Genomic DNA, 111,810 nt, shown 5'->3' with positions numbered 1-111,810 from the left:
AGGGCGAGGCGGTGATGCACTACCGGGAGACCCGCGACGGCGAAACGCTGCGACTCCCGATGCCCGCCGGGACGCTGGCGCACGTCGATCCAGGAGCAGTGCACCGGGTGGAGGGCGTCACCGACATCGTGCTGGTCGAGGTCTCCACCTACGACGACGGCTCGGACAACGTCCGTCTGGAGGACGACTACGGGCGTGGGGACGGCCGCATCGCAGACGAGCACGCCGAGAACGGCGAGCGCGCCGAGAACGCCGAACGCGGCGAGCGCTGATGGGCGGCTCCAGCGGTTTCAGCGGCTCCGGGGGTCTCAGCGTTCCCAAGTACCGCTACCCGGCCCAGTTCGAGGGCGGCGGGCGCGAGCTGCTGGCCCGGATCGAGGAGCTGCTGCTGCGCGGTGGCTACGTACTGGGCCAGGAGGTCGCCGAGTTCGAGGACCGGCTGGCCGCCTACCTGGGCGCCGCGCACACCGTCGGCGTCAACTCCGGTACGGACGCGCTGATCCTCGCCCTCGACGCGCTCGGCATCGGCCCCGGCGACGAGGTGGTCACCGTCGCCAACTCGTTCCACGCCACCGCGCAGGCCATCGCCCGGCGCGGCGCCACACCCGTGTACGTGGACTGCCGGGACGACGACTTCCTGATGGATCTCGACCAGCTCCAGGACGCGTTCACCGAGCGCACCCGCGCCGTCATCCTCGTCCACATGTTCGGCAAGGCGGCGGATGTGCCCCGCGCCCGGCGGCTGGCGCACGACGCCGGGATCACCCTCGTCGAGGACTGCGCCCAGGCCATCGGAGCCCGCAGCCACGGAGTGCGCGTCGGGACCGCCTCGGCCGCGGGCTGCTGGAGCTTCGCACCGTCGAAGAACCTGGCAGCGGCCGGCGACGCCGGGGCGATCAGCGTCCAGGACGGCGAGCTGGCCGAACGGCTGCGGCTGCTGCGGCACTTCGGACAGCCGCGCCAGAACCAGCACGAGATCCTCGGCTACAACTCCCGCCTCGACACCCTCCAGGCCCTGGTCCTGCTGCACAAACTGGACCGGCTCGACGCCTGGAACGCCCGCCGGGCCGAGGTGGCCGCCACCTACCGCGAGCGGCTGGCCGGACTTCCGCTGCGCTTCCAGCAGCCCGGCGAGGACGGCGAGCACGTCTACCACCTCTTCCAGGTCCGCACCGAGACCGAACAGGACCGTGACGGGCTGCTGGACCACCTGACCGCCTCCGGAGTGGACGCCGTGGTGCGCTACCCCGTCCCGCTACCGCACCAGCCCGCACTCGCGGGACCCGCCGCACGGCGCCACCCCTGCCCGGTCGCCGAGGAGCTGGCGCGGCAGACCCTCTGCCTGCCCATACGGCCCGACCTGGACGCGCGGGAGATCAGCCACGTGTGCACCGCGGTCACCGGCTACTTCACCGGCTGAGGGAGAGACCGAGCTGATGGAGACCCGCGTCCGAACGGCAGCAGGCGACGCCGAGTTCGAGGGCTACCTCGCCCAGACCCGGCACGCCTTCGGTAAGGTTCCCTACGACCACGCCACGCTGCGCGCCAACGGCGTCACGGCGGTCGCCGTCCGGGGTGAGGAGGTGCTGGGCGGAGGGCTCTTTCTGCCCTTCGCGCAGCACTTCGGCGGCCGCCCGGTGCCCTCCGGCGGCGTGGCCTGGCTCGCCGTCGCACCCTGGGAGCGGGGCGCAGGACTCGCCCGCCGCCTCACCGAGGAGGGCACCGAGCGGCTGCGCGGCGAGCACGGTGCGGTGCTGGCCTGCGCCTGGACGCCCGCACCCGGCGTGTACCGGCGGTGGGGCTGGGAGTCCGCAGCCGTCGCCTCCGGGTACGCCCTCGACCCCGCCCAGCTCCCGCCTCCCGCACCCGGCTTCGAGACGGTGCTGCCGGACGGTACCGCCTGCGCCCGGCTGCGCGAGCGGCTGGCGCCGGACTGGAACGGACCGCTGCGCAGACCCGACTGGTGGCGCGGGTGGAAACAGCGGACCACCGAGGGGGCGTTGACGGTGGGCGTCGCCCGCGAGGGGGAGCGGGAGCCCTGCGGCGACGGGCCCGGCGGCTCGCGCGGCGGCGGCTCGCACGGCGGCCACCTGGCCGGATACGCGACCGTCACCGTCGAGCCGTACCGCCCCTGGGGCGTCGCCGCCGTCGTCCACGACTTCTGGCACGACGGACTCGACGCACTCCCGGCGCTGCTGGCGGCCGTCAGCGCCCGCTCGCCGCAGGTGCGTCAGATCCGCTTCCGCCGCTCGGTGCTGCCACGCGCCAACGCCCTGCAGTGGGTGCTGGACCAGTACGCGGTGCGCGAGGAGGGCTGGTATCCGTGGGTGCTGCGGCTGCTCGACATCCGCCGCGCCCTGGAGGCGCGCGGCTGGGACCCGCAGCCGCGCGGCGATGTCGGGCTGGAGGTCGTCTCCCCTCAGGGCAAGAGCGCCCCCTACGCGCTCACCTTCGAAGAGGGGCTGATGCACGTCCAGCGCGGCAGCCGCCCCTCGGCCCGCACCGTGCGGCTGCCCTCGACCACGCTCGCCGCCTGGTACGCGGGAGGGCTGCCGCTGCGGCACGCGGCCCGGCTCGGCATGGCCGACGGTGACGCACGCGACCTGGCCCTGCTGGACGCGCTGGCCGCGGGGCCCGCGCCCTGGCTGCCCGAGAGCTTCTGACGTGACAGCGCCTTCCCTCACCGGGACCAGCTCCTCCGCCGCGACCACCCGCCCCTCCACCGGGACCGCCCCCCGACCCACCACCGAGGACGCGTGATGCCGGTGCCGGACCCCACCACGCTGCTCGTCCTGGCCAAGGAGCCCCGCGCGGGACACGCAAAGACCCGCCTCGCCCCCGCCTTCACCCCGCACGGAGCAGCCGCCCTCGCCTCCGCGGCGCTCACCGACACCCTCCGCGCCGTACTGGCGGCCCCCGCGCGCCGCCGCGTGCTGGTGCTGGACGGCAACCCGGGGCCGTGGCTGCCCGCGCCCGAGGACGGCGGCGACCGTATCGAGATCGTGCCGCAGGCCGACGGCGGCCTGGACGAGCGGCTGGCCGCCGCGTTCGCGCTGTGCGACGGTCCCGCGCTGCTCGTCGGCATGGACACCCCGCAACTGACCCCCGCGTTGCTCGCGCCGCCCACCGGCCCTGACGCCTGGCGGGGCTGCGACGCCTACTTCGGGCCCGCGGCCGACGGCGGCTTCTGGGCGCTCGGCCTGGCCGCGCCCGACCCCGCGCTGCTGCGCGGCGTGCCCATGTCCACCGCCACCACCGGAGCGGTACAGCGCGCCCGGCTCGTCGAGGCCGGACTGCGGGTCCGCGATCTGCCGCGGCTGCGGGACGTGGACGAGCCCGCCGACGCGGAGGCGGTCGCGGCACAGGCGCCCGAGAGCTTGTTCGCCGCCGAACACGCCCGGTTGCGGCGGCTGCTGGGCCCACCCCGTACGCCGACCGCCTCGCACGCGCGGAGCGCGCCGGGGGTGGGGGAGACGTGAGAGAGCGGGCGCGTACCGGAGCCGCCTCCTGGACCGAGGACCCCTACACCGAGGCCCTCGCCCTCGGCCGCGGTCCGCTCCATCTGCGCGCGGCCGACGGCTGGGCACTCGCGCTGGACGTGGAGCGCTGGTGTGCCGTCGCCGACGCGGCCGACATGACCGTGCTGGACCGCTGCCAGGGCACCGTGCTCGACATCGGCTGCGGCCCCGGACGTCTGGTGGCCGCGCTGGGCGAGTACGGGCACTCCTCGCTCGGCATCGACCTCAACGCCGCGGCAGTCGCCCGTACCGTACGGCGCGGCGGCCGGGCGCTGCGCCGTTCCGTCTTCGACCCGCCGCCCCCGCCCGGCACCTGGGACACCGCCCTCCTCGTCGACGGCAACATCGGCATCGGCGGCGACCCCGCGCTGCTGCTGCGCCGCGTCGCCGCTCTGGTGCGGCCCGGCGGACTGCTGCTGGTCGAGGTCGCCGGCGAGGACGTCGACGAACGGCTCCGGGTGTGGATGGAGAACGCCCGCGGCGCCACCGGCACCCCCTTCCCCTGGGCCCGGCTCGGCGCCCCGGCCCTGCGCCGCGTCGCCCGTGTCAGCGGCTGGTCGCCGGTGGACAGCTGGTCGAAGGACGCCCGCGACTTCGCCGCACTGCGCCGCGACTGACGCGGGCCCCGCCCGGGCCCCGCCCGGGGACCGCACCGCGACCGCGCACCCTCATGACCGGCCGGCACCCGTCCCGTGCCATGATCCAGGGGTGACCGGAAGCGGCGGAAGCGCGGCACCGCCCCGCTCCCCTCACCGCACGCGCCGCGCCCTTCGAAAGGACACGTGTTGAAGGGGAACTGGCCCGGCGGCACGATGCGTGCCGCCCGCATCACCGGCGTCGGACAGACGGACCTCGCGACCGTCCCGGTGCCCGGACCCGAGCCGGGCACCGCGCTGGTGCGCACCCGGCACGTGGGGATCTGCGGAACGGACCTGGAGATCCTGCACGGCACCTCGGCCTTCCTGCTCGACGGCCGCCTCACCTTCCCGCACGTCTTCGGACACGAGTGGTACGGCGAGCTGGCGGCCTACGCCGACGAGCCCCCGGCACACGCCCCCGCGGTCGGCTCGCTCGTCGTCGGCCGCACGATGGTCGAGTGCGGCCACTGCGCCCAGTGCCACGCCGGGCGCGCCCAGATGTGCACCGCGCTGCGCGAGACCGGGCTGTACGGGCTGCAAGGCGGCGCCGCCGACTACGTCCGGGTGCCCACACACGCGCTCACGCCGCTGCCGGCCGGGCTCCCGGAGCCGGCCGGCGCGCTGATCGAGCCCGCGGTCTCCGTGGTGGAGGCGTTCGAGCGGGCACGGCTGCGGTTCGACGACCAGGTGGCCGTCATCGGCACCGGCACCATGGGTCTGCTGGCCGTCCAGTTCGCGCACAGGTACGCCGCCAAGGTGCACGCGATCGGCATCGACCGGCCGGGGCTCGAACTGGCCCTGCGCTGCGGAGCCGACGCGGCCCTGCACGCCGACGAGGCCCCCGAGAACGCCTACTCCCTCGTCGTGGAGGCCTCCGGCGCCGCATCCGCCTTCACCGGGGCGCTGCGGGCAGCCGAGCGCGGTGGCCGGGTGGCGCTGGTGGGCGTCGCGAGGGAGCCGGTCTCCTTCGTACCCGGCGAACTCTCCCTCAAAGGCGTGGACATCCTCGGCATCCAGCACGGCATCTCCCACTACGACCGTACGGTGGCGCTCTTCGAGCAGGGCATCCTGGACGCGGGGCCGCTCGTCGCCGACGTACTCGCCGCCGAGTCGGCGGAGTCCGTACGGGCCGCCTTCGCGCTGCTGGAGCAGGGCAGAAGCGGGCCGCCGAAGGTCCTGTTGACCTTCGGCGGCTGACTTCCCGCTGACCGCCCCTCAGTGGGCCGAGCGGGAGGCCCCGCCCAGCAGCCGGGCCACGGCCCGGAACGGCAGTGTGACGACTGTGGCGATGGTGCCGCCTATGGCACGCAGTACATCGGCGATGGCGCGGAGCATGGTGACCTCCTTGCCGCGACGCGATCGGGTGTCCGCCTCACGGGTGGCCGCTTCGGCCGAGGACAAACCACCTCACCACAGAGTCGCCCCGCCACCCGCTCCCTGCGGGACCAGGGCACCTCGCTCGAAGTCGAGGAGGTGGCGCTTGCGTTCGATGCCGCCGCCGTATCCGGTCAGCTGCCCGGTCGAGCCGATGACCCGGTGACAGGGGACGACGATGCTGATCGGGTTCCGCCCGTTGGCCAGCCCGACGGCGCGCGCGGCGCCAGGCTTGCCGAGCCGTTCGGCGAGCTGTCCGTAGGAGAGCGTCTCGCCGTAGGGAATCTCGCACAGCGCGTCCCACACGGTGCGCTGGAAGCCGGTCCCGTGCGGTGCGAGAGGCACCGTGAACCGGGTGCGTTCCCCCGCGAAATACTCGCCCAGCTGCTCCGTCACCGCGCCGAAGTCGCTCGGGTCGGGCACCCCGAACGTCTCCTGGGCCGGACGGTGCCGCTGTTCGTCCATGTAGACGGCCGACAGGACCCCGTCGGTCGCGACGAGGGTCAGCGGCCCGAGGGGGCTGTCGATGACGGTGTGCGTGCGGTACATGGCGCGTCCCTTCTCCGTTCCCCTCCAGTCTCGCGGTACGCGCGCGCCGGGACTGGCGGAAAAGCGACATCACGGTTCCGGGTGGCCCGGCCCGGCACTCCGGCGCCGGTCACCCGCCCCAGCGGTCCCGTGCCGCCGCCACCCGCTCACGGTAATCGGCATAGCCGCGCTCGTAGCCCGCGCGTTCGGCCTCGTCCGGCTCCACCAGCCGGTACCCGGCGTGCCATCGCTCCTCGTCCACCGGGTCGCCCAGCGCGGCGCGGGCCACCACGGCCGCGCCCTTGGCGCCGACCTCCGTCTCGGCCGGTACCCGCACCGGGCGGCCGAGGATTCCGGCGAACGTCCGCATCCAGCCCTCGGAGCGGGTGCCGCCACCGCAGGCGGCGAGCGTCCGCGACAGCCCTGCGGTCTCCAGGCAGTGGCGTGCCGCGTAGCCGACGGCCTCGCACATGGCGCGCACCAGATCGGCTCTCTCGTGCGCCAGTGACATGCCCTCGAAGGAGGCCCGCGCCTCGGGCGCGACGAACGGCGCCCGCTCTCCCGCCTCCGACAGGAACGGCAGCGCCACCACACCGCGGGCGCCGGCCGGGCTCTTGTCCAGCAGCGTCTCCAGGTCGTCGGTGGAGGCGCCGACCATGCCGAGCGCCCAGTCGATCCCGGCCGTGCCGACCATCGCGGGCAGGGCACGCAGCCAGCGGCCGGTCTCGGGTGTGCACAGCCACATCCCGGCCGGCTCCCCGTCCGGCTCCCGGTCCGTACGGTCGGTGAGCACCTGGCAGGCCAGCGTGGTGCCCACGGTCAGCAGGCCGTCGCCGGTCTCCCGTACACCGCTGCCGATGGCGCAGGCCGGCAGGTCGTAGGGGCCGGAGGTGACCGGGAGTCCGGTGGGCAGCCCGAGCAGCGCGGCTCCTTCCCGGCCGAGGGCGAGCACGGCGCGGGGCGCGGCGGGTTCGGGCAGCAGCCGGGCCAGCTCCGCCACGCCGCAGGCGGCCAGCGGGGCGGGGGAGTAGGTGCGGGTCGCCGGGTCGAGGAAGGGCAGGGTGGCGTCGGAGGCGTCCACGCTGACGGTGCCGGTCAGCCGCTGGGCGACGGCGTCGACGCAGTAGCCCGCGACCGCCGCGCGCTCCAGCGTCTCGGGTTCGTGCTCGCTCAGCCAGGCGAGCAGCGGCGCGTGGCAGCCGGGGAACAGGCCCGAGCCGGTGTGCCGGAAGACCTCCCGCACGGTGCCGTCCCGCTGCCAGCGGCTGACCAGCGGTGCCGCGCGGCCGTCCATCCAGGAGATCATGCGCCGTACGGGCCTGCCCTGGGCGTCGCGCAGCCACAGACCGTCGCCCTGCCCGGTGAGGGCGAGTGCGGCGGGCGGTGCCGGCAACGCCGCGGTGACCTCTGTGACCACCTGGGCGACACCGGCCAGTACCTCTTCCAGGTCCTGCTCGACGACGCCGCCCGGTGCGCGCAACAGCGTGGAGCGGCGTACCGCGGCGTGCAGACGGTTGCCGTCGCGGTCGAAGGCGACGGCTTTGGTGACGGAGGTGCCGATGTCGACACCGATGATCGCCCCGCTGCTCTCACTCATGGCTGCTCGCCTTCCCGTCCCGGCAGTTCGCACTGCTCTCCACATCGAGGTTGTTATATTTATAGCGCTTGACGTGAAGAAGCCCAATGGGCTGGGAGTGTGCGGCACACCGCACCCGCCCGCCGCACCGAGGTCCTGGAGGACGTATGACCGCCCGGCTCCTGCTCGTACGGCACGGCCAGACCGCCTGGCACGACGAGAACCGGTACGCCGGGATCTCCGACATCGCGCTGACCGACACCGGGCGGTGGCAGGCCGAACGGCTGGGCGAGTGGGCGGTGGCCCGCTCGGGGCGGGAGCCCATCCGCGCGGTCGTCAGCTCACCGCTGGAGCGTGCGCGGGACACCGCGCGGCCCGCGGCCCGGGCGCTGGGGCTGGCCCCGGCCGTGCACGAGGGGCTGCGGGAAGCCGACTTCGGCTGGGGCGAGGGCCGCACCATCGCGGAGATGACCGCCGAAGCGCCGGAGCTGGTGCGCGCCTTCCAGCAGGACGCGGAGACCGGCGCCTTCCCCGGCTCCGAGCCGCCCACCGCCGTGGCGCAGCGGGTGTGCGGGGCGCTGCGCGAGGTCGCGGCGGACCACGAGGGGCGGACGGTGCTGGTGGTGGCGCACAACACCGCCTTCCGTATCGCCCTGTGCGCGATGCTCGGTATCCCCGCGGGGCGCTACCGGCTGGTGCTGCCCCGGCTCGACAACGCGGCGGTCACCGAGATCGAGGTGACCGGTGACCGCACGGCGCTGCGCTCGCTGAACGTGCCCACGGCAGTCGACGCGGCGGCCTGCGGTCAGGCTCCGCTGGCGGCCCCCACGGCCGCGGGATGAGCGGGGAGAACGCCGTGGCCGGCCAGGGACAGCCGACGGGCTCGGCCCGCTCGCAGGAGAACCGCAGGCAGCGCATCGCCGAGTACGTGGTGCGGCACGGCACGGTGACCGTCAGCCGGCTCGCGGAGACCATGGGCGTCAGTGTGATGACCGTGCACCGGGACCTGGAAGCGCTGGCCAGGCGGGGCGTGCTGCGGCGCTTCCGCGGTGGCGTCTCGGCGCTGCCCACCAGCGTCTTCGAGAGCAACCTCGACTATCGGCTGGGTGTCCATGTCGCGGAGAAGGAGGCGGTGGCGCGGGAGGCCGCCGAGCTGGTCGAGCCGGGCATGTCGGTGATGCTCGACGACTCCACCTCCGTGCTGGCGCTGGCCGCGCTGCTGCGTGAGCGCACACCGCTGACCGTGCTGACGAACGCGCGCCGGGTGCTGGAGGTGTTCGCCGGGCGCGAGGAGATCCGCCTGATCGCGCTGGGCGGTGAGTACTCCCACACCCACGACTCCTTCCTCGGGGTGCCCTGTGTGGAGGCCATCGAGGCGATGTCGGTTGATCTGGTGCTGGTGAGCACGTCGGCGATGAACGGGCACATGACCTTCCACCAGGAGCAGGACGTGGTGCTCGTCAAGCGGGCCATGCTCGCCTCAGGTGCGCGTACGGCGCTGCTGATGGACCACTCCAAGGTCGCCCGTACGGCGCTGCACCGGCTGTGCCCGGTGGCCGACTTCGACCACGTCGTGGTGGACGACGGGGTGGACGGCGAGCTGGTGGCCGAGCTGCGGGAGCACACCGAGGTACGGGTCGCGGAGGTGAACGGCTGAGCGCGTCATCACATGTGGCATGTGAAATTAACACCATGACTGAGAGGTATGCCATGCACAGCCCAGCCCCGGCGCCCGGACCCACCCCCTCCACCGCTGCCGCCACCCCACTCGTCGCCGGGATCGACGTCGCCACGGCCGCCGTCCGCGTCGTCTGCGTCGACGCACACGGCACGGTGCTCGCCGAGGGCCGGGCCGCACTGCCCGAGCCGGTCCGCGACGGCGGCCGCAGCGAGCAGGACGCCACCCGCTGGTGGCCCGCCACAGCGGAGGCGCTCCGCCAGGCCACGTCCGCGCTGCCCGCGCGCGGCGCCGAGGTGTCGGCCGTGGCCGTCTCAGCCACCTCGGGCACCCTCGTACCGGCCGACGCGGAAGGACGGCCGCTGGGCCCGGCGCTGATGTACGACGACCGCAGGGCCGCCGACCTCAACGCCGAAGCCCAGCGCCTGGGCGCGGACCGCTGGCGGGCGCTCGGCCTCACCGTAGGACCCACCGCGGCGCTCGGCCGGGCCGCATGGTGCGCACGGCACGCCGCCGGCCTCCCCGGCACCGCGCGGCTCCTGCACACGCCCGACCTGCTCGGTCGGCACCTCACCGGGGCGCCCGTGGCCACCGACTGGAGCCACGCGCTCAAGACCGGGTACGACCCGCGCGCGGGCGAGTGGCCGGCCGAGACCCTCGACGCGCTCGGCATCCCGGCGCACTGGCTGCCCCCCGTCCAGCCGCCGGGCACCTCGGTCGGCACCGTCTGCGCCGAGGCGGCGGCCGAGACGGGGCTGCCGGTGGGCTGCGACGTACGGCTGGGCATGACGGACGGCTGTGCGGGGCAGCTCGCCACCGGTGCGGTGGCCCCCGGTCAGTTCGTGGGCGTCCTGGGCACCACCTACGTCCTCAAGGGCGTCACCCGCGAGCTGGTCACCGACCCGGCCGGCGCCCTCTACAGCCACCGGCACCCGGACGGCTGGTGGCTGCCGGGCGGCGCCTCCAACACCGGCGGGGAGGCCCTCGCACACCGCGCCGCCGGACAACTGTCCGCGCTCGACGAGGCCGCCGCGGCGCGCGGCCCCGCCTCCTGCGTGAGCTATCCGCTGCGCCGCGAGGGGGAGCGCTTCCCGTTCGTGGCCGGGGCAGCGCGCGGCTTCACCCTCGGCACTCCGGCCGACGACGCCGACCGGCACCGCGCGGACCTGGAGGGCGTCGCCTTCCTCGAACGGCTCGCCCTGGAGCGGGTCGCGGCGCTGGGGGTGCCCGTGACGGCCCCGCTGTACGCGGCGGGCGGCGGCAGCCGCAGCCCGCTGTGGACCCGCATCCGCGCCACCGTGCTCGGTCACCCGCTTCGGGTGGCCGAGCGTGCGGAGACGGCTTTCGGCGCCGCCCTGCTGGCCGCCACCGGCACGCTGTACCCCTCGTTGGAGAAGGCTGCGGCCGCCATGACGGGCGAGGGCCGGCTGGTCGAACCGGTGCCGGAGGAGAAGGCCGCGCTGGACGAGTCCTACGCCCGCTTCACGGAAGAGCTGGCCACGCGCGGGTGGTTGTAGACGAACGTTGTTGTTGCGGCCGTCTTCGATTCCTCCCCCGGCCTCCGGCCGGCGGCGAGGGTCCGGCGGAGTCAAAGACGGCCGCAACCACGGCGTCCGGTCAGAAGGGATGCCACCGCACCGTGGGGTCCGACTCGCGCAGGGAGGCCACCCGTCGTTGGAACTCGGCGCGAGCCGCCGCGTTGCCCGGCGCGTGTTGCGAGACCCACGCGCAGCTTGCCGTCTCGCGCGCTCCCCGGAGCACCGCGCACCCCTCCCACTCGCGCACGTCCCAGCCGTAGGTGGCGCAGAAGGCCTCGTACTCGGCCTCCGGCAGGCCGTAGCGGTCGAGGCTGAGCGCCATCACGACCAGGTCGTGCTCGCGCAGGTCCGAGGAGAACGTCTCCAGGTCCACCAGCAGCGGCCCCTGCGGGGTGACGTGCACGTTGCGGGGCAGCGCGTCCCCGTGCACCGGGCCGGGCCGCAGATGGGGGACGAGGCCGGGCAGCGCGGCGAGGATGTCGTCCCGGCGCGCCCGCAGGAACGCCGCGTCCTCCCGCGGTACCGCGTCCCCGGCCAGCCGCAGCCACCGCTCCACCCCGCCCAGCAGCTCCCGCGCGGGCAGGGCGAACGGGGGCTCGGGCAGCGCGTGGACGAGCCGCAGCAGTCCGGCCAGGTCCGCAGCCGCCGCGGGGCGCACCGCGGCGGGCAGCCGTCGCCAGAAGGTGACCGGGTGGTCCCCGACGAGCCGCGCCTGCGGTTCTGCCGCGCGTACGGCGGGCACGCCCTCGCTCTCCAGCCAGTTCGCCACCCGCAGCTCGTGCTCGGCGCGCTCCAGCAGCTGCGGGTCCCGGCCGATGCGTACGACCGTCCCGCCCAGCGCGAAGACGGCGTTCTCGCCCAGGGACAGCAGCTCCGCCGTACCGCCGGGGCCGCCCGTCGCGGCGGCCAGCACCTCCCGTGCCAGGTCCTCGGTGAATGCCACGCTGGTCGCCATCGCCTGTGCTCTCCCTGCTCTCGGTCGGTCCGGCTCCAAGGCCTACAGGGTGCCCCGTCGGCCGGCGCACAGGCCTGCCTCGAATGCGGCGTATATCTCATCTCCGCGACGCAACCGCTGCTCCCTCCGAGAGGTCTGCATCAGTGCCGAGACCGGCGAAATCGGGACAGTTGGGAGCAGTAGTGCACAGCAAGCGGGGCAGCAGGCCGACGACCGTGGCGTTCGCCGCCGCGGCGGGGACCGTGGCGGTCGGTCTGCTGACGGCGTTCGTCGGGACGAGCGCGGGGGCGGCGGCCTCCGGCCGGCACCCGGGCTGGGAGCAGAGCGTGCGCGCGGCACGTGTCCAGCAGGAGCCCGCGGCTCCCGCGCGGAAGCCGCATGCCGGGCCCGCGCGGCCGAAGGCGCCCCGGAAGGTGAGCCGGTCGATAAGCCACCGCACGGCCACCGGCGGGCGCTCCGTCTCGCTCACCCTGGACGACGGGCCGCATCCGGAGTGGACGCCCAAGACGCTGGACCTGCTGCGCCGGTACCACGTCAAGGCGACCTTCTGTCTGATAGGTCCCAACGCGGAGCGCTATCCGAAGCTCGTCCGGCGGATCGTCGCCGAGGGGCACCGGCTGTGCGACCACTCGGTCGACCACGACACGGGGATGGACCACAAGTCGGTCGCCTACCAGAAGCGGCAGATACTCGAAGCCAAGCGCATGATCGACAAGGCCTCGGGCGGGGCGCGGATCCACTACTACCGCGCTCCGGGCGGTGCCTTCACCCCGGCCAGCCGCCGGGTGGCGGCCGAGCACGGTATGCGGCCGCTGGGCTGGGTCGTGGACCCGGGGGACTGGCAGCTGCCCGGTACGGAGGCGATCGTCCGGCACGCCAAGGAGCAGGTGGAGGACGGCGCCGTGATCCTCCTCCACGACGGCGGCGGTGACCGCTCCGAGTCGTACCAGGCGCTGCGGGAGTTGCTGCCGTGGCTCAAGGAGCAGGGGTACAGCTTCAGCTTTCCGAAGGCGTGAGCGTTCCCGCACGAAGGGTTGACCGACCACGGTCAGTCGTTAAAGTCTAGACCAATCCCCACTGTGTGCTCTCCCCCCACCGAAGGAGCTGAGATGCACCGGACCAAGAAGCAGAAGCAGCCCCACAGGCGGAAGTTGGCAGCGTGCGCCGGCGTCGGCCTCGCCCCACTCCTGGTCCTCGGCCTCACCTCGACCCCCGCCGAGGCGCATGGCTGGATCACCAACCCGGCCAGCCGCCAGGAACAGTGCGCCAGCGGCGTCGTCTCCTGTGGCTCGATCAAGTGGGAACCGCAGAGCGTCGAGGGCCCCAAGGGACTCAAGGACTGCGCGGGTGGCAACGAGCGCTTCGCCGACCTGCGCGACGACAGCAAGGGCTGGCGTGTCACCGACGTCGGCAGTTCGACGGACTTCAACTGGAAGTTCACCGCCCGGCACCGCACCGCCAACTGGCAGTACTTCATCGGCAATACGAAGATCGCCGAGATCGACGGCCGCGGTGCACAGCCTCCCGAGACCGTCTCGCACCACGTCGACTTCCGCGGCTTCACCGGCAAGCAGAAGGTGCTCGCGGTGTGGAACATCGCTGATACGGCCAACGCCTTCTACGCCTGCGTCGACGTCAACATCCGCGGCTGACGCCCGCCCCGCGCCGACCCCACCGCGGCCACCCCGCCAACACGCGGGGTGGCCGCGGTGTTTTCCGCGCCCGCGGCTGCGCACCGGACAGATTTCACGGGCGGGCCGCCTGCATTCCACTCGCGGGTATTTGCAATTCTTACGTCACAGCCGCCGCATTCGTCACCGGTAACTCTCCATGCCCGTAGGGCGATCAGCGATACGAGCAGCGACACGCCGAATCATCGGCGTTCCAGGGGCGGCTTCTTGAGTGCTTCGCCGCTCGACTGCCTTGATTCCAGGGGGAGTTCAGGAAAAGGCCGGAATCCTATTATGGGCAGCCTTATGCAGAAACCGTTTGCTCGAATCCTGGATTGCGGCACGCTTCCTTTCGAGGAAACGGCCCGCCGAGGCGAGCCGGGCAGCCCAACACCCCACTCCTGCAAGGAGGTCCCGTTGCCCCTTGCCCTCTTGGCTCTGGCCATTGCAACGTTCGGTGCGGGCACGGCCGAGTTCGTGATGATAGGTCTACTGCCCGAGGCCGCCTCCGACATGGGAGTGAGCATCTCCGATGCCGGTGGCTATGTCTCCGCCTACTCACTCGGTGTCGTGATCGGGGCACCGCTGCTCACCCTCGCGGGCATGCGGATCCGCCGTAAGACAATACTGCTCGCGATGACATGCATGTTCATTTTCGGAAACACAGCGTCAGCCCTTGTCCCCAGCCATGAACTTCTGCTGGCCGCCCGTTTCACGGCTGGGCTTCCGCACGGTGTGTTCTTCGGAATCGGCGCCGTTGTCGCGGCCGGACTCGTCCCGCCGGAAAAGCGCGGCAGAGCACTCTCGGTGGTACTGGTCGGCGTGCCGATGGCGAACATCGTCGGCTCACCGCTGGGCACCCTGCTCGGGCAGACCGTCGGCTGGCGCTGGACGTTCATCGTCGTCGCGGGCATCGGCCTCCTCGGCCTCGTCTCCCTCGCGACCCTGATCCCCGTACAGCGGGAACCAGGGCGGGGAACCGTGCGCGGCGAACTCGGCATATTCAAGAGACCGCAGGTGTGGCTGGCCTACGCCGTGGTGGTGTTCGGCTTCGCCGGCACCTCGTCCTTCTACACCTACATCCAGCCGCTGGTCACCCAGGTCAGCGGCTACACCCCCACCGCGGCCACCGCGCTGCTGGCGCTCTCCGGCGCCGGCATGACCGTCGGCACCATGCTCGGCGGGCGCCTGGCCGACTGGCCCGTACGGACCATGTGCGGGGCGCTGCTCGCCCTCGCGCTCTCGCTGATCATGTTCCTGGTGACGGCGCAGAACACCGTCCTGGTCGCCGTCAACGTGTTCCTCACCGGAATCGCGGGCATGGCCGCTATCCCCAGCGTCCAGGCCCGCATCCTCGACCACGGCAGGGACGCCCCCGAACTCGGCTCCGCCAGCGTGCAGTCCGCCTTCAACATCGCCAACTCGCTGGGGGCCTCGCTCGGCGGCATGGTCATCGCCGCCGGCTTCGGCCTCACCTCCCCCAGCTGGCTGGGGGCTCTGCTGGCTCTGGCGGGAGCCTGCTTCGGGCTGCTGTCCGGCTGGCTCGACCGCGGCAACCGGTCCTGGGGGGTCACCCCCTCCGCCGCCTCCTGGAAGAGCGTCAAGTCCGAGGCGTTATGGGGCCGGGCGCCCCACGCCCGCCCGCTGCCCGGCAGGCCGCCCCGGCGCGGGTCACCGCACGGCGGCGGCCCGCTCATCGGCGTGCGTCCACCGCAGCAGCGCGCCCAGACCGCCGACCGGGAGCTCTTCCCGCGGGTCGGCGACCAGCACCTCGGCGTCGGTCGCCAGCGCGTTGCGCAGCAGCGCGTCGTCGGCCCTCGCGGGCACCGGGTCCGTAGCCCCGAGGTACTGCAGTTCGGAGCGGCGCACGGCCACCTGGTCGGAGCCGTCGCCCACCCATACCTGGCGGTCCCGGTCGGGGCCGCCGGGCCGCACCAGCAGTGTGCCGACGCGGTGTTCACGCGCGGCCTCCACCAGCGAGGGCACCGACTCGGCCGTCGCCGGACCCGGCGCTGCGGCGTCGTGGAGGTCCCCAGGCCCTGAGCCACCAGGACTGTGCGCGGCACGCATCTCGGCCAGCGCGCGAGCGGTGTGCTGCTCGACGAACTCCTGACGGGCCCGTTCCGTCTCCCGGTCGAGCAACTCCGAGGAAGCGCCTGCCGCGCGGCCGCCGTGCGAGGTCTCCACGGCGATGCCCCGCAGCCGCTCGGGCAGCCGGTCGTGCACGGCCCTCCGCTCGCGCGGGTCACCGCTGAGGACCAGCACATCCGCGCCGGTCTCCTGGAAGCGGCGGTCGATCGCTTCGGCGATCAGTCCGGCGTTGCTCTCCCAGGTGTTCTCCACCCGCAGCTGGAAGTGCTTCTCCGACAGTTCGCCGGTGGCGTTGCGGTGGATGGGCCACTCCTCACCGGTCGCCTGCCCGGCGCTGTGCGTCCCGTGCGCGTCGACGAGTTCGAAGTCGGCGCCGGTGCGGTCGATGCGCGCCGTCAGGCAGCGCGGGTTCTCTCCCCGCAGCTCCGGCAGCGGCCCCAGGTGCGGCAGCGCCGACCAGCACACGACGGTACGGTCGGGCGCCGTGTTCAGCGGCAGTTCGAGCACGGTCTCGCCGGCAGCGGCGAACACCACGGTGCCCTGCGGCCGGGTACTGGGCGAGAGCGCGGCCAGGTGCTCGGTGACGGCGTCGACGGTGGACGCGTCTGCCCCCTGCCGCGCCAGCTCGTCCCCCGCGGCACGGGCCGCCAGACGGCGCTCGTCACCGGCGGACTCGGTGGCCCGTGCCGTGCTGGTGTAGACGGTGGCCCACGGCCCGTTCCGGTCGAGGAGCGGTGCGAGGGAATCGAGGCGCATGGTTCCTCCCTGCTGTTGGGGGGCGCTTTGTGCCGGTGTCGGGTACCCCCTGTCACAGGCGCCGACACCGGCACCGTCGGCCGGGGCCGCGGCAGCGCGTGACCAGCCGTGGACGCCCCGGGCGGGAGGCGCCCTGAGACCTCGCCGGGCGGCGTGTCAGTATCCGGGCATGGCGTCACTGAGCGAACTGCTGCCCCGCGAGGCGATACGGCTGGAGGTGGCCGCGGCCGACTGGCGCGCGGCGGTCGGCGTGGCGGGCGAACTGCTGGTCACACGGGGTACCACTACCGGCGCGTACACCGACGAGATGATCCGCAACGTGGAGGAGAACGGGCCCTACATCGTCATCGCGCCCGGCTTCGCCTTCGCCCACGCCCGCCCCTCGCCCGCGGTGCGCCGCACCGGCATGTCCTGGGTGCGGCTGGCTGAGCCCGTCGCGTTCGGGCACGAGACCAACGACCCGGTCACCCTGGTCGTCGCACTCGCGGCAAAGGACTCCGGCGCCCATACGGCGGCCATGGCGGCGCTGGCGCGGCTGCTGGGCAACCCGGAGACCGAGGCGGCCCTGCGCACCGCGCCGACCCCCGGGGACCTGCACGGGGTGCTCGCCGCAAGCGAGCAGCCGAGAGAGCCCGGCGGCGCGGAGTCCGCGCCCGCGAGCGGACAGTCGGCGAGGGCGAGCGGGCAATCGGCGGGGGCGAGCGGGCCGGCCGTGCAGAAGATCCTCACCGTGTGCGGCAACGGCGTCGGCACCAGCCTCTTTCTGAAGAACACCCTGGAGCGCGTCCTCGGCAGCTGGGGCTGGGACCAGCACATCACCGTGGAGGCCACGGACACCATCTCGGCCAAGGGCAAGGCGTCCGAGGCCGCGGCCGTCCTCACCTCCCGCGAGATCGCCGCGACCCTCGGCGACGTGGGCGTTCCGGTGAAGGTGGTGGAGGACTTCACCAGCGCCAGGGAGGTCGACGCCGTCCTGCGCGACACCTACGACGTCTGAACCCGCCCGGCTCCCCACCCTGGGACGTCTCGCACGAACACAGCACGAAGCGGAAGGCTCCATGGACTGGCTGGTCACTGTCGTGAAGTTTCTCGTCAACGAGATCCTGAGCGTTCCCGCGTATCTCATCGGTCTCATCACGGCGGCCGGTCTCGCGGCTCTGCGGAAGTCGGCGGGGCAGATCGTCGGCGGCGCCATCAAGGCGACGCTGGGCTTTCTGCTGATCGGCGCCGGAGCAGACCTCGTCGTCGGCTCGCTGGCGCCGCTGGGGGAGATGATCCAGGGCGCCACCGGGGCGCACGGGGTGATCCCCACCAACGAGGCCATCGTCGGAATCGCGCAGGACAGATTCGGCGCACGCGTCGCCTGGCTGATGATCGCCGGTTTCGGGCTCGGGCTGCTGCTGGCCCGGTTCACCCCGCTGCGCTATGTCTTCCTGACGGGCCATCACATGCTGTTCATGGCGACGCTGCTGACCATGGTCCTGGCGACCGCGGGGCTGTCCGCGTGGGTCGTGGTGGCTGTCGGCGGCGTGCTGCTGGGCATTCTCCTCGTGTCGATGCCGGCCTTTGCCCACCCCTGGACCAAGCGCATCACCGGCAACAACAGCATCGCCATCGGGCACTTCGGCACGGCGGGCTATGTGACGGCCGGCGCGGTGGGGCAGCTCGTCGGCAGGCGCAGCCGCAGCACGGAGGACATGAAGCTGCCCGAGGGGCTGCGCTTCCTGCGCGACTCGATGGTCGCCACCGCGCTGTCCATGGTGCTCATCTACCTGATCATGGCGGTACTCCACCTCGCCAAGGCGGGCCGGGAGACGGCCTTCAAGGCCTTCGCCGCCGACAGCGGACAAGCCGCCGCCGACCTCGGCGACTACCTGATGCAAGCCCTCATGCAGGGCCTCCAGTTCGGCATCGCGGTCGCCGTCATCCTCTTCGGCGTCCGGACGATCCTGGGCGAACTCGTCCCCGCCTTCCAGGGCATAGCCCAGAAAGTCGTACCCGGAGCCGTACCGGCGCTGGACGCGCCCATCGTCTTCCCGTACGCGCAGAACGCGGTGCTCGTCGGCTTCCTGGCCAGCTTCGTGGGCGGCCTGAGCACCCTCGCCCTGCTGGCCTGGGTGCTGGGTCCGGCCTTCGGTCTGGCCCTGGTGCTGCCGGGGCTGGTGCCGCACTTCTTCACCGGTGGCGCGGCGGGCGTGTACGGCAACGCGACCGGCGGCAGGCGCGGCGCGGTGCTCGGCGCTTTCTGCAACGGCATTCTGATCACCCTGCTGCCCGCCGTGCTGCTGAAGGTCCTGGGGGCCTTCGACAGCGAGAACACCACCTTCGGGGACGCCGATTTCGGCTGGATCGGCTCCCTCGTCGGCTTCGCCGGCAAGGCGGGCGGAGCGACAGCCATCGTGCTGATGCTCGCCACCGGGGCCGTGGTGCTGGCGGGCGCCATCCTGATGCAGAAGCGGGTCGTCGAACCCGGCTGGGACCCCGGTGCCCGGCGCGACGCGCTGCTGCCCTCCCCGGCGGCCGGGGACGGCGGGCCCTCCCTCGTGCCGGCGGCCGCGGCGCCGCGCGCCTACCCCAAGCTGCCACCACCTGCCGGTGCCCCCACCCCGCCCCCGCCACCCAAGGACAGTGCCCGGGACTGACCCGCGGCGAGCCGTCCCGCGTCGCGCCCCCGACTGTCAGTGGCTGCTGATAGGAAATCGGCAACACCACGTCAGCCGGAAGGGCCGCACACCATGAACGCACAATTCACCACCTCCTCCGACGGCACCGAGCTCGCCTTCGAGCGGCTGGGCGACGGCCCGCCGGTCGTGGTGACCGGGGGCGCGCTCAGCACCCGCTCCGCAGGCGTGCCGTTCGCCCGCGAGCTGGCGGGGCTCGGCCTGTCCGGAGTGGTCTACGACCGCCGGGGCAGAGGCGACAGCGGCGATACGGAGCCCTATGCGCCCGTCCGGGAGGGCGAGGACCTGGCCGCTGTCGCGGCGGCGGTCGGCGCGGGCGGGGAGGGGGCGGAGTGCTTCGCCTTCGGGATGTCGTCCGGCGGCCTGGTGCTGCTGGAGGCGGTGGCGCGTGCGGGGGCCGCGCTGAGCAGGATCGTGCTCTTCGAGCCGCCCTTCACCGGAGCGGTGGGCCAGCTCCAGGACCCGGTCCGGGTGGCACGGCTGACCGAGCTCGTCAGCGAGGGCGAGCGGGCCGAGGCGGTCACCTACTTCCTCTCCGAGATCATCGGCCTGCCGCCGCAGGCCGTGGAGGGCGCCCGCCGGTCCCCGGCCTGGGAGGAGATGAAGAAGATCGCGCACACCCTCTGCTACGACACCACGCTGCTGGGCGACAGCACCCTGCCCGAGGAGACGCTGGCCGCTGTGCGGGTCCCCACCCTGGTGCTGAGCAGCGACGCCAGTACGCCGGTGCTGCGGGACGCGGCCCGCGCCACCGCCGAGGCGCTGCCGAACGGCGAGCACCGCACCCTGCCCGGGGTCTTCCACCAGGTGCCGCCCGAGGAGCTGGCGCCCGTGGTGCGGGACTTCCTCACATCCTGAGCGAGCGGCCTGCGAGCGGCCCCCGAGCGGCCCGTGAGCGGTTCGCGAGCCGTTCGGCAGGCCCGGCACGTTACGAGTTGCCCATGGCTTCCCCAATTCCGCCATGAGGGGCGGTGGTTGGGGGAAGCCACTGGCTGTCCGGCCGAGCGAACGTGAGCGGGACGGGGTGGGGGAGATGGACGCGACGGCAGCGGGCGGCACCCGGCGGTGCGCGGCGGCGGACGAGGCGGACCCGACACCGTGCGAGGGCAGGCGCACGGCGGTCACCGTCCTCGACCGGAACGGCGTGCAGCACACCGGCTGTATCCACCACACGGCGCGGCTGCTGGCCAGCCTCGAGGGAGCACGGCTGCATCCCTCGGCCGCTGTCCTGCCCTGGGCGTGCGAGGTCTACTGCCGGGCCGCCCAGCTCCCGCCCTTCGCCTGGCAGGTCGGGCGCTAGGCGGGAGCATGGCACCCGTTCCGCGTCGGTACTCGGCACAGGTGCCGCCGGGGTGATGGGATCGGGGCCGGGAGCACCCACCGGCCGACGCCCGGGGCGCGTACCGGGCGCGACCAGCGCCTCCGGCACGCCCCGCCGGGCAGGCACCTGTGAGAAGGAGACCGGAATGAGCACTGCTGAAGCCACCGACGGTGCCGGGAACACCGAGTACGGCCGGAAACCGTTCAAGAGGTCCAAGAGCCACTTCGCCGACCGCATCACGGCCGACGGGCGGGACGGCTGGCCGGTGGAGGCCGGCCGGTACCGGCTGGTGGTCAGCCGGGCCTGCCCGTGGGCGTCCCGCGCGCTGGTCTCGCGGCGGCTGCTGGGCCTGGAGAGCGCGCTCTCGCTGGCCGTCGCCGACCCGATCCAGGACGACCGGAGCTGGCGTTTCACCCTCGACCCCGACGACCGCGACCCGGTGCTCGGCATCCGCTTCCTGCACGAGGCGTACGACAAGCGTGAGACGGACTACCCGGGCGGCGTGAGCGTCCCCGCGATCGTGGATGTGCCCAGCGGCGCACTGGTCACCAACGACTACCAGCAGATCACCCTCGATCTGGCCACCGAGTGGCGCCAACTGCACCGTCAGGGCGCCCCCGACCTCTACCCCGAGGCGCTGCGCGACGAGATCGACGAGGTGGCCGAGGGCATCTACCGGGACGTCAACAACGGCGTCTACCGGGCCGGGTTCGCCACCACGCAGCAGGACTACGAAGCCGCGTACGCCGATGTCTTCCGCCGCCTGGACCTGGTCTCGGAGCGGCTGCGGGACCGGCGCTACCTGGTGGGCGACACCATCACCGAGGCCGACATCCGCCTGTTCACCACGCTGGTGCGGTTCGACGCCGTCTACCACGGCCACTTCAAGTGCAACCGCAACAAGCTGGAGCAGGACCCCGTGCTGTGGGCGTATGTGCGGGACCTGTACCAGACGCCGGGGTTCGGGGACACGGTCGACTTCGACCACATCAAACGGCACTACTACGTCGTCCACACCGGTATCAACCCGACCTCCATCGTGCCGGCCGGACCCGATCTGTCCGGCTGGCTGACCCCGCACCACCGCGAGCAGCTCGGCGGCCGCCCCTTCGGGGAGGGCACCCCGCCCGGCCCCGTCCCGGCCGGTGAGGAGATCCCCGCGGGCCACCGCGCCTGAGCCCTCCCGCCGTTCCGCCCTCCCGCCCGGGCCGGGCCCCTGTCACCGGCCCAGCGGGAAGGTGAGCCAGGGCTGCCAGCGGCCCGCTTGGTGGACGACGAGATCGACGGTGCTCACCCGCGCCGTCACCGGGAGCCGCCCGGCCAGCCGCTCCTCGATGTGCCGGTGCGTCCGGGCGCCGCCGCAGTTGGCGACCGTCAAGTGCGGCTCCAGATCGCCGAACAGGCCGCCGTAGGGCGGGTACGAGGGCCATCGGCCGGTCACCGCGGCGGTGAGGGCCCGCAGGGGCGCCGCCGGTTCCGGCACCAGGTACAGCACCCCGGGGAAGGACCCGCAGCGGGCGAAGGTGAGCGTGAACGGCGGGTGCGCGGCGAACAGCGCGGCCAGCTCGGCGCGTTCGGGCGCGGCTATCAGGTCGCGGTGCAGAAAGGGGAACAACACGGTCAGATGTGCGCTTCCCCCGGACCTGGCTGCCGTGTCGTACCGGGCCCGCCAGGCGCCCACCAGTGCGTCCACCTCCGGTACGGGCACGCTCAGTGCCGTGGTGCCGGCCGCGACCGGCCAGCCCTCCGCTGCCTCGTCCCGGCGCTCGTCGAGAGGGTCCGCTTCCGTGCTGCTCGTGCTGTCCACGAGCGGCACGGTAGCCTTCACACGCGGCGCTTCAGGCTCCGGGCACCCGGTCCAGGAACCCCTTCACCGAGGCGATCCGGCCGTCCTCGGCCAGGGTGATCACATCGAATCCGGCGGCGGGCGAGGAACCGTCCGCGACCACGACCAGCTCCCAGGAGAAGCGGGCGATGTCGTGGTGTCCGTCCACAGCGCCGGACTGCCGGAACTCGCAGCCGGGGAACTGCTCCCGTGCCGCACCGATCGCCGCCGCCAGCTCGCCGTGGCCGGTCACTTGGGCCAGGGGGTCGGTGTAGCTGCCGTCCTCGGTCCACGCCGCGGCGACGGCCTTGGCGCGGCTCTCGGCGTCCGGCGCGTTCCAGGCGGCGAAGTAGCGCTCGACAGCGGCTTCGTAGGTGTTCATGGCGTACGTCCCCTCGTTTCCTCGTCCTCGTTGTCCCGGTGGAACCCCGGCCCGCCGCTTGTCCGCGGGCCGATGCCATGACGATGCCGCCCGGGCGGGGTCCGGGTCGATTACGTGCCGGGTAATCACCGGACCGGGGCGCACCGGGGCCGAGTTGACGTGCTCGCGGCGTCCGGGAAGAGTCCGGGGCGTGGAGATCACCGAACTGACGGAGCCGGAGCGGCGCGTATGGGAGGCGTTTCCGCGGGGCGAGCCGGTCGACCTCTCGGCGGCGGACGAGCGCACCGTGCGGGCCCGGGTATTGCGCTCCCTGCTGCTGACGGCGCCCGACGAGAACGGGGAGATACCCGCGCTGCGGCTGCGGGGCGCGCGGGTGACGGGCGAACTCAATGTGCACTCCGGCCATGTCAGCTGCCCGGTGTCGCTGCGGGATTGCGATTTCGACGAGACGGTCGTCCTCTACGGAGCCGAGTTCCGGCAGCTCACCCTGGGCGGGTGCCGGATGCCGGGGCTGTGGGCGACCACCCTGCGCGTCGACGGGGCGCTGCGCCTGAACGACTGCCGCGTCACTGGCGCGGTCGCACTGTCCGGGGCGCGTATCGCGGGCGCCCTCTTCCTGGACCGCGCCGAGGTGGGCGTCCCGGCAGAGGCCGCGGGGGACGACGGCACACAACCGGCCGAACGGCCGGAATCCCCGCTGAAGCTCGACCACGCGACCGTCGGCGAGGATCTGCGCGCCACCCGGCTGACCGTGCACGGCAGGGCCCGGCTCGACGGAGTGACGGTGACGGGCCTCGTCCGGCTCGACGACGCCCGTCTCCTGCAGCCCGGCGGTACCGCGCTCCAAGCCGAGACCCTCACCGTGGGCACCGATCTGCACGCCATGCGGCTGTGGGCCGAGGGCCGCGTCAACCTGCGCGGTGCGACGGTTCCCGGGCAGCTCAACCTCAGCTATGCGCGGCTGTCCAATCCGGGCGGCGTCGCGCTGCGGGCCAGCAGCTGTACGGCGGGCGAGTTCTGGCTGCGCGAGGCCCGCCCCGTCGAGGGGGTCGTCAATCTGCGCCGGGGCCGGTTCGAACTGCTGCACATCAGCCCCGAGGTGTGGCCCGCCGCGGTACAGCTCGACGGCCTGATGTACACGACGCTCGTCCCCGCCCGCCCGGCAGCCGAGCGCCTGGAGGTGCTCACTCGCGACGCCGACGGCTACATACCCTTCGCCTACGAACAGTTGACGGCCGCCTACCGGCACATCGGTGACGACGCGGCGGCCCGTACCGTCCAGCTCGCCAAGCAACGCAGACACCGCACGACGCTCGCCCTCCACGGGCGGCTGTGGGGCTACCTTCAGGATGTGACCGTCGGCTACGGCTTCCGGCCGATGCGGGCCGCCGGCTGGCTGGCCGGGCTGCTCCTGGTGGGCGCGGTCACCTACGGACTGCGTCCGCCGCGCCCGCTGAAGGCCGACGAGGCACCGGGCTTCAACGCCTTCGCGTACGCCCTGGACCTGCTGCTGCCGATCATCGACTTCGGCCAGGAGAAGGCATACGCCCCACAGGGCGGGTACCAGTGGCTGGCGTATCTGCTCATCGTCGCGGGATGGGTGCTGGCCACCACGTTCGTGACCGGCGTCAACCGCGCGGTGAGCCGGTACTGACCGGGCGTTCGGCGCTCAGGCGCGCCAGACCGTCGTCGTGTTGCAGAACTCGCGGATGCCGTGCCCGGACAGCTCACGCCCGTAGCCGGAGCGCTTGACGCCGCCGAAGGGCAGGGCCGGGTGCGAGGCGGTCATTCCGTTGAAGTAGATGCCGCCCGCCTCCAGATCCTGCGCGAAGCGGTCGGTCTCGCACTCGTCCCGCGTCCACACGTTGGAGCTGAGCCCGAAGGGAGTGTCGTTGGCCAGCTCGATGGCCTCGTCGATGTCGCGCACCCGGTAGAGGGAGGCGACCGGGCCGAACGCCTCCTCGCGGTGGATGCGCATCTGCTCGGTCACGCCGGTGAGCACCGTCGGCTCGTAGTAGAAGCCCCGGTCCAGCCCCTCGGGGCGGCGCCCCCCGCACAGCGCCTGCGCGCCCTGGGTGAGCGCGTCGGTGACCAGCTCCTCCAGATCGTCGCGGCCCTGCCGGCTGGCGAGCGGGCCCACGTCCGTCTCCGGCTCCATGGGGTCGCCCACGGTCAGCTCCCGCATACCAGCCGTGAACCGCTCGGCGAACGCGTCGTAGATGTCCGTGTGCACGATGAAACGCTTCGCGGCGATGCACGACTGTCCGTTGTTCTGCACCCGCGCGGTCACCGCCGTGCGTGCCGCGGCGTCGATGTCGGCCGAGGGCATCACGATGTAGGGGTCGCTGCCGCCGAGTTCGAGCACGGTCTTCTTGACCTCGTCGCCCGCGACCGAGGCGACCGAGCGGCCCGCCCCCTCGCTGCCGGTGAGGGTGGCGGCGACCACGCGCGGGTCGCGCAGCACCGACTCGATCGCGCCGGAGGAGACCAGCAGCGTCTGGAAGCAGCCCGGCGCGAAGCCCGCCCGGTGGAACAGATCGCCGAGGTAGAGCGCGGTCTGCGGCACGTTCGAGGCGTGCTTGAGCAGCCCCACGTTGCCCGCCATCAGCGCGGGTGCCGCGAACCTGATCACCTGCCAGAGCGGGAAGTTCCAGGGCATCACCGCCAGCACCGGGCCCAGCGGGCGGTAGCGCACCCTGGCCCGTACGGCGCCGGAGTCCTCGACGTCCTCGGCGGCCGGGTACTCGGGTGCCAGCAGCTCCTCGGCCCGCTCGGCGTACCAGCGCATCGCCTTGACGCACTTGGCGGCCTCCGCTTCCGCGGCGGCCAGCGTCTTGCCCATCTCCGTCGTGATGACACGCGCGACCCCGTTCGTCTCCCGCTCCAGCAGGTCGGCGGCCCCGTTCAGCAGCCGGGCCCGCTCCTCGAAGGTGGTGGTGCGGTAGGTGCGGAAGGCGGCGTCGGCGTCCGCGAGTCGCTGTTCGATCTCGTGCTCGGACAGCGGGTCGAACGTCTTGAGGGTCTCGCCGTCAGCGGGGTTCACCGTGGCGATCGGCATGGCTTGCGGCCTCTCAGCGGTGGGGGCCGGCCCGGGGGCCGGCCCTCGGGGTCTTCAGGATTCCGTCGCGGGCGGTACGTCCTCGGGGTCGTAGTCGTCCAGACCGGCGTCCACCCGCTCCTGCTCCGTGCGCTTGGCCAGCTCCTCGTCGTCGGGCTTCTCCGGCATGCCGCCGTGTATCCGGCGTTCCTCCGGTCCACGGATCTGGTCGGGCTCGCTTCCTGCCTGGTCCGGCTGGCGCTTGGACATCTCCAGCTCCTCACCTCAGGTAGGGGCTTTCATGGTCGTGCGGGTTGTTGAGGTCATTCACGTCTGTCTCGGGTATCCCCTGTTTATCCAGGGAACACCCATTTGCCCGGTCGCACCAAGCGGAGCACGGGCACACTCGCGCTGCCGGCCCGTGTCCCGGTCCGTGCCCGGCCCCGCCTGCGGTCCCCGTCCGGCCTCAGATGTTCGCCGTGGCCGCGCTGATCTCACTCAGGGCCGAGTCGGGGTCCCGGTCGACCGCGAGGTCACCCAGGGCGACCATGCCCACCGCCTCGCCCTCCTCGACGACCGGTAGCCGCCGCAGCGAGTGGCGGCGCATGAGCACGGCGGCATCGTCGGCACCGTCGTCGGGGGAGACCGTCACCAGCCGCGGGCTGCACACTTCCCGGACCGTCGTATGGAGCGGGTCGCGGCCCTCGGCCAGCACCCGGACCGTCAGGTCACGGTCGGTGACCAGGCCCCGCAACTCGTCCCGCTCGGTCACCAGCACTGCGCCGATGTCCTCGTCGCGCATCCGCTGCGCGACCTCCCCGACACCGGTCAGCGTGCCGACCGCCACCGGCGCCGCGGTCATGATGTCGCGGACCCGCTGGGTCATCGCCGTCCTCCTTCCGCATCGGTGGACGCGGCTCCGGCTGCCGCCGGACGGGGCCGGGGCCGCCCCTGTGGACCGGGCCGGGTACCCGCGTCGCGGCGTGTCACGCCGTGCGTCTGGGGCTGCCGCGACCGGGTACTAGGGTCACCGATATGACGCAGCTCGCCCCATCTGAACGATCCGGCCCGGACGGCACCGAGCCCTGGCCGCTGCGGGACTACGCCTTCACAGGTGACGGGGAGCGCGGCGCGCTGATCTCACCGCGCGGTGAGCTGGTATGGCTGTGCGCGCCCCGCTGGGACAGCGACGCGGTCTTCTCGCAGCTGATCGGCGGCGCCGGGCAGTACACCGTGAGACCCGCCGACAACTGGCAGGTCAGCGGCGGCTTCTACGAGAACGGCACGCTCGTGCGGGTCAGCAGGTGGGTGACCTCCGGGGCCGTCTTCGTCACCCGGGACGCGCTCGCCCTGCCCGCCGACCCCGAGCGGCTGGTGCTGTTGCGCCAGGTGACCCTCGAGCGCGGCCCCTCGTCCGGCGCGGGAGTGGCACTGGTGCTCGATCCGCGCCCCCGCTTCGGACGCGCCGAGCTGAGCGGCTGGCAGCTGTCCCAGGAACCGGCCGGCCCTGCCGGTGCCGCGTCGGCCGACGCGGCACCGGTGTGGACGGCCTCCGGCGGCGGGCTGCGGATGCGCTGGGCGGGAGCGCCCGAGGCGCGCCCGGGGCCCGACGGCGCGCTGCACGGCACGTTCACCCTGCGCGAGGGCGAGCGGCGCGACCTCGTCCTGGAGATCACCACCGAGCGCGCCGCCAGCACCGGCAGCCTGGAGCCGCACGGGCTGTGGGAGGAGACCCAGCGCCGCTGGCGGCAGACCGTGCCCGAGTGCGGCAACCTGCTCGCGCCCCGTGACGCCCGCAAGGCGTACGCCGTACTGCACGGGCTGACCAGCGGCGCGGGCGGCATGGTGGCGGCCGCCACCACCTCGCTGCCCGAGCACGCGGGCGAGGGCCGCAACTACGACTACCGCTACGCCTGGCTGCGCGACCAGTCCTACGCGGGCATCGCGGTCGCCGCGCACGGGCCGCATCCGCTGCTGGACAGCGCCTGCGACTTCGTCACCGCGCGGATCCTGGAGGACGGCGACGCGCTGCGCCCCGCCTACACCGTCACCGGAGACCCGGTCCCCGAGGAACGGACCCTGGGCCTGAGCGGCTACCCCGGCGGCAGCGACCGGGTGGGCAACCAGGCGGGCAGGCAGTTCCAGCTCGACACCTTCGGCGAGGTGCTCCAGCTGTACGCGGCGGCCGCCCGCCACGGGCACCTGGAGGACCGGGACGTCCGGCGCGCCGTCGAGGTCGCCATCACCGCCGTTGAGCGCAACTGGGAGCGCCCCGAGGCCGGGATGTGGGAGCTGGAGGAGCGCTGGTGGACGCACTCACGGCTGAGCGTGGTGACCGGACTGCGGGCGCTGGCGGCCCGGTTGCCCGAGCGGGAGGCCGCACGCCCCCGCGCGCTGGCCGAGACGGTGCTGGCCCAGGCCCGCGCCCGCTGTCTGCGCCCCGACGGAGTGTGGGCCCGCGCCGCCGACGATCCCAAGGTGGACGCGGCGGTCCTGCTCCCGCTGGCCCGCGGCTGCCTGCCCATGGACGATCCGAGTACGGCCCGCACAGTCAGGGCCGTCCAGGACGAACTGGCCGAGGACGGTTTCGTCTACCGCTTCCGGCATGACGGCCGTCCGCTCGCCGCCGCCGAGGGCGCCTTCCTGCTGTGCGGCTTCATGATGTCTCTGGTCACCAACCACCTCGGCGACCGCCCCTCCGCGCTCCGCTGGTTCGAGCGCAACCGCGCCGCGTACGGGCCTCCGGCGCTGTACTCCGAGGAGTTCGACGTCGAGCAGCGCCAACTGCGCGGCAATCTGCCCCAGGCGTTCGTGCACGCGCTGCTGCTGGAGAACACGGTCCGGCTCGCGGACTGACGGAGGGTTCCCCCCCGCGAGAGTGTTTCTCGCCACTTGCGAGCCGGACTCGTGGCGACCGACCGTACCCTCGTGACCAGCCTGTCCCGGCAGGGCAAGGTGGCCGTGCGAGCGACGAGGATGATGTCCGTGGATGCCAGCAGCCGTATCGAAGCGGTGTACGCCGAGGTTCTGCGCCGTAACCCCGGGGAGCCCGAGTTCCACCAAGCGGTACGGGAAGTGCTGCAAAGCCTGGAGCCGGTACTGCGCAAGCGCCCCGAATACGCCGAGGCGGAGCTGGTGGAGCGGCTGGTCGAGCCCGAGCGGCAGCTGCTCTTCCGGGTGCCGTGGACCGACGACGCCGGCGCGGTGCACGTCAACCGCGGTTTCCGGGTGGAGTTCAGCAGCGCGCTGGGACCGTACAAGGGCGGGCTGCGCTTCGTCCCGGATCTGTCGCTGGGCACCGTCAAGTTCCTCGCCTTCGAGCAGATCTTCAAGAACGCGCTGACCGGACTGGGCATCGGCGCGGGCAAGGGCGGCGCCGACTTCGACCCCAAGGGCCGCAGCGACGCGGAGGTCATGCGGTTCTGCCAGTCCTTCATGACGGAGCTGCACCGCCACCTCGGCGAGCACACCGACGTACCCGCGGGCGACATCGGCGTCGGCTCCCGGGAGATCGGCTTCCTCTTCGGCCAGTACAAGCGGCTGACCAACCGTTACGAGGCAGGCGTCCTCACCGGCAAGGGCACCGGCTGGGGCGGCTCGGAGGCGCGTACGGAGGCCACCGGGTACGGCACCGTGCACTTTGTCCGCGAAATGCTCGCCACCCGCGGCGAGGACCTCGCCGGGCACCGCGTCGTCCTCTCCGGATCCGGCAACGTGTCCCTGTTCGCCGTCGAGAAGGCCCAGGCGCTCGGCGCGCTGGTCGTCGCCTGCTCGGACTCCTCCGGCTACGTCGTGGACGAGGCGGGGCTCGACCTCGATCTGCTCAAGGAGATCAAGCTGGAGCGGCGCGGTCGGCTCGACACCTACGCCGAGGCCCGCCCCTCGGCCCGGTTCAGCGCCCGCGGCTCCGTCTACGACGTGCCCTGCGACATCGCCCTGCCCTGCGCGACGCAGAACGAGCTGACCGAGGACCACGCCGTCAGCCTCGTCAAGAACGGCGTCAAGGCCGTGGCCGAGGGCGCCAACATGCCCTGCACGCCCGACGCGGTCGGTGTGCTGCGTGAGGCGGGTGTGCTGTATGGGCCGGGCAAGGCGGCGAACGCGGGTGGCGTCGCCACCTCCGCGTTGGAGATGCGGCAGAACGCGGCCCGCGAGTCGTGGACTTTCGCGGAGACCGAGTCCCGGCTGGCCGCCGTGATGCGGGCGATTCACACCGAGTGTGTGACCGCCGCGGAGGAGTACGGGAGCCCTGATGATTATGTGCTCGGCGCGAACGCGGCCGGGTTCCGGCGGGTTGCAGATGCGATGCGGAGTCAGGGCGTGGTGTAGGGCTGGGGAGGGGCTGCCCCTTGCTCGCCGTCGCAGGCCGCGGGTCCGTTGTGGCTGGTGGGGGCACCTCCCGGACGGAGTCTGGGGGAGCAGTTCCCCGCGCCCCTGACGGGGCACCCTTCCGCGCGGGGTCAGCGGATGCGATGCCTCGCGACGTGGCGGGCCGGGAACGTCGTGGGGGCTGCCCGCAATTGGTCGAGGGTGCGGTGCGCGAACGTGATGCCCGAGGTCACAACCTCGTGCAGCGGCGCCAGAAAGCGCACCGCCTCCTCGCGCTCCGCGCCGGCGGCCACGCGGGCCCGCAACCCCGCCTCGCTCAGCCGCAGAAGCTCGGCCGCGACCTCCCGCACGGGGCGCCCCGCAATCTCGGCGTCCAGCCCACGGCAGGCGATGTCCCGCAACGCGGCCCGGTGCGCGTCGGGACCGACACCCCGCAGCAGCTCCCAGGCCGCCGCGCGGGACGGCGGGTGGTAGCCGAGCCCGGTCCAGAACGCGGGCACCGTGTAGCGGGCCTCGAACGGCGGGCCGTCCACGGCGCGCAGCTCCAGCGTCTCGCGCAGCCGCACATCGGAGAAGATCTGCGACAAATGCGCGCGCCAGTCGGCGAGCTGCGGCCTGCTCCCGTCGTCGAACCCGCGCCGCAGCAGGGTGCCGAACGGGACCCGGGGTGCCGCCCGCCGGCCACCGCCGGGCGCCGCGCGGTGGATCATCGGCAGGTTCAGCGCCCAGTCGATGAACATCTCCACATCCACGTCCTCGCGCAGCATCATCGGGACGACACTCGTGCGGGCCGGGTCGCAGCGGCTGAGGTAGTCCATCCGGCGGGACAGCTGCCCGCACGGACGGCCGCCCTCCAGCGGCGCGTTGACGAACAGGGCGGCCGCCGGGGTGGAGGCCGCGGCCAGCACCCGTAGCTTCTCGGTCAGGTCAGCGGGCGAGGTGAAGTCGAGGGAGACCTGCGTCGAGAGGGCCAGCGACATCACCCGCACCCCGCCGGCGCCCGGGCTGCCCAGTCGTTCGAAGTGGCGCCGCATCAGCGGGGTACGTGAGTGCGGTACCCACTCCACTTCCTCGGGCGCGGTGAACGGGTACTGCGCCCCCGGGACCAGCGCGAAGCCCAATCCGCGTGCCGCAGCCGCCAGTCGGCGCAGCCCGCGGTCGGTCACCTCGGCGAGGTCGGCGACGCAGGAGCACGGTGGCGAGGAGTATTCGACGGCGCCGCCGTGCTCCAGCGAGACCGTGCCGCCCTCCGGCAGCCGCACCGCGACCAGCGCACCCTGGTCGTACTGGGGTTCGATATCCGGCCGTTCGGCAACGAGGTGCTCCAGCAGGGCGCGGACCCCGCGCGGCCCCAAGTACGGCACCGCGGCACCGGTCCGGGGGTCCAGCGCGGCGGTCTCCACCTCGATACCGACCAGCTCGCCGCCGTCGGCGCCCCCCTCGATGACGTCGCGCAGCTCGGCCCGGGAGAGTGACGGTGTGACGGGGGCGAGAGCCATGACGCACCTCGGGGGATCGGCCAAGCGGTCGGCGGACGGGAGAAACGGAACCATCCCGCAACCTCATCCGCCGTATACCCCCGGCGTACGGCTCCAACAGGTAACCCCTTCAGTCGACACCCGCGGACCGCTCACACCAGCCAGGCACCCGCCGTGACCAGCCCGGCCGTGGCGCCCGCCGCCGTCTGCGCCACCGTGTGGTACGTCAGCGCGATCCGCGACCAGCACACCGCCACCACCAGCGGCCCGGCGGCCGGCAGCCACCAGGGCGAGTGCACCACGGCGAGCATCGCCACCATGGCGGCCGCCACCGCCGAGTCCACGCTGATCTTCCAGAAGGCGTTCACCGCCAGCAGGACCACCGTCATCGTCCACAGCGCCACCATCGCGACCAGGATGTCCCGCGGCGCCCGGCCCAGCACCATCACCAGCGCGCCCAGCCCCACCGAGCCCAGGATCACCAGGAAGATCGGCAGCCGCTGTGTGCGGTCCACCACGTGCCGGTCGCCCCAGGTGCCGCGCCTGCGCTCCCACTCGATGTAGGAGGCCGGCACGATGCCCGCGCACAGTGCGGCGAACAGCCCCCAGGGCACCCCCGTCCAGTTACCCGCCGCCGCGACGCCCAGCCCGGTCAGCCCCGCCAGCAGCGCGTTGCGGGGCTGGAGGACATCGGTGACCAGGCGTGCGGCTCTCACTGCGCGGGCTCCTCGGGGAAGGCGGACCCCGCCGCGGGCGGTGCGGCGGGCGCCACCACGGTAGCCGGGCCCCGCGACGGCGGCCGCAGGCCCGTCAGCGCCAGGTGATGCGGTCCGCCTTGGGCGGCGCGATCGGAGCCTCGGGCGAGGAGCGGCTCTTGAGGTACTCGGTGAACGCGGCCAGGTCGCGGGTGACGGACTGCCGGTCGGTGCCCTCCTTCAGCTCGCTGAAGCCGTTGCCGCCCTGGGAGAGGAAGTCGTTGACCGTCACCCGGTAGTCGCGCGAGACGTCCACCGGCTCGCCGTTCACCCGCACCGTGTCCGTCAGCAGCCGGTCGGCGCCCGTACGCGACATGTCGACATCGAACCGCAGCTCGTCGGAGATCTGCAGAACCTGCGGATAGCCCTCGTTCTCGCCGGAGAACTGCTGCCGCAGCACGGTCAGCAACTGCTTCCCGGAGAGCACCATGGTCACCAGCGGATTGTCGAACGGCTGCACCTGGAAGGCCTCGCCGTATGTCACCACGCCGTCGCCCTCCTTGCCGGAGGCGCGGTAGGTCAGGTCGGAGCGCACTCCGCCCCAGTTGAGCAGCGCCAGCTCGGCGCCCGCCTCCCGGGTGGCCGCCACCTGCGCGTCGGTGATCAGGTCACCCAGCGGGGTCTCCGGATCGGGCGCGCCCCGGCCGGGGATGTCGTCGGAGATGTAGCCGACGGGCTCGTCGGCCATCTCCGCCGAGCGCGCCCGCCACTTCTCGACGACACGGTCCACCCGCTGCTGCTCGGGGGTGTCGGTGGTGACTGCATGGGCCTCGGCCCGCGCCGAGGAGCGCACCACGTCGCCGGTCCGGCGGTCGATGTCGAAGCGCAGATCGGTGAAGGTCCGGCCGAACGAAGCCGACTGCGTCACCAGCCGGGGCTGCCCGGCCGGGTCCGGCACGCTGCACATGTACGGCTCGTGCGAGTGCCCCGTCACGAACAGGTCCACCTTGGGCGACGCCTGCTCGGCGATCGTCTGGATGCGGCCGTCGAGCCGGTCGGCGGCGCCGTCCTTGCCACAGGTGGCGTCGTACGTCTTGGCCGGCGGCCGGGCGCCCTCGTGCACCAGGGCGACCACCGCCTTGACGCCCCTGCGGTCCAGTTCGCCGGCGTACCTGTCGATGGTCTCCACCTCGTCCGCGAAGACCAGGTCCTTGGTCATCGAGGCGCTCACCACCGACGGGGTGTCCTTGGTCGTCAGCCCGATGAACCCGATGCGCTCGCCGCCGGGCAGCTTCTTGATCCAGTACGGCGGCAGGATCGGCTTCCGCTCCGCCTTCCCGGCCTTCTCCGCCCCACGCGGCAGCACGTTCGCAGCGAGATAGGGGAAGTCGGCGCCGTCGTAGGGCCGGTTCGGATCGGCGCAGCCGTCCTTGGGGTGGCAGCCGCCCGCGTCCATCCGGCGCAGCTCTTCGGGGCCCTCGTCGAACTCGTGGTTGCCCACCGCGGTCACGTCCAGGCCCAGCGTCTCCAGCGCTTCGACCGTCGGCTCGTCGTGGTAGGCGGCCGACAGCAGCGGGCTGCCGCCGATCATGTCGCCCGCGGCGACGGTCAGCGACTGGGCTCCTCGCGCTCTCTCTCGGGCCCGGTCCAGCAGGGTGGCGAGCCGGGAGACCCCGCCGGCCTGCACCTGCTCCAGCTCACCGTTTGGTCCCTTTCGGTGGACGGAGCCCGCGGGGCCGGGCACGGCGTCCAGATTGCCGTGCAGATCGTTGACGGCGAGCAGTTGGACGGGCGTTCTGCCGTCGCCGCCGGGCTCCGCTGTGCCGTCGGCAGCGGCCGACAGGGCCGGTACGAAGAAGAGGGCCGCGCTCGCCCCGGCCAGGGCGAGACGGCGACGAGCGCCGCGGGTACGCAGACGTGCGCGTGTGCGCTGTGGTGCTCCGTGCAACGGGATGCCTTTCGCGAGTGCGGACAGTGCGGGGTGGTGGGCCCACCACCCCGCACTGATCAAATCGCCGGTATCACACGGAATCCGGCGGATCGCCCCCGAGCCACCCGTAGGAGTGGCCCGCTCCGCACCCCGGGCCGGGGGAGAAGTTCCCGCGTCCCCGATGGGGCGCAGCACCTACGCCGGGTAGGCCATGTACAGCAGGGCCGCCAGGACGCCGCCGAGGAGAGGGCCGACGACCGGGACCCAGGAGTACGCCCAGTCGGCCTTGCCCTTGCCCTTGATCGGCAGGACGAACGCGTAGGCTATGCGGGGCCCCAGGTCGCGGGCCGGGTTGATGGCGTAGCCGGTCGGCCCGCCGAGCGAGGTGCCGATCACCAGCACGACGAAGGCGACACCCGCGTACCCCAGCGCGGAGTTGCCGAAGTTCGGAATCTCGCCCTCGCCCTTCCAGGGACCGGCGACGGGCGAGAACAGCACGAAGGCCACCAGTACGAAGGTGCCGAGCACCTCTGTGACCACGTTCCAGAAGCTGTTGCGGATGGTGGGCGCCGTCGAGAATATGCCGAGCGTGCCCGCGGGGTCGTCATGGTCGTCGAACTGCAGCTTGTACGTGGCCCAGCACAGCACCGCGCCTATTATGCCGCCGAGCATCTGCCCGAGCAGATACACGGGCACGTCCGACCACGCGGTCTTGTCGGCGACGGCGAGAGCGAGGGTGATGGCCGGGTTGAGGTGCGCACCGCTGGGCGCCGCCACGCTCGCGCCGGTGAAGACCGCGAAACCCCAGCCGATGTTGATGAACAGCACACCCCCGCCGTTGCCGTTCGTGCGGCGCAGCACGTGGTTGGCGACAACGCCGGTACCCAGCATGATCAGGACCGTGGTACCGAGTAGTTCCCACAAGAAGATCGAGCCAGCGCTCATCCGCTACCTCCACAACGTCGCGGCTCAACACACCGTTCACTCGACGGCGATGGGCGCGCACCCTACTTGCTGGACAGCGGCCTGCTCCAGCCTGATGACCAACAATTCCGCAAGCGGGAACCGGGCTTCAGGGCGAAAGCGATCGCCGAACTGCACGCAATGACAGGTGAGTTGTGGGGCAGCAGGGCCCTGCCCGGTGACGGCGCTCACGGCACTGGCCGACGCCGGTTACGTCTCCGAGCCGCGCGCCACCCACAGGTCCACCACATAGGTCTCCTCCACCAGCTCGTCGGGGAAGAGCGCCCGCAGCCGGGCGTGTTCGGCCACCACGAACTCCTGGGTGCGCTCCTCGTCCATCACGAGGAAGCCCGAATGGCTGATCAGATTGCCCAGGTGGGTCTCCAGCGACACGGTGCGGCTCCACCGCAGATGGCGGCGTGCGATCTGGAGTCCTTCGAGTCCGGCCTTCCGTGCCGCGCGGGGATCGTCGAGCGGGGTGAGGGAGGGCGAAGTGGCGCCGGTGTGGCGGGTGATGCGCTCCGTCTGCTCGGCGATCCAGGGCACGTCATGCGCTGTGGTGTTCCACCAGATGACGAGCGAACCGCCTGGACGCAGTACGCGCAGCGCTTCGGGAACCGCACGCGTGGTGTCGGTCCAGTGCCAGGACTGCGCGTAGGTGAGCAGATCCTGGCTCGCGTCCGCCAGCGGCAGCGCGTTGGCGTCGCCCCGCACCAACGGTGCGTCGGGCAGGGTCTTGCGGAACCTCGTCGCCATGCCCTCGCCCGGCTCGATGGCGACCACGTCGGCGCCGTGCTCCAGCAGCTGCGCGGTCGATATGCCCGTGCCGGCCCCTACGTCGCCGACGCGCGCACCCGCCAGCTGGATACCTGCCAACTCCTCGATGGCGGGGAAGAGTTCGCCAGGGTAGGAGGGGCGATAGGTGGCGTAGCGGTCTGCCGCCGCATTGAACGATGTCGCACGGGATCGAGAAGTCACCGCCCCATCCTGCCCCGCCCCGCACTCTGTTATCACCCGGCACCGCACCGGTCCGCTGCCGCGGAGGCGCGTCTGGTGACACGCGCCGCCCTGAGCGCTCGCGCGCCGTCGGCTGGGGCCTGTGCGGCGGTGAGGGGTGCCCCTGCCGCGCGTTGCGGGGTTGCGGGTTGTGCTGTGGTTGCTCGCGCAGTTCCCCGCGCCCCTGACGGGGCACGTGCGGGGTACACGCAGTTCTCCTGGGCTACCGCTGGGCGCCGCGCAGGAGCGCGGCTTCATGGGAGGGGAGGAGGTGGAGCGCCTTCTCCGGGTCGAGCCAGCGCATGGCGGCCTGGTGCCGGGGCACGGCGACGTCGGCCGCGAAGAGATGGGTGATCAGGGCGCGGCCGCCCGCGGGGCACCCGGTGCTCTCGACGGCCAGCAGCCGCCCCACACCGGTCGGCCCGTCGGCCGGGTGGCCCAGTTGGGTGCGCAGGGCGCGGGCCGCGGCCTCGCCGGGTGTCTCGGTCGCCGTCACCGGGGCGCCCGGCAGTCGCCAGGCGGAGCCGCCGCCCCATCCGTCGTCGTCCCGCCCGCCCCCGGTGTGCCCCACGTCCCGCACCAGGACGCGGCCGGTCCCGTCGGTGACCAGCACGGCGGCGGCGACCGCCGGGCCGGGCAGCAGGGCGCGGCGGTCGCGGTCGTCCAGGGGCGCCGGGTGGCCGTCGAACAGGTGTGCCGTACAGGCGCCGCGCTCGGCGGCGAGGGCGGCGGCGGTGCGGCGGCGCAGCCGCTCCGGGAACCGGGCCAGCGCCTCGTCCTGAGGGACGAACTCGGCCGCGCGCAGTTCGTCCCGCTGGAGGCGCAGGTCGCGCACGGTCACCGGGTGCGGCAGGTGGACGGCGTACACACAGGCGGTCAGCGCCCTGCCGTACACGGTGGCGGGCACATTGTCGACGGCCAGCAGGCGGCCGACGCGGAGCGAGGCGGGCCGGAGCTCCTCGTGGAGCTCCCGTACCAGCCCGTCGACCAGGCCCTCGTCGTCGACCATGCCGCCGGGCAGGTCCCAGCCCGACTTGTAGACCGGGTCGACGACCAGGAGACGGCCCCGCTGGTCGCGGATCACCGCGTCGACGGCGGCGGCCGGTGCCGGGTGCGCCGCGAGGTAGGCGGCCAGCTCGTCCTGGGGGCTCGGCGACGGGACCGTGCCGGGTGTCCGGAGGGCCGGAGCGAAGGCGGGTGCGGTGGTGGTGGCAGGCGTACGGGGTGTCGACGTCATGCGGCCCTCCTCGTGTCCGGTGGCGGAGGCGGGCCGGTACGGTGTGCGCGCCTCCTGCGTAAGTCAACTGACCCGCCGTGCAATTGGGTACGCCGCTCGTTCGGCTCAGCGGGCGCCGCCAACCGTGTTCCCCGGGCTGCCGTGCGGATAGAACGGGCATAACGTCGTCCTTCAGTCGGCATCGACCGGCACCGACCGGACATCGACGGCACCGACCGGACGACGAGGGGAACGCTACGGTGAGCGAACAAGTCAGCGGGCGGCTCGACAGGGGCGAAGCCCCGGCCGCGGGCACGGCGACGGCACCCCGCCCGCACATCCGGGTACGGCCGGGATGCGTCGCCGGACACGAGGGCCCCGGACAAGAGGGCGCACCCCGGCCCGTACACCCCGTCGTACAGATCTTCGAGGATGCCGCGCGGGCCGTTCCCGGCTATCCGCTCGCTCCCTTGGTGACCGACGAGTTCTGCATCCTGATCGGCCCCGGCAACGCCTCCACCTTGATCGCCGTCTACTTCGACGACGTGGCCACGCTCTGGGTGGACCAGTACATGTGGAGCGAGTACGAGTGGTCCGACCGGGACACCGGCGAGCTGGGCTTCCTGGCCGAGGCCGTGGCGGCGGTGCAGCGCGGGGACGGGGCCTGGCACTTCCGCCAGGACGACGGGCGCCTCGTCCACCTCGGCGGCAGGATCGGCAGCCAGGTCATCGGCTCCGGTGGCGTCCACCCGCCGCCCCTCACCCTCCCGCTGATCCCCTGGCCCTCCCAGTTGGGTCCGGCGCCGGCCGGCGCGGGCTGAGCCGAGCAGGGCTGCGCGAGCTCAGCCGAGCGGGACGGTGCTCCCGGTGCGGATCCGTGTGGCGCGCGGGACAGTGGGAACGCGACAGATGCCAACGGAACGTGAGGACCAGGCGTGAGTGGCGACGACGACGCGCTGAAGACATACCGCGGCAAGCGGCGTTTCGACCGGACCGCGGAACCCGAGGGCGAGCGCACGGAGAGCGGCGACCAGCCGCACTACGTGGTGCAGATCCACGACGCGACGAGCCTGCACTTCGACTTCCGGCTGGAGTGGGACGGCGTGCTCAAGTCGTGGTCGGTGCCCAAAGGGCCCTCGACGGACCCGCACGACAAACGGCTGGCCATGCCGGTCGAGGACCATCCGCTGGAGTACCGCACCTTCGAGGGCGTCATCCCGGAGGGAGAGTACGGGGCCGGTCCGGTCATCGTGTGGGACGAGGGCACCTACGAACCGCTCTCCCGCGACTTCGGCAAGGCGCTGGAGAAGGGCCACATCTCCTTCCGGATGCACGGCGGCAAGCTGCGCGGCGACTGGGCGCTCTCCCGCTTCCGCAGCGGGGAGGACGGCGAGCGCGAGGCATGGCTACTGGTGAAGAAGAACGACAGCCACGCCTCCGCGCGCGGCACCCCGGACCCGTGGCGGGTCCGCTCGGCCCGCAGCGACCGGACCCTCAAACAGGTCGCCGAGCAGTCCACGGAGCGGTGGACCCGCGAGGGCGGGCGGTCGTGAGCGGTCTGCTCGACACGCTGCCCGCCGACCAGCGGGCGCTGCTGCGACGGGCACCGCCCGGCGCGGCGCTCGCTGAAAAGCCCATGCGGGCCGAGCTGAGCGACCGCCGCGAGTTCCCCGAAGGCGGCTGGATCTTCGAACGCAAGCTGGACGGGGTACGGGTACTGGCCGTGCGCGAGGACGGCACCGAGCGGCTGCTGTCCCGCTCGGGGCGGCGCGTCGACGAGACGTACCCCGAGATCGTGGACGCGCTCGCCGCGCAGAGCCGCGCCGACTTCACCGTCGACGGCGAGATCGTCGCCTTCGCGAACGGCCGTACCGACTTCGCCCGCCTCCAGCAGCGCATGCAGCTGAGTTCCGCACGGCAGGCCAGAGCCAGCGGCGTCGCCATCACCTACTACATGTTCGACCTGCTCCGGCTCGACGGCATGGAGCTGACCCGGCTGCCGCTGCGCACCCGCAAATCCCTACTGCGCAGGGCGCTGGACTTCAGCTCCCCGCTGCGCTTCACCACCCACCGCAACGAGGGCGGCCCGCAGCTGCTGGACGACGCCTGCGCACACGGCTGGGAAGGGCTCATCGCCAAGCGCGCCGACGGACGCTATCTGCCGCGCCGCTCACCCGACTGGCTCAAGCTCAAGTGCGCGGGCGGCCAGGAACTCGTCATCGGCGGCTTCACCGAACCCGCCGGTACGCGGGTGGGTTTCGGGGCGCTGCTGCTGGGCTACTACGAAGGCGGCGCGCTCCGCTACGCGGGCAAGGTGGGCACCGGTTACGACCGCGCCACGCTGCTGACCCTGCGGCGGGGACTGGATCAGCTGGAGGTGCGCCGCTCCCCGTTCGCCGACCGGGTCCGCGAGCGCGGCGCGCACTGGGTGGAGCCCCGGCTGGTGGCGCAGATCGGCTTCACCGAGTGGACCCGCGACGGCATGCTGCGGCATCCCCGCTTTCTGGGTCTCCGTGACGACAAGAGGCCGGAGGACGTCGTACGGGAGACCCCGCGCGAGCGCCGGTGAGGGGGTGCCGCTTGCCGCGCGTCGCGGACTGCGGGGGCGCCCCGTCAGGGGCGCGGGGAACTGCGCGACAAGCCACAACGTACCCGCAGGCCGCACGTCTCGGACAGGGGCTCCCCCTTCCGGAACCGGATGCGACGCCAAGCCACGAGGGTGCTGCGGCGACTGGTTCCCCTCCGGAGGAGAAGGGCACCCGGGGGCGTATGGACCACAACACCGCGCCGGTGCTGGAGGCACTGGCCCGATACCAGGCGGCGGGGGAGCTGCCGTTCACCCCGCCGGGACACAAGCAGGCGAGGGGCGCCGACCCCCGGGTGCGCGCGGTCCTGGGCGACGCCGTCTTCCACGGCGACGTGCTGGCCTCCGGCGGGCTGGACGACCGCCGTACCCGCAGTGCCGTGCTGGTCAAGGCCGAGCAGTTGATGGCGGAGGCCGTCCACGCGGAGCACACCTTCTTCTCGACCTGCGGCAGCTCGCTGTCGGTGAAGGCGGCCATGCTGACGGTGGCGGGACCGCACGAGAAGCTGCTGGTCGGCAGAGACGCCCACAAATCGGTGATCTCCGGGCTGCTGCTGTCGGGCATTCACCCGGTCTGGGTGGAGCCGCAGTGGGACGAGGAGCGGCTGCTGGCACACGCACCCTCGGCGGCCGCGTTCGAGGCCGCCTTCGCCGCGCACCCCGACGCACGCGGCGCCCTGGTCACCAGCCCCACTCCCTACGGCACCTGCGCCGACCTGCACGCCGTCGCGGAGGTCTGCCACCGCTGGGGGCGGCCCCTGATCGTCGACGAGGCGTGGGGCGCCCATCTGCCCTTCCATCCGGACCTGCCGGCCTGGGCCATGGACGCGGGTGCCGACGTCTGCGTGACCAGCATCCACAAGATGGGCAGCGGTCTGGAACAGGGCTCCGTCTTCCATCTGCAAGGCGACCACATCGACCCGTTGCTGCTCGCCCAGCGCGCCGACCTGCTGGGCACCACCAGCCCCAACGTACTGCTGTACGCGGGCCTGGACGGCTGGCGCCGCCAGATGGTGCAGCACGGCCACCAACTGCTCTCCCACGCGCTCGGCCTCGCGGCAGAGGTGCGGGAGAGGCTGGAGGCCCTGGACGGGCTGCACGTCAACGACCGCGCCGACTTCGTGGGCGAGGGCAAGGCGGCCGACCTGGACCCGCTGCCCGTCGTCATCGACCTGGCGCAGCTCCCGGTCAACGGCTACCAGGCCGCTGACTGGCTGCGCGAGCACCGGCACCTCGACGTCCACATCAGCGACCACCGCAGGATCAACGCCCAGCTCACCCACGCCGACGACCGGCACACCACCGGCAGGCTCCTCGACGCGCTGCACGAGCTGACCCAGCGGGCGGACGAGATACCCAAGGCGCCCCCGGTCAGCCTGCGCGCCCCCTCCGACCTGCGGATGCCACTGGCCTGCCTGCCACGGGACGCGTACTTCGGCGCGATAGAGGACGTGCCCGTCGACGAGGCGGAGGGCCGCATCGCCGCCGAGATGGTCACGCCCTACCCGCCGGGCATCCCCACCGTGCTGCCTGGCGAGCGGCTGACCGCGACCGTGCTGGACTATCTGCGCAGCGGCGTGGAGGCCGGGATGAATCTGCCCGACGCCGCGGCGCCGGATCTGAGCACGGTACGCGTACTGGCCGACGGCCGGCAGCCCGCGGCGCCCGGCCCGGCCTGACCGCCCGCCACAGTCGGTCCGCGCCCACACCTTCCGCGACCCGCCAAGCCCCTCAACCCCAGGAGCCGCCATGCCACGCGCCGCGCTCTTCGACGTCGACGGCACCCTCACCGACACCACCTACCTCCATGTGCACGCCTGGTGGGAGGCGCTGCGCCAGGCGGGACACAAGGTGCCCATGGCAGAGGTGCACCGGGCCGTCGGCCTCAGCGGCCCCGACCTGATCGCGCGGGTGCTGGGAGAGGGCAGGGACCCGGCCGGTGACGAGGCGGTCGACGCCGCGCACAAGACGCTGTTCGCCACCTGCCACGAGCGGCTGGCGGCGCTGGAGGGCGCCCACGAGTTGCTGCGCGCGCTGCACCGGAGGGACTGGACGATCGTGCTGGTCACCTCGGCCGTGGGCGGCGAGCTGGCCGCGCTGCGCCGCGCGCTGGACGCCGACGAGGTCATCTCGCACATCGCCAGCGCCTCGGACGTCGCCGAGGGCAAACCGGCGCCGGACTCCGTCGACCAGGCCAGGGAACTGGCGGGAGCGGCACGTGAGCAGACGGTCTTCCTCGGCGACGCCGTGTGGGACATGCAGGCCGCCTCCCGCGCGGGTGTCACGGCTCTCGGCGCCCTGTCCGGCGGCATCCCGCGCGCCGACCTTGAGGAGGCGGGCGCCCAGGAGATCTACGAGGGCCCCGCCGATCTGCTCACCCGTCTGGAGGAGAGCGCCTACGCCCGCCTCGAGCGGGAGAGCTGAGCCGCGCCCCGGACGCCACCGCGGCCGCGTAGCCGCCAGGGCGAATGGGTACCCGGAGGACCGCACGAGAGGAGGCCACCATGACGGGAGACGGCAGGGACATCCCCGCGGAGGAGGGCGTCACCACCGAGGATGCCGCCGAGATGCAGCCGGGCCCTGTCGAGGGGCGGCAGCCGGACGAACGCCTGGAGCGCGGCCAGTGGCAACCGCCCGTGGATTCCGACCCACCGCCCCGCACGGCCGGGAACGACAGCGGCGGTTTCGACACCTCGTTCCTGACCCCGCAGGCGGAGTCCGACGAGGAGTACGCCGAACCCGCCGACCCGGGGGCCGACCCCGAGGACCAGGGCATCCCCGATCTGCAGGACGGTGCCCCGATGCAGCAGCGGTCCAGCGACCCGCAGCAGGAGGCGGTTCCCGGCGATACCCCGACCGCCGTCACCCGCTCCGCGCCCACCCCCGCCGAGATGCGCGAGGGCGAGTCACTGGACGAGCGGCTCGCCGAGGAGCTGCCCGAGGAGTCCGAGCGGGACGCCGTCTCCGGCCCGCCGGACGACGCGGCAGGGGTGCTCCGCGCCGACCCCGAGGCGACCCCACCCCGCAGGCAGGACGTCTACGGAGAGGAGACGGGCGAGGCCGGCGGCGGCCTGTCCCCGGAGGAGCAGGCGCTGCACACGGTGAGCGAGGACGAAGCCACCTCCGGCGAGTAGTCGGTGTTGCAGGCCGAGCTCCCACGACAGCGGCCAGCTCCGACGCCGGCGGCCGGGCTCCTACGACAGCGGTTGTACGCGGAACGCCAGCGAGAAGTGGTCGAGCGTGGTGGGCACCGGCGCCGAGGCCCGCAGCTGGGGGTGGGAGGCGAGGGTGTACTGGTGCTGTTCGACCAGCGCCGCGAGCAGCGTGCTGACGGTGGACAGCACCAGGTTCTCGCCAGGGCACCCGGCCCCGCCCGAACTGAACGGCAGCAGCGCCGGGTTGGACCGGGCCTGCCGCCCCGTCTCCTCGGTCCACTGCTGGGGCGCGAAGGTGTCCTCGTACGGTGCGGCGGGCTCGGCGCGGTGCAGATACGGGGTGTAGACGGCGAAGACGGTTCCGGCGGGCAGGGTGCCGCCCTTCCAGGACGTCCGGGCGGTGCTCTCCCGCAGGATGAGCGGGGTGGTGGGCCACAGCCGTACCGACTCCAGCGCGCAGCCGCGCAGCAGTGGCAGCTCGCGAGGGACGTCCGGCTCCCCGGCGGTCGCCTCCTCGCGGGCCCGTGCCGCCCACTGCGGATGGGTGGCCAGCACCGCGAGCGCGCGCATCGTGGCCATGCCCGCGGCGTCGTAGGCGAAGAGCCAGTGCGGGATCTGGCCCGCACGGTCCGTCCCGGCCGGTGCGGGGGTCCGCGCCACCCGCTCGGCCAGGCTGCCGGGCTCCGGCTGTGCGACGTAGGACCGTACGCGGGCGAGGAACGCGCTCCGCAGCCTCCGGCGGCGCGGGCCGGCCAGCGACCAGTTGGCGGCCGAGCGCAGCGCACCGAGCTGCGCGGTGAGTGCAGCGTCGTCACGGGCCGCGTCACCGAGGACGATCCGCCGTACCGTGCGCCACCACGCGGCGTCGAACTCGTCCCACAGCAGCTGCCCCGACCGCTCGGCACCCGCCAGCAGCACCGCGGCTTCCTCGCGTACGACGCGGGTCACCCGCCCGGCGATGCCGGGCAGCGGTTCAGGGGTCTCCAGCACCTCTTCGACGAACTCCCGGCGCCGCGTCCGTTCCCCGCCGCCCGAGATGAGCACCCCGTGCGGCTGGAACTGCGCCAGCGAGCCGCGCTTCTCCAGGGTGGCCGGGCTGAAGGGGTCCGGCGTCTCGTGCAGCACGCGGTGCGCGTCCCTGGGGTCCAGCACCAGCGCGTACGCCCGGCCCCGTACCGTCAGCGGGAGCGGACCCGGGCCGTGGCGGTCGCGCAGGGCACGCATCCGCTCGACGCCGCGCCGGTCCCAGCCGGTGCGCTCGACCAGCGACATCGCCCGTGGCCTGCGTACGATGACGCCGCCCGCCAGCACCGGCAGCAGGGCGTCGGCCACCACTCCCGCCGCTTCCCGCGCGTCCAGCGCCGGCAGGGTGTCCGCCGCGTCCGGCGCTCCCGGTGAGCCGTCCGGTTTCCGGGGTGCTTCCGTGCCGCTCTCGGTCAGTCGCATCTCCACTCCGCTCGCTCCGCGCGCCGGATGTGCTCCGGCGGCCGTCGGGTGCGTCGTTCCAAGAGGGTCGCGGTACCCCGGGGCAATCGGACGAAACGACGCGCGAGGAGGAGCCGGATGCCGCCCGGCCGTGGCGCGGAGTGCGCCCCCTCATACGCCCCCCATAACACATCGCACTCATTTGGCTTCAATGAGTGGCCAAAACTGTGCGCCTCTCCGGGGGAATGAGCTTGTATGTATTGAGCTGCGCCTGTCAGGTCAGGGGATCGGGCACGTAGGGGGGACTGAGTGTGATCCGGGTACTGCTGGTGCACGACGTGCGCATACTCAGATGTGCGCTGGCCGCTCTGGTCGAAAGGGAGCCTGATATGGACATCGAAGCCGCACCCGCGAAGGACGCGGTGCGGCTGGCGCGGACTCGGCCCACCGATGTCTGTGTCGTGGACGCCGATGTGACGGCACGGTCCCCGCTGCACGAACTGGCGGGGCTCTCCAGGAAGGGCGCAGCGCGCACCGTCGGCCCGGCGCACCGGCTGCTGGTGCTCGTCAGCCAGCACTGCCCGGGGGCGCTGCGCAGAGCGCTCGACGCGGGGGCACGCGGATTCGTGTGCAAGGATGCGCTGCCCGAGCAGTTGGTGACCGGCATCCGGCAGGTCGCGGCCGGCGAGCGCTTCGTGGACAACGCGCTGGCCGGCACCCTCTTGCAAGCCTCCGAAGTCCCATTGAGCGAACGGGAGCTGACAGTGCTGTCGGCGGCGGCCGAAGGCGCCTCCGTCACCGAGATAGCCCGCCACCTGGGACTGTCCACCGGCACGGTACGCAACTACATGTCCGCCATCACCCGTAAGACCGGTGCCCGCAACCGGGTGGACGCCATCCGCATCTCCCAGGGAGCCGGCTGGCTGTGAGCGGGAAGGTCCGGCGAGGGCCGCTTCGAGCGCTCTTGTACGTGCTCACACGCGGGACGGCGGAGCCCAGCCCGCCACCAGGTCGCGGTAGAGCGGGGAGCACTCCAGCAGCTCGGCGTGGGTGCCGCAGCGGGTGCGCGGACCGTCCAGCACCAGGACCCGGTCCGCGCGCAGCGCCGAGCTGATCCGGTGCGCGATCACCACCAGCGCACCGCCGCGCCGGGCGAACGCCGACTCGGCCAGCTCCTCGGCCGCCGGGTCCAGCCGGCTCCCGGCCTCGTCCAGGACGGCCAGCGGCGCGGGGGAGAGGTAGGCGCGGGCCAGTGCGAGCTGCTGGCGCTCACCGGCCGAGAGCGCCACCGGGTCCACGACCGCCGCCGGCCCGCCGAGCCGCCGCAGCAGCGCCCCGGCACCCACCGCCTCGAAAGCGCCGAGCAGCGCGCTGTCGGGGGGCGGGGTCCGGGGGAGCGCGTTGCCGGGGTGTGGCAGTCCGCAGCACAGGTTCTCGCGCACGGTGCCGGTGAACACGTACGACTCCTGGGGGATCAGCACCCGTCGCCCCGCCAACCCGCGCGGGTCCGGGCGCTGTTCCGGTACGACCGGCGCTCCGTACAGCCTGATCTCACCGGCCGAAGGGCGCAGCAGCCCGGCGGCCAACAGCGCCAAGGTGGACTTGCCCGCACCGCTCGGGCCCACGACCGCCAGCCTGCCGTCCGCCGGAACGGTCAGATCGAGCCCCGACAGCACCGGCGCGGCAGCCGGTCCGTATGCGAAGGTGACGCCGCGCAGTTCGAGCGCCGGTACGCCGGGCCCGCCCTGGCCGGAAGCCGTCGCCTCGCGGGGCAGGGGCAGGGGCAGGGGCGGGGCCGGCGTCGCCGCGCCCTCTCGCGGCGCTCCCTCCCGGAGCCGGCCGATCACCACGGCGAGCCGGGCGCCGGCGCCGCCCAGCCCGTGCACCAGGCTCTGCAGCGCCGGCAGCAGCGCCTGTGTCAGATAGGTGAGCGCCCCGGCCAGCGCCCCGGCGCTCACCCCGTGCCGCAGCAGCCAGGGAGCGAGCACCAGCAGCAGTACGACGGGCAGTCGGCCGCCGAGCCCGAGCGCCAGCGCGCGGGCCACCCCCCAGCGGGCCAGCGCGTCGGCGGCCCGCCGCTCCGCCGTCACGCGCTGCTCCACGGACCCGCGCACCGCCGCCTGCGCCCCGCAGGCGGTCACATCCCGCAGGGCGCGCACGGCGGTGCCCACCTCGCGCGCCAGCTCCTCGTCGGCCACCAGGAAGTCCCGCTGCCTGCGGGCGAGCGCGCGCAGGGTTCCCGCGAAGACGGCGAGCCCCGCGGCAAGCGGCGGCACGACCACCACCAGCAGCAGCGGTGCCAGCGCGAAGAGCCCCAGGACCGCGCCCGCCAGGGTGAAGACGAACGAACGCGAGACCATCACCAGCCCGGCGAAGCTGTCCCGGGCGATCTCCACCTGGTGGGTGAGCCGGGAGACGGCACCGGTGCCGGACGCGTCCTCGCCCGCGTCCCCCGGCGCGCCGACCGCTGCGACGGCGTCGTACAGCCCGCGCCCCACCACCCGGCGCACCAGTTCGTCCCGCAGCGGTTCGGTGAGTGCCGCCACCTGGCGGTAGACCCGCGCGGTGCCCCAGGCGCCCACCAGCAGGCCACAGGCCGCGGCCGAGAGCCACGCCAGGCCCGGCCCGGGGCGTCCGGCCAGGAAGCCGTCGTCGAGCGCGCGGGCGAGCGCGAAGCCCAGCGCGAAGGTGTGCGCCGCCTCCAGCACTGACCAGCCAGCGAGCGCCACCAGCACCCTGGGGCGCCGCAGGAGGAACCGCAGCCCAGCCCGCGCCGGCCCGCGCCGAGCAGGAGCAGGAGCAGGAGCAGGAGCAGGAGCAGGAGCAGGAGCAGGAGCACGGTGCCGCCCCGCCCTGGCCTGAGCGCACGCCTTCCCCGGCCCGGTCCCCGCCTGCCCCGCCCCGGTTCCCGTTGCTCCGGTGCCGGGAGCCTCGGCGGCCTCGCCGGACCCGGTGGTCCCGGACACCCCGTTGATCTCAGCCATCTTCGCCGCTCCCACCGCCGAACAGGGCCCGGTAGTCCGGCTGTTCCCACAGCTGCCGGTGCGGTGCCAGGGCACGGATGCGACCGCCGTCGAGCCAGGCGGTCAGGTCGGCGCGGGCGGCGGTCGTGGCGCGGTGCGCCACGACAAGCCGGGTTCGCGCTGCCACGCCGCCGCGTTCCGCCGCATTCCGTCCGTCCGTGTCCAGCGAGCCCGTGAGGGCCTGTGTCACCTTCAGCTCCGTCACCGTGTCCAGGCTGGATGTGGCGTCGTCCAGGATGAGCACCTGGCGGCTCTGCGCGAACGCACGGGCGAGGCCCAGGCGTTGCACCTCGCCGCCGGAGAGCGGCGCCTGCGCGCGGGGAGTGTCGTAGCCGTACGGGAGAGTGCGGACGAATTCATCGGCGCAGGCGGCCTCCGCCGCGGCGCGGACGCGCTCCCGGTGTCCGCGCCACCCTTCCGGTCCGGCGGGGAGGCCCGCGGCGAGCGCGTCACCGACCGTGGCGCCGAAGAGGACCGGGCGCTCGAACGCGACGCCGATCGCCTGCCGCAGCGCCGCCGGGTCCAGCTCGGCCAGGTCGGTACCGTCCAGCAGCACCCGTCCGGCCTCCGGCTCGACGAGCCGTCCGGCGACGGCCGCCAGCAGCGATTTCCCGGCACCGGACTGGCCGACCACCGCGACCGTAGCTCCGCCCGGCACCACGAGGTCCACCCCGCGCAGCACCGTTTCACCGCCGTACGAGGCCCGCACACCGCACAGTTCCAGCCGACCCGCACCGGTGTTCCCCGAGTGGTCCGGCACCGTGCGCCGCCCGGTCGCCAGGGGGGAGACGGCCAGCACCTCCGCCAGCCGCCGCGCCGCCGTACGGCTGCGTACCAGTGCGTTGAGCTGCCCGACAAGGGTGCCCACACCCGCCGCCAGCACGGCGTAGCGCGCGGCGGCGACAAGGCCGCCCACACTCAACTGCCCCTCGCTCAGCAGCAGCCCGCCCACCGCGACCACCGCGATCTGGAGCAGCGGCACCAGCACGGCGGCCTGTGCCGTCGCGCGGCCCTGGACGCGCCACATCCGCTCTCCGTGCGCCGACAGCTCCCCCAGCGGTTCCAGCACCCGGGCGCGTTCGCGTTCCCTGATACCGGCTGCCGCGATGGTGCGCGCCCCGGACAGCGCCTCGACGAGCCGTCCGGCGAGCCGGGCCTGCGTCTCCTGGTAGCGGGTCACGCAGTCGGCCGAGGTGCGGGAGAACGCGCGCAGCAGCAGCACCAGCAGCGGCGTCCCGGCCAGGAAGACGGCGGCGAGCCGCAAGTCGAGGAGCGCGAGCGCCACCAGCGCGCCCACCGGGGTGACGACGGCGGCCAGCGCCGAAGCGACACTGCTGGGGCCCGTACCGGCGTGTGCGGCGTTGCCGGTGCAGCGGGTGACCAGGTCTCCGCCGGAGAAGCTGTCGGCTCGCAGGGGGCCGACCGCCAGCAGATGGCCGACCAGCCGCGAGCGCAGCCGTGCGGTGGTACGGGAGTTGAGAGTGCCGGTGAGCACGGTGTCGGCCGCGTCCAGCGCCACCAGCGCACACGTCAGGACCGCGCAGACGGCCAGCCAGCGGCCTGCCGGGGCACCGCCGGCTCCGTCGTCGGCCAGCAGCAGGTCGAGGGTGCGGCCGAGCGCCGCGGGCAGCAGCAGTCCGGCGCCCGCCGCCGCGGTCGCCGACAGGAACAGGGCGGCCGTACGCCACAGCTGGGTACGCCCCTCGGCCAGCAGCAGCCGGTCGGCGTCGGCCTGGTCCGCACCGGCCCGCTGCCCGGGGACGGCGGTCGGCCGCCCGGAGACAGGAGGGTGCTCCTGGGCGGGGGCAGGCCCCCGCCCAGGAGCACCGGACGCGTGTGTCACGCGGTCACAGGCAAAGGAGCGTGCTGTGGGAGCTGTGCTTGTCGCACAGGAGGAGGCTGGCGCTGCTGTCGTCGCCGCCGCCGGTGCGCTCCTCGGGCTCCATCGTCTGCAGGTCCAGAAGTGCCATGGTGATTTTCCTTCCCTATCGGGGTGTTGGGTTGTGTGTTGCAGGGACGGTGGTGGTGCGGTACGGCCCCCGTCCCGGAGGCCGGTCTATGAGCCGCCGGATGTCGGCGGCGGCAGGAACGGCAGGCTCGGCACCGTGCCGTCGCCGGGGCCGCTCCGGCTGTCGGCTGCGGTGGCGGCGCCCGTGGCGAGCAGGCAGCCCGCCGTGCCGGTCGCCAGGTCCATCGACAGCCGCATCATCTGGTCGCCGGGGAAGGCGAGGCCGCCCTGGTAGGCCATGCCGTACCAGGTCAGCCCGGCGAGCTGCGCCTTCCGGTCGGCGCCGGTGACGCCCGGCGTGGTGGTCCGGGCCAGGTGCAGCAGCATTCCGGCACGGCCCTGGAAGAGCCCGGGCTGCGCGTAGTAGCGCATACGGGCAGCGGGCAGGATGCCCTCCCGGGCTGCCGCGAACCGCTCGTGCCCGGGCCGGTGCGCGAGGAAGTCGTCCAGCACCATGGCGATGCCCACACTGCCCGCACCCAGGTACGGCATGGTGCGGCTGCCCTCGTCGACCTGCCAGGTGCCCGCCCTGTCCTGGACGCAGCGCGCCAGGTCGCGGGCGAGCGCGCGCTCCGCCAGATCGAGCAGCGCGGTCTCGCCGCTGTGTTCGTACAGCCGCAGGAACAGCAGCGCCGCTCCGGTCGCACCGTGCAGCAGACCCGCTCGGCCGGAGGCCCGGGCCCCGTCGTCCGGCTCGTCCAGCCGGTCAGCGAGCAGTTGCGCGGCCTCGGCGGCGGCCGGGCGCAGCCGTTGCTCTCCGGTCTCGTCCGCGAGCTGTTCCAGGGCGAGACCGAGGCCGGCGAGGCCGGCGTACAGCGAGCCGCCCAGCCGCTGCCACTTCTCTTCCAGCACCCGCTCGGTCAGGTCGAGCGCCTGCTTGGTGTGCCCGAACCCGGCCAGTACGCAGGCGACTCCGGGCAGCCCGTCGTAGAGCCCCAGCGGGGTGCCGCGCGGCGGCGGATCGGTGTGCCGCAGCAGCCACTCCTCGCCGTCCGGGTACCGGCCGGCGCCCGTCTCGGCGAGCGCGTACAGCACTCCGGCGGCACCGTGCGCCAGCCCGAGCCCGCCGCCGTCACCGAACTGGGCGATGTCGCCGGGAAAGAGCCGGTCGTCGCGTTCGGGGGTGGCCGAGGCGAGGATCGCGCGCGTCATCGCCTCGCGCGCCGCCGGACCGCCCTCGGGCGACAGGCGTCGGACGGCACGGGCCACGGTGTGGGAGGCAGGGCCCGCGGTGTCCGCTGAACGATCCCGGTCCGTGGCATCCGCCGTACTCGCCGTCCCGTCGCCCGTGATGGTGGCGACCGCCTGGCCGAGGAACTCGTGCGGGATTCCGGGGAACTGCTCGGCGGCGATCTCGGCGAGGTGTGCGGCCTTGCCGCGGTCGACGGCCAGCAACGTCGTCATCGGGACGAAGAGCGCCAGCCGCAGACACGCCAGCGCGTACCTGTCGATGTCGTAGCGGGTGCGGTCGGCCGGGGCGATGAAACCGGGGTGGGCGACGATCTGGCGCGGGTCGTCCTCAGCGGGTGCGGCCGCCTCGAAGTCGAGCAGTGCCACGGACTGTTCGTCGGGCGCGACCATGATGTTGAACATGTGCAGGTCGTTGAAGACGATGCCGCGCTGGTGCACCGCTGCGACGGCCTCTTCCACCAGCCGGTGCATCCGCAGCGCCCACTCGGTGTGCCGGGCGACCGCCGCCGGGTCGGGGTCGGCGCTCAGCAGCGGGTGGCGCTTGGCGAAGAAGGAGTTGAGGGTCTGGCCCTCGAGCTCCTCCATCACCAGGAACCGGTGTCCGTCCAGCTCGAACCAGTCGCGTACGGCAGGTACCACCGGCAGCCCGGCGAGCCGGTCGAGCGCGGCCTTCTCGCGCTCCAGCCTCGCCACCGCGTCGGCGCCGTCGGCGGCGAGACCGGCGTGCGGCCTGGCCTCCTTGAGTACGACCCGGCTGCCGTCCCGGGTGTCCGTGCCGCCGTAGACTCCGCCGCCGTTGGAGAAGTGCAGCGCCCGCTCGATGCGGTACGGCAGGTCGGTGACGGTGGCCGCGGCGCGCGCCGCCAGTTGCGGGCGGAGGAAATCGGGCAGCCGAACGCCCTCCGGCACCCGGAAGGAGGGGTCCTTGCGGTCGGGGACGAGCCGGCCGTTCGCGTCCTCCACGGCGGGTACGAGGTGGCCCTGTCCGTCGACGCAGAAGCGCGGCGCGAAGCCTCCGTACCGCACATACAGCGGTCCCGTACGCCAGCGCAGGTCGGTGAGGATGTACGGGCCCGGCCGGCCGTCGAGTATCTCTCCCAATTCGCGCAGAGTCGACTCGAGTTGCCTCTCGTCGGCCGGGTAGATGGTGGCGAACTTACCGCTCGTGCCGCGTCCGGCGTATTTGGCGTTCCGTAGATAAAGCAGAGTGCGGTGCGGAACGAATTTGAAAGGTATACCCCGTGCCGTGCAGTAGTCCCAGATCGCCGCACCGATCTCGTTCGCGTTCTCCAGGGTGGCCGAAGAATGGATTTTCCAGCCCTGCAGCGGGAATTCGCCGCTCAGCGGCCGCAGCTCCAGCCAGTCTCCGGACCGGGTCTGACGCCAGCCAGCGGGCACCGGGCGACGCGCCACCGGGAACTCGCCCGGGTCCGCCGCGCCATCGGGCGCTGCCGCTTCCCGGTTTTCCGGTGAACCGCCGCGCGACGCACTGGATACGGAATCCGACAAGCGGTCGGGTGTGTCATAGAAATACCGGTCGGCGAGACAGAATATTTCGTACCGCTTGTCCATCGATTCCCTCCCCTGGGAAGCACGGGATCAAGCGTGCAACACGGGTGGAGGAATGTGTAGTCAGTTCTGTCACGAAAGAGATGTGAGGAACGCACAAGTAGCGCGTGCACAAGCGAAAAGCACGCACGAAAGGGCTCACGTTCGCACGCCGAGCCCCAGATCTCCGCTCTCGGGAGCGGCGAAGTGCCGCGCCACCTCCGCTTCGGAGACGGCGTCCAAGGTGGCGGGCGACCAGTGGGGCCTGCGGTCCTTGTCGATGAGCTGCGCCCGCACGCCCTCGGCGAAGTCGGGCGAGGAGAGCGTGGCCACGGAGGTGCGGTACTCCTGGTTCAGCGCCTCCTCCAGCGAGGAGAGGCCGCGCGCCCGCCGCAGCGCGGCCAGTGTGACCTTCAGCGAGGTCGGCGACTTGGTCTCGATGGCGGCCGCGGCCTCCTTGGCCGCGGTCCCGCCGTGGTCGCGCAGCCGCCGCAGGATCTCGGTGACGGTCTCGGCGCTGTAGCAGTCGTCGATCCAGGCCCGGTGCCCGGCGAGTTCGCCCGCCGGCGGGGGAGCGGCGTACCGTGCCAGCGCGGCGGCGGGCGGCGCGTCGGCCAGCGCGGCCGCGAAGTCCGCGAGCCGGTCGGCGGGCACGAAGTGGTCGGCCAGCCCGCACAGCACGGCGTCGGCCGCGCCCACCGCGCCCGCCGTCAGCGCCAGATGCGTCCCCAGCTCGCCCGGCGCCCGCGACAGCAGCCAGGTGCCGCCCACGTCGGGTACGAAGCCGATCCCGGTCTCCGGCATCGCGACCTTGGCACGCTCGGTGACCACCCGCACGCCGCCGTGCGCCGAGACCCCGACGCCGCCGCCCATCACCACGCCGTCCATCAGCGCGACATAGGGCTTGGGGTAGCGGGCGATACGGGCGTTGAGGCGGTACTCGGCGGCCCAGAACCGGGCGGACTCGGCTCCGCCGCCCCGTCGGACGTCCTCGTGGATACCGCGGATGTCGCCGCCCGCGCACAGCCCCCGCTCGCCCGCCCCGCTCAGCACGACGGCCGCGATGCCCGCGTCCCGCTCCCACGCGTCGAGCGCCTCGGAGAGCCGGTCGACCATCTCCCGGTTGAGCGCGTTGAGCGCCTGCGGCCGGTTGAGCACCAGACGGCCGACGCGGCCGTCGGTGCTGACCAGGACGGGCGGTTCGGTACGGGACACGGGCGGCGCTCCTTCGCGGGCGAATGATCTTTCCCGCCACCGTACGCGGAGCCTGCGGCGGCCTGGTGTCTGCTATCTCACAGGTGTGCCGGTCGACCGCCCCGGGCAGATGAAAGGATGTCGTACGACAACAGTTGTCTTCGGAGGGCGCGATGAACATCCCTGTGGCGCCTCCCCGGGCCACCGCCACCGGCGGTGCGGAATCCGAGTACGGCGAGCAGAAGGAGGAGCCGCGGGACGTGGACGAGTCGCTCCCGCCCACCGAGGCACGTCGGCTCCAGGAGGAGGTGGCACAGCTCAGGCAGGCCATGAAGACGCGCCCGGTGATCGACCAGGCGCGCGGCGTGCTGATGGCCTCCTGGCACTGCAGTCCCGAGACCGCCTGGCGGATTCTCGTGGACATCTCCCAGCACACCAACACCAAGGTCCGGGAGATCTCCGTCCTGCTGACCCAGGCGACCCACGGCGGACCCATGCCCGACTGGCTGCGCAAGGCGGCCCGGGCCTCCTACGCGCGCGTCCTCCGCGCCGCCCGCGAGAACGGCCTCACCGAGGGCTGAAGCGGAGGCGGAGGATCGAGGCCGACGGCAGAGGCCGGGGGCCGAAGCAGGGGACCGAAGACGGGGACCGAAGCCGGGGGGGGCAGAGGCCGGGGCCGAAGCTGCCCGGCAGCTGCGCCGCACCCCGGCAGGGCATGGGTGCCCTCACAGCCTGCAGCCGGCCTCCGGCGACGCATCGGTGTCGTCCGTCTCCGCTTCGGCGCCGGGCTCCAGCGACCACGCGCCCGCCAGCAGTTCGTCCACGAGCTCGTCCACCTCCAGGCGGCGCTCCACCCGCTCCAGGTCGGGCACCCGGGCCCGGGTGCTCACCTGGCGCGGAGCGAGCAGCGAGCAGCAGTCCTCGTCGGGCAGCGCCGAGACATCGGCGGTGCCCAGGGCGCGCGCCTCGTCGATGATCTCCTGCTTCTCCCAGCCCAGCAGCGGCCGCAGCAGCGGCACGGAGGCGGCCTCGTCGACCGCCGCCATGTTGGCAACCGTCTGGCTGGCGACCTGGCCCAGGCTGTCCCCAGTCACCAGCGCCTCCGCGCCCAGCCGCCGCGCGAGCGCGCTCGCCGTCCGGGCCATCAGCCGGCGCTGGGCCACCACCTGGAGCCGCCCGGCGCCCGCGATCGCGAGCTGCTTCTGCGCCTTGCCCAGCGGAACGACCCACAAGGCGCGATCCGGCTGGAAGCGGTTGAGTTCGCGGGCGAGCGCGTACGCCTTGTAGACGGACGAGGCGTCGGTGTACGGAGCGCCGGTGAAGTGGACGAAGTCGCAGGCCATTCCGCGGCGCATGGCCCGGTAGGCGGCGACGGGCGAGTCGTATCCGCCGGACAGCAGGGCCAGTGCCCGGCCGCTGGAGCCCACCGGCAGACCGCCCCGGCCCGGCAGCCGGCTCCACGACAGATAACTGGCGTTCCGGTCCACCTCGATCGCCAGCTCGACGTCCGGCGCTGAGAGGTTCACCCGCGCCCCCGTCTCCAGCCGCACCCGTTCCCCGACCGTGACGGCCAGTTCGGAGGAGGTGAGCGGGAAGGACTTGTCCCGCCGCTTGGGGCGTACGGCGAAGGTGATCTCCCCGCTTCCGCCGCGCTCCTCCCGCGCCCGGCGCAGGGCACGCACCGCGTGAGCGCCGATGTCCTCGACGGTGCTGGGAATGCGTACCGCGGGCTGCACCAGGCTGAAGCCGATCACACGGCGTACGCAGTCCACGAGTTGGTCCAGCGGGGGCTCGCCGCCCACGAGGGTGACACTGCGGCCCTTCTCGACCCACGCGGGGCCGGGGAGTGTCCGCAGCGCGTCCCGCAGATTGCGGTACAGCAACTCCTCGAAGCGGGCGCGATTGCGGCCGCGCAGAAAGACCTCGCCGTGCTTGAGCAGGACGCACTCGCGCACCTGCTCCGGCGCGGCCCGGCGCGGGTGCGCCTCTATCTGCGGATGTCCCTCGGGAGCGGGACGGGGTCCTGAGACGGTCACGGAACTCTCCTCCTGGAAACCAGGCTATGCGACCTCGGACCGGTCCTCGCCACTCCTCCCGGCCGACGGCCCGCCGCCCGGAAGCCCGGGCGGCGGGTGACCGGGACCACAGATCCACGTCGCTGGGCCGATGAGAAGCTTGGCGTGCCACCAGGGGCCCCGTACCAACGAACCCCGCGTACAACCACAGAACCGTAGGGAGCAGCAATGGCCGAGGTCGTCGAGCTCGTCTCCTACCCCGTCAAGGGGTGCGCCGCCGTCCCGGCCCGCAGCGCGCACCTGGGGCCCGCCGGGCTCGCGCACGACCGGAGCTTCATGGTGGTCACACCTGACGGCGTGGGCCGTACCCAGCGCCGTGACCCCCAACTCGCGGTCATCAGGCCCGAGGTGACAGCCGGAACGGACACGGACGGTGAGCGGTTGGCGCTCCGGGCGCCCGGCAGGGACACCCTGCACATCGAGGTGGACCTGACCGGGGAGCGGCGGCGGGTGGAGATGCTGAAGCAGCCGCTGCACGGCATCGACCAGGGCCAGGAAGCCGCGGACTGGCTCTCCGACGTCCTCGGTTCCCCCAGCAGGCTGGTCCGGGTCCCGCCGGAGAACGGCAGGGCGACCGACGGGCTCACCCCCGGAACCTCCGGCTTCGCCGACAGCTCGGCCGTCCACGTCCTGAGCCGCGCCACACTGGCCCACCTCGGCGCGCGACTCGCCGTCCGCGGTGCCGCACCCGTGCCGATGGCCCGCTTCCGCCCCAACGTGGTGGTCGACGGCTGGGACGACGAACCGCACGCCGAGGACCGGGTGCGCCTGCTGCGGATCGGTGACGCGGAACTGGGCTTCGCCAAGCTCGCCGTCCGCTGCGCTGTCACCTTGGTCGATCAGGGCTCAGGTGCCAAGGCCGGCCCCGAGCCGCTGCGCACCCTTGCCGCCTACCGCCGCTCCCCGGAGGGCGGGGTGACCTTCGGCGCCAAGTTCTCGGTGCTGCGGCCGGGGACCCTCTCGGTGGGGGACAAGGTGGAGGTGGCCGCCTGGTCCGCGGAGGCCCCGGCACGCTGAGACCGGCGCCGCCCGCCCTGCGCGCCGGAGTGGAACCTGGCGCTCTGTGCTAAGGCTTTCCAGCGACCTTCCGCGCAGAATGAGGCGTGTCGGGGCGGGCGGGCGGTGCCGGCCCGGACGGATGACCGCCGTTGCGGCGTGCGGTGCGTGCGCCGAGGACCGGAGGGGAAGGGAAGCGGCAACGCGATGAGGTCGGGGGAGACACCGGAGCAGGCGCGAGCACGGGCGGAGCGGCTGCGGCAGCTGGCCACGCAGGCCCGCGGTATGGCCGGCTCGCTGGGGTCCACGCTCGACTCGGGGGTGGCCAAGGCGACCGCAGACGGGGTGTGGCTGGGCCCTTATGCGGAGCGCGTCACGGGGGAGCTGCGCAAGCGGCAGCACGCGCTGGAGGATCTGGCGAACGGGGTGCGCGCCACTGCACGGCGCTGGGACCAGGAGGCCGAACAGCTCGACAAGGAGGCTGCGGCGGCGGCCCCAGCCGGGAGCGGCGACTGATGGGCGGCTTCCAGGGCTTCGACCCGGCGCGGGTGCGGGAGCTGGCGGGGCATCTGGACTCGGTGGCGGGCTCCATCGTGCCGATGCACCGCCGACTGTCGCAGATCCTTCAGTCGGCGGCCGAGGAGATGGCGCCGCAGGAGGCGAGCACCAGTCCGGAACTCCAGCCGCTGGTGGACCACCCCGGGGTGCCGGTGGCCACGGGCGGCATTCCGATCTCAAGGGTGTACGGCATACCCACCGGGTACCTGCCGGGGCCCAGGACACAGGGCGAGGCGCTCGCGGGCGGGCCGCTGCCGGGCTCCGTCGATCCGTTCCTGCGCCGGACCGCGGTCGACATCCGGACCCGGTGCGATCGTCTGGAGCAGGTCCGGAAGGCGGCTCCCGCCTCCGTCGAGCTGGACGCGGCCGCCCTGCTGGCCGCCGACCCGGTCAACCTCAACGCCGTACCGAAGCCGAACGCGGGCGAGCAGGCGATCGCCGCCTGGTGGGCGGGGCTGACCCCCGCGGAGCGCGAGCAGTATCTGTATCTGAAGCCGGAGGTGCTCGTGACGCTCAAGGGGCTTCCCGCCGACGTGCTGCGGCGGGCCACCCAGCTCGCCTACTTCAAGGTGGTGCCGTACAAGATCTCCAGCCACGAGAACTCGGGCGGCGGCAAACTGTCGATCGGGCTCGTCGAGCTCGGCCAGGGCTTCGCCCTGCGTACCGAGCAGATGAACGACGGTACCTACCGCGTCACCATGATCTCCAACGCCCAGGAGGGGCTCAAGCTCGACGGGTTGCTCGGCGGCGCGCTGAAGTTCGAGATCGGCGACACCTGGTCGTTCAAGAGCAAGGCGGAAGCCGACAGGCTGCAAAAGGACCTCGCCGAGGCGTTCAGGCTGCATACGGCGCAGTATCTGAGCCCGGCCGGCTGGCTCTGGGCCAAGACGCGGCTCCCGGAGGTGCTGGAGCGGATCGGTCAGCCGAAGATCAAGATGAAGACGGTGAACGCCGAGGCGAACGCGACGGTCGGCATCGGAGGCGTCACCCCCGGGATCAAGTTCAGCAGCAACCTCTCGACCATCACCAGCACCATGGATCCGCTGCGGCCCACGGTGACGTTGAGCAGGGAATTCACCGTGGAGCCCTCGCTCGCCAGGGGAAAAGTGCTGCAGATCGAGGGAAGCAAGGTACTCGGCGGCACGATCCAGGTCGTCCGGGACAAGAACAACCCCGACCCGAACACCAACATCACCACCGTCCGCCTCATCCAGACCGTGGAAGGAAAGCTCGGCGGATCGTTCGGTGGCAAGCTCGGTGGCAAAGGGGGAGGCGTCTCCGGTTCGTACCGGGAAAGCGGCAACAGCACCCACGTGGTCACGGTCAACGTCCCGATCGGCGCGGCTCCCGAGGAGCAGACCGCTGCCCGGAAGTGGCTGAAGACCCCGATGACCTCGATGCTGAGCCGCCCCGCAGTCCCCTCCGACCCGCCGGATCCCCACGGAGATCTCTTCTCCAAGCTGGCGCACACCCGTGGGCAGGTCAGCGCTGTCTCCTACAAAGGGAACGCCTCCGAGCTGAAGCTGGGCGGACGATTCACGATCGAGGGCATCCCCATCGGCCTCGAGGGCACGGTGGCGGGAAAGCACGACCGGATCACCGACCAGCAGTACCTCGGCGCGCCCGACCCCGTAACCGGCAAGCGCACCCTCGTACCCGTCAACTGACCTTCCGAGCCCGCGCCATCAGCCCGCAGCAGGGCCCGTACGTACGCGCTGCGCCGGGCGGGGCGCGTCACCTCGCCCGTGCGGTTCCGCTCCGCGAGGTCCAGGCCGTCCGCCAGGCAGGCGTCGCACAGCGCTCCCGTCGGACAGCTGTGCGCTGTCCGACGGGAGCGCTGAGCCCCGGACGTGTATCCGCGTCCGCGTCCGTGTTGTCCAGGTCCGGGTCCGTGCCGGGCTCAGGCGTTCGGCGGTTTGATCCACCCCTTCTCCACCAGCTGGTCGCACAGGTGCTTGGCCCTCGCGTCGCTGGCCTTGTGCTGCTTCTTCACCTCTTTGATGCAGTCGGCGTACGGGAAGGGCGGCTTGTCGGCCCGCGCGTGGCTGGTGGAGGCGGCGGTGGCCTGCGCGGCCGTGAACAGTGCGCTGCTCAGTGCCAGGGTGGCCGCCAGAGCCAGGCTTCTGCGTGGCAAGAGGTCTCCTCTCATCATTCCGGAACCTGATGCTCCGGATGCGTACTGGCCTCAACGATCAAGCTTGCGATCGGCAACGCACCACGTCCTCCGCCCAGGGCGCCTCGGCCCCTGGGCCGCCACCGCGACGAACAGGCACGTTTCTCCGCTCCGTCGCGCGGCAACCCGCCCCGGGCTGCCGGAGTCGGGCCAGTGCGCCGGCGGCCCCGGGCCCGGCCGCCCGGGACCACCGAAACCGATCGGGTCCACCGAAGACCGATGTGGAGGGCACGTGTCCATATCCGAGAACGCCGCAGACGGAGTCACCAGCAACGTCACCAGGAAGGCAGCCGCGAGCGAGCGCGAGACGGCCTCCGGCGAGAGGAAGAACGTCTTCGTCCTGGGAATGGACGACGCCAACCGCACCACCCTGGAGGCGGTACCCGACGCGGCGCACTACCGCTTCCACCCGCTGCTGGACCCGAGGGAGTTGCAGAACGACGAGGTGTCGGTCCCCGAACTGCTGGACCGGGCGCGGGGCGTCCTGGACTCCTTCGACGGCAGCGTGGACGCCGTCGTCGGCTACTGGGACTTCCCCGTCAGCACCATGATCCCGCTGCTGGCCGAGGAGTACGGCACGCGCAGCACCAGCCTGGAATCGGTGGTCAAGTGCGAGCACAAGTACTGGAGCAGGCTGGAGCAGCAGAAGGTCATCGACGAGTTGCCGAAGTTCGGCCGGGTGGACCTTCAGGCCGCGCACCCGGAGCCTCCCGAGGGGGTGAGCTTCCCCATGTGGGTCAAGCCCGCGCTGGCCTCCTCCTCGGAACTGGCCTACGGCGTGGCGGATCTGGAGGAGTTCCGCACGGCCGTAGGCAAGATCCGGGAGGGCATCGCCCGGCTCGGCAGGCCGTTCGCGTACATCCTCGACCAGATCGAGCTCCCGCCCCAGATCGCCGAGGTCGGCGGCATGGTCTGCCTCGCCGAGGAGAAGATGACCGGCCTCCAGGTCGCCGTGGAGGGCTATGTGCACCGCGGCGCCGTCACCGTCTACGGGGTGCTCGACTCCGTCAACTACCCCGACACGCCCTCCTTCCTGCGGCACCAGTACCCCAGCAGGCTTCCGGAGCCCGTGCAGGAGCGGCTCGCGGCGGCGTCGGAACGCGTCATCCGGCAGATCGGGATGGACGCCGCCACCTTCAGCATCGAGTTCTTCTACGACCCGGGGAAGGACGAGATCAAGCTGCTGGAGATCAACCCCAGGCACTCCCAGTCACACGCCGAGCTGTTCGACTACGTCGACGGCGTCCCCAACCACCACTGCATGCTCGCCCTCGCCTTCGGGCGTGACCCCGCCCTGCCCCACCGCGCGGGCCCCTATCTGTGCGCGGCCAAGTGGTACCACCGCTGGTTCACCGACGGTGTGGCCCGCCGGGTGCCCTCCGCCGCGGAGATCGCCAGGGTGGAGGAGGAGATCCCCGGCGTGCGCATCGACGTGGTGCCCGCCGAGGGCCAGCGGCTGCGGAACCTCACCCAGCAGGACAGCTACAGCTACGAGATCGCGCACATCTACACCGGCGGAGAGGACGAGAACGAACTGCGCGAGAAATACGACCGCGCCGTCGCGGCCCTGGGCCTGCACGGCACGGCACCGGCCGACAGCGGCTCCCGGGAGCCCGAGGAACCGGAGGCGCCCGAAGAGGCTGCCCGGCCCGCGTAACCGCGCGTACAGCAGCACGAACGTCGAGCGGAGAACGCGTCCATGCGCACCGTGCACAACCTGCCCTACGAGACCAAGGAAGAACCCGTCACCGTGCCGCTCCCGGACGGCACCCGGCTGTCGGCCCGCGTCTGGCGTCCCGTCTGTTCCGACGAGGAGCCGCTGCCCGCTGTGCTGGAGTACATCCCCTACCGGCAGCGCGATCTGACCGCCGTACGGGACTCCATCCACCATCCCTACCTCGCGGGCCACGGCTACTGTTGCGTCCGCGTCGACCTGCGCGGCACCGGCGACTCCGACGGGGTGCTCGGCGACGAGTACCTCGAGCAGGAGCAGCGGGACGCCGAGGACGTGCTCGAATGGCTCGCCGCGCAGCCCTGGTGCGACGGCAGCACCGGAATGATGGGCATCTCCTGGGGCGCCTTCGCCGCGCTGCAGGTCGCGGCGCGCCGTCCGGAGAGCCTGCGGGCCATTGTCATCGCCTCGTTCACCGACGACCGGTACGCCGACGACATGCACTACATGGGCGGCGCCCTGCTGTCGGACAACCTGGCCGAGGCGGGCACCATGTTCGCCTACAGCACCTGCCCGCCCGACCCCGCCGTGGTGGGGGACCGCTGGCGGCAGATGTGGCAGGAGCGGCTGGGCAAGAGCGAGCCATGGGTGCTGGAGTGGCTGCGCCACCAGCGGCGCGACGACTACTGGCGGCACGCCGCCGTCTGCGAGGACTACCAGGCCGTACGCTGCCCGGTGCTGGCCTCCAGCGGCTGGGCCGACGGGTACTCCAACGCCGTCACCCGCCTGTTGGCCAACCTGGACGTGCCCCGTAAGGGCCTCATCGGCCCCTGGTCGCACAAGTTCCCGCACCTGGGCGAGCCGGGCCCGGCCATCGGCTACCTCCAGGAGGTCGTCCGCTGGTGGGACCACTGGCTCAAGGGCGTCGACAACGGCGTCATGGACGGCCCCGTGCTCAGCACCTGGATGCAGGACAGCGTGCCCCCGTCCACCTCCTACGAACAGCGGCCCGGCCGGTGGGTTGTCGAGCCCGAGTGGCCCTCGCCGTACGTCACCGAGGTCACCCACCCGCTCTCCCGTTACCGCATCCACCCACCCGGAGAGCGGGAACAGGCCCCGTCCCGGCCGGAGCCCGGCTCCGCGCTCACGGTGCGCTCACCGCTGTCTGTCGGCCAGTTCGCGGGCAAGTGGGCCTCCTACAACGCGCCGCCCGATCTGCCCTACGACCAGCGCGAGGAGGACGGCGGCTCGCTGGTCTTCGAGACCGAGCCGCTGACCGAGCGGGTGGAGATCCTGGGCTCGCCCAGCGCGGAGCTGGAGCTGTCGGTCAGCGAGCCGGTGGGACAGGTCGCCGCCCGGCTGTCCGATGTGGCGCCCGACGGCAGCGCCACCCGGGTCACCTACGGCCTGCTCAACCTCACTCATCACGGTGGCACCGACGACCCCGAACTGCTGGAGCCCGGCCGCCGCTACCGGGCCACCGTGCGGCTCAACGGTGTGGCACAGGCGTTCCCGCCCGGCCACCGCATCCGGCTCTCCCTGTCCACCTCCTACTGGCCGCTGGCCTGGCCGCCGCCGAAGCCGGTGCTGCTGGGCGTCCACGAGAACTCCAGCACCCTCACGCTGCCGGTCCGGACCCCGCACCAGGACGGCGAGGCCCCGCACGACCTGTTCGGCGAACCCGAGGGCGCGCCGCCGCTGGCCACCACCACGCTCGAACCGCCGGAGGAGCGCTGGGACGTCAAACGTGATCTGATCGGCTACCACCAGGAGCTGGAGATCGTGAAGGACCGGGGGCTGGAGCACCTGGACCACATCGGGCTGGACGTCGGCCGCCGCGCCTACGAGCGGTACACGGCGGTCGCCGACGACTTCACCTCCGTCGCCGGCGAATCCGCGTGGACCATGACGTTCCGCCGCCCCGGCTGGGAGACGCAGACCGTCACCCGTACGGTGCTGACCTGCACCGAGGACACCTTCCACGTGCACGCCACGCTGGACGCCTACGAGGCCGGCAACCGCGTCTTCTCGCGTACGTGGAACGAGAGGGTGCCCCGCGACTGCCTGTGAGGGGGCGCCCCGTCAGGGGCGTGGGTCGGCAGAAGAGCTCACACCATCAGGGGACCACCACGATCTTGCGGCCCTTCCCCTCCGCAAAGCGGCCGAGCGCCTCCGGGTAGGAAGCCAACGGCATCCGGTCCGAGATGAAGACGTCCGGATCGAGAATGCCGCCCGCGAACAACTCGGCGGCCCTCTCATAGCTGTGCAGCACGGCCATCGATCCCGTGATGGTGATCTCCTGGTTGTAGATCCGGTACGGCTCGATCGTGGCGCGGGTCGCATAGTCGGAGACGCCGAACTGGAGGAAGGTGCCCGCCTTGGCGACCCGGCCCAGGCCGTCCTGGATGGCGGCCGCGTTGCCCGTCGCGTCGACCACCAGGTCCCAGCCCTCGGGCCGGTCCAACTCCTCGGCGGTCGCGGCCGCGCCGCTGCACCCCAGGTGGCGTGCGGTGGCCAGCCGGTCGGGGTTGAGGTCGAGCACCTCCACACTGGCCGCGCCGGTCCGCTTGGCCAGCTCCAGCATCATCAGCCCCATCGTCCCCGAACCGTAGATCAGCACATGGGAGCCGAGCTGGCTCTTGAGCACGTCGTAGCCGCGCACCGCGCAGGACAGCGGCTCGATGAGCGCGGCGTCCTGGGTGCGTACGTGCTCGGGCAGCCGGACACAGTTGGCGACCGGCGCCACGGCGTACTCGGCGGCGCCACCCGACCGCGACACACCGATCGCGGCCCACCGGTCGCACAGGTTGTTGTGGCCGCGGCGGCAGTAGCGGCACTCGTGGCAGTACAGCGAGGGGTCGACGGCAACCCGGTCGCCCTCGGCCAGCTCGGTCACCTCGCTGCCCAGCGCCACCACCTCGCCGGCGAACTCGTGCCCGGGAATCAGCGGCAGCGAGGGCGCGAACTCGCCCTGGAGGATGTGCAGGTCGGTCCCGCACAGCCCGCACGCCGCCACCTTCACCACCACATCGCGGGGCCCGGGGGTCGGGTCGGGAACCTCCGTCAGGGACACCTTGCCCACGGACTCGACGAGTGCGGCCTTCATTTGACAGCTCCTAGCGACAGGCCCTGGACCAGCTTGTCCTGGGCGGCGAACCCCGCGGCGAGCACCGGCAGGGAGATCACGAGAGACGCGGCGCACACCTTCGCCAGGAAGAGCCCCTGACTGGTGATGAAGCCGGTCAGGAAGACGGGTGCGGTCTGTGCCACCACCCCCGTCAGCACCCGCGCGAACAGCATCTCGTTCCAGGAGAAGATGAAGCAGATCAGCGCGGTGGCGGCGATACCGGGCGCGGCGACCGGTGCCACGACCCGGGTGAGGACGGTGGGCAGCCGTGCCCCGTCGATCTGCGCCGCCTCGATCAGCGCACTCGGTACCTCGGCGAGGAAGGACTGCATCATCCACACGGCGATCGGCAGGTTCATCGACGTGTAGAGGATGACCAGCAGCCAGATGTTGTCGAGGAAATCGGTGTTCTTCGCGAACAGATAGATCGGCAGCAGCCCGGCCACCACCGGCAGCATCTTCGTCGACAGGAAGAAGAACAGCACGTCACGCCACTTGCGCACCGGCCGGATGGACAGCGCGTATGCGGCCGGCAGCGCCAGCACCAGCACGAACAGGGTGGAGAAGACCGAAGCACCCAGCGAGTTCGCCAGCGCGGGCCAGGGGCCGGCGCCATTGCCCGCGCTGAAGAACTCGCGGTAGCCGTCCAGCGTCAGCGGGGCGGCGAGCGACGGCGGGTTGGTGGCGGCGTCCGACTCCGAGTGCAGCGAGGTCAGCACCATCCAGAGGATCGGCAGGACGAACAGCAGCCCGCACACCCAGGCCAGCAGGCCCAGTGCGGCGTTCTTCCGGCGGACGCTCTTCGGCGCGGTCGACGAAGCCTTCGGTGGCGCGGCGGGCGGTGCCGCCTCGGGTGGGCCTGCGGTCAGGGCGCTCATGCGCGGACCTCCTCGCGGAAGAGGGACGAGACCACCCGCAGCGCGAGGGTGGCGATGATCAGGGAGCCGATGACGACGAGCACACCGGCGGCCGACGCCAGCCCGTACTCATGGCCTTGGTAGAAGGTCTGGTAGATGGTGTAGGGCAGGTTCGCCGTGCCCAGTCCGCCGGAGGTGATGGTGAAGACGGCGTCGAAGTTCTGCACGATGTAGATCGACCCCAGCAGCGCCCCCAGTTCGAGATAGCGGCGCAGATGCGGCAGCGTCAGATAGCGGAAGATCTGCCACGCCCCGGCGCCGTCGATCCGCGCCGCCTCGATGGCGTCGGCGGGACGGCTCTGCAGCCCGGCGAGCAGGATCAGCATCATGAACGGTGTCCACTGCCAGATCAGCGACACCTCGACGGCGGCCAGCGGCATGTCCGACACCCAGTTCGGCTGCGGCGCGTCGTCGCCGAACAGCCAGCTGAGCACCCCGTTGAGCAGGCCGTACTCGGGATTGAACAGGACGTGCTTCCACAGCAGCGCCGCGGCCACCGGCACCAGCAGGAACGGCGCGATCAGCAGCGTGCGCACCACCCCGCGCCCCCGGAAGCTGCGGTCGAGCAGCAGCGCCAGCAGCAGCCCCAGGACGAGGCTGACCAGGACGACGACGGCGGTCAGCACCGCGGTCGTCACCACCGAGTCGCGCAGCTCGGGATCGCTGAGCACCTCCTTGTAGTTCTCGAAGCCGCCGAAGGACCGGGCCTCGGGATAGAGCGCGTTCCAGTCGAAGAACGAGACCACCAGCGTGGCCACGAACGGCAGCTGGGTGACGACGATCATGAAGACCAGTGCGGGCAGCAGCGGCGCGCGGGTGACCCAGCCGCGCAGCCGGCTCGGCGGTCCCTTGGGCGCTGCGGTGGCCGGACGGGAGGTCGGTGGGCGCTGCTCGTCGTGCGCGCCCGGGGCCGGAGTGGTGGTCGGAGTGCTCATCGGCCTCGCCCCTCGTAGTCGTCGGAGACCTCCTGCGCCAGCTTCTGGGCCTTGCGCAGCGCCGTGTCCACCGACTGGCGGCCCGCGATGGCGGCGCTGATCTCATGCGAGACCTTGGTTCCGAGGTCGGAGAACTCGGGGATGTCCACGAACTGGATGCCGATCGTGGGGCGCTTCTGCACTCCCGGGTCGCGGGGCCTGGCGTTGGTGATGGCCTCGCGGGTGACCTCGTGGAAGGCCCCGGCCGCCTTCTTGTACTCGGGCAGCTCGTAGGTCGAGGCCCGCTTGCCGGCCGGGACGTTGGCCCAGCCGAACTTCTCGCCGACCAGCTTCTCGTACTCCTTGCCCGAGGCCCAGGAGATGAACTTCCACGCCTTGTCCGGGTTGCGGCTCGCCTTCTGGATGCCCCAGGCCCAGCTGTAGAGCCAGCCCGAGCTCTTCGTCTTGACGACGGGCGCGGGGACGTAGCCGATCTTGCCCTTCACCTTGGACTTGCCGCTCTCCAGGGAACCGGCGCCGGCTGTCGCGTCGTACCACATCGCGGTCTTGCCCTGGGTCATGTTGTTCAGGCACTCCGCGTAGCCGGACTGTGCGGCTCCGGACTCGCCGTGCTTGCGCACCAGATCGACGTAGAACTTCGTCGCCTTGCGGAACGCCGGATCGTTCAGGCGCGCGTTCCAGTCCTTGTCGAACCAGGTGCCCCCGTAGGTGTTGACGACCGTCGTCAGCGGCGCGACGAGCTCGCCCCAGCCGGGCAGCCCGCGCAGACAGATCCCCTTCATACCGCGCTGGGCCCCGTCCACCTTCGCCGCGAGCTCGGCGACCTGCGGCCAGGTGGGCTTCTCGGGCATCTCGAGGCCCTCCTTCTCGAAGACGTCCTTGCGGTACATCAGGAAGGAGGACTCGCCGTAGAAGGGCTCCGCGTACACCTGGCCGTCCTCGCCGCTGAGCGATTCGCGTACCGGCGGGAGGATGTCCTGCTGGTCGAAGCGCTTGTCCTTGCGGGTGTAGGGGGTCAGGGGGCGCAGCCAGTCGTTCTTGGCGAAGATCGGCGTCTCGTAGTTGCTGAGCGTCGCCACGTCGTACTGTCCGGCCTGGTTGGCGAAGTCCTGGCTGATCTTGTCGCGGACGTCGTTCTCCGGCAGCACGGTGAACTTCACCTTGATGCCGGTCTCCTTGGTGAAGTGCTTCGCGGTGAGCTTCTGGAGGTCGAGCATCTGCGGGTTGTTGACCATCAGGACGTTGATCGTGTCGCCGCCGGAGCCGATGGCGCCCGCCCCCGCACAGCCGGACAGCGCGAACAGCGCGCCCGCCGTGGCGGCCGCCGTGGCCGCCCTGACAGCCCTGGTCCGGTGTGGTCGGCTGCGTATCCGGCCCTGCGGACTACTCTGACAGCGCATATGAACTCCTGGCGAATCGTGACAATACGATCAAATGTGGGCGCACGGTCCCGCCGCCCGTGCCGGATGGGCGGCGGCGGGCTCAGACCCTGACGACCTGCGGCCCGCGCAACGCGTACCGGTGGGCCTCGGGCGCGGGCAGGCTCGTGGAGGTGACGAGCGCCTCGAAGTCACCCACCTCGGCGAAGCGGCAGAAGCTCACCGCGCCGAACTTCGTGTGCAGCCCCGCGAAGACCCGCCGCCGCGCGGCCCGCATCGCCTGCGCCTTGACCTCGCTGACCGCCGGATCAGGCGTGGTCAGCCCGTGCTGGCGGGAGATGCCGTTGGCGCCGATGAAGGCCAGATCGATGACGAACCCGGCGAGCATCTGCGTCGTCCAGTGCTCGACGGCCGCCAGCGTTCCGCCCCGCACCCGCCCGCCGAGCAGCAGCACGGTGAAGTCCCCGGCCGCCGCCAGCACGCTCGCCACCGGCAGCGACGCGGTCACCACGGTGAGCTGCCGGTCGCGCGGCAGCGCCTCGGCGATGAGCTGCGGGGTGAACCCCTCGTCGATGAAGACCGTCTCCGCGTCCCCGAGCAGTTCGACGGCCGCCGAGGCGATCCGCCGCTTCTCGGGCACATGCATGGTGGTGCGGTACGCCAGCGTCGTCTCGAACCCGGCGCTCTCCACCGGGTAGGCGCCGCCGTGTGTACGGCGCAGCAGTCCGTGCTCCTCCAGTACGCGCAGATCGCGGCGGACCGTCTCCTTGGCGACGCCCAGTTCCTGGGCGAGCTGCGCCACCTCGACCGAGCCCAGCCGTCGCGCGGTACCGACGATCTGCCGCTGCCGCTCCGCTGCGCTCATGGCTCCGTCGCCCCTCTCCGTTCGGTCACGGGTGTGCCCGTTCCTGCCCGTGTGCAGAGTTCTACAGCTACCGGGCGGCTTCGACCAGCCCCTTGACAGAGAAGATCATGACCGCTTATGCCCGTTCCGTCCTCGGATTCAAGCGCACCTGGCCTGCGCCTTTACCTGCGAGGCCGCCCCTCGCACGACCGATCCGGTCGGTCTCTTGCCCGTTCGGTGCCCGTTCCCGCTCCGGGACCGTACGGGCACCCGGCGTGCTCCTCATCTCCCTGGGGGCGGGTTAGCGTTCCGGCAACCGCACCATGGCACCGCTCAGCAGCGGACGGCGCCGCTCAGCAACGGGAGAGGACCCCACGTGGACGACCTGACGCGACTGCCCGCAGAACTGCCCGTGCCCGAGGACGACGGCGCCGCCGACCACTTGCCGGGCACCCGGCTTCCCCATCTCGAACTCCCCGCGACCGAAGGAGGGTTGGTCGCGCTGGACCGGCTCGGGCCCGGTCGTACGGTGCTGTATGTGTATCCCCTCACCGGCCGTCACGACCGCACCCTGCCCACCGGCTGGGACGCCATCCCCGGCGCGCGGGGCTGCACCCCTGAAGCCTGCGGATTCCGCGATCACCACGCCGAACTGGTCACCGCGGGCGCCGCGGGCGTGTTCGGCGTCTCGAGCCAGAACAGCCCGTACCAGCGGGAAGTCGTCGAGCGCCTGCGGCTGCCCTTCGCGCTGCTCTCCGATCCCGCGCTGACCCTCGCCACCGCACTCGGCCTGCCCACCTTCGAAGCGGAAGGGCGGAAGTTCTACCGCCGTCTCACCCTCGTGGTGCGCGACGGCGCGATCGAGCACGTCTTCTATCCCGTCTTCCCTCCTGACCGGCACGCCGGCCAGGTCGTCGAGTGGCTACGGGCCAACGCCGTCTAGGTACCGCCCATCGGGGACGTCCGGTACCTCTGGACGAGTGAAAGATCGGCAAAGCAGAACGGATCGTCGGCCCGGATCGCATCTGACGGAGTTTGCTACGGCCCTGACGGGCTTTCCTCTGACCCCAACAGAGAGTCCTCGGGCTCGACGGTAAGGACTTGATTCAGATGCGTAAGACCAAGATCGCCACCTTCGGCGTCCTCACAGCGGCCGCCGTCGCGGTTCCGGCCGCGCCCGCCTTCGGGCAGGAGGGGCAGTCAGCCGACACGCACACGCACACGGAGGCCACGCAGCGTCAGGGCTCCTCGGCCGAGACCTACGAGGTCCGCCCCGGCGACACACTCTCCGAGGTGGCGCAGAACCACGGCACGAACTGGCGCGAACTCGCCGAGCGCAACGGGCTCGCCGACCCCGATCTGATCTACCCCGGACAACACCTGACCCTCGAGGAGGCCACTCCACAGCCCGCCCCCGCGGCGCCGGACTCCGCGGCCACCTCCGGAGCCGAGGGGGAAACCGGCCCGCAGGCCCGGCAACCGGCCCCCCAGTCGCAGGAAACACCGGAGAGCAACCGCTCCACGGACCAGGCCCCGGCCACCTCGATGGCGGAGAACGCCGCCAAGGCGGAGATCATCCGCCGGGAGTCCAGCGGCAACCCCAACGCGCAGAACGGCAAGTACCACGGGCTGTTCCAGACCGATCAGCCCTGGGGCAGGGGGACGGTCGCCGAGCAGCACGCCGGCGCCGAGCGCTACGTCAAGGAGCGGTACGGCTCCTGGGAGGCGGCGCTCGCCTTCCACAACGCGCACGGCTGGTACTGACCGGCACGCCGGCCCCCGGTCCGCTCACCTTCGGCGGGCCGGGGCCCACTGTGAAAATCGCTCGGCCCGGCCCGAACGGCGTGTTAACGTCCGCGGCGTGACCGTGCCCGACGGGGCGCGTGACCGTGCCCGACGGGGCGCCTGGCCGAGCGAAGGGGAGATGAGTCGATGACTGCCATGGAGACCGCCGCCACGCGCGGCGCCCGGACAGTTCTCATCCCCCGGGCCCCGGTCCCGAACTGAGCGCGGGCAAGCGCCCACACCCCCGGGCCGCGCGCCCCGCCCTCCTTCGCCGCACCGGGACCCGCACACAAAGGTGTCCCGTTTTGACGCAATCATCCACATCGGCCTTCATCACCCGTGCCGAAGCGGCCGGCTCAGCAGCCGACGCCGCCGCGATCCGCAGGATCATCCTCGCGGCCTTCCCCACCTCCGAGGAGGCCGCCATCGTCGATGCGCTGCGCGCCGATCCGGCAGCGTGGATCGACGGTCTGAGCATGCTCGCCGAGCACCCCGGAGGCGAACCTGTCGGATACGCCCTCCTCACCCGCTGCCAGGTGGCGGGTCATCCGGCGCTCGCGCTGGCTCCGTGCGCGGTGCTCCCCGCTCACCAGCGGACTGGCGCCGGCTCCGCGGCGATCCGCGCGGTACTCGCGGCGGCCCGGAGCCGGGGCGAGAACCTCGTGCTCGTCCTCGGGCACCCGGACTACTACCCACGGTTCGGGTTCGTGCCCGCGTCCCGGTTCGGTATCCGCGCCCCGATCGAGGTGCCGGACGAGGCGATGATGGCCCTCACCCTTGACCCGCAGGCCGGTCCGGCGCCCTCCGGTGTGATCCGGTACCCGCCGGCGTTCGGCATCTGACAGCGGCCGGGCAGGACGGGAAGGGCCGGGGCGGGAGGCCGAGGTCAGTCCTCGGCCCAGCCGTGGCTCTTCCCGAACTGCACCAGTCGCCGACGGATGTCGAGAATCTGCGCCCCGGTCAGCCCGGGCGCCGCTTCCAGCAGCAACTCGGTCACCGCTCTGGTGTACTCGGTGACGCTGAGTACATCGCACATCGGGTCCTCACCGTCGTCACCGTCCTCGTGGCGGGAGACCGGGTGTCTGCGCGAGGCGTGGCCGCCGAGCGCGGCCGGTGACTCGAACGAGGGGGACTCGGGGCGCTCCAGAAGCCGGACGGAGGAGGCCTTCAGGCCCCGGTCCCCGTCCTCGATCTCGAACTCGACGGCGACGCCGGTATGGACGAAGGACTCCGGCATCATCAGATCGTTCGCGTGCAGGAAGACGTCCTCGCCCCCGTGGTCCGGGGCGATGAACCCGTAGCCCCGCGCACCGTCGAACCGGACGACTCGGCCAGCAACCATATCCACCCCAACCGCACTCCCCGGGCCCCGTGCCCGGACAACCTGCTCGGATCCTAGCGACCGGGAACCGCAAGGGTGACCTGGATAACAGGCCTCAGAAGTTCCCTTGAGCCACATGCGTAACTCACGCCATTGCTGACGGGTTGTCAGTTACCTGGGAGCAAAGGCGCGTTGGGAGCAACGGCCCTCCCGGGGTTTATCGGAGCCGTGCCCGGGCAACCGGCTGATGCCGGGTCTCTCTTCACGGGCCCGCCCCCTCGGAACGGCTCCCGCACCCGACGTTGCGGGTGCCGGGGAGAAGGCGCACATGCTCACCACCTTGCTCATCGCCGGTCTCGCCGTGATCCTGGCCGCCGCGTTCGGCCTCGCGATCCGCCTCAGGCGGCGGGCGGCGGCCCTCGAAGGGCAGCGGATGGAGCGCCGCTTCGGCCCGGAGTACGAGCGCGTCCTGGCCGAGCGTGACGGCGACGCCAAGGCCGCCCGGCGCGAACTGGCCCAGCGGCTGAAGCGGTACGGCACGCTCGAGGTCCTGCCGCTCGCCTCCGGCGCACGCGAGCGCTATCTCGCCCAGTGGGGGGCCGTACAGGAAGCCTTCGTCGACTCCCCGGCCAGGGCGCTCGACGAGGCGGAAGCCCTGCTGACCCGGCTGGCCGAGGAGCGCGGCTACCCGGCGGAGGTGCCGTTCGAGGAGCGGGTGGCAGCCCTCTCCGTGCACCACGCACGGCGCGTCCACGGTTATCTGCGCGTCCACCGGGTGCGGCGCGACGGCGGAAGCGACGGTGCCCAGGCCGCCGCGGCGACCGAGGACATGCGGGCCGCGCTGCTCGAAGCACGCGCCCTGTTCGACTCGCTCCTCAACGCCCGCGCCGGCCACCGCGGCGGACAGCAGCGCAGGCGTGCGGAAGAGGCCGCCGGCCCCCGCCTCGCTCTGCCCGGCGTCTTCCCACCCGCCCCCCGGCAGCACCCGCGGGGCGCCGCGCGCGGCACCGCGTCACGTACCCACTGAGCGCGGCACCGCGCCACGTACTCACTGAGCAGCTACGCGCACGCCGCCGCGCTGTGCGTCGCCTGGGGCCGGCGGTCTCCTGAGGGAACGCTGCCCGTAGCGGGCATGACAGGCGCCTCGACCGGGCATACGGGGTGATCAGGGATACGCTTGTCGATGATGGGCGCCGCATCGAGCCGGTGAAAGCCGCCCCACACTCCTACCGGCGCCGGCACACGAACGCGGAGCGCAGAGGAGAGGCGGGTGCTGGGCCCGGTCGGCCCGTGCCGCCGATTTGGAAGTGGTACTGATATGGGCGTGAACCCCTCACCTTCCGGTCGAAACGCCCGTGATGCCACACAACGGGCAGGTGAGGTCATCGAACTGCTCGAAGTGCTGTGGGAACGGGGCAGGAACTCCGCCTCGTCGGCGCCGGTCTCGCCCTCGCAGCTGCGCGTCATGTACTGCGTCGACCGCGACGAGGGCATGAACCTGCGGACGTTGGGGGAAGCGCTGGGTTCCGCGCCCTCGTCGGTCAGCCGCCTGTGCGACCGGCTGGAGGCGATCGGGTTCGTCGAGCGCTCCCCGAGCCCCACCAGCAGGCGGGAACTGGAGCTGCGGCTGACCCGTCGGGGCAGGGCGTATCTGCGGGACTTGCGCGAGCAGCGCGAGGAGGTCCTGCTGGAGATCCTGACCGCCATGCCGTCCCGGGAACGGGAGGCACTGCTCAAGGGACTCAAGGGCTTTGTCGCCGCCGCGGAGAGCTCCTCCTGCCCACCGGCGGCCACCTCGGCCGAGACGACGATGCGCCCCGCCTGACCGGCCGGACGCCCTTTCCTCCGGTCTGTTCATCGGTGCGGGTCACTCCCTAGGGTGGCGTCATCGACTCGAGGGGGAACCAACCATGTCCTACTCCGGACCGCCTTACCAGTCAGGCCCGTACCAGCCGGGACCGCCGCCCGCCAACGACTCCAACACGCTGAGCATCGTCGGTATCGTGCTGGGCGCGGTCGCCTTCATCTTCTGCCCGCCCGGCTTCGGCATCGCGGGAATGATCTGCGGCTTCGTCGCCAAGTCCAAACACGAGCGGCTCGCCCCGGTGGCGATCGGGGTTTCCATAGCCGGGCTGGTCCTCGGCATGGTGCTCGGGCTGCTGGTCTTCCGCGGTATGTACGGGGGTTGACCAGGGCGGCGGGCGCCGTCGGCCCGGGTTTGGAAGCCGTTCGCGCGGCTACCCGCAGCGGTATGGCTGACCCGGTGAAGAACTCCAAGGAAAGCGTGACGGAGAGCAAGGCCGAATCCGCCAAGGCGAACGGCGCCAAGGGCGGCGCCAAGGCGGGCGAGGCCGTGAGCTCGGTGGGCGGAGCCGCCAGGAAGAAGGGAGAGGCTGCCAAGGACACGGTGGTATCCGTGGGGTCCAAGGCAGGCACGGCGGCCACCGTCGGGGTCACAGCAGTCAAGGAGCGCAAGAAGATCACCGCCGGCGCGGCCGGCGGCCTGCTCCTCCTGCTGGCGGGAGCGTTCGCGCTCGGGCGCGGCAGCGCCCGCCGGAGCGCCGGTCCGCTGACCCGGCTGACCGACGGCCGCCTCTGAGGCATCTCCGAGACAGGTACGACTGCGAATGGCGCCGCGCCGACGACCGGCGCGGCGCCGCAGCGGAACGGCGAAGGTGGAAACAGCGAAGGGGAACAGCGAAGGCCGGACGGGCGTCGAACAGCCCGTCCGGCCTTCGTCGTGCGCGCCGCGTCCGGCCCGCCTCAGTGGCGGACCGTGCGGCTCCGGCCGAGCCGGCGGACGGTGCGCTGCTGACCGAACCGGCCGGGCAGATGCAGGGATGTCGTCCGGCGCCCCAACGTCCGGCGCGTCCGGCGCGCGCTGTGGCCGCCACCCGTGGTGAAGGACACGGACCGGCGGCGGATGTTCATCCGTACTCCCGGCAGGATCCGGAAGCTCTTCCGGCGAGCGAGCCCCATGATTCCTCCCTTTCGAACTGGTGGAGTCCACCGGGTACCCCCGCGGGATGCGGCCAGTCACGCTCGTTCCACCCCTGCCGCGGTGCGCGGCCGTGCCACCATGAGCGACGGCGGGTACACAGGCGGCGTACGCGCGGCGCGCGGCCCGTGCGCGTCGGCGGGGAGGGCGGGTGTGGGCGGTGGCGAAAGCGCTGGTGGTGCAGAACACGGCCAAGGGAGGCCCGGGACGGTTCGGCGACTGGCTGGCGGAGGCCGGGGTCGCGGTCGAGACCGTCCGGGCGTACGAAGGCGCCCCGCTGCCGTCCCGGCTGACCCAGGAAGCCCTCGTGGTGCTGGGCGGCGGCTTCATGCCCGACGACGACGCCCGTGCCCCCTGGCTGGCGCCCACTCGCACCCTGCTGGAGCAGGCGCTCGGGGAGGAGAAGCCGGTCTTCGGCATCTGCCTCGGCGGCCAACTGCTGGCGCACGTCGCCGGGGGCCGGGTCGCGGCCGAGCACGGTGAGCCGGAGATCGGCAGCATTCCGCTCACCCTCCGGCCCGAGGCGGGCGACGATCCGCTCTTCCAAGGCCTGCCCGCGCGGGTGACGGCGATCGAGCGGCATGTGGACGCCATCACGGCGCTGCCGCCCGGCGCCGTCTGGCTCGCCGAGAGCGTGCGCTGCCCGTATCAGGCATTCCGTGTCGGCCGGCGCGCCTGGGGCGTGCAGTTCCACCCCGAGACCGACCCGGACCGGATCCGTACCTGGGACCCGGGACGCCTTGCCGCACACGGCCTCGACCGCGCCGAACTCCTCCGCCGGGCGCTGGAGGACGCCGTCACGGCCACCCCGGTATGGCGGCGACTCGCCCACCGCTTCGCCGCCCAGGCCGTACGACCGGCACGCCCGGACGGCCACCACGGGCCCGCTCAGGGGCGCGCTTAATGCACGCCCCCATCAGGGCCGCCGGAGCAGTTCCCAGCACACGGCGCCACGCCGACCGGGCTCACGGTCGTACCTCGATCCTCCCGATGCCGGTGCCCAGCGCTCCGCAGTGCGCCGTCGACTGGCCCGACTGGCCGGGCCGCAGGGTGACGCGGTTGCCGTCGACGTCCGGTGCCCAGCCGCACACCAGGTGCACCCAGAAGGTCTGCGTCGACCTGCCGTTGTTCTTGCACAGTGCGTAGCCGGTGTAGCTGTCGTTGTGGTGCTTGCCGGTGTGGCAGCTCAGTCCGGGCGGGGTGGCCGCGCCCGCGTCGGCCGACGCGGTGCTGCCCGGCAGGGTCAGCAGCAGCACCGCCGAGAGGGCCGAGGCGGCGGCCGACTTGGCGGCGAGGCGGAAGAGTGGTGCGACAAGCGTCATGGACTGCTCCTTGCTCGGAAACGGGGAGTGCCGGAAACGACAGCGCCGCCTCGTGCCTCCCCGGCGGTCCGGCCGGAAAACTGGGCATACATTGACACTTGGTGATAGAGCGACAGTGTCGGAGCGGAACTCGGCCGATCGGCCGACGAAGGAGCCGGCCGACCGTCGTTGACTGCTGAAAACGATTCCTGGAAGCCTGCCGCCATGGTCCTCAACGCAGTCCTGGGCGTGGACATCGGCACCTCCAGCAGCAAGGGCGTCCTGGTCGCACTGGACGGCACCGTGCTGCGCTCGGCCGTACGCGAGCACGTCGTCGACCGGCCGGCTCCCGGCCAGGTGGAGATGGACGCCGCCGTGTGGTGGGCGGAGTTCGTCTCCCTCTCCCGCGAGCTGACCACTGGTGCCGACGCGGACGTCGTCGCCGTCGGGCTCAGCGGTATGGGGCCCTGCGTCCTGCTCACCGACGCCGACGACACGCCGCTGCGCCCGGCGGTCCTCTACGGCGTGGACACCCGCTCCGTCGAGCAGATCGCCCGGCTCAACGAGGAGTTGGGCGCCGAGGAGATCCGCCGCCGCTGCGGCTCGGAGCTGTCCAGCCAGGCCGCCGGAGCGAAGATCGCCTGGATCGCTGACGAGGAACCGGAGCTCTTCGCCCGCGCCCGCCGCCTCTACATGGCCAGTTCATGGCTGGTGCGCAAGCTGACCGGGGCCTACGTACTGGACCACCACTCCGCGAGCCAGGCGACCCCGCTCTACGACACCGAAGCGCGCCGCTGGTACACCCCGTGGGCCGACCGGATCGCCCCCGGCATCGAACTCCCGCCGCTGCGCTGGTCCGGTGAGGCGGCCGGCACCGTGACAGCGGAGGCCGCCCGCAGCACCGGGCTGCCGCACGGCATCCCCGTCATCACCGGCACCGTCGACGCCTGGGCGGAGGCGCTGAGCGTGGGCGCGCACCGGCCGGGCGACCTCATGCTGATGTACGGCACGACGATGTTCCTGATCCACACCGTGCGGGGGCTGCTCACCCACCCCGCGCTGTGGAGCACCGTCGGTGCCCTCCCCGACACCCGCAACCTCGCGGGCGGGATGGCCACCTCGGGGGCGGTCACCGGATGGCTGCGAGAGCTGTTCGGCAACCCCGGGTACCCCGAACTCCTCCGGCTCGCCGAGGCCTCTGGGCCCGGCGCCAACGGGCTGCTGATGCTGCCGTACTTCGCGGGGGAGCGCACCCCCGTCATGGACCCGCGGGCCCGGGGCGTCATCGCGGGCCTGACCCTCTCGCACACCCGCGGGGATCTGTACCGCGCCGCGCTGGAGGCCACCGCCTACGCCGTACGGCACAACATCGAGGTCCTGGAGAAGGCGGGCGGCGACATCCGCAGGGTGGTCGCCGTGGGCGGCGGCACCCAGGGCGGGCTGTGGACGCGGATCGTCTCGGATGTCACCGGCCGGCCCCAGGAGCTGCGCGCCACCTCCATCGGCGCCTGCTACGGCGGCGCGCTGCTGGCCGCGCAGCTGGTGACCGACGCCTCCGTCGACGCGTGGAACCCGCCGCGCGAGACGGTCACCCCGCATCCCGGGGCCACCGCCCGGTACGACGAGCTCTACGGCCTCTACCGCGACCTCTACCCCGCGTCGGCCGAGGTGGCCCACGCACTGGCGGCGCGCCAGAACCGCTGAGGGGCCACCGGCTCCCCGTGCTCCGCCAGCGGCCCCACCGTCCACCCGGCGGCACGGCAGCACGCGACCAGACGGGGGAGGGCCGCAAGCGTCGTCCGCCACGAAGCGGGCGCGCTGTTGCGGTCGCTGTCGTGCAGCAGGACGGTCGCCCCGCCGGTCAGCCGCTCACGCAGCTGCGCCAGCACGCTGTCCGGGTCGGCGTCCGGCTGCCAGTCGCGGCCCCAGGCGGTCCACAGCACCGGCTGCAGCCCCAGCCGCCGCGCGGCCCACCAGCGGGTGGCCGTGAGCACCCCGAACGGCGGCCGGTACCAGCGCGGCTCAGTCCCCGCCGTCTCCCGTACGGCGGCAACGGCGCGCTCCAGACCGGCGCGGTCCGCCAGCGGGCGGGGCAGCCAGGGCGGCTGGTGCTCCCAGCAGTGCACGGCGGCCTCATGACCCTCGGTGACCATCCGCCGTACCAGGGCCGGATGGCGCAGTACGGCGGCGCCCTGCAGGAAGAAGGTGGCCCGCACGCCGAGCCGGTCCAGCTCCCGCAGGAAGTACGGCGTGGAGCGCGGGTCGGGCCCGTCGTCGAACGTCAGGGCGACGTGGTCGCGGCTGCCGCGCCCGTCCAGCGCGGGGAAGAACACGGCCCGCACGGTCGGCAGCCAGGTCGCCGCCGGAAGGATGTCCGCCGCCGCGACGGCTGCCGGGGCGGCCGCCAGGGCGGCCAGGAGACGCGGACGGTTCACCAGATCTCCTTCTCGGAGGTCCCCGCGACCGCCGGGGACCTGGCGAGCTGCACGCTCCCCACGCTGATCAGCGCCAGCGCGAACAACTCGGGCACCACCCGCCAGCCCAGCGACAGCCGCTCGTCGAACAGGGCCGCGCCCAGCACCACGCTCAAGAACGCGTCGCCCAGCGTGAGTGCGGGCTGGGACGCCACCAGTGTGCCCGCGTGCAGCGTCAGCTGCAGCAGCAGGAACCCCGCCGTTCCGGCGACGGCCACCCCATAGGTCTGCCACGCCGTCAGCAGCGCCACCAGTCCGTCGTCGGCCAGGTGCGAGATCGCGTCCTTCATCAGCGCGGCCGTCACCCCGAACAGCACGGCGGTGGCCGAGCCCAGCACGGTCGCCCGGGGAGCCGAAGGGAGCCGGAAGGCCACCACGACCAGCACCACCACCAGCGCCGCCATCAGCGGGGCCGCCACCAGCCAGCGGTCCGAGGGCACCGAGGCCGACCCGCCCGACGGCCACACCAGCCACAGCAGCGCCGCGAGCCCCACCACCATGGCCCCGAAAGCCACCCACGCGCGCTGCCCGGGACGCTGCCGGAACACCAGGCTGCCCAGCATCAGAGTGAACAACAGCTCCGTGGTCATCACCGGCTGCACCACGGCCAGCGGCCCCGTCGCCAGGGCCCCCGCCTGGCACACGGCGGACAGCACCAGCGTGGCCGCGCCCCACAGCCACACCGGGCGCCGCAGCAGCCCCGGCAGCCACGACAGCCGCCGCCCCGAAGGGCCGGGCCGCTCCACAGCGGCGGCCCGCCGCTGGAGCACCGAGGCAGCGGCGTTGCCCAGCGCGGCGAGCACCGCCAGCAGGACCGAGACCGCTGTCCACAGCACGTGGGCGCCTACCCGAAGCGCTGAGCCAGGCTGCGGAAGACCCCGGGCGCCGTTCCGTGCAGCCATGCGGGCATGGCCATCCAGGACGGTACGAAGGCGTTGGGGCGGCCCGTGCGCAGTGCCCGGTACACCGCGTCGGCCACCTGGAGCGCCGGCACCGGCCGGGGCCGCTCGCGCCGGTAGGGGGCGCCGCGCCGCTGGAAGAACGGCGTGTCGACCACCCCCGGCAGCACCATCGAGATCCGCACCCCGCTCGGGGCCAGCTCGTAGCGGAGGCTGTCCGCGAACGCGGCGAGCCCCGCCTTCGTCGCCGCGTACACCGCCTCTCCGCGTACGCCGACGCTGCCCGCCAGGGAACCGATCAGCACCACCCGACCGCAGCGCCGCTCCACCATGCCGGGCAGCAGGAGGCGCACCAGGTGCAGCGTGGCGTTCAGGTTCACGGCCAGCACATCGTCGATGTCCCTGTGCGGCATCGTGGTGAACGGGCCGGCCCAGCCGATGCCCGCGCCCGCCACCAGCGCGTCCACCCGGCCGCTGTGCACCAGGGCCTCCTCGGCCAGCCGCTCCCGCGCCCGGGGGTCGGCCAGATCGGCGGCCAGCGGCACGCCACCGGTACGGGTCGCGACCTCCACCAGCCGCCCTTCGTCCCGGCCGTTGAGCAGCAGCCGCCAGTCGCCGTCGGCGGCCAGCCGCTCCGCTACGGCCGCGCCGATGCCGGACGACGCGCCGGTCACCAGCGCCACCGGCCGGTGCCCGTCAGGGCCGGAATCCCCTCGGGGCTCGGCCTGGGCGCGTTCCGGCGGCCGCGCCCGTGCCGGCTGCGAGAGCCGGTCCGCCGCGTGCCTCGGGTGGCGGTGCCGCACCGCGGGGGCTCGGAGCAGAGGGTGCGTCGAGCGGCGGTCGGAGCTGCCGAGCCTGTCGAACACAGACGCCTCCGGTGAGCAGTACGGGCCGCGAGGGGCCGGGATGGGAGTGCCGGGGCACGAACAGGCCCCGGCTCCAGCATGGTGGCAACCGTGCCGCGCACCCGCCCGGAGCCCTGCCCGGGCCGACCGAACCACCTATTTGGCTCCCCTCGGGGGAACCCGGCGGCGCCTGGGGCCTCTCCCTCTGCGGCCCGGGGCACCGAAGCCGGGCGGGCGCCTGGCCGGCTCGGCACCCGGCTGGGTGGGCGCCTGGTCGGGCGGACGCCTGGCCGGGTGGGCTCCGACTGAGTGTCGCTACGCCGCCGCTGACGGCCGCACAGCACACTGGTCTACGGATGTGCCGAGGGTCTACGGACGCGCCGAGCCGCCCGCAGAGCCCGAGGGCACGGTCCCGGGCCGACCCGTCCGGGTCCGCGCCGGTCCGCCCACCGACGACCCCGGGAGCCCCATGCCGCACCGCTTCCTGCTGCTGAGTGCCAGCATGGGCGCGGGCCATGACGCGGTCGCACAGGAACTGGCGCACCGGCTGCGGGCCCGCGGTCACACCGCCGTCGTCCGCGACATCCTCACGCTGCTACCGGCCGGCACCGGCAGCCTGCTGCGCAACTGCTACCGGGGCGCGGTGCGGCATGTGCCCAGGCTGTACGGCGCCGTGTACGCGAGCTTTCTCGCGACGGCCTCCGCCCCCGGGCCCCGCCCGAGCAGCGCGCCCCTGGCAGCCCTCGCCGAGCGGCCCCTGCTGCGGACGGTCGCCGACTGGCACCCCGACGTGGTCGTACCCACCTTCCATCTGAGCGCTCAGGTGACCGGGCGGTTGCGGGCACGGGGTGCTCTCCAGGTGCCCGCGGCGGTCGTCGTCGTCGACTTCGCCGTCCACCGGGGCTGGCTGCACCCGGGAAACGACCTCCACCTGTGCGTCACCGAGACCGCAGCCGAGGAGGTTCGGGCCGCGACCGGCGGCCCCGCGCACGCCACGGGCCCCGTCGTACCGGCGCGGTTCTTCCGGCCCCGCGACGTGGACGGCTACTGGCGGGCTCTGCTGGACCGGCACGTCGCCGCGGCGGCGCAGCACACCACCCCCGTCTCGCCCGGACGTCCCGCCGTGCTGATGTCCACCGGCGCGTGGGGAGTCGGCACCCGGCTGCTGGAGACGGCACGGCACCTGGTGAGCCACGGCTGTGTACCGGTGCTGCTGTGCGGGAACGACGACCGCCTGCGGCACCGCGCGACCCGCCACCCCGGACTGCTGCCGCTCGGCTGGGTGACCGACCTGCCCGGCCTGATGGCCGAGGCGCACGTACTGCTCGACAACGCGGCAGGACAGACCGCTGCCCAGGCCCTGGCAGCGGGCCTGCCCGTCATCGGCCACCGCCCGCTGCCCGGACACGCCGCGGCCGGGGTGCGGGCCATGGCGCAGGCCGGACTCTCCCGGTACACGGCCGGGAAGAGCGAGCCGGCTCGCAGCGCCCATGAACTGGCTTTCCCCGGCCCGGCCCGCGACCGCCGGACGGCCGCAGCCCGGGCCGCCTTCCGGGCCGACGCCGCCGAGGAACTCGTGGAGCTGGCCGCACGGACGGCAGCGGCGGGCTCCAGCGTGTGAGGGTCCGGCTCGACCCGGGGCAAGCTGCAAAAACCTCGATTGACCTGCGACGGACAAAGGGTTGAGTCGGTGCTTGGCAACTTTCCTGTTCGTGAGTTATATAAGTGTGTGTAGGGCATCGCAGCACCGGGGGCAGGGTGCCCCCGGCCGGATGGCTCGCGGGAAGGAGATGACCGTGATGCTCATGCGCACCGACCCCTTCCGGGACCTGGACCGGCTCACCGAGCATTTCTTCGGCACCATGGCCAGGCCCGCGGGGATGCCGATGGACGCCTACCGAGCCGGTGACGACGTGGTGATGCACCTCGACCTGCCGGGCGTCGACGCCGACTCCATCGACCTGGACGTCGAGCGCAACGTCCTCACCATCCGTGCGGAGCGCCGCACCGCGACGCCGCAGGACGCGGAGGAGATTGCCGCCGAGCGCCCGACCGGTCACTTCAGCCGCCAGATCTTCCTCGGCGACACGCTGGACATGGACAACATCAGCGCCTCCTACGACGCCGGTGTCCTGACCGTCCGCGTCCCCGTCGCCGAAAAGGCCAAGCCGCGCAAGATCCAGATCTCCGGCGGTGGCGAGGCCAGGCAGATCAGCGGCTGAGGTCGGCGCCATCCCCTCCCGGCCTTTTCCGGCCCCTACCGGTGACCGGCCGGTCCGGTTGACGCCCCGCGACCGCGCATCCGCGGCCGCGGGGCGTCCTTGCGGCCTGGGGGCATCGTTGTGCTCCGCGGGGGCATGGGGGCTGCCGCCGACGTCAGCCCACCCCGAGCTGCTCGGCCAGATACGGGCCGTCGGAGCACACCCAGTATTCGACGAACCGGCCGTCGGCGCCTCGCAGGATGTCGTTGCCCCGGAAGGCCACCTCGGTGCCGGGTTCCGCGGTGGCCCCGGGGAAGCCTCCCTTGTATCTGCCCCGGCCGACCCAGCGGGCGCAGATCAGATCCCCCTGCACCACGGGCCCCACCTCGGTCTCGAAAGTCAGCTCGTCGAAGTACTCCCGGCTCATGGAGACCAGGCTGGTGACTCCCTCGGGGCCCTTCAGCTCGCGGTCTCCGCCCGGCTGGATCGCTCCGTGGTGGATGGTGAACCCGGGCGCCGCGATCTCCTTCGCGACGGACAGATCACCGTTCCACAGCTCCTTGAGCCAGCGCTCGTAGAGAGCGCGCAGTGTCGCCTCGTCCATGGACCCATCCTCCTGGACGGAGGAGCAAGGGGCGAGACGGTGACCTGATGTGAGCAATTGCTGGTGCTGCGTGCGTGCGACGGAGGCGGGGCCGGGGGCTGCGTGTGAGGCCGCCCATAGGGTCCAGATCACTTACGTGGCGGCTTCGTAGGTCCGGGCTGCCGGGACGGGGGGTTCCGGGCCGTTGGTGCACCATTTCGGGTATTCGCTACGAAAAGGGGTCGTAGGTCACATGGTTGTCGGGTGGGGGAGCCGGTTCCCAGGGTGGGTGCCAGGTCGCGATGAGACCGGGATGCACGCCCCCGAAGGGCGCCCCTGGGATGGACGCGGCCGGAACGTCCCCCCACTGGAAGGCTCTCCGCTCGCATGCGTACTGCTCTGCGTTCCCTCAAGCCCACCCGCCGCCTGGCCGCTGCCGCTGTGACCGCCGTGGGCACCGCCGGTATCGCCACCACCGCCCTGGCCGGCACCGCCCACGCCGCCGGCACCGGCAAGCACGAGGCCAAGCCCGCGATCGCCAGTGCCGCCTCCACCGCCCAGCACCTGACCGCCCAGGCCGCCCACGCCAAGGCCGAGCAGGCCCACGCCAAGGCCGACAGCAAGCAGGCCGGCGGTGAGGAGTACGCGGACAATCTGGACGGGTGGATCCGTGAGGCCCGCGCGATCATGAAGAAGCACGGGATCCCCGGTTCCTACGACGGCATCAAGCGCAACATCATCCGCGAGTCGGCCGGTGACCCCAATGCGGTCAACGACTGGGACATCAACGCCCAGAAGGGCACCCCCTCCAAGGGCCTCCTCCAGGTGATCCAGCCCACCTTCGACCGCTACCACGTCGAAGGAACCCCCGACAAGCTCACCGACCCCGTCGCCAACATCGTCGCCGCCTGCAACTACGCAGCCGACCGCTACGGCTCCATGGACAACGTCAACTCCGCCTACTGAGCCGGCACCCAGCACAGCACAGCACGCACCAGCACCCCGCACGCGAAAAGGAGCGGGTGGGAGAAACACCTCCCACCCGCTCCTTCGCTGTGCGTACTCCGCGCACATGGGCCCAGAGATCGAAGTCGGCGGGGGAGACGTGGTGCTCTACCGATTGAGCTACGGACACCGTGGCGTCCGACGGGACTCGAACCCGCAACAACCCCATTAACAGTGGAAGTATCCCCTGCCTGCGCACCTGGGCCGCATGGCTGGCCCCACTGTAGTCGTGCAACGGCCCGGGCTCGCTTGATTTTCGCGAGCCGTACAGTCCGGGTCCGAGAGGGGGTGTCAGGTGTGGATGGCGAGCTTGAACTGCGCGTGGACCAGGTCCCGTCCGGACGAGTCGTTGTGGGCCACGCGGATGGCGAGCGGTACGTCCGGGTGCACGAACAGCTCATGGTGCTTGGTGAAGCACTGCATGCCGGGGGAGGGGCGCCGGTGGTCCGTCGCGGTGGTGTCCACCGGTCGGTCGGTGAGGCCGAGGGGGTCGCGTACGACCTGGTCGCGCAGTTCGCTGTAGTTGCCGGGTTCCCACTGGATCATGGCCGTGATCACGCCCCAGCCGTCCACGGAGGGCCAGATCAGCCCGGAGCGGTCGTCTCTGCGCCAGTTGGTGACCTCGTAGCCGTCCGGCTGCCGCACCTGGTGCATGCCCTCGCCGTCGTACGACTCGCCTCCGCCGAAGGGGAAACGGACCACGTGGTACTCCCCGTCGGCGGGGATTCTCTGGTTCTCGTTCCTGATCAGAGAGCACACTGGTATAGGCATCGACTCGTTCCCTCCTCGCCGTTCGGGACCCGTTGCCGGCAGACCGTGGCCTTGGCCGTGGGGTAGGAATGCGCCGTCACACGGTGTGTGGCGATGGCCTGAACCGTGCAACCGTCGCGCAGCTTGAATACCCACCCGTGGCCGGTTTCCAGCCATCGCGGGGGCAGTTCCCCGACGCGGATTCCGACTCGTGCCGGGCGGCGTGGTGAACTGCCCGAATGACGCCGCTGCCACCTCGCGTCCTGCACGCACTCGACCGCTTCAACGCCGCACACCCCTGGGACCACAACGCGCACTACCACCGCTGGATCCTGCGGCAGCTGCCGCGGCGGTTCGGGCGTGCCCTGGACGTCGGCTGCGGCAGCGGCGATCTAGCCCGGCTGCTGGCGGCCCGCGCAACCGACGGCGTGGACGCGATCGACTCCGATCCGGCGATCATCGCGCGGGCGCGGGAGTCGACGCCCGCGGCGGCTCCGGTGACCTTCACCCTCGCGGAGGCCCCTGCCGGGCTGCCTGCCGGTCCGTACGACGTCATCACCTGCGTCGCCGTCCTCCACCATCTGCCTCTCGCCCGCGCACTCGCCCGCTTCCGCCAACAGCTGGCGCCCGGAGGAACGCTGGTCGTCGTCGGCTGCGCACGCGCGCGGACGCCCGGCGACCACTTGCTCGCCGCCGTCGCCGTTCCGTTGAACGCCGCTGTCGGCTGGTGGCGGAACAGGGGCCGTACCGCGCCGCGTCCGCTGTCGATGACCGCCGTGACCCGGCCTCCGGAGATGGGCTTCCCGGAGATCGTCCGGGAAGCCCGCCGCGTCCTGCCGGGCGTGCGGGCCCGCCGTCGGCTGTTCTGGCGCTACACGCTGGTGTGGCGCGCCGACAACTGACCACGGCACGGCCCGGCACGACCCGGTCCCGTCCGGCCGATCGCGACCGTGCCGTCAGTGCAGCACGACCGGCAGTTCGCGGTAGCCGTTGATGCCCAGCGAGGGAACCCTGGCCGCCGGTTCCGGGGAGAGCGCCGGCTCCGGGAACGTCTCGAACAGCCGGCGCAGGGCGATCTCCGCCTCCAGCCTGGCCAGCGAAGCGCCCGGGCAGCGGTGCGGTCCGACGCCGAAGGCGATGTGGCGGGAGGCGTTCGGACGGTCCGGCGCGAAGATCTCCGGATCGGGGTCGGGGAAGGCGTGCGGGCAGCGCTGGATGGCCGACAGCGGCACCAGCACCGCCTCGCCCTTCCGGATCACCTCGCCCTCCACGTCCACGTCCTCGGTCGCGTAGCGGAACATGATGTTGCGGCTGGGGGACTCCCAGCGCAGCGCCTCTTCCACGATGTCGGGCCACGGGTCCTCGCCCGCGTGCAGCCGGGCCCTGGCCGTCTCCAGCGTCCGGGGGTAGGTCAGCAGCCCTCTGACGGCGTGGCAGATCAGATTGGCCGTGGTCTCGTGGCCGCCGATGACCGTGACCACGAGGTTTCCGATCACCTCCGCCTCGGTCAGCTCCCCCTCGTCCATGGCCGCGACCAGTTCCATCGTCAGATCGTCCTGGTCGCCGCGGGCGCGCTTCTGCTCGATCAGCGACATCAGCGTCGCCGGGAAGCGGTGCGCGACGGTGTTGTGCACCTCTTCGACACCGGCCTCGGAATTCATCGCCGCGGCCGACAGTTCGCGCAACTCCTCGCGCAGTGTGCCGTCCTCGGGAACGCCGAGCAGGGAACAGATGACCTCCAGTGGCAGCGGCAGCGCGAACCTCTTGTGCAGGTCCGTCTCCTCCCCGGCCGGCACGGAGGCGAGGTCCGCCAGCAGCCGGTCGGCGATGGCCTCGATACCGGGACGCAGCGCCTGCACCCGGCGGGGCGAGAGGGCGCGCTGGATGGGGAGCCGCAGCCGTCGATGGGTCTCACCGTCCGTCGTGAGCAGGCCCTTGCCCTCGATGATGAACAGCAGCGGCCAGTCGGCGGGTATCTCCCCGCGCGCGTGTGCGCCCCAGTGCCGGATGTCCTTCGAGAAGCGGGGATCGCCCATTACCAGGGCTCCTCCATCCCTGGTGGTTACCGCTTTGGCCACCACGCCACCAGGGAGCGCCACAGTGGCAACCGGCCCTGCGGCTCGGAGGGCCTTGCCTTCGGTTCCGTGGAGATCGGCCGGGGCGGGTTCGAGATAAAGCTCTGCTGTGCTGTCCACTGGTGTCCATTCGTCAAGGGCGTGGGAGGGAAAGGGAAGGTCACCGGAAGCGCGGTTGGGGTCCGGGCCATGTACGGCAGATCCCAGGTCAGCTTCTCCTTGGGAACAGCCAGCCGGAGGCCCGGCAGTCTGTTCCACAAGACCTCCAGTCCGGTACGGACGATGAGGGTGCCGAGGTCGGGCGCGGGGCATCCGTGCGCGCCGGCGCCCCAGGCCAGATGCGATCTGTTGGTACGAGAGACGTCGAAGCTCCCGGACAGCATCGTCGGGTCCGCTCCGGTCGCACCGAGACAGATGATCGCCATGTCACCGCGGTTGACGGGATATCCGCCCAGCGTCGTGTCCTGGGTGGCCCACCGGCCTATCAGGTTCTGGATGGGGGCGTTGACCCACATGACGCGGTTCATCGCCTCCTCCATCTGGCAGCGCCCGGCGACGACGTCGGCGTTCAGCTCCGGGTTGCTCAGCAACTCCAGCACCGTGTTGCAGATCCACGTCGTGCTGCCCCCGCGCCCGGCGACGATCTGCAACCACACGTCCTCGCTCAGCTCGTGAGTGTCCAGCTCCGACTGCGAGTGCCGGTTGAAGTGGTGCATCCAGGAGACGAGATCGGGTCCCGGGTCGCGCTGCTTCTCCTCGACCAGGGCCCGCATCCGGGAGTCGAGTTCGGCAGCGGCACGCTGTGCGCCCGGTCCGCCGCTGAGCATCTCGTGGATGGCGTTGCCGGTGGCCAGCGCACTGCCCTCGTCCATGCCCATCAGCCGCATCATGACCAGCAGGGGGAGTTGCAGCGCGTAGCGGTCCAGGATGTCGACCTGGTTCCACTCGGCGGGCCCTTCCTCGGGGAAGAACGAGGTGATGAGCTGCTCGGCGAGGTCTTCGATGAGGTCGCGGGTGCGGAGCAGGTTGAGCTCGGCGAGCGCCTTGTTGCCGGGGTGGGAGAGGCGGGTGTGCTCCATGCCTTCGGCGTAGAGGCGGCTGCGCCGGTAGGCCAGTTGGGGGATCAGCGGGTGTGGGGGGAGAGCGCCTTCGGCGAAGTCGCGGTACCAGCGGGAGTCCCGCGTCCACACATGACCGCGGTTCTGGAGGATCTCCAGCTGGTAGGCGTGGTCCAGGACGAGGTACCCGCGGAAGGCTCCGGTCTCCTCCAGCGACACAGGGGCCACCGGCCCGAAAGTCTTGCGGAGGCTTTCGTAGTAGGAGAACGGATCGTCGGCGAAGTCCTGGCCGTAGAGCGGGGCGGTGCGTGCGGGCCACGGCGTACGGACGCGCGGCCAGGCTTCACCAAGGGGGTTTGTGGAGGCGTTGGTTGGCACAGCGATCATCCTGTAGTGCGGTGTTCGCCGGAGGCAACCGTGAGCCGGATCCCGGACGGTGGTCGGATGCCGGAAGGTGATCCGACGTCAGGTCCCCGGCGGCTGCGGCGGCGCGCCGGCGGTGAACCGTGGGCGTCCGGTGTCGTCCACTGGCCGGCCTCAAGGCCGGCCGGCGAAGTAGACGGCGGCCACCTGACGCAGTCGGGGCCGGGAGAAACCGGCGCTGTCGTCCGCGCGTTCCACGACGCGGACCTTCCAGCGCGGTGAGGTCTTGTCCAGCAGGGGCGCGTCCCCGTCCTCGACGAGCAGCCCCGCGGGTGATCCGTCGGAGGCCGGGCAGGTGTACCGGTGGGTGAGGTCGTCGGGGAGCGTCGCCGGAGGGCCTCCCCACCGAGGGGTGCACAGTCTGCCGTCGGTCAGCTCGACGGCCCAGGGAACGACCTGGTCTCGTGGCTTGGGCGCGGTCCGTGGGAGGGCGGAGTCGGAACGGTACTCGCGCAGCCGCTTGCCCTTCGGGGAGCCGCAGAGCACCTTGGTGCGGTCCGTCTCGATCCAGCACGCCTGCGCGGTCAGGGCGTTCGGTGAGCAGGAGACGATGTCGCGGTCGACGGCGAAGGCGGAGGCGGAGCAGCTCTGGACAGAAGACCCCGGCTCCGACTCCACGGTGTAGCCGGGGCGGGGAGCACCCTGGGCTCCGACCGGCACGACCGTGACCGTCCGGGTGCCGCCGGCGCCGGAGGCCGGGCCCCGTTCGTCCGCGGGCCCGGCGAGCAGATGGCCGGCCGCGCCCCCGGCCGCCCCGACGAGGACGGCCGCGGCGGCTCCCGCGAGGATGCGGCCGCGACGCCCTCGGGGCCGGGGCCGGTCCGGCGGCCCGTCCCGGTGCCCGGTGTCGTGCCCCACCGGTGCCGTACCGTCGATGACGTCGCTGATGGCGTCACGGACGGGCCTGAGGTAGAGGGCGAGTACGAGTGCGGGCGCCCACCCGGCCTTCAGCGCGGTGCTCTCCCGTCGGCAGATCTCGCAGGCGCGGCAGTCGGCGGAGGCCGTGCAGCCGCTGGTGATCCGCTCCGGCTTCCTGACCCCGCATCCCCGGCAGCAGGCACATCGCCCGCATTGAGCGCAGTTGTACGTGTGCTTGACGACGTGGTCGCGCAGTGGCGCGCTGAAGCCGGGGGGATGTGCCGCGACGATGCCGTCGAGCAGGGCACACAGCGTGCGGTCGTTCTGGACGAGCAGATAGGCGTGGAAGCCCTCGGCGAGAACTGTCTTGAGCGCGGTGGCCCGGTTGTTGATCGTCTTCGGGCTCGGTACGCGGCGCCGCAGCCGGCCCTCGGTCTTGGTCGGCGCCGATTCGGCGGCTCCCGTGTCGCCGTCGGCCGGACTCTTGGCCGTACCTGCCCGGGCGCCGGACACCGCCGCCATCCGCGTGACGATCTCAGCGGGTGTGAGTTGCTCCTGGAAGTACCACTGGTACAAGGAGCGGTCCTGCGGAGACAGGGTGGCCGCCACCTCCCCGATGACGCGGCGGGCCTGGAAGAGGCGGACCGGATCGTCTGCCGGACGCGGCCGGTCGGGGTCCTCGAGCGGATGGTCGTCCATGGACTCGTCCTGGCCCAGTGACCTGCTCCGCTCGGCCAGTCGGCTGCGGTTCGTGAAGTGCCGGCGCAGTCGGTTCCCGGCGATCCCGGTGAGCCAGGCCCCGAGCCGATCGGCACGCGGCTGCGCCTCCGCGTCATCGGACAGCAGTACGGCGATGGCGTCCGCGAACGTCTGCTGGGTCAGCTCCATCGCCACATCGGCGTCCCGCACCCGCCGTGTCAGATACAGCAGCACGTCCTGATAGTGCCGGTCGGCGATCGCCTCCAAGGCGTCTGTCCGCTCCGCCGGGGTGCTGGGCCGGTGTACGCGCGCCAGCAGTTCCGCGTCGTCGGCCTGCGGCCGTGGGGAAGGGCCATGGTCCGTCATCCACCGGCCCTCCGAGCCCCCGGGCGGTCGTCGGACAGCCCTGGATACCGAACCGTAGGGCGGCCGCCGAAAAATCTTCGACGAATTTCCGCCCGACTCCGGGAAAGCCCCGGCCTTCGTGCGCCGGGCCTCCGTAAGCCGATCCCGGCTGTCCAGGAGGCTCCCGTGGCACCCTTCCCGCTCTCTCCTACCACCCTGTTGGAGCTGCTGACCCGGTGCGGTCCAGCAGCTGTGGCGGCGGCGGCCCTCACCGTGGTCCTGCCGGGGCTGCTGTGGCAGACCGCGCAGAGAATGCTGTTCCGCCGCCAGGCACGCGCCCTTCCGCTCCGGTTTCTGAGGGGCGTACGCGCCGGTGGCGGCGTGACCCGTGACGTGGCGCTGTGCCGCCGTCTGCTCGCCAACCACCTCCGGACGCTGGAGGACCACGTCAGGGCCGGAGGGCCGACCCGGCTCTCAGCTCCCTGTCTGTCCAGGAGGACCGCCGCCATGTGCACCGTTCTCACCACCGTCCTGGCCGGATACTGGGGTGCGGCGGGCCTGTTGTGCGGCCAGGCGCTTGTGGCGGCGGCGGTGGTGGTCCGGGTCGCCGCCGCCTACGCGGAGGCCGCCACAGCGCTGCGGGGCAGTCTCCGGCAGTTCGAGGCGCTGCTCGACAGTGACGATCCTGAACGAGGCGCCGCCTTGCTGCGGGTGGTTCTCGAAGCGGATCAGGGAGTTCTCGACATCTTCGCACCGACCGGCACCCGGCCCACCTCCTCCACCCGCGTCCGTCGCGGCCGCAGCACCGGCCGCCGTACCAGCCGCTGACCGGCCGCGGCCGGGCAAGCAGGCACACCGGCATCGGTTCACACGGGCGAACCGATGCCGGTGCGGCTGCCTCTCACGGTATGCGGCAGCTACCTGCCTGTGCAGGCCTTTGAGCGGGAATCATTCGTACCCGCGCGCGTCGTAACCCACCGGCTGCATACGGGAGTTACGGGTGGGGGCGGTGGTGAGGGGACCGGCCGCGCGGTTTTCCGTCCGGTCCGGTCCGGTCCGGTTCATACGCCCGCGACCGACTGGATCCAGGAGCGGTACCGGGTGACGTTGGTGTAGGCCGTGGTGGTCTGCCGGTCACTGGTCGACGCCACGCCGACCTGGACGCCGTTCGCCATCATGGGGCCGCCCGAGTCGCCTCCGGCGGTGATGCCGTCACCGCGCCGCGCGCAGATCGCGGAGCCGTTGTAGGCGTCCCGGCAGCCGCCGGTCACGATGACGTTCGCGTACTTCAGGTAGCGCGACTGGCAGTTGATCTCCTGACCGCAGCGGGATGTCGCGCCCCAGCCGTACACCTGCACGGTCTGGCCGACCGACACCGAACCCGGCCGGCCGAGGGAGGAGTAGGTCGTCGAGACGGACCGGTCGAGGCGCACCAGGGCCAGATCCGCCGACGGGTGGGTGTGGACCTGCGTGCCGTAGGCGGTGGTGCCACCGCTCGTCTGGTCGAGGCTGCCGATCCGGAAGGAGAGCTGACCGCCGCTCACACAGTGCTTTGCGGTGAGAATCCAGGTGGGGGCGATGATGGTCGAGCTGCACGTCTGTCTTCCGCCGGAGAACAGCCGGGCCGCCCAGGGGCCGCTCTGCGCGTAACCCCCGCCGATGATGGGCTGCTGATCACCGTCTGGAGCGTGCTGGACGGCTGTGACGGCGACGGACGTGCCACCGGCACCGGCACCGGCACCGGCACCGGTACCGGTACCGGTACCGGAAGCCGAACCCGCTGCCGAGGAGCGGCTCCCGGCCGCCGCGGTGCTGCTCAGCACGAGAGCCGCCAGCAACGCGGCTATGAGTGTGGGGAGTAACCTGGTGATTCGCAAGATTCCTCGTTTCCGAAGACGCGCGACACAGCGCGCGTGGCGTCCAGGGAAGTACCAGGTTTCCGGAATCCAGGAGATTCGGGTAATAGCATTTTCCCCATAACACGGGATTATGGAGAGGAGCCCGAATTCGCATCCGACGGCCCGCCGTTGCCTCGGGCCGCGCGCCTTCAGTGGCGTCACCTTTCCTTTCTCGCGCGGAAAGAGACGGCAGGGCAGAAGGTGGCCGCCCCCCGGGACGGTCAGCGGTCCGGCGGTTCCACCAGACCCGACTCGTAGGCGAGGACGACGAGTTGGGCGCGATCGCGGGCGTGTAGCTTGGTCATGGCCCGGTTGACATGGGTCTTCGCGGTCAGCGGACTGATCACCATGCGGTCGGCGACCTCGTCGTTGGACAGGCCCTGCGCGACCAGCGCCACCGCCTCGCGCTCCCGGTTGGTCAGCTCCTCCAGCCCCTTGGCCGCGTCCGCGCGGAGCGGCCGGGCGACATAGCGGCTGATCAGCTTGCGGGTGATCGACGGTGCGAGCAGCGCGTCCCCACGCGCGGCGACGCGTACCGCATGCAGGAAATCCTCGGGAACGATGTCCTTCACGAGGAACCCCGCGGCACCGGCACGCAGCGCGTCGAAAACGTACTCGTCGAAGCCGTAGTTGGTCAGAATGACGACATGCACACCGGCCAGCGCCGGATCCGCGGCGATGCGCCGGGTCACCTCGATACCGTCGACGACCGGCATCCGGATGTCCACCAGCGCGACATCCGGCAGATGTTCCGTGGCCAGCGCCAGACCCTCGGCACCGTCGCCGGCCTCGGCCACCACCTCGATGTCGTCCTCCATGTCGAGCAGCGCGCGGAAGCCACTGCGCAGCAGCCGCTGATCGTCGACCAACAGGACCCGGATCATGATGTCTGCTCCACGGGGAGTTCGGCCCGCACGGTGAAACCTCCCTCGCCGCGCGGCTCGGCCCGCAGCCTGCCGCCCAGCGCCGTGACGCGTTCCCGCATCCCGAGCAGCCCGACACCGGGCACCGGAGCGGCGTCCGGCGTGGCCTTGCCGTCGTCGTCGATACGTATCCGCAGCGCGTCAGGACGGCAGTCGATACGGACCGAAGCGCTGTCGGCGGCGGCATGCCGGGCGATGTTGGTGAGCGACTCCTGGACGATCCGGTAGACCGTCCGCTCCACTGCGACCGGAACGTCGCCCGGCTGCCCCTCGACGGTCAAGGTCGCGTCCAGCCCGATACTCCGGGCCCGTTCCACCAGCTCCGGAACGTGGTCGAGGCCGCGCGGCGGAGCCGTGTCGTCGTCGCGCAGCGCCTCAAGAGTCGCACGCAGCTCCCTCGTCGCCTCACGCCCGGCCTCCTGGATCGCCAACAGCGCCTCCGGTAGCTGCTCGCCACGCCTGCGGGCCACATGGACGGCCACCTCCGCCTGCACCTTGATGATCGAGATCTGGTGGGTGAGGGAGTCGTGCAGCTCCCGCGCGATGTGCAGCCGTTCCTCGTCGGCGCGGCGCCGCGCGGTCTCCTCCCGGGTGCGCTCCGCCTCGTCGGCGCGCCGCTCCGCCTGCCGGAGCGCCTCACCCGCGGCGCCGGCCGCGATCAGCCATGCCACCTCGAGGGCGCCGCGGGCCTGCGCGAACGCCTCCCCGGTGTCGTGCAGCCCGGAGACGAGGGCGGCGACGGGCAGGGCGGCGAGCATCACCACGCTCGCCACCACGGTGAGGGTGCGGTGTCCCGCCCGTACGGTCGTGTACACCGCGAACAGGTACGCCACGGCAGGCACGTCGTAACCGGCCGCCTGATAGCCCACCGCGCACAGCCCGGTGACGGCCAGGACCGGGACCGGAGCCCGGCGGCGGGCGGCCAGCGCCAGGCCGCCCGCCGTCAGCAGCGCGTAACCCAGCGGAGCGGGACCCGCGTCGGAGTGCCGCCCGGACAGCCCGGTGGACAACAGCGCTCCCGCCACGCCGACGGCGATCACCCAGTCCCCGGCACCGGCCCGAAGCCGGTCTCTGACGCCGGCGCGGAACCCGGACCGTCCTGTGCTCATGCGCCGCACCCTAGCCGGATGCCGCCGCCGGCGACTCCTGCCCGCGGACCAACAACCGACTACCGCCGGGGCGGTAGCGGTGTGTCCGGCTACGCCACCGAAAGCAGCCGTGCGGCAGCGCGCAGGTGGAGTGACGTACGTCACGGCGAGTGGATGTCACAACGGGAGGGGCCGGGCCCGTCGAAGGGGTGTAAGCGTCGGACACCGCAAGGGAGCGCATCATGGAACCCCGTCTGAACCCGTTCACCAACCCGGTCCTCGGCAAGGTCTTCAAGCACGTCATCGCCGCGGGCAAGGTGCTCGAGGAGTCGACTCTGCCCGCCTCGACGCAGGAACTGGTGAAGCTCCGCGCCAGCCAGATCAACGGCTGCGGATTCTGCACCGACATGCACTTCAAGGACGCGGTGCACGCCGGAGAGTCCGCCGAGCGCCTCAACCTGGTCGCTGCCTGGCGGGAGGCCACGGTCTTCACCGAGGCGGAGCGTGCGGCGCTGGAGCTGACGGAGGAGGCCACCCGGATCGCCGACGCGGCCGGAGGCGTCCCCGACGAGGTCTGGGAGAACGCGGCCAAGCACTACGACGAGGACCAGCTGGGCGCGCTGGTGGGCGTCATCACCATCATCAACGCCTTCAACCGAGGGAACGTCATGCTCCAGATGCCTGCCGGCGACTACCAGCCCGGGCAGTTCGGCTGACCGGTTCCCCTGGCTGGGGCGTGCGGTGAGGTGGGGCCGGCCGTCGTCGGGGCGTAACAGGGGGCGTCTCCGACGAGGCCGGAGGCCGGAGGCCGCCGAGCGCCGACCGCCGGCCGCTCCGCGGGCGCGGTGTCGCCGTGTGTGGGGGGCGGGCCACCTGGGGTGCACGGCTGCGGAAGTTATCCTTCCCGCACAGGAGTGCGGCTCTGCGGACGAAGTCAGCAGAGCTACCGGCAGGTGCAGGCGCGTGGACAGGGCTCCGTGCCCAGCGCACGTCCTGCGGGTCGTGGGTGTCAGGGGGCGGGGATGAACGGTCTGCAAGTGGGCGCTGTCAGGCCCCGAGACGAAGTGGGCGCCGCCAGGCCCGGAGGCGAAGCGGGGGCAGCCCGGCTGGAGACGCACCGGGCCGAGCTCACCGGCTACTGCTACCGGATGCTGGGATCGGTCTTCGAAGCGGAAGACGCCGTTCAGGAGACCATGGTCCGAGCTTGGCGCGGACTCGACCGGTTCGAGGAACGGTCGTCGCTCCGCTCCTGGGTCTACCGCATCGCCACCAACGTCTGCCTCGACGCACTCGCCGCAGGCAAGCGCCGGGCACTGCCGATGGACCTCTCCGGCCCGACCAGCGGCGCCACTTCGCCAGGTACCGCGCTGGACGCCGACGTGTGGATCGAACCGTTTCCGACTGCTCCGACCCGTACGACTGACAACCCTGCCGAAGCGACCGAGGCCGCCGAGTCGGTGCGCCTGGCGTTCGTCGCCGCGCTGCAGCACCTACCGTCCAAGCAGCGCGCGACTCTCCTGCTACGGGAGGTCATGGACTTCTCGGCACGCGAGATCGCGGACCTGCACGGATGCACCGTCGCCTCCGTCAACAGCGCTCTCCAGCGCGCCCGTGCCACCCTGGCCGCCCGGCGCGAAGCGGCCACCGACGACACGGCGGTACGGGCGCCCAGCAGCCTCCAGCAGGCCCTGGCCAGGCGTTACGCCGCGGCCTTCGCCAGCTTCGACATGGCGGAGCTGAGCATGCTGCTCCACGTGGACGCCACGATGTCGCTGCCGCCGTACGCCGTATGGATGCGAGGCGTCTCCGACATCCAGGCGTGGCTGACCGGACCTGCCGTCGGCTGCCGGGGGTCACGGCTGGTTCCCACCCTGGCGAACGGCTCACCCGCGTTCGGCCAGTACCGGCCCAGCGCTCATGGCGCGGGGTTCGAGCCCTGGGGGCTGCAGGTCATCGACATCTCCGGCGACCAGATCACGGACATCAGCGTCTTCCGCGACACGGATCGCCTGTTCCCACTCTTCAACCTGCCCGCTCGCATCGACGCGTAGGCGCTCGCGGCGAGTGAGCTGCCGCAGTTTCACACGAACCTGCCCGGCAGCGAGTCGTCGATGCCCGAGGCCGGGGCCGTCTCAGCTCTTGTCCAGCACCTGATGTGCGGCGGTCATCCACGCGTGCTGTGCTCGCCGCAGCTGTGTGAAGGCGGCCGAGTGCTTCTTGACCGCCGCGCGCTGGATGCGGTTCTCCGCCGCGTTCCAGACGGGTACAAGGTCGGTGCTCTTCTTGCAGCGCACGTCCGTACTGGCCTGCCGGATCTCCGCCTTCGAGACTTTGGAGCCTTTCAGCCAGCGCTCGTCAGCGAGGGCCTGCATCGGATCGGCGTAGTGGTAGCCGGCCCGCTTCATGCAGACACTCCAGGCGCGGAAGACCCGCACCACCGACCGGTCCTTCATGGACTGCTCGTAGGTCGCGCCGATGGTGTCGTCCAGCAGGTCGAAGTCGGCGTCGGGGACGTCTTCGAGCAGCCTCTCCTCGGCCTTCTTCAGGCAGCCGCCGGTGGTCTTGCCCGGCCGCCCCTCCGGACCGTAGGCGGCCTTCTTCTCCGCCTCGTCGAGCGCCTTTCGGCGCTTCGCCTCGGCCACCGCCCGTCGTGCGACAGTGGGCCGGTCGGCGGGCAGATGGTAGCCGTACACCTGGGCGATCCCCGGCTCCACGACCCCGTAGCGGCGTCGATTGCGCGGCTCGGCGTCCCGCGCCGCGGCTCTCGGCAGCAGCTTCCAGGACAGGCCCTGACGCCGCATGCACGCACGGGTCAGAACGTCCTCGGCGGCGTCGATGACTTCCAGCTCGGCGGGTGAGGGGTCGTAGTCGTCCAGCGGCACCCTGATCGACACGGCCTCCTTGCCCGGCGGTGGCACGGGGGCGGTCGGTCCGCCCGTAGCGGTGTGCTTCGAGCTCTCTGCGGGGTCCGCCTCAGCGGCGCACCCGCTGACGAGGCACAGCACCACCAGCGCGGTGACTGCCCTGGAAAACAGCGACACGGTTGACCTCCAGCGGGAAGAGAACGCGGCGCGGGTGACGCCCCGGGCCGCGCCCTCCTCCGTGATCACGTCCGACGAGCTCAGGAACGAACTCTCCTGGAACGCGCTCCTAGAACTGGAACTTCACGGAACTGGCCTTGTTGTCGAAGTTGTTGTTGGTGAAGTCCTTGTCCTCGCTCTGCTTCCTGGCGACGTAGCGGGTGCCGCCGTAGTTCTTGTACTGGTACAGCGTCACCTTGTAGCCCGTGTTGTTCGACATGGAGCTCGCCTTGTTGTCGAACCTGTAGTCCGAGGACCCCAGATTGGGGACGTGCTCAAGGAAGATGCGGGCGCTGCTGCCGCGGTAGTCGTCGTGTTCGAACAGGCAGAACGTCCAGTTCGTGCAGTGCAGCCGCTGGAGTTCCACGTCGGACTGTTGAGCCTGCGCGGTGGAACCCGAACCCAGTACGGCCACGGCACCCAGGGACAGCGCGCCGAACAGTCCGCCGATCCTAAGCTTCACGTTGGAATCCTTCTTCTGTTTGCAGGAGAGACTTGAATGACGCAACAGCGGCCACTCCGCCGCTAGTTGCGGCGCAACTGCTCGTCACGAGAGCGAAGTAAAGCACCTGGCGCGGTTAGGTGTACACGTTTTCGATCGTTCGCCTTCGCAGACTCGGGCCGCTCCGCGGAGCGCGACGGCGAGGGTGTCGAGGTGGACGCCGCACCGTCCGTCTCGGCTGGCTGTGGTCTCGCGGACAGCGCGGGGGACGATGTGCGCAGCGGGAGGGGCGGCCTCGGCGTGTGATCCGGGGGGGGGTACGAGCCACGGCCGGACTTGCGCTCCTGTCCTTGCCCGGTTGCGCCCCCACCGGTGTCCGACACGGTTCCGGCCTGGCGCGGAAGCTGAGCACCAAGGGGAGGGGAACCACAGGCCCTGACGCAAGAGTCCCCTGAAGCGGTGGAGACGCCGGGAGGCGGGGTACGGCGGTGCCGGGCCGCCGTACCCCGCCTCCCGGAGGGGTGTCAGGCGGCGTGGGGGCCGGGGGCGGCGCTGCCTTCGTACTGGTTGAGGTTGGAGACGAGTTCGGTGAGGCCGGGGTCGGCGTCGTAGCGGCGCTGGTGGAGGTCGGCGATCTTCTTGCCGGTCTCGGGGTCCGGGTCGTCCGTGAGGTCGAAGGACACGAACTTGTCGACCAGCGGCAGCCCGATCTCGTCGGTACGGCGGTGGGCGGGGTGGATGAGGTACTCCCAGTAGCCGTCGAGGTCGGCTATCTCGAACGTGGCGCCCCACTCGTACTCGCCACCGTGGTCCCGGCCGACGAGGAAGGAGCGTACGGAGGGGATGACTTCGCCCTGGTTGCGCAGACTGCCGAGGGCCTCGTCGAGCTGGGCCGGTGTCGTGCCGGGCTTGATGGTGAAGCGGATGCAGTGGTGAATCATCAGGAGGCTCCCTTTCCGGAGTTCATTTCTGTGATGGATGTGGTCGGAGTGTGGTGGGACCTGTCGCGGACACGCGGGGCTTGGCGGGCCAGACCGGCCGTGAGGCCGATCAGGGCTGCCCCGGCTCCCATCACCCCTCCCGTCCACGTGAACGCGGCCGCTAGGCCGGCCGCGTGGATGAGGGGCTGGAGGGCGAGGGGCGAGAGGAACTGTCCGAGGAAGATTCCCGTGACGAGCCCGCTGAGGACTCGTCCCCGCCGCCCGCCGGGGGCGAGTTCGCTCAGGCGTAGGTTGAGGTTGGGTACGACGAGCCCGACCCCCGTACCGCCGACGAGCATCCCGGCCAGGACTTGGACGACCGTGCCGGCCGTCCCGACCAGCAGCCAGCCGGTGCCGAGCAGCGCGATGCCGACGGCGGTGATCGCGGTGGTGGCCAGCCGCCATCGCAGGTACGGGAAGGCCAGCGCGCCGAACGTCCCGGACACCGTGCTCCCGGCGATCACCGCCCCGGCGACGCCGGGCCCGCCGCCGAAATCCCGGATCAGGAACGGCAGTTGGGTGGGCCCCATGTAGAACGCGAGCGTCGCGACGAGCGCCAGCAGGTACACGCCGGCGATGCGGCCCGTCCCGCTGCGCTGCGGGGGCCCCTCCGCAGCGGGGTCTCCCCGGCCGAGGGGCCCGTGCCGCCCCCGCCCCGCGGCCCCTCCCGCAGCGCGACGAACGCCAGGACGGCGACGGCACCCGATACGGCGTACAGCCAGAACGGCGCACGCCAGTCGGCCCCGGCCAACACCCCGCCCAGCGGCAGGAAGACGACCCCGCCCAGGCTCGCGAACGCCTGCTGCAAACCGAGGAACGAGGCCCGGCGCGCCCCCTCGAACCAGTCGGTGATGGTCGCGCTGACCGCCGTCATGATCCCGCCCACCGCGACGCCGAGCAGCGCCCGGGTGGCGAGCAGTACATACAGGTCGGTGGCGAAGAATCCCGCCGTGCCACTGGCGGCGTACAGCACGAGACCGGACACCAGTAGCGAACGTCGTCCGACGCGGTCGGCGATCAGTCCGGACACCGGCGCGCTGACGGCGATGGCGAGCGAGGTGATGGTCAGGACGAAGCGGACGAGAAGCCCTCCGCCGGGCGCTTCGGCGAACTCCTCGCTCATCGCGGGCAGTCCGGGCGCGATGATCGCCGCGGCCATGAGGGTCAGCGTGGCCGAGGCCAGGACGGCGGCGCGGGCCGCGCGCGTCGGTGGCGCCTGCGGCGCCAGGGCGGGCTGTGTCGTGGTGAGGGTCATGGCCGCGTCCCTTTTCGCTGGAACGACCCGCCGACGGTCAGTCCCAGAGCGTGACCATGAAGACCAGCGCGAGCAGCAGCACGGCCAACGTGGCCTTCCAGGCGAGCCGTTCCGCGCCCGACGCGGGGTCGGGTGTGGTGGTGGATGGCATGTCGGTTCTCCTCGATCATCGATCATAGTGTGGTTAACCACTCACTCTCGTGGCAAAAAAATGAGCCGCCGGAGATCGCGGCGCGCCGCTCAGCGCCACAGCGCGAACAGCGCTGCGTCCAAGACGGCCAGCGGAACGAGTGCGGCCCAACGGGCCGCGACGGTGCGGTGCACGAGATCACCCCCTCCCTGTGGCGATCGGCTCCGGCTCAGTAGTGCCGAAGCCCGTCGGACAGCGTCCGGGCCCACGGGGCGTCCATCTCGTGGGCATCGAGGGCGACCACGAGATGGCACAGCATGCCCACGGCGAAGAACTGCTGGACGTCGGACTCCGGTGCGCCGGAGACCCCCCGTACGTACTCGACCAGACGCGCGTAACCGCTGCGCACCACCTCACGGACGGCCGGTTCGGCGGCGGCCGCGCACTGCGCGTGGAGCTGGAGCAGCAGCAGGTCGCGGTCCGAGATGAGTTCGGCGTACGCGTTCCCCATCGCGTCCAGGACCTCCTGAGCGGAACTCCCCGTCGCCGCCGCGGCCCCGTCGCCCAGGCTCTCGCGGACCCGCGCGAAGCAGTGCTCCACCACCGCCACGAACAGCGCCTCCTTGTCGGGGAAGAGCCGGTAGACGTACGCCTGCGAGATGCCGGCCCGCTTCGCCACGTCCGTGGTCGTGGTACCGAAGTAACCACGGTCCGCGAACGCGCTGACCGCGGTCTGGAGGACCGTCCTCCGCCGTTCGTCGGCGGTCGAGAGCTGTCGTTGTGAGGCGGGTTTCGGCATGTGAGTAATAAACCACTCACTCCCCGAGCTGTCAATGCGCCTTCGAGTGCCGCGGCGGAGCGGAGCGGGGGAGTGGGCCGGTGAGCCGGCGGTAGCAGAAGGTGACCGGAGTGCTGTCGGGTGGGCGGGGGTCGCCAGATACGGGGCGAAGACCCGTGTCAGTCGTGTTCGTGTGCTGTGCCGGGCCGGGGTGCTCCGGTGCCGGTGAGGGTCCACATGGCCAGGAGGTCGAGTGCTTGTCCGGACGACGAGCCGGGTTCCGCCGTGTAGATGAAGAGGGTGGTGTCGGGGTCGCCCGGCAGGGTCAGCGTCTCGTACTCCACTGTCAGTTCACCGATCAGGGCGTGGTGGAGGCGTTTGGAGCCGTGGGTACGCTGATGGACCCGGTGCTTTTCCCACCAGTGATTGAATTCGGCGCTCTTTCCGCGCAGCTCTTCGATGAGCTCGTTCGTGGCCCGATCGTCCGGGTCCCGTCCCGCCTCCAGACGCAGGCTTTCCACCGCCGCCCGTGCCTGGTCCTCCCAGTCGATGAACAAGGACCGGGGTTCCTCGCTGAGGAACATCCAGCGTGCGTAGTTACGGTGGCGGACGGGCAGCTGGTCGAAGTCGGTGAACAGCGCCTTGGCCATCCGGGTGGCCGCCAGGACGTCGCTGCGGCGGCCGAGGACCAGCACCGGTTCACCGTCGAATGCGTCGATGAGTTGATGGAGACCGGGGCGGAGTCTTTGGACGCTTCGGCTGCGACGCCGTGACGGGGCGGCCGTCGCTCCTATGAGGGTGTGCAGGTAGGTGCGTCCCGCCTCGTCGAGACCCAGGGCGCGGCAGAGCGCGTCCACGACACCGGGAGAAGGGGAGATCGGGCGCCCTTGTTCGAGCCGGGCGTAGTAGTCGGTCGACACCCCCGCCAGGCGGGCGACCTCTTCACGGCGCAGGCCCGGAACGCGCCGCGTACGGCTGTCCGGCGGAAGACCGGCCTGCTCGGGATCGACTTGACTGCGCGCCTTCCGCAGAAAGTTTCCCAGCTCAAGGTTGTTGTCGGCCATGCCGAGCAGTATCGCGGAGGTCGGTGATTCCCGCGTGGCTCTCTCAGTCCTAGGCTGCCGGGTCCGCTGTCGCGCAGGGCCTGCTATGGGCGTCCACGGAGGCCGGTGGCGGGCCATGCTGAATGTACGTCCTCAGGGCGAGTGACAGAGGCCGCACTCATGTCCTCTGCCGTAATCGCGTAATGCCTGACCGACGGTTTTCCGGAGCAAGCCGTCATTTGCTCCGGACGGTTTCACGGAAGAGGAGCTCGTATGAGCAAGGGCAAGGTTCTCATCGTCATGTCGGCTGCCGGCGTGTGGGAACGCACCGACGGATCGAAGTACCCGACGGGTTACTGGGCGGAGGAACTGGCCGCTCCGCACGAGAAATTCGTGGACGCCGGTTACACGGTCGACTTCGCTTCTCCGGGCGGGATCCTCCAGCCCCTGGACGAGCACAGCGCCGACCCGGCGGTCGCGGGGGAGGAGTGCGGTCAATACGTCGCACACGCCCGAAGAGCGCTGAAGGAGTTCGGCCCGCTGCTGAAGCTCGACGAGATCGACGTCGACGACTACGTCGCGGTGGTGCTGCCGGGTGGCCACGGCCCGGTCGTCGACCTCTTCCAGGACGCCGATCTGGGCCGTCTGCTGGCGAAGGCGGACAAGGACGGCAAGCCCATCGGGGCGGTCTGCCACGGCCCGGCCGCGCTGCTGAGCGCCGAGGACGAGGACGGCAACTGGCTGTTCGCGGGCCGCAGGATGACGGCGTTCACCGACGAGGAGGAGCAGCTGTTCGGCACCGCCGAGGGCGCTCCGTGGCTGCTCGCCTCCCGTCTGCGGGGGCTGGGCGCGGACCACATCGAAGGGGCGGCGTACCAGCAGCACAACATCATCGACGGCAACCTCTTCACCGGCCAGAACCCCGCCTCCAGCACCAGGCTGGCCGAGGACATGGTCGCCGCGCTGCGCTGACACACCACCCGGCGCACGAGGAGCGGCCCTTCGCCCGTGCGAGGGGCCATCCTTCGTGCCCCCGGTGTACCAGCCATACGGCGCACCCCAGAAGTTCCACGGAGTCAATCCCGCCCGACGACGTCATCGGCCGTGTGGAGAAGGGGCTGCCTCGGGGTCACGTGCACTCCGAGCGACGCCGGAGCCTTCTCACGGGAGCGCGGCGATCACCTCGACCTCGAGCAGGCATGCCGGTGCGAAGAGTGCCGCCACGCCCACCAGTGTGCTTGCAGGTGCTTGCGAGACACCGGCCCGCAGCGGCCCGAAGATCGCGGGCAGCAGCTTCGGGGTGTAGTCGACGACGTAGACGGTCTCTTTGACGATGTCGTTCCGGGTGGCGCCGACCGCGGTGAGTGAGGCGTCGAGGTTGCGGGCGATCTGTGCCGCCTGGGCCTCATGGTCGCCGGGCCCCACGAGCAGTCCTTCCGCATCCCAGGCGACCTGCCCGGAGAGATACGCGAGTCGTGTTCCCTCAACGGTGACGACCGGGGTGATCTGGTCGGACGGGTTGTGCGCGGACGGTGGATCGACGCGGTTCACGGGCATGATCCGCTCCTTACGGAGGCCGTACCCGCCCAGGCGGTCAGCGCCCGGATCCGGTCGTCGACGCGCGCGCCGCTGTCGGTGGTGCGAGTGGCCCACGCGACGTGACCGTCGGGGCGTACGAGAACCTCGGTCACCCCGTCGAGATCCGCGTGCTCGTCGTACTTGTCGACGGTGACGACTCTGACCCGCGAGCCCCAGCCCGCATCGACGGGTTCCTCGAGGACGGGATCCCCGGACAGACCGAGCAGAACGAAGCGCCCCGGGTGGAGCAGTTCGTACACCCGTGTCGCCTCCGAGCCGGCGACGGTCAGCCCGACGTCGGGCATACGCCGCCCCACCAGCGGATCGGCGCCCGGAGTCACCGGCGGATAGGCCGTGCCGAGCGCGGAAACCTGCTCGGCGAGCAGGCGGTTGACCTCGGTCATGCCCAGCAGCTGGTCGAGGAGCTTGCGCAGGGCAGCGGCCGGACGCTGGTACTGCCCGACCATCGTGAGCTCCGCCAGCAGAGTCTGGACCTCGGTGTTCTCGGTGACGGACTGGCCGACCGGTCGGCGCTCCTCGTCGTAACTGTCCAGCAGCCCTGGTGGGGCCCAGCCGTTGACCACGGCGGCCAGCTTCCAGCCCAGGTTCATGGCGTCCTGGAGCCCGGTGTTGAGCCCCTGGCCCGCCGCGGGGAAGTGGATGTGGGCGGCGTCGCCCGCCAGCAGGACGCGCCCCGAACGGTAGCTCTCCGCGAGCCGGGTGGCATTGCCGAAGCGCGAGAGCCAGCGGGGTTCGGCGATCCCGCAGTCGGAGCCGCAGATGCGGGTGAGCGACGCCCGGAACTCCTCCAGGGTCACCGGCTCGCGGGCCGGCACCCGCATCCGCTCCGGATCCAGACAGACGAACCGGGTGTGTCCTCCCTCCAGGGGCGCGACGATCACGCCATGGGCCCGCGCCGCATCGAGGGCGCCCGGCTGCGGGTCGACGACCGCGAAGTCCCCGAGCACCCCTGTCAGGGTCTCGTCGGTACCAGGGAAGTCGATCCCCGCCTCCCGGCGCACCACACTGCGCCCACCGTCGCACCCGACCGCGTATGGGGCGCGCATGGTCCCGGTGCCGTAGTCGGGGCCGCGCACCTCCACCTCGACCCCGTCGCCGTCCTGGCTCACGGCGAGGGTCTCGTGTCCCCGCATGATCTGCACGCCCAGCTCGTGCGCCCGCTCCTCGAGGATCGCCTCGGTGCGGGCCTGAGCCAGGAAGAGGGTGTAGCCGTGCCGCGAGTCGAGACTGCTGAAGTCCAGCAGCGTGCGCAGTCCTGCGAAGTGCCAGCCCGGCACGGTCCGGCCGAGAGGGAGGAACCGGTCGAGCAGCCCGCGCTGGTCCATCAGTTCCACGCTGCGCGGGTGCAGGCTCAGCGCCCGCGAATCGCGCTGCGGTTCGGTGCGGCGCTCCAGGACCCGGGTCCGTACGCCCCCCAGTGCCAGCTCACAGGCGAGCATCAGCCCGGTTGGGCCCGCCCCCACGACGATCACATCCGTGTCCATCGGAGTGGTCCTCCTCTGTTTAATGAACAGTGTTCATTAATTACTATACTGAGGCCCATGAGCTCTCCGTCAAGCCCGTCCAGGGGCCGCCCCGCGCGACTCGACAAGGACCGCACCATCAGGACCGCGCTCGACTTGCTGAACGAGTCCGGTCTGGACGCGCTGACCATGCGCCGGGTCGCCGACGCGGTGGGCGCCCAGGCGGGTGCGCTGTACCGTTACTTCGCGACCAAGCAGGATCTGCTCACCGCGATGGCCGAGCGCATGGTCGAAGGTGTCGAGGCCGCCGCCGGGTCGGTGGAGGACGGCGGCTGGAGCGAGGGAGTGACACGCCTGGCCCGCGCGCTGCGTACGGCCCTGCTCGCCCATCGCGACGGCGCACGCGTCTTCGCCGGTACGCACGCGACCGGCCCGCACACCCTGGGCTTCGCCGACAGCCTCGTCGGCGTACTGCGAGAGGCAGGCTTCAGCGACAGCGAAGCGGCGCGGGCGCTCTATGCGGTGGCCAACTTCACCGTCGGCCACACGCTGGAGGAACAGGCCGCCCTCCGGCCGGAGAACGAAGGGTCCGCCGATGCGGGGGATCTGCACGAGGCGGTGGTGGCAGGGGCCTATCCGCACCTCGCCGCCGCCCTGCCGGTGCTCACCAGTACGGACTTCACGGCGCACTTCGAGTTCGGACTGCGGCTGCTGCTGGACGGATTGCGCGCTGTGCGGCGGTGAGCCCATAAGTGGTCCGCCACCGCGGGCCCGAACCGGACGGGAGCAGATCGGCGACGCGCTCCGGAGTGTCCGCTGTAGCGTCGTCCCTCGCGACCACCGCGGTCCTGAGCGCTACGCAGCGCTGCACCCCGCTTGGCGACAGCTGCTGCGAACAGGACCGCCGTGTTGGCCTACGAGCTTGTGGCGGCCAGTCCCCTACGCAGTCGCGGCCGCCTGCCGGTCGTCCGCGCCGAGACGGTCGGGTTGAAGGCCGCGGGCCTGCACACTGCCGGGGCGGGGCTGGGCGCGGAAGGTGCGGCGGTAGGAGTCCGGTGGGACGCCCACCGTGCGGGCGAAGTGGCGGCGCAGGGTGGTGGCGGTGCCCATGCCGGTGGCCGTGGCGATGGCGTCGATGGTGTCGTCGGTGGTCTCCAGTAGTTCCTGGGCGAGGCGGATGCGCTGGGTGTGCAGCCACTGCAGCGGGGTGGTGCCGGTCACCTGCTTGAAGTGGCGGCCCAGATGGCGCGAGCTCATCCGTGCCTGGCAGGCCAGGTCCTCGACGGTGAGCGGCTCGTGCAGCCGCTGCAGTATCCAGGGGAAGAGGTCGGTGAGGGGATGGTTGCCGGGCTCGGGGACGGGGGTGGCGATGAACTGGGCCTGGCCGCCGTCCCGGTGGGGTGGTACGACCAGCCGCCGGGCGATCTTGTTGGCGATCGAGGCGCCGTGGTCGAGGCGGACCAGATGCAGGCACAGGTCCATGGCGGCGGCCTTGCCGGCGGAGGTGAGCACGCTGCCGTTGTCGACGTACAGGACATCCGGGTCGACGGCGACCTTCGGCCGGCGCCGGGCCAGCTCGGCCGTGTGCGCCCAGTGTGTGGTGGCGCGCTTGCCGTCCAGCAGTCCGGCGGCGGCGAGGATGAAGGCGCCCGTGCACAGGGAGGCCACCCGCACGCCGGCCTCGTGGGCCGTGCGTACCGCGTCGACGAGGTCGGCCGGCGGGTCGCGGTCGGTGTCGGCCCAGCCCGGAACGATCACGGTGTCGGCGCGTGCGAGGTGGTCGAGCCCGTGGTCGGGCTCCACCCGGAAGCGGCCGACTCGTACGGCGCGCGGCCCGCAGAGCCAGAAGTCGTACCAGGGATCCACGATGTGCGTCAGGTCGGCGCCGAACACTTCGCAGGCCAGGGACAGCTCAAGGTGCAGCATGCCATCGGTGATGGCCAGCGCGACGGTAGGCATGTCCGAAAGTGTATGGGTCATGTCGCTGCGGACACTCGTGTGGGGGTGCCGCTCCGCGTGAGGATCTCGGTGAAACAGCGCGGCAGGTCAACAGGGATCGACCGCAGGTCCTTACGGACAGACGAGTGCGAGGAAGCGGGCTCATGGGATCGGGTCGGACAGTGGCGGGACAGACAGTGACAGGTCGGACAGTGGCGGTGTTCGGTGCCTACGGACACACCGGGCGGTTCGTCGTGGCAGAGCTGGTGGAGCGCGGGTTCGTCCCTGTACTGGCCGGCCGCGATGCCGACAAGCTCAAGGCATTGGCCCACGAGACCGGGCTGGAGGCCCGGGTGGCGTCGGTCGACGACCCGGACTCGCTCGACCGTGCGCTGGCCGGCGCCGCCGCCGTGATCAACTGTGCCGGGCCGTTCGCCTCGACCACCGCTCCGGTGATCGAGGCGGCGCTGCGGGCCACGATCCCGTACCTGGACGTGGCAGCCGAACTCGAAGCCAATATCGACACCTTCGCCCACTTCGCCGACCGGGCACGGGAGGCTGGCGCGGTGATCGTCCCGGCGATGGCCTTCTTCGGTGGTCTGGGCGACCTGCTGGCCACCGCGGCCATGGGCGAGTGGACCCAGGCCGACGAGGCGCACATCGCCTACGGTCTGAGCAGCTGGCACCCCACCGCCGGGACCCGGCTGTCGGGCGCGGTATCGCGGGAGCGGCGCGGTGAGCGGCGTATGCGCTTCGCGAACGGGCAGTGGGAGTACCGCACCGACGCCCCGCCGACCCTGACGTGGCGCTTTCCCGAGCCGATGGGCCCCCAGCCCGTGATCGGGGAGTTCACGATGGCCGACGTGGTGACCGTGCCCAGCCACCTGTCCATCCCGGACGTGACCACGTACATGACCGTCCAGGCCGTCCGTGACATCGCGGCCCCGGACACACCGGCTCCCACCGCGGCCGACGAGAGCGGACGCTCCGACCAGACGTTCCTCATCGACGCGGTCGTGCGCTCGGGCGGCGCCGAACGCCGCGCGGTGGCCCGCGGTCGGGACATCTACGCCGTCACCGCCCCCCTCGTCGTGGAGGCCCTCGACCGCGTGCTCACCGGCCGCACTCGTACGGTCGGCGTCGCTGCCGCGGGCGAGATCTTCGACGCCACCGACTTCCTTCGCGCGCTGTCCCCGCACGTCACCCTGGAACTGCTCCCGTAGCCATCCCGGCCGCGCTCCCGCTCGTCGGAAGCTTCCGCCGCCTACGTCACGGGGCGGAAGCCACAGGGGCCTGTTCGGTCGTGATCAACAGTGGGGTGGGGCGGGAGCACGGGGCGGTCAGATACGCGCACTTGAGGCAGCTGTGGCGTTCCGGTCGCTTGCGGGTGTTCCGTCCCACTGCCACTCGGTGCGTCGTGGCCGGCCGGGCAGCGGGATTCGTCCCGTACACCACAGCAGGGTGTCGAACGGGCTGTGGCCCGTCGGGGCATCGGGGAAGAGCCGGGCGAGTGCGGCGCCGACCGGGCCGTCGGGCGGGGACCAGGGACACTCGAGAGCGTGCGCGATGTCGTAGGTGTGGAGGAGCAGTTCCGTGATCCCCATGGCGGCGAACCCGGCGGCGTCGGAGTGGCCCCAGGGATGCCAGGCGCGCACATGGGGCGCTGTATCGCGGACGGTGGAGGTGAGAAGGGATGCGGCGATACGAATTCCTTCCAAGCAGGCGGGGACCGGAGCCGCGGGATCGAGTGAGGCGAAGAGAGTGATGTAGCGGTCCCGGGGCTGGGCGATGAGCAGGCCGGCATAGCCGGTCAGGCCGAGGGCGAGGTGGTCGAGTGTCTCCCGGCAGGTCCAGTTGAGGCCGTGCGCTGGGCGTGACCAGTCCCGGTCGGTGGCGGTGAGGAGGGTCGACAGGCTGCTCTCGGCGGCGGCCGACAACAGCTCCGGCCACGGCGCGGGGGCGGCTGGGGCCTTCGGTTCGGGGAGGGGATCAGAGGTGGCCTGCGGCGTTGTTGTCACTGGTCGTTCCCCGACTTCCGCAGGACCTCGATCACACCGGCGAAGCTGTCCGAGCCGTGCCCCGCGGCCTTGGCCCGCTCCATGGTGGACTTCAGCAGTTCGGGCAGCGCGTTGTCGACGCCCCGGGCCTCCGCTGCGTGGAGAAGGTGTTCGATGGCCGCGATCTGCACGTCGATGGTCGCGTCGTCGCCCGGGTAGCGTCCGGCGTCCACCTGCGGCGCATAGGTGGTGAGGAAACCGGCCACGGCGGTGAGCCAGCGGATCGCTATCGGGGTGAACGCCGTGGCAGGCGTCTTCTCCGCGCCGACCAGCGCGGTGCCGTGCAGCCAGCCGGTCATGGTGGACCACATCAGGCCGAGCAGTGCGGCGTCGTAGAGGGAGGCCATGCCGGGGTCGTCGGACAGGTGCAGCGGATCGCCCAGGGCCGCCAGGGTGGGGCGGTGGGCTTCGAAGACAGCGTGCGGACCGCTGTAGAGGAACATCATCTCGGGGCTGCCGACGCCGGGCGGGGTGGTCATGATCGCGCCGTCGAGGTAGCCGGCGCCATGGGAACCGGCCCACCCGGCCATCTCTCGGGCCTGCTCCGGCGAGCCGGAGGTGAGGTTGACCAGGACCTTGCCGGCGAGGGACTCGGCGACGGGTTCGAGGACGGAACGCAGGACGTCGTAGTCCAGTACGCAGGTGAGGATGAGCGGACTCGCCGTGATCGCCTCTCGGGGCGTCGCGGCCGGGTGGGCTCCCCGGTCGGCCAGCGGCCGGGCCTTTTCCGCCGTGCGGTTCCACACGGTTGTCGGGTGGCCGCGGTCCAGCAGCGCGGAGGCCAGCTCCGAGCCCATCGAGCCCAGTCCGATGACCGTGACGGCCTGGTGGTCAGCGTTCACAACTCACAACTCCTCGTCCATTCCGCAGACAGCGGTTGATCACTCACCTGCCACGCTCGCAGCGCGCGGCGGCCGAGGACAGTGACACGGATGACGGCCACCACCAAATTCCTGCCATACCCTGTGCGGCATGAGCGCTCACACCGTGGCCGTGGTCGTGACCGAGGAGATCAGGCTCGCTTCCTGGGATCTGTACGAACTGAGCATCCCCTGCACCGTCTTCGGGCAGCCGCAGTCCGACCTGGCCGACCCCTGGTACGACCTGAGGGTGTGCGGCACGGGAACGGGCGAGCGCTCCAGGGCCGGCGTCACCGGTACCGGGCTCGCGCTGCGGACCGACTACGGCCTCGACGACCTGGTCGGAGCCGACACGGTCATCGTGCCCTCGGTGCCCGACGCCTGCGTCGAGGAGGGCAGGCCGCTGCCGGAGGCACTGGTCCTGGCGCTGCGCCGGGCCTACGAAGCAGGCGCCCGGATGGTCTCCCTGTGCACCGGCGCTTTCGCGCTCGCCGAGGCCGGGCTGCTCGACGGGCGACGCGCCACGGCTCACTGGCTGCACACCGCCCAACTCGCCGAGCGCTACCCGAAGGTGCAGGTCGACGACTCGGTGCTGTACGTGGACGACGGCGACGTGCTCACCAGCGCGGGCCTGACCGCCGGACTCGACCTCTGCCTCCATCTGGTGCGCCGCGACCACGGCGCCCATGTGGCGAACCGGCTGGCCCGCCGCATGGTGGTGCCCGCCCACCGGCCCGGAGGCCAGGCGCAGTTCATCGACCTGTCGGTGCCCGAGACCGACGACGACGCTCTGGCCCCCGTACTGGACTGGGCCCGCTCCCACCTGGACCAGCCGATCACCGTAGGGGACCTGGCGCGGCGGGCTGCGATGAGCACCCGCACGTTCTACCGGCGGCTCCAGGAGGCCACGGGGTCGACACCGTTGCAGTGGCTGCTCGCCCAGCGCCTCGGGCGAGCCCAGGACCTCCTGGAGTCGACCAACCTCCCCGTCGAGAAGATCGGCGAACTCAGCGGCCTGGGCACGGCGAACAACCTCCGCCACCACTTCCTCAGCCACATCGGGGTGTCACCGAGCGAGTACCGGCGAGCCTTTCCGCAGACGGTTCCCGGTGCCGGGTCCGACTTGGAGCCACAACTCCGCACCGCCTGATGACGCGAAGTTCCTGGAATGCTGCCGCTACCTGCGCACGCCGTGGCCGGACGACGCAGCCCCTCGTGATCTCTCATTCGGTCACTCCTCGGCTGGGCCACATGATCTCCGCCCTCGTGCGGCAAAGGCGTGCGGCAAGGCAGGTGAAGCGCAGGATCGGGCGCCGTGGCGGCCTCACGGTTCCCGGGTCGGTTGTTGCGTCGGTCGCGAACACGAGCGGGGCGGACGTGCTCATCCGGCGAGGTTCGCAGCGCGCGCCGCGAATGTGGCTGCGCGCGCGACTACGCACGCTCGGGTGGGTCCGGGCGCTTCGGCGATGTCCGCGAGCCTCGACCCGCGGTGGCCGGCCGCATATGTCACGCTGGATACAACACCACTTCTGTGGAAAAGGAAGCCGATCATGCGAGCTCAACTCGGCGACCAACTCATCATCGAAAGCCCGACGACCGGCGTCCCCAGGCGCGACGGGGAGATCGTCGGACTCCACCACGAGGACGGAACGCCTCCGTACGACGTGCGCTGGTCGGACACGGGCGGTGTGACGCTCGTGTTCCCCGGCCCCGACGCCCATGTCCACCACCTCGAACACGGACGGTCCACGACCAGCCACGAACGGTCTCCGCAGGGGTACAGGTAACCCCAAGGCAGTCGCCCTGCCGGGGCCCGGACACTGTCCGGTCGCGACGCGGCCACGCGGCTTCGGCTGTCCAGAGGCCGAACCACGCCGAAGCGAAGCGTTCCGCCGTACGGCGCCACGGCTCATACTGAAAGCGCCGGACGACGCGCGACCCATGACCTGCGGAGGCGGAGCACGTCATGAGCGGCGGTTACGGCAGGGCCGTTCATCGGCCGGCCTCCTCGGCTTCGTCCGCTCCGGGTGCCTCCTCCTGCTGCCTCAGCTCACTCTCGGCGGTGGCGACATTCTCCTTTACGAGAAGGAAGCTGTCAGGGGCGACTGAGACCGAGTCGATGCCGGCGCGGACCAGGAGGCGAGCGAAGTCGGGGTCGTCGCTGGGACGCTGCCCGCACAGCCCGACTTTGCGGAATTCGCGGTGCGCATCGGTGATCAGCGCCTGGATGCTCTGAGTGACAGCCGGATCGCGTTCGTTGAACAACTGCGAGAGCTGCTCGGAGTCCCGGTCGACGCCGAGGGTGAGCTGGGTGAGGTCGTTGCTGCCGATGGAGAAGCCGTCGAAGCGGTCGGCGAACTGCTCGGCGAGAACGACGTTCGAGGGGATCTCCGCCATCACGTAGCATTCCAGGTCGTTGCTGCCGCGGGTCAGGCCGTGGTCGGCCATGGCGGCGAGGACGCGGTCGGCCTCCTGAAGGGTGCGGCAGAACGGGATCATGACGGTGGTGTTGGTCAGTCCCATGGTGTCTCGCACTCTTCGGATGGCGCGGCATTCGAGGCCGAAACCGGCGCGGTAGCCCTCGCTGTAGTAGCGGCTGGCTCCTCGCCAGCCGAGCATGGGGTTCTCTTCCGGCGGTTCGAAGGCCGAGCCACCGATGAGTTTGGCGTACTCATTG

108 protein-coding genes and 2 pseudogenes (2 of these 110 only partly in view) are annotated in these 111,810 nt (G+C 72.0%); 54 read left to right on the top strand and 56 right to left on the bottom strand.

Annotated elements, in window-relative coordinates:
- The 6 genes from HC362_RS04105 to HC362_RS04080 all read left to right on the top strand — a co-directional run.
- Positions 1-272, top strand: the 3' portion of a protein-coding gene (locus HC362_RS04105; protein WP_243082400.1) for a cupin domain-containing protein. 295 nt of this gene lie to the left of the window's left edge; 272 of the gene's 567 nt are visible here — the last part of the coding sequence; its start codon lies off the left edge, out of view; it ends in the stop codon at positions 270-272.
- Complete coding sequence (locus tag HC362_RS04100) at positions 272-1,420, top strand: DegT/DnrJ/EryC1/StrS family aminotransferase (RefSeq protein WP_243082399.1); 1,149 nt, start codon at positions 272-274, stop codon at positions 1,418-1,420. The genes HC362_RS04105 and HC362_RS04100 overlap by 1 nt, the downstream gene beginning before the upstream one ends.
- A 16-nt stretch (positions 1,421-1,436) precedes the next feature.
- Positions 1,437-2,663 (top strand): GNAT family N-acetyltransferase, encoded by a 1,227-nt coding sequence (locus HC362_RS04095; RefSeq protein WP_243082398.1) that lies wholly within the window; start codon positions 1,437-1,439, stop codon positions 2,661-2,663.
- Between the two features lie 96 nt (positions 2,664-2,759).
- Positions 2,760-3,479 (top strand): DUF2064 domain-containing protein, encoded by a 720-nt coding sequence (locus tag HC362_RS04090; RefSeq protein WP_243082397.1) that lies wholly within the window; start codon positions 2,760-2,762, stop codon positions 3,477-3,479.
- Complete coding sequence (locus HC362_RS04085; protein ID WP_243082396.1) at positions 3,476-4,135, top strand: methyltransferase domain-containing protein; 660 nt, start codon at positions 3,476-3,478, stop codon at positions 4,133-4,135. The genes HC362_RS04090 and HC362_RS04085 overlap by 4 nt, the downstream gene beginning before the upstream one ends.
- 168 nt (positions 4,136-4,303) lie before the next feature.
- On the top strand, positions 4,304-5,353 hold the full coding sequence (locus tag HC362_RS04080) for an alcohol dehydrogenase catalytic domain-containing protein (RefSeq protein ID WP_243082395.1): 1,050 nt from the start codon (positions 4,304-4,306) through the stop codon (positions 5,351-5,353).
- An 18-nt stretch (positions 5,354-5,371) separates the two neighbouring features.
- Here the strand turns inward: HC362_RS04080 and HC362_RS34870 are convergent, their stop codons facing one another.
- The 3 genes from HC362_RS34870 to HC362_RS04070 form a co-directional block, all read right to left on the bottom strand.
- The gene (locus tag HC362_RS34870) at positions 5,372-5,491 is read right to left on the bottom strand and encodes an LPFR motif small protein (RefSeq protein WP_267878000.1); all 120 of its coding nucleotides are present in this window, start codon (positions 5,489-5,491) and stop codon (positions 5,372-5,374) included.
- A gap of 72 nt (positions 5,492-5,563) precedes the next feature.
- A complete protein-coding gene (locus HC362_RS04075) occupies positions 5,564-6,079 on the bottom strand; it encodes a methylated-DNA--[protein]-cysteine S-methyltransferase (protein ID WP_243082394.1) in 516 nt (171 codons plus the stop codon).
- 109 nt (positions 6,080-6,188) lie between these two features.
- On the bottom strand, positions 6,189-7,655 hold the full coding sequence (locus tag HC362_RS04070; protein WP_243082393.1) for an FGGY-family carbohydrate kinase: 1,467 nt from the start codon (positions 7,653-7,655) through the stop codon (positions 6,189-6,191).
- A gap of 146 nt (positions 7,656-7,801) precedes the next feature.
- Here HC362_RS04070 and HC362_RS04065 point away from each other — a divergent pair, with 146 nt between their 5' ends.
- Genes HC362_RS04065 through HC362_RS04055 form a run of 3 tightly spaced genes read left to right on the top strand, consistent with a single transcriptional unit; the run spans position 7,802 to position 10,829 of the window.
- The gene (locus HC362_RS04065) at positions 7,802-8,476 is read left to right on the top strand and encodes a histidine phosphatase family protein (RefSeq protein ID WP_243082392.1); all 675 of its coding nucleotides are present in this window, start codon (positions 7,802-7,804) and stop codon (positions 8,474-8,476) included.
- Positions 8,473-9,291 (top strand): DeoR/GlpR family DNA-binding transcription regulator, encoded by an 819-nt coding sequence (locus tag HC362_RS04060; protein ID WP_243082391.1) that lies wholly within the window; start codon positions 8,473-8,475, stop codon positions 9,289-9,291. The genes HC362_RS04065 and HC362_RS04060 overlap by 4 nt, the downstream gene beginning before the upstream one ends.
- Before the next feature lie 53 nt (positions 9,292-9,344).
- Complete coding sequence (locus HC362_RS04055; protein WP_243088346.1) at positions 9,345-10,829, top strand: FGGY family carbohydrate kinase; 1,485 nt, start codon at positions 9,345-9,347, stop codon at positions 10,827-10,829.
- Positions 10,830-10,929: 100 nt separating this feature from the next.
- Here HC362_RS04055 and HC362_RS04050 read toward each other — a convergent pair whose 3' ends face one another.
- Entirely contained in the window at positions 10,930-11,805 is an 876-nt protein-coding gene (locus HC362_RS04050; protein WP_243082390.1) for an aminoglycoside phosphotransferase family protein, read from the bottom strand.
- 182 nt (positions 11,806-11,987) lie between these two features.
- On the opposite strand from HC362_RS04050, the gene HC362_RS04045 reads away from it, so the two are divergent.
- The 3 genes and pseudogenes from HC362_RS04045 to HC362_RS04035 all read left to right on the top strand — a co-directional run.
- Positions 11,988-12,821 carry a polysaccharide deacetylase family protein gene (locus HC362_RS04045; protein ID WP_243082389.1) on the top strand — a complete coding sequence of 278 codons (834 nt, stop codon included), beginning with the start codon at positions 11,988-11,990 and terminating at the stop codon, positions 12,819-12,821.
- A 93-nt stretch (positions 12,822-12,914) separates the two neighbouring features.
- Positions 12,915-13,457: a lytic polysaccharide monooxygenase auxiliary activity family 9 protein gene (locus tag HC362_RS04040; RefSeq protein WP_243082388.1), complete on the top strand. Its 543-nt coding sequence runs from the start codon at positions 12,915-12,917 to the stop codon at positions 13,455-13,457.
- 312 nt (positions 13,458-13,769) lie between these two features.
- Positions 13,770-14,906 (top strand): annotated as a pseudogene (locus HC362_RS04035) (MFS transporter); the annotation flags it as partial.
- A gap of 240 nt (positions 14,907-15,146) precedes the next feature.
- On the opposite strand, the gene HC362_RS04030 reads toward HC362_RS04035, so the two are convergent.
- Positions 15,147-16,322, bottom strand: coding sequence for a Vms1/Ankzf1 family peptidyl-tRNA hydrolase (locus tag HC362_RS04030; protein WP_243082387.1), 1,176 nt, complete (start codon positions 16,320-16,322; stop codon positions 15,147-15,149).
- 169 nt (positions 16,323-16,491) lie between these two features.
- Here HC362_RS04030 and HC362_RS04025 point away from each other — a divergent pair, with 169 nt between their 5' ends.
- The 5 genes from HC362_RS04025 (at position 16,492) to HC362_RS04005 (ending at position 21,501) form a co-directional block, all read left to right on the top strand.
- Entirely contained in the window at positions 16,492-17,319 is an 828-nt protein-coding gene (locus tag HC362_RS04025) for a PTS sugar transporter subunit IIA (RefSeq protein WP_243082386.1), read from the top strand.
- 61 nt (positions 17,320-17,380) lie between these two features.
- Positions 17,381-18,964 carry a PTS ascorbate transporter subunit IIC gene (locus tag HC362_RS04020; protein ID WP_243082385.1) on the top strand — a complete coding sequence of 528 codons (1,584 nt, stop codon included), beginning with the start codon at positions 17,381-17,383 and terminating at the stop codon, positions 18,962-18,964.
- Positions 18,965-19,057: 93 nt separating this feature from the next.
- Positions 19,058-19,861, top strand: a complete 804-nt coding sequence (locus HC362_RS04015; protein WP_243082384.1) for an alpha/beta hydrolase — start codon at positions 19,058-19,060, stop codon at positions 19,859-19,861.
- A gap of 175 nt (positions 19,862-20,036) precedes the next feature.
- Entirely contained in the window at positions 20,037-20,303 is a 267-nt protein-coding gene (locus HC362_RS04010; RefSeq protein WP_243082383.1) for a hypothetical protein, read from the top strand.
- Between the two features lie 166 nt (positions 20,304-20,469).
- Positions 20,470-21,501 carry a glutathione S-transferase C-terminal domain-containing protein gene (locus HC362_RS04005; protein WP_243082382.1) on the top strand — a complete coding sequence of 344 codons (1,032 nt, stop codon included), beginning with the start codon at positions 20,470-20,472 and terminating at the stop codon, positions 21,499-21,501.
- Positions 21,502-21,543: 42 nt separating this feature from the next.
- Here the strand turns inward: HC362_RS04005 and HC362_RS04000 are convergent, their stop codons facing one another.
- Together HC362_RS04000 and HC362_RS03995 are read right to left on the bottom strand one after the other, a co-directional pair.
- A complete protein-coding gene (locus HC362_RS04000) occupies positions 21,544-22,131 on the bottom strand; it encodes a 2'-5' RNA ligase family protein (protein ID WP_243082381.1) in 588 nt (195 codons plus the stop codon).
- 31 nt (positions 22,132-22,162) lie between these two features.
- Entirely contained in the window at positions 22,163-22,531 is a 369-nt protein-coding gene (locus tag HC362_RS03995; protein ID WP_243082380.1) for a nuclear transport factor 2 family protein, read from the bottom strand.
- 190 nt (positions 22,532-22,721) lie between these two features.
- Here HC362_RS03995 and HC362_RS03990 point away from each other — a divergent pair, with 190 nt between their 5' ends.
- Positions 22,722-24,185 (top strand): membrane-associated oxidoreductase, encoded by a 1,464-nt coding sequence (locus tag HC362_RS03990; protein WP_243082379.1) that lies wholly within the window; start codon positions 22,722-22,724, stop codon positions 24,183-24,185.
- Positions 24,186-24,200: 15 nt separating this feature from the next.
- Here the strand turns inward: HC362_RS03990 and HC362_RS03985 are convergent, their stop codons facing one another.
- The 3 genes from HC362_RS03985 to HC362_RS03975 all read right to left on the bottom strand — a co-directional run bounded on the left by HC362_RS03985 (position 24,201) and on the right by HC362_RS03975 (position 26,454).
- On the bottom strand, positions 24,201-25,589 hold the full coding sequence (locus HC362_RS03985) for an NADP-dependent succinic semialdehyde dehydrogenase (RefSeq protein ID WP_243082378.1): 1,389 nt from the start codon (positions 25,587-25,589) through the stop codon (positions 24,201-24,203).
- Between the two features lie 54 nt (positions 25,590-25,643).
- The gene (locus HC362_RS03980) at positions 25,644-25,838 is read right to left on the bottom strand and encodes a hypothetical protein (protein ID WP_243082377.1); all 195 of its coding nucleotides are present in this window, start codon (positions 25,836-25,838) and stop codon (positions 25,644-25,646) included.
- 196 nt (positions 25,839-26,034) lie between these two features.
- On the bottom strand, positions 26,035-26,454 hold the full coding sequence (locus HC362_RS03975; protein WP_243082376.1) for a CBS domain-containing protein: 420 nt from the start codon (positions 26,452-26,454) through the stop codon (positions 26,035-26,037).
- A gap of 149 nt (positions 26,455-26,603) precedes the next feature.
- Between HC362_RS03975 and HC362_RS03970 the strand changes: the two genes are divergently transcribed.
- Together HC362_RS03970 and gdhA are read left to right on the top strand one after the other, a co-directional pair.
- Positions 26,604-28,424 carry a glycoside hydrolase family 15 protein gene (locus HC362_RS03970; RefSeq protein ID WP_243082375.1) on the top strand — a complete coding sequence of 607 codons (1,821 nt, stop codon included), beginning with the start codon at positions 26,604-26,606 and terminating at the stop codon, positions 28,422-28,424.
- A 120-nt stretch (positions 28,425-28,544) separates the two neighbouring features.
- Positions 28,545-29,897, top strand: a complete 1,353-nt coding sequence (gene gdhA, locus HC362_RS03965) for an NADP-specific glutamate dehydrogenase (RefSeq protein ID WP_243088345.1) — start codon at positions 28,545-28,547, stop codon at positions 29,895-29,897.
- Between the two features lie 131 nt (positions 29,898-30,028).
- Here gdhA and HC362_RS03960 read toward each other — a convergent pair whose 3' ends face one another.
- From HC362_RS03960 to HC362_RS03935, 6 genes are all read right to left on the bottom strand, one after another.
- Positions 30,029-31,396 carry a glutamate-cysteine ligase family protein gene (locus tag HC362_RS03960; RefSeq protein ID WP_243082374.1) on the bottom strand — a complete coding sequence of 456 codons (1,368 nt, stop codon included), beginning with the start codon at positions 31,394-31,396 and terminating at the stop codon, positions 30,029-30,031.
- A 131-nt stretch (positions 31,397-31,527) separates the two neighbouring features.
- Positions 31,528-32,091: a hypothetical protein gene (locus HC362_RS03955; protein WP_243082373.1), complete on the bottom strand. Its 564-nt coding sequence runs from the start codon at positions 32,089-32,091 to the stop codon at positions 31,528-31,530.
- Between the two features lie 94 nt (positions 32,092-32,185).
- Positions 32,186-34,018 (bottom strand): bifunctional metallophosphatase/5'-nucleotidase, encoded by a 1,833-nt coding sequence (locus HC362_RS03950; RefSeq protein WP_243082372.1) that lies wholly within the window; start codon positions 34,016-34,018, stop codon positions 32,186-32,188.
- 177 nt (positions 34,019-34,195) lie between these two features.
- Positions 34,196-34,945 (bottom strand): aquaporin, encoded by a 750-nt coding sequence (locus tag HC362_RS03945; RefSeq protein ID WP_243082371.1) that lies wholly within the window; start codon positions 34,943-34,945, stop codon positions 34,196-34,198.
- A 228-nt stretch (positions 34,946-35,173) separates the two neighbouring features.
- Entirely contained in the window at positions 35,174-35,941 is a 768-nt protein-coding gene (locus HC362_RS03940) for a class I SAM-dependent methyltransferase (protein ID WP_243082370.1), read from the bottom strand.
- Between the two features lie 241 nt (positions 35,942-36,182).
- Entirely contained in the window at positions 36,183-37,196 is a 1,014-nt protein-coding gene (locus HC362_RS03935) for an NUDIX hydrolase (RefSeq protein ID WP_243082369.1), read from the bottom strand.
- Between the two features lie 239 nt (positions 37,197-37,435).
- Between HC362_RS03935 and HC362_RS03930 the strand changes: the two genes are divergently transcribed.
- From HC362_RS03930 to HC362_RS03905, 6 genes are all read left to right on the top strand, one after another.
- On the top strand, positions 37,436-37,996 hold the full coding sequence (locus HC362_RS03930) for a hypothetical protein (protein WP_243082368.1): 561 nt from the start codon (positions 37,436-37,438) through the stop codon (positions 37,994-37,996).
- Positions 37,997-38,110: 114 nt separating this feature from the next.
- Positions 38,111-38,728 (top strand): DNA polymerase ligase N-terminal domain-containing protein, encoded by a 618-nt coding sequence (locus HC362_RS03925; protein ID WP_243082367.1) that lies wholly within the window; start codon positions 38,111-38,113, stop codon positions 38,726-38,728.
- A complete protein-coding gene (gene ligD, locus HC362_RS03920) occupies positions 38,725-39,744 on the top strand; it encodes a non-homologous end-joining DNA ligase (protein WP_243082366.1) in 1,020 nt (339 codons plus the stop codon). The genes HC362_RS03925 and ligD overlap by 4 nt, the downstream gene beginning before the upstream one ends.
- 200 nt (positions 39,745-39,944) lie before the next feature.
- Positions 39,945-41,438 (top strand): ornithine decarboxylase, encoded by a 1,494-nt coding sequence (locus HC362_RS03915; RefSeq protein WP_243082365.1) that lies wholly within the window; start codon positions 39,945-39,947, stop codon positions 41,436-41,438.
- A 70-nt stretch (positions 41,439-41,508) separates the two neighbouring features.
- Positions 41,509-42,183, top strand: a complete 675-nt coding sequence (locus tag HC362_RS03910; RefSeq protein WP_243082364.1) for an HAD family hydrolase — start codon at positions 41,509-41,511, stop codon at positions 42,181-42,183.
- 80 nt (positions 42,184-42,263) lie between these two features.
- Positions 42,264-42,893: a DUF5709 domain-containing protein gene (locus HC362_RS03905; RefSeq protein WP_243082363.1), complete on the top strand. Its 630-nt coding sequence runs from the start codon at positions 42,264-42,266 to the stop codon at positions 42,891-42,893.
- Between the two features lie 60 nt (positions 42,894-42,953).
- Here the strand turns inward: HC362_RS03905 and HC362_RS03900 are convergent, their stop codons facing one another.
- Positions 42,954-44,360, bottom strand: a complete 1,407-nt coding sequence (locus HC362_RS03900; RefSeq protein WP_243082362.1) for a cytochrome P450 — start codon at positions 44,358-44,360, stop codon at positions 42,954-42,956.
- Positions 44,361-44,650: 290 nt separating this feature from the next.
- On the opposite strand from HC362_RS03900, the gene HC362_RS03895 reads away from it, so the two are divergent.
- A complete protein-coding gene (locus tag HC362_RS03895) occupies positions 44,651-45,268 on the top strand; it encodes a response regulator transcription factor (RefSeq protein WP_243082361.1) in 618 nt (205 codons plus the stop codon).
- A gap of 45 nt (positions 45,269-45,313) precedes the next feature.
- Here the strand turns inward: HC362_RS03895 and HC362_RS03890 are convergent, their stop codons facing one another.
- The 5 genes from HC362_RS03890 to HC362_RS03870 form a co-directional block, all read right to left on the bottom strand.
- Positions 45,314-47,068: an ABC transporter ATP-binding protein gene (locus HC362_RS03890; RefSeq protein WP_243082360.1), complete on the bottom strand. Its 1,755-nt coding sequence runs from the start codon at positions 47,066-47,068 to the stop codon at positions 45,314-45,316.
- A gap of 247 nt (positions 47,069-47,315) precedes the next feature.
- On the bottom strand, positions 47,316-49,205 hold the full coding sequence (locus HC362_RS03885; protein WP_243082359.1) for an ABC transporter ATP-binding protein: 1,890 nt from the start codon (positions 49,203-49,205) through the stop codon (positions 47,316-47,318).
- A 4-nt stretch (positions 49,206-49,209) separates the two neighbouring features.
- A complete protein-coding gene (locus HC362_RS03880; protein WP_016471140.1) occupies positions 49,210-49,332 on the bottom strand; it encodes a SapB/AmfS family lanthipeptide in 123 nt (40 codons plus the stop codon).
- 86 nt (positions 49,333-49,418) lie between these two features.
- A complete protein-coding gene (lanKC, locus tag HC362_RS03875) occupies positions 49,419-52,133 on the bottom strand; it encodes a class III lanthionine synthetase LanKC (RefSeq protein WP_243082358.1) in 2,715 nt (904 codons plus the stop codon).
- Positions 52,134-52,268: 135 nt separating this feature from the next.
- The gene (locus HC362_RS03870) at positions 52,269-53,324 is read right to left on the bottom strand and encodes an enoyl-CoA hydratase/isomerase family protein (protein WP_243082357.1); all 1,056 of its coding nucleotides are present in this window, start codon (positions 53,322-53,324) and stop codon (positions 52,269-52,271) included.
- 152 nt (positions 53,325-53,476) lie between these two features.
- On the opposite strand from HC362_RS03870, the gene HC362_RS03865 reads away from it, so the two are divergent.
- On the top strand, positions 53,477-53,884 hold the full coding sequence (locus HC362_RS03865) for an ANTAR domain-containing protein (RefSeq protein ID WP_243082356.1): 408 nt from the start codon (positions 53,477-53,479) through the stop codon (positions 53,882-53,884).
- Positions 53,885-54,028: 144 nt separating this feature from the next.
- Here HC362_RS03865 and thiI read toward each other — a convergent pair whose 3' ends face one another.
- Complete coding sequence (gene thiI / locus HC362_RS03860) at positions 54,029-55,294, bottom strand: tRNA uracil 4-sulfurtransferase ThiI (protein ID WP_243088344.1); 1,266 nt, start codon at positions 55,292-55,294, stop codon at positions 54,029-54,031.
- A 252-nt stretch (positions 55,295-55,546) separates the two neighbouring features.
- Here thiI and HC362_RS03855 point away from each other — a divergent pair, with 252 nt between their 5' ends.
- From HC362_RS03855 to HC362_RS03845, 3 genes are all read left to right on the top strand, one after another.
- Positions 55,547-56,395, top strand: a complete 849-nt coding sequence (locus HC362_RS03855) for an MOSC N-terminal beta barrel domain-containing protein (protein WP_243082355.1) — start codon at positions 55,547-55,549, stop codon at positions 56,393-56,395.
- 186 nt (positions 56,396-56,581) lie between these two features.
- Positions 56,582-56,890 (top strand): hypothetical protein, encoded by a 309-nt coding sequence (locus HC362_RS03850; RefSeq protein WP_243082354.1) that lies wholly within the window; start codon positions 56,582-56,584, stop codon positions 56,888-56,890.
- Positions 56,890-58,599, top strand: coding sequence for a hypothetical protein (locus HC362_RS03845; RefSeq protein ID WP_243082353.1), 1,710 nt, complete (start codon positions 56,890-56,892; stop codon positions 58,597-58,599). Before HC362_RS03850 ends, HC362_RS03845 begins: the two co-directional genes overlap by 1 nt.
- Before the next feature lie 233 nt (positions 58,600-58,832).
- Here HC362_RS03845 and HC362_RS03840 read toward each other — a convergent pair whose 3' ends face one another.
- On the bottom strand, positions 58,833-59,066 hold the full coding sequence (locus HC362_RS03840; protein ID WP_243082352.1) for a hypothetical protein: 234 nt from the start codon (positions 59,064-59,066) through the stop codon (positions 58,833-58,835).
- 385 nt (positions 59,067-59,451) lie between these two features.
- On the opposite strand from HC362_RS03840, the gene HC362_RS03835 reads away from it, so the two are divergent.
- Together HC362_RS03835 and HC362_RS03830 are read left to right on the top strand one after the other, a co-directional pair.
- Positions 59,452-60,762, top strand: a complete 1,311-nt coding sequence (locus tag HC362_RS03835) for an ATP-grasp domain-containing protein (protein WP_243088343.1) — start codon at positions 59,452-59,454, stop codon at positions 60,760-60,762.
- Between the two features lie 42 nt (positions 60,763-60,804).
- Complete coding sequence (locus tag HC362_RS03830) at positions 60,805-62,847, top strand: CocE/NonD family hydrolase (RefSeq protein ID WP_243082351.1); 2,043 nt, start codon at positions 60,805-60,807, stop codon at positions 62,845-62,847.
- 46 nt (positions 62,848-62,893) lie between these two features.
- Here the strand turns inward: HC362_RS03830 and HC362_RS03825 are convergent, their stop codons facing one another.
- The 5 genes from HC362_RS03825 to HC362_RS03805 form a co-directional block, all read right to left on the bottom strand.
- Positions 62,894-63,883, bottom strand: a complete 990-nt coding sequence (locus tag HC362_RS03825) for a zinc-dependent alcohol dehydrogenase family protein (RefSeq protein WP_243082350.1) — start codon at positions 63,881-63,883, stop codon at positions 62,894-62,896.
- Entirely contained in the window at positions 63,880-64,782 is a 903-nt protein-coding gene (locus tag HC362_RS03820) for a carbohydrate ABC transporter permease (RefSeq protein WP_209265131.1), read from the bottom strand. Before HC362_RS03820 ends, HC362_RS03825 begins: the two co-directional genes overlap by 4 nt.
- Positions 64,779-65,756, bottom strand: coding sequence for a sugar ABC transporter permease (locus tag HC362_RS03815; protein WP_243082349.1), 978 nt, complete (start codon positions 65,754-65,756; stop codon positions 64,779-64,781). Before HC362_RS03815 ends, HC362_RS03820 begins: the two co-directional genes overlap by 4 nt.
- Positions 65,753-67,156, bottom strand: a complete 1,404-nt coding sequence (locus HC362_RS03810) for a sugar ABC transporter substrate-binding protein (protein ID WP_243082348.1) — start codon at positions 67,154-67,156, stop codon at positions 65,753-65,755. The genes HC362_RS03815 and HC362_RS03810 overlap by 4 nt, the downstream gene beginning before the upstream one ends.
- An 82-nt stretch (positions 67,157-67,238) precedes the next feature.
- Positions 67,239-68,000 (bottom strand): DeoR/GlpR family DNA-binding transcription regulator, encoded by a 762-nt coding sequence (locus HC362_RS03805; protein ID WP_243082347.1) that lies wholly within the window; start codon positions 67,998-68,000, stop codon positions 67,239-67,241.
- 355 nt (positions 68,001-68,355) lie between these two features.
- Here HC362_RS03805 and HC362_RS03800 point away from each other — a divergent pair, with 355 nt between their 5' ends.
- From HC362_RS03800 to HC362_RS03790, 3 genes are all read left to right on the top strand, one after another.
- Positions 68,356-68,922, top strand: a complete 567-nt coding sequence (locus HC362_RS03800; RefSeq protein WP_243082346.1) for a peroxiredoxin — start codon at positions 68,356-68,358, stop codon at positions 68,920-68,922.
- A 167-nt stretch (positions 68,923-69,089) separates the two neighbouring features.
- Positions 69,090-69,743, top strand: a complete 654-nt coding sequence (locus HC362_RS03795) for a LysM peptidoglycan-binding domain-containing protein (RefSeq protein ID WP_243082345.1) — start codon at positions 69,090-69,092, stop codon at positions 69,741-69,743.
- Between the two features lie 326 nt (positions 69,744-70,069).
- On the top strand, positions 70,070-70,606 hold the full coding sequence (locus HC362_RS03790) for an N-acetyltransferase (RefSeq protein ID WP_243082344.1): 537 nt from the start codon (positions 70,070-70,072) through the stop codon (positions 70,604-70,606).
- A gap of 44 nt (positions 70,607-70,650) precedes the next feature.
- Here HC362_RS03790 and HC362_RS03785 read toward each other — a convergent pair whose 3' ends face one another.
- The gene (locus HC362_RS03785) at positions 70,651-71,106 is read right to left on the bottom strand and encodes a cold shock domain-containing protein (protein ID WP_243082343.1); all 456 of its coding nucleotides are present in this window, start codon (positions 71,104-71,106) and stop codon (positions 70,651-70,653) included.
- Between the two features lie 307 nt (positions 71,107-71,413).
- Between HC362_RS03785 and HC362_RS03780 the strand changes: the two genes are divergently transcribed.
- The 4 genes from HC362_RS03780 (at position 71,414) to HC362_RS03765 (ending at position 73,684) form a co-directional block, all read left to right on the top strand.
- Entirely contained in the window at positions 71,414-72,112 is a 699-nt protein-coding gene (locus HC362_RS03780; protein ID WP_243082342.1) for a hypothetical protein, read from the top strand.
- A 291-nt stretch (positions 72,113-72,403) separates the two neighbouring features.
- Positions 72,404-72,910, top strand: a complete 507-nt coding sequence (locus HC362_RS03775; RefSeq protein ID WP_243082341.1) for a MarR family transcriptional regulator — start codon at positions 72,404-72,406, stop codon at positions 72,908-72,910.
- An 85-nt stretch (positions 72,911-72,995) separates the two neighbouring features.
- Positions 72,996-73,274: a hypothetical protein gene (locus HC362_RS03770; RefSeq protein ID WP_243082340.1), complete on the top strand. Its 279-nt coding sequence runs from the start codon at positions 72,996-72,998 to the stop codon at positions 73,272-73,274.
- Positions 73,275-73,336: 62 nt separating this feature from the next.
- Complete coding sequence (locus HC362_RS03765) at positions 73,337-73,684, top strand: hypothetical protein (RefSeq protein WP_243082339.1); 348 nt, start codon at positions 73,337-73,339, stop codon at positions 73,682-73,684.
- Positions 73,685-73,848: 164 nt separating this feature from the next.
- Here the strand turns inward: HC362_RS03765 and HC362_RS03760 are convergent, their stop codons facing one another.
- Positions 73,849-74,064 carry a DUF4236 domain-containing protein gene (locus HC362_RS03760; protein WP_243082338.1) on the bottom strand — a complete coding sequence of 72 codons (216 nt, stop codon included), beginning with the start codon at positions 74,062-74,064 and terminating at the stop codon, positions 73,849-73,851.
- A gap of 179 nt (positions 74,065-74,243) precedes the next feature.
- On the opposite strand from HC362_RS03760, the gene HC362_RS03755 reads away from it, so the two are divergent.
- Complete coding sequence (locus HC362_RS03755) at positions 74,244-74,987, top strand: type 1 glutamine amidotransferase (RefSeq protein WP_243082337.1); 744 nt, start codon at positions 74,244-74,246, stop codon at positions 74,985-74,987.
- A gap of 61 nt (positions 74,988-75,048) precedes the next feature.
- Here the strand turns inward: HC362_RS03755 and HC362_RS03750 are convergent, their stop codons facing one another.
- Positions 75,049-75,405, bottom strand: a complete 357-nt coding sequence (locus HC362_RS03750) for a hypothetical protein (protein WP_243082336.1) — start codon at positions 75,403-75,405, stop codon at positions 75,049-75,051.
- Between the two features lie 204 nt (positions 75,406-75,609).
- On the opposite strand from HC362_RS03750, the gene HC362_RS03745 reads away from it, so the two are divergent.
- On the top strand, positions 75,610-77,088 hold the full coding sequence (locus tag HC362_RS03745; protein WP_243082335.1) for an FGGY-family carbohydrate kinase: 1,479 nt from the start codon (positions 75,610-75,612) through the stop codon (positions 77,086-77,088).
- Here HC362_RS03745 and HC362_RS03740 read toward each other — a convergent pair.
- The 3 genes from HC362_RS03740 to HC362_RS03730 are packed head-to-tail and all read right to left on the bottom strand — an operon-like array spanning position 77,034 to position 79,440.
- A complete protein-coding gene (locus HC362_RS03740; RefSeq protein ID WP_243082334.1) occupies positions 77,034-77,819 on the bottom strand; it encodes a polysaccharide deacetylase family protein in 786 nt (261 codons plus the stop codon). The genes HC362_RS03745 and HC362_RS03740 overlap by 55 nt on opposite strands.
- Complete coding sequence (locus tag HC362_RS03735) at positions 77,816-78,694, bottom strand: DMT family transporter (RefSeq protein ID WP_243082333.1); 879 nt, start codon at positions 78,692-78,694, stop codon at positions 77,816-77,818. The genes HC362_RS03740 and HC362_RS03735 overlap by 4 nt, the downstream gene beginning before the upstream one ends.
- Before the next feature lie 8 nt (positions 78,695-78,702).
- Positions 78,703-79,440, bottom strand: coding sequence for an SDR family NAD(P)-dependent oxidoreductase (locus HC362_RS03730; protein WP_243088342.1), 738 nt, complete (start codon positions 79,438-79,440; stop codon positions 78,703-78,705).
- A gap of 631 nt (positions 79,441-80,071) precedes the next feature.
- Between HC362_RS03730 and HC362_RS03725 the strand changes: the two genes are divergently transcribed.
- Positions 80,072-81,223: a galactosyldiacylglycerol synthase gene (locus HC362_RS03725; protein WP_243088341.1), complete on the top strand. Its 1,152-nt coding sequence runs from the start codon at positions 80,072-80,074 to the stop codon at positions 81,221-81,223.
- Between the two features lie 178 nt (positions 81,224-81,401).
- Entirely contained in the window at positions 81,402-81,824 is a 423-nt protein-coding gene (locus tag HC362_RS03720; RefSeq protein WP_243088340.1) for an Hsp20/alpha crystallin family protein, read from the top strand.
- Between the two features lie 154 nt (positions 81,825-81,978).
- Here HC362_RS03720 and HC362_RS03715 read toward each other — a convergent pair whose 3' ends face one another.
- On the bottom strand, positions 81,979-82,407 hold the full coding sequence (locus HC362_RS03715) for an ester cyclase (protein ID WP_243082332.1): 429 nt from the start codon (positions 82,405-82,407) through the stop codon (positions 81,979-81,981).
- Positions 82,408-82,773: 366 nt separating this feature from the next.
- Here HC362_RS03715 and HC362_RS03710 point away from each other — a divergent pair, with 366 nt between their 5' ends.
- Entirely contained in the window at positions 82,774-83,352 is a 579-nt protein-coding gene (locus tag HC362_RS03710; protein ID WP_243082331.1) for a transglycosylase SLT domain-containing protein, read from the top strand.
- A 330-nt stretch (positions 83,353-83,682) separates the two neighbouring features.
- Here the strand turns inward: HC362_RS03710 and HC362_RS03705 are convergent, their stop codons facing one another.
- Complete coding sequence (locus tag HC362_RS03705; RefSeq protein ID WP_243082330.1) at positions 83,683-84,162, bottom strand: hypothetical protein; 480 nt, start codon at positions 84,160-84,162, stop codon at positions 83,683-83,685.
- Between the two features lie 218 nt (positions 84,163-84,380).
- On the opposite strand from HC362_RS03705, the gene HC362_RS03700 reads away from it, so the two are divergent.
- On the top strand, positions 84,381-85,043 hold the full coding sequence (locus tag HC362_RS03700) for a class I SAM-dependent methyltransferase (protein ID WP_243082329.1): 663 nt from the start codon (positions 84,381-84,383) through the stop codon (positions 85,041-85,043).
- A 54-nt stretch (positions 85,044-85,097) separates the two neighbouring features.
- On the opposite strand, the gene HC362_RS03695 is transcribed toward HC362_RS03700, so the two are convergent.
- From HC362_RS03695 to HC362_RS03685, 3 genes are all read right to left on the bottom strand, one after another.
- Complete coding sequence (locus tag HC362_RS03695) at positions 85,098-86,177, bottom strand: cytochrome P450 (protein ID WP_243082328.1); 1,080 nt, start codon at positions 86,175-86,177, stop codon at positions 85,098-85,100.
- Positions 86,178-86,203: 26 nt separating this feature from the next.
- Entirely contained in the window at positions 86,204-87,652 is a 1,449-nt protein-coding gene (locus HC362_RS03690) for a cytochrome P450 (protein ID WP_243082327.1), read from the bottom strand.
- 159 nt (positions 87,653-87,811) lie between these two features.
- Complete coding sequence (locus tag HC362_RS03685) at positions 87,812-89,620, bottom strand: sigma-70 family RNA polymerase sigma factor (protein ID WP_243082326.1); 1,809 nt, start codon at positions 89,618-89,620, stop codon at positions 87,812-87,814.
- Positions 89,621-89,785: 165 nt separating this feature from the next.
- Between HC362_RS03685 and HC362_RS03680 the strand changes: the two genes are divergently transcribed.
- Entirely contained in the window at positions 89,786-90,427 is a 642-nt protein-coding gene (locus tag HC362_RS03680; RefSeq protein ID WP_243082325.1) for a hypothetical protein, read from the top strand.
- A 233-nt stretch (positions 90,428-90,660) separates the two neighbouring features.
- Here HC362_RS03680 and HC362_RS03675 read toward each other — a convergent pair whose 3' ends face one another.
- The 3 genes from HC362_RS03675 to HC362_RS03665 form a co-directional block, all read right to left on the bottom strand.
- Complete coding sequence (locus HC362_RS03675; protein WP_279240172.1) at positions 90,661-91,437, bottom strand: trypsin-like serine protease; 777 nt, start codon at positions 91,435-91,437, stop codon at positions 90,661-90,663.
- 281 nt (positions 91,438-91,718) lie between these two features.
- On the bottom strand, positions 91,719-92,381 hold the full coding sequence (locus tag HC362_RS03670; RefSeq protein WP_243082323.1) for a response regulator transcription factor: 663 nt from the start codon (positions 92,379-92,381) through the stop codon (positions 91,719-91,721).
- Positions 92,378-93,529 (bottom strand): sensor histidine kinase, encoded by a 1,152-nt coding sequence (locus HC362_RS03665; RefSeq protein ID WP_243082322.1) that lies wholly within the window; start codon positions 93,527-93,529, stop codon positions 92,378-92,380. Before HC362_RS03665 ends, HC362_RS03670 begins: the two co-directional genes overlap by 4 nt.
- Before the next feature lie 221 nt (positions 93,530-93,750).
- Here HC362_RS03665 and HC362_RS03660 point away from each other — a divergent pair, with 221 nt between their 5' ends.
- Positions 93,751-94,224 (top strand): carboxymuconolactone decarboxylase family protein, encoded by a 474-nt coding sequence (locus tag HC362_RS03660; protein ID WP_209267693.1) that lies wholly within the window; start codon positions 93,751-93,753, stop codon positions 94,222-94,224.
- Between the two features lie 306 nt (positions 94,225-94,530).
- Positions 94,531-95,559 carry a sigma-70 family RNA polymerase sigma factor gene (locus tag HC362_RS03655; RefSeq protein ID WP_243082321.1) on the top strand — a complete coding sequence of 343 codons (1,029 nt, stop codon included), beginning with the start codon at positions 94,531-94,533 and terminating at the stop codon, positions 95,557-95,559.
- Between the two features lie 81 nt (positions 95,560-95,640).
- On the opposite strand, the gene HC362_RS03650 is transcribed toward HC362_RS03655, so the two are convergent.
- The 7 genes from HC362_RS03650 to HC362_RS03620 all read right to left on the bottom strand — a co-directional run bounded on the left by HC362_RS03650 (position 95,641) and on the right by HC362_RS03620 (position 101,237).
- Entirely contained in the window at positions 95,641-96,549 is a 909-nt protein-coding gene (locus HC362_RS03650; protein ID WP_243082320.1) for a hypothetical protein, read from the bottom strand.
- 109 nt (positions 96,550-96,658) lie between these two features.
- The gene (locus HC362_RS03645) at positions 96,659-97,051 is read right to left on the bottom strand and encodes a peptidase inhibitor family I36 protein (protein WP_243082319.1); all 393 of its coding nucleotides are present in this window, start codon (positions 97,049-97,051) and stop codon (positions 96,659-96,661) included.
- A 503-nt stretch (positions 97,052-97,554) separates the two neighbouring features.
- The gene (locus HC362_RS03640) at positions 97,555-97,971 is read right to left on the bottom strand and encodes a Dabb family protein (RefSeq protein WP_243082318.1); all 417 of its coding nucleotides are present in this window, start codon (positions 97,969-97,971) and stop codon (positions 97,555-97,557) included.
- On the bottom strand, positions 97,971-98,540 hold the full coding sequence (locus tag HC362_RS03635) for an MFS transporter (protein ID WP_243082317.1): 570 nt from the start codon (positions 98,538-98,540) through the stop codon (positions 97,971-97,973). Before HC362_RS03635 ends, HC362_RS03640 begins: the two co-directional genes overlap by 1 nt.
- Entirely contained in the window at positions 98,513-99,265 is a 753-nt protein-coding gene (locus HC362_RS03630) for an MFS transporter (protein WP_243082316.1), read from the bottom strand. The genes HC362_RS03635 and HC362_RS03630 overlap by 28 nt, the downstream gene beginning before the upstream one ends.
- Before the next feature lie 359 nt (positions 99,266-99,624).
- Complete coding sequence (locus HC362_RS03625) at positions 99,625-100,194, bottom strand: TetR/AcrR family transcriptional regulator (protein ID WP_243082315.1); 570 nt, start codon at positions 100,192-100,194, stop codon at positions 99,625-99,627.
- 158 nt (positions 100,195-100,352) lie between these two features.
- Complete coding sequence (locus HC362_RS03620; RefSeq protein ID WP_243082314.1) at positions 100,353-101,237, bottom strand: helix-turn-helix transcriptional regulator; 885 nt, start codon at positions 101,235-101,237, stop codon at positions 100,353-100,355.
- A 252-nt stretch (positions 101,238-101,489) separates the two neighbouring features.
- On the opposite strand from HC362_RS03620, the gene HC362_RS03615 reads away from it, so the two are divergent.
- The gene (locus HC362_RS03615) at positions 101,490-102,188 is read left to right on the top strand and encodes a type 1 glutamine amidotransferase domain-containing protein (protein WP_243082313.1); all 699 of its coding nucleotides are present in this window, start codon (positions 101,490-101,492) and stop codon (positions 102,186-102,188) included.
- A 189-nt stretch (positions 102,189-102,377) separates the two neighbouring features.
- On the opposite strand, the gene HC362_RS03610 is transcribed toward HC362_RS03615, so the two are convergent.
- On the bottom strand, positions 102,378-102,773 hold the full coding sequence (locus tag HC362_RS03610) for a RidA family protein (protein ID WP_243082312.1): 396 nt from the start codon (positions 102,771-102,773) through the stop codon (positions 102,378-102,380).
- Complete coding sequence (locus tag HC362_RS03605) at positions 102,764-104,299, bottom strand: monooxygenase (protein ID WP_243082311.1); 1,536 nt, start codon at positions 104,297-104,299, stop codon at positions 102,764-102,766. Before HC362_RS03605 ends, HC362_RS03610 begins: the two co-directional genes overlap by 10 nt.
- 57 nt (positions 104,300-104,356) lie before the next feature.
- Between HC362_RS03605 and HC362_RS03600 the strand changes: the two genes are divergently transcribed.
- Positions 104,357-105,022, top strand: a complete 666-nt coding sequence (locus tag HC362_RS03600) for a TetR/AcrR family transcriptional regulator (RefSeq protein ID WP_243082310.1) — start codon at positions 104,357-104,359, stop codon at positions 105,020-105,022.
- Positions 105,023-105,217: 195 nt separating this feature from the next.
- On the opposite strand, the gene HC362_RS03595 is transcribed toward HC362_RS03600, so the two are convergent.
- Entirely contained in the window at positions 105,218-106,237 is a 1,020-nt protein-coding gene (locus HC362_RS03595) for a helix-turn-helix domain-containing protein (protein ID WP_243082309.1), read from the bottom strand.
- Positions 106,238-106,434: 197 nt separating this feature from the next.
- Between HC362_RS03595 and HC362_RS03590 the strand changes: the two genes are divergently transcribed.
- Positions 106,435-107,439 (top strand): saccharopine dehydrogenase NADP-binding domain-containing protein, encoded by a 1,005-nt coding sequence (locus HC362_RS03590; protein WP_243088339.1) that lies wholly within the window; start codon positions 106,435-106,437, stop codon positions 107,437-107,439.
- Positions 107,440-107,556: 117 nt separating this feature from the next.
- Here HC362_RS03590 and HC362_RS03585 read toward each other — a convergent pair whose 3' ends face one another.
- Together HC362_RS03585 and HC362_RS03580 are read right to left on the bottom strand one after the other, a co-directional pair.
- A complete protein-coding gene (locus tag HC362_RS03585) occupies positions 107,557-108,234 on the bottom strand; it encodes a maleylpyruvate isomerase N-terminal domain-containing protein (protein ID WP_243082308.1) in 678 nt (225 codons plus the stop codon).
- Complete coding sequence (locus HC362_RS03580; protein WP_243082307.1) at positions 108,231-109,115, bottom strand: NAD(P)-dependent oxidoreductase; 885 nt, start codon at positions 109,113-109,115, stop codon at positions 108,231-108,233. Before HC362_RS03580 ends, HC362_RS03585 begins: the two co-directional genes overlap by 4 nt.
- Positions 109,116-109,245: 130 nt before the next feature.
- Here HC362_RS03580 and HC362_RS03575 point away from each other — a divergent pair, with 130 nt between their 5' ends.
- Both HC362_RS03575 and HC362_RS03570 read left to right on the top strand, forming a co-directional pair.
- Positions 109,246-110,283 (top strand): helix-turn-helix domain-containing protein, encoded by a 1,038-nt coding sequence (locus tag HC362_RS03575; protein ID WP_243082306.1) that lies wholly within the window; start codon positions 109,246-109,248, stop codon positions 110,281-110,283.
- Positions 110,284-110,683: 400 nt separating this feature from the next.
- Positions 110,684-110,869, top strand: a pseudogene (locus HC362_RS03570) (DUF1918 domain-containing protein); the annotation flags it as partial.
- 256 nt (positions 110,870-111,125) lie between these two features.
- Here the strand turns inward: HC362_RS03570 and ppsA are convergent.
- Positions 111,126-111,810, bottom strand: the end of a protein-coding gene (gene ppsA, locus HC362_RS03565; protein ID WP_243082305.1) for a phosphoenolpyruvate synthase. It continues 1,763 nt past the right edge of the window; the window shows 685 of its 2,448 coding nt (coding positions 1,764-2,448); its start codon lies off the right edge, out of view — the gene reads right to left on this strand; it ends in the stop codon at positions 111,126-111,128.

Origin of the sequence: Streptomyces sp. 891-h, from assembly GCF_022760275.1 — a bacterium.
Classification (GTDB): Bacteria; Actinomycetota; Actinomycetes; order Streptomycetales; family Streptomycetaceae; genus Streptomyces; species Streptomyces spirodelae.
This window is presented reverse-complemented; position numbering and strand designations above follow the sequence as displayed.

What these genes read in the sequence shown, in the direction of transcription:
- HC362_RS04095 (WP_243082398.1), top strand. Translation starts at nt 1,437, where the DNA reads ATGGAGACCCGCGTCCGAACGGCAGCAGGCGACGCCGAGTTCGAGGGC.
- HC362_RS04050 (WP_243082390.1), bottom strand. Translation starts at nt 11,805, where the DNA reads ATGGCGACCAGCGTGGCATTCACCGAGGACCTGGCACGGGAGGTGCTG.
- HC362_RS04065 (WP_243082392.1), top strand. Translation starts at nt 7,802, where the DNA reads ATGACCGCCCGGCTCCTGCTCGTACGGCACGGCCAGACCGCCTGGCAC.
- HC362_RS03770 (WP_243082340.1), top strand. Translation starts at nt 72,996, where the DNA reads ATGTCCTACTCCGGACCGCCTTACCAGTCAGGCCCGTACCAGCCGGGA.
- HC362_RS03880 (WP_016471140.1), bottom strand. Translation starts at nt 49,332, where the DNA reads ATGGCACTTCTGGACCTGCAGACGATGGAGCCCGAGGAGCGCACCGGC.
- HC362_RS03985 (WP_243082378.1), bottom strand. Translation starts at nt 25,589, where the DNA reads ATGCCGATCGCCACGGTGAACCCCGCTGACGGCGAGACCCTCAAGACG.
- HC362_RS03775 (WP_243082341.1), top strand. Translation starts at nt 72,404, where the DNA reads ATGGGCGTGAACCCCTCACCTTCCGGTCGAAACGCCCGTGATGCCACA.
- HC362_RS03625 (WP_243082315.1), bottom strand. Translation starts at nt 100,194, where the DNA reads ATGCCGAAACCCGCCTCACAACGACAGCTCTCGACCGCCGACGAACGG.
- HC362_RS03810 (WP_243082348.1), bottom strand. Translation starts at nt 67,156, where the DNA reads ATGCGCTGTCAGAGTAGTCCGCAGGGCCGGATACGCAGCCGACCACAC.
- HC362_RS03695 (WP_243082328.1), bottom strand. Translation starts at nt 86,177, where the DNA reads ATGGGCGATCCCCGCTTCTCGAAGGACATCCGGCACTGGGGCGCACAC.
- HC362_RS03595 (WP_243082309.1), bottom strand. Translation starts at nt 106,237, where the DNA reads ATGCCTACCGTCGCGCTGGCCATCACCGATGGCATGCTGCACCTTGAG.
- HC362_RS03610 (WP_243082312.1), bottom strand. Translation starts at nt 102,773, where the DNA reads ATGCCCGTGAACCGCGTCGATCCACCGTCCGCGCACAACCCGTCCGAC.
- HC362_RS03720 (WP_243088340.1), top strand. Translation starts at nt 81,402, where the DNA reads ATGCTCATGCGCACCGACCCCTTCCGGGACCTGGACCGGCTCACCGAG.
- HC362_RS03795 (WP_243082345.1), top strand. Translation starts at nt 69,090, where the DNA reads ATGCGTAAGACCAAGATCGCCACCTTCGGCGTCCTCACAGCGGCCGCC.
- HC362_RS03850 (WP_243082354.1), top strand. Translation starts at nt 56,582, where the DNA reads ATGAGGTCGGGGGAGACACCGGAGCAGGCGCGAGCACGGGCGGAGCGG.
- HC362_RS03980 (WP_243082377.1), bottom strand. Translation starts at nt 25,838, where the DNA reads ATGTCCAAGCGCCAGCCGGACCAGGCAGGAAGCGAGCCCGACCAGATC.
- HC362_RS04015 (WP_243082384.1), top strand. Translation starts at nt 19,058, where the DNA reads ATGAACGCACAATTCACCACCTCCTCCGACGGCACCGAGCTCGCCTTC.
- HC362_RS03785 (WP_243082343.1), bottom strand. Translation starts at nt 71,106, where the DNA reads ATGGTTGCTGGCCGAGTCGTCCGGTTCGACGGTGCGCGGGGCTACGGG.
- HC362_RS03705 (WP_243082330.1), bottom strand. Translation starts at nt 84,162, where the DNA reads ATGCCTATACCAGTGTGCTCTCTGATCAGGAACGAGAACCAGAGAATC.
- HC362_RS03745 (WP_243082335.1), top strand. Translation starts at nt 75,610, where the DNA reads ATGGTCCTCAACGCAGTCCTGGGCGTGGACATCGGCACCTCCAGCAGC.
- HC362_RS03820 (WP_209265131.1), bottom strand. Translation starts at nt 64,782, where the DNA reads ATGAGCGCCCTGACCGCAGGCCCACCCGAGGCGGCACCGCCCGCCGCG.
- HC362_RS03665 (WP_243082322.1), bottom strand. Translation starts at nt 93,529, where the DNA reads ATGAGCACAGGACGGTCCGGGTTCCGCGCCGGCGTCAGAGACCGGCTT.
- HC362_RS04075 (WP_243082394.1), bottom strand. Translation starts at nt 6,079, where the DNA reads ATGTACCGCACGCACACCGTCATCGACAGCCCCCTCGGGCCGCTGACC.
- HC362_RS04090 (WP_243082397.1), top strand. Translation starts at nt 2,760, where the DNA reads ATGCCGGTGCCGGACCCCACCACGCTGCTCGTCCTGGCCAAGGAGCCC.
- HC362_RS04060 (WP_243082391.1), top strand. Translation starts at nt 8,473, where the DNA reads ATGAGCGGGGAGAACGCCGTGGCCGGCCAGGGACAGCCGACGGGCTCG.
- HC362_RS03945 (WP_243082371.1), bottom strand. Translation starts at nt 34,945, where the DNA reads ATGAGCGCTGGCTCGATCTTCTTGTGGGAACTACTCGGTACCACGGTC.
- lanKC (WP_243082358.1), bottom strand. Translation starts at nt 52,133, where the DNA reads ATGGACAAGCGGTACGAAATATTCTGTCTCGCCGACCGGTATTTCTAT.
- HC362_RS03970 (WP_243082375.1), top strand. Translation starts at nt 26,604, where the DNA reads ATGACGCAGCTCGCCCCATCTGAACGATCCGGCCCGGACGGCACCGAG.
- HC362_RS03905 (WP_243082363.1), top strand. Translation starts at nt 42,264, where the DNA reads ATGACGGGAGACGGCAGGGACATCCCCGCGGAGGAGGGCGTCACCACC.
- HC362_RS03575 (WP_243082306.1), top strand. Translation starts at nt 109,246, where the DNA reads ATGAGCGCTCACACCGTGGCCGTGGTCGTGACCGAGGAGATCAGGCTC.
- HC362_RS03725 (WP_243088341.1), top strand. Translation starts at nt 80,072, where the DNA reads ATGCCGCACCGCTTCCTGCTGCTGAGTGCCAGCATGGGCGCGGGCCAT.
- HC362_RS03630 (WP_243082316.1), bottom strand. Translation starts at nt 99,265, where the DNA reads ATGACCCTCACCACGACACAGCCCGCCCTGGCGCCGCAGGCGCCACCG.
- HC362_RS03915 (WP_243082365.1), top strand. Translation starts at nt 39,945, where the DNA reads ATGGACCACAACACCGCGCCGGTGCTGGAGGCACTGGCCCGATACCAG.
- HC362_RS03655 (WP_243082321.1), top strand. Translation starts at nt 94,531, where the DNA reads ATGAACGGTCTGCAAGTGGGCGCTGTCAGGCCCCGAGACGAAGTGGGC.
- HC362_RS03715 (WP_243082332.1), bottom strand. Translation starts at nt 82,407, where the DNA reads ATGGACGAGGCGACACTGCGCGCTCTCTACGAGCGCTGGCTCAAGGAG.
- HC362_RS04100 (WP_243082399.1), top strand. Translation starts at nt 272, where the DNA reads ATGGGCGGCTCCAGCGGTTTCAGCGGCTCCGGGGGTCTCAGCGTTCCC.
- HC362_RS03765 (WP_243082339.1), top strand. Translation starts at nt 73,337, where the DNA reads ATGGCTGACCCGGTGAAGAACTCCAAGGAAAGCGTGACGGAGAGCAAG.
- HC362_RS03710 (WP_243082331.1), top strand. Translation starts at nt 82,774, where the DNA reads ATGCGTACTGCTCTGCGTTCCCTCAAGCCCACCCGCCGCCTGGCCGCT.
- HC362_RS03700 (WP_243082329.1), top strand. Translation starts at nt 84,381, where the DNA reads ATGACGCCGCTGCCACCTCGCGTCCTGCACGCACTCGACCGCTTCAAC.
- HC362_RS03605 (WP_243082311.1), bottom strand. Translation starts at nt 104,299, where the DNA reads ATGGACACGGATGTGATCGTCGTGGGGGCGGGCCCAACCGGGCTGATG.
- HC362_RS03640 (WP_243082318.1), bottom strand. Translation starts at nt 97,971, where the DNA reads ATGATTCACCACTGCATCCGCTTCACCATCAAGCCCGGCACGACACCG.
- HC362_RS03660 (WP_209267693.1), top strand. Translation starts at nt 93,751, where the DNA reads ATGGAACCCCGTCTGAACCCGTTCACCAACCCGGTCCTCGGCAAGGTC.
- HC362_RS04020 (WP_243082385.1), top strand. Translation starts at nt 17,381, where the DNA reads ATGGACTGGCTGGTCACTGTCGTGAAGTTTCTCGTCAACGAGATCCTG.
- HC362_RS04025 (WP_243082386.1), top strand. Translation starts at nt 16,492, where the DNA reads ATGGCGTCACTGAGCGAACTGCTGCCCCGCGAGGCGATACGGCTGGAG.
- HC362_RS03815 (WP_243082349.1), bottom strand. Translation starts at nt 65,756, where the DNA reads ATGAGCACTCCGACCACCACTCCGGCCCCGGGCGCGCACGACGAGCAG.
- HC362_RS03670 (WP_243082323.1), bottom strand. Translation starts at nt 92,381, where the DNA reads ATGATCCGGGTCCTGTTGGTCGACGATCAGCGGCTGCTGCGCAGTGGC.
- HC362_RS04005 (WP_243082382.1), top strand. Translation starts at nt 20,470, where the DNA reads ATGAGCACTGCTGAAGCCACCGACGGTGCCGGGAACACCGAGTACGGC.
- HC362_RS03750 (WP_243082336.1), bottom strand. Translation starts at nt 75,405, where the DNA reads ATGACGCTTGTCGCACCACTCTTCCGCCTCGCCGCCAAGTCGGCCGCC.
- HC362_RS04010 (WP_243082383.1), top strand. Translation starts at nt 20,037, where the DNA reads ATGGACGCGACGGCAGCGGGCGGCACCCGGCGGTGCGCGGCGGCGGAC.
- HC362_RS03975 (WP_243082376.1), bottom strand. Translation starts at nt 26,454, where the DNA reads ATGACCCAGCGGGTCCGCGACATCATGACCGCGGCGCCGGTGGCGGTC.
- HC362_RS03615 (WP_243082313.1), top strand. Translation starts at nt 101,490, where the DNA reads ATGAGCAAGGGCAAGGTTCTCATCGTCATGTCGGCTGCCGGCGTGTGG.
- HC362_RS03825 (WP_243082350.1), bottom strand. Translation starts at nt 63,883, where the DNA reads ATGAAGGCCGCACTCGTCGAGTCCGTGGGCAAGGTGTCCCTGACGGAG.
- HC362_RS03960 (WP_243082374.1), bottom strand. Translation starts at nt 31,396, where the DNA reads ATGGCTCTCGCCCCCGTCACACCGTCACTCTCCCGGGCCGAGCTGCGC.
- HC362_RS03865 (WP_243082356.1), top strand. Translation starts at nt 53,477, where the DNA reads ATGAACATCCCTGTGGCGCCTCCCCGGGCCACCGCCACCGGCGGTGCG.
- HC362_RS03685 (WP_243082326.1), bottom strand. Translation starts at nt 89,620, where the DNA reads ATGACGGACCATGGCCCTTCCCCACGGCCGCAGGCCGACGACGCGGAA.
- gdhA (WP_243088345.1), top strand. Translation starts at nt 28,545, where the DNA reads ATGATGTCCGTGGATGCCAGCAGCCGTATCGAAGCGGTGTACGCCGAG.
- HC362_RS03835 (WP_243088343.1), top strand. Translation starts at nt 59,452, where the DNA reads ATGGACGACGCCAACCGCACCACCCTGGAGGCGGTACCCGACGCGGCG.
- HC362_RS03995 (WP_243082380.1), bottom strand. Translation starts at nt 22,531, where the DNA reads ATGAACACCTACGAAGCCGCTGTCGAGCGCTACTTCGCCGCCTGGAAC.
- HC362_RS03780 (WP_243082342.1), top strand. Translation starts at nt 71,414, where the DNA reads ATGCTCACCACCTTGCTCATCGCCGGTCTCGCCGTGATCCTGGCCGCC.
- HC362_RS03855 (WP_243082355.1), top strand. Translation starts at nt 55,547, where the DNA reads ATGGCCGAGGTCGTCGAGCTCGTCTCCTACCCCGTCAAGGGGTGCGCC.
- HC362_RS03935 (WP_243082369.1), bottom strand. Translation starts at nt 37,196, where the DNA reads ATGACGTCGACACCCCGTACGCCTGCCACCACCACCGCACCCGCCTTC.
- HC362_RS04040 (WP_243082388.1), top strand. Translation starts at nt 12,915, where the DNA reads ATGCACCGGACCAAGAAGCAGAAGCAGCCCCACAGGCGGAAGTTGGCA.
- HC362_RS03805 (WP_243082347.1), bottom strand. Translation starts at nt 68,000, where the DNA reads ATGAGCGCAGCGGAGCGGCAGCGGCAGATCGTCGGTACCGCGCGACGG.
- HC362_RS04070 (WP_243082393.1), bottom strand. Translation starts at nt 7,655, where the DNA reads ATGAGTGAGAGCAGCGGGGCGATCATCGGTGTCGACATCGGCACCTCC.
- HC362_RS03910 (WP_243082364.1), top strand. Translation starts at nt 41,509, where the DNA reads ATGCCACGCGCCGCGCTCTTCGACGTCGACGGCACCCTCACCGACACC.
- HC362_RS03635 (WP_243082317.1), bottom strand. Translation starts at nt 98,540, where the DNA reads ATGGGGCCCACCCAACTGCCGTTCCTGATCCGGGATTTCGGCGGCGGG.
- HC362_RS03845 (WP_243082353.1), top strand. Translation starts at nt 56,890, where the DNA reads ATGGGCGGCTTCCAGGGCTTCGACCCGGCGCGGGTGCGGGAGCTGGCG.
- HC362_RS03600 (WP_243082310.1), top strand. Translation starts at nt 104,357, where the DNA reads ATGAGCTCTCCGTCAAGCCCGTCCAGGGGCCGCCCCGCGCGACTCGAC.
- HC362_RS03760 (WP_243082338.1), bottom strand. Translation starts at nt 74,064, where the DNA reads ATGGGGCTCGCTCGCCGGAAGAGCTTCCGGATCCTGCCGGGAGTACGG.
- HC362_RS03830 (WP_243082351.1), top strand. Translation starts at nt 60,805, where the DNA reads ATGCGCACCGTGCACAACCTGCCCTACGAGACCAAGGAAGAACCCGTC.
- HC362_RS04055 (WP_243088346.1), top strand. Translation starts at nt 9,345, where the DNA reads ATGCACAGCCCAGCCCCGGCGCCCGGACCCACCCCCTCCACCGCTGCC.
- HC362_RS34870 (WP_267878000.1), bottom strand. Translation starts at nt 5,491, where the DNA reads ATGCTCCGCGCCATCGCCGATGTACTGCGTGCCATAGGCGGCACCATC.
- HC362_RS03900 (WP_243082362.1), bottom strand. Translation starts at nt 44,360, where the DNA reads ATGCGACTGACCGAGAGCGGCACGGAAGCACCCCGGAAACCGGACGGC.
- HC362_RS03620 (WP_243082314.1), bottom strand. Translation starts at nt 101,237, where the DNA reads ATGGCCGACAACAACCTTGAGCTGGGAAACTTTCTGCGGAAGGCGCGC.
- HC362_RS04030 (WP_243082387.1), bottom strand. Translation starts at nt 16,322, where the DNA reads ATGCGCCTCGATTCCCTCGCACCGCTCCTCGACCGGAACGGGCCGTGG.